The organism is Rossellomorea sp. NRS-1567 (assembly GCF_050467885.1).
In the GTDB taxonomy this organism is placed as follows: Bacteria; Bacillota; Bacilli; order Bacillales; family Bacillaceae_B; genus Rossellomorea; species Rossellomorea aquimaris_C.
Genome location: NZ_JBITPL010000015.1, coordinates 1 through 115343 on the forward strand (window position 1 = coordinate 1; position 115343 = coordinate 115343).

The following is a 115343-nucleotide window of genomic DNA, read 5'->3' on the forward strand; positions in this document are numbered from 1 at the left end:
GAAGCGAAGCTGAGGAGGCTCGGCCGATCGTCCGCGGAAAGCGGAGCAGTTCCCCTCACCATCTAGCACACGCTAATTGACAGAGCCTTGCAGTGAGAAAAGAGCGTTCTATTTTATATGATCACAGGCGGTTGGGACCATTCCTGATGAAGCAATTTTTTTCGGGCTGCGGCATTTTTTAATCCTAATGAAAATATTTCAGCTACTCTGACATCTAATTCTATCTCGCTTTGATTAGCACTTGAAAGTTTACTGATTAAAGGCAAGGGCATCTCTTTTTTCTTAGAATGGATAAATTCCCTTCCCGTTTTATTCATTCCAAGCAGGCGGATATAGCTGGGAGAGATATGTCTGGAACGCATTTCTTCCTTGCGGGTATTTGTTAGAATGTGAAGGAGCATTCGTTGAAGGCGTGTCCATGTATAGCGCTTTGTTTTAAGCTTCTTCATGAATTCCTCAAAGGAAGTCGAGGTTTTAACACACTCCTTCATCCGATTTTCTATCCCTTCTTCTACTTCATATATCTCCTTCAGTTCCTCTTTGGACGACGAAAGAAGCTTATACTGCAAAATCGTCCAATAATTTTCCCAGCGATGGAATCCTCCATACTCGAGTTGGTACTGAGTTAACTGATCAACGGATGTCGAAGGGAGATAAGAATCAATCTTATGATCACCCTCGCTGCTGAATATATTTTTCCTTATGCTTGTTGCACTTGCAATTGAAGGAGAAGAGAAGTGTTGGTCATGGTACCCGGCAGCTTCCCTTGTAATGGTGTACGCTTTAAGTGACGAGTGAATCTGGTTTCTAGCTTCCATATAATGAAATCCCAGTATATTATTCGGTTTACTTAAATCGATAACGGAGTCTCCGTTCCCTAATGTTTGAAAGGCTTTAGCAAGGGCGGAAGGATAGCTCATGCCTTCCCGGATAAACCCACTAATATATGTATTGTATCGCTCCCGATTTGCTTCAATGAATACGACCGTTTTCTCAAAAGTATCAATATCCCCATCCTCGCTGCCGAAACAAAAACTCTCACAGCCTATGGAATCAAGGAGTGAAATGGCTCCCCTCGAAAAAATTTCAGCATGCTGAGTGGCAAAACAATAGGGAAGTTCAATCACGACGTCAACCCCTGCTTCTAAAGCCATTCTGGTGCGGGACCATTTAGAGACCAGGGCAGGCTCACCACGCTGCAGGAAATGCCCACTCATAACCGCAACCACTATATCAGCGCCAGTTGCATTCCTCGTTTCCCTTAAATGATGTAAATGACCATTATGAAAGGGATTATACTCTACTACTACACCTGTTGCTTTCATGAAATTCTCCACATCCTTTCTAAGTCAAAACTATCTGCTATGTAGATCATTATATAAGGAAATGATATAGATTCTCTCCTTTTATGACATAATCATAACTAATATTATAAAATATTTGAAAGTCCTTATATTTAAACGTTATAATTACAACACTATGGTTGTAAAGAGTGTAAAGAAAAAATATTGACAAACGGTATTATGAAAGCTATAATTACCTTTGTTGCCTTGAGGTGATTACATTGAAATGGTCAATAATACAATTACAAAAATTTAGAGACAAGGGACTTTCCATTGACGAAACGACTAATTTGGATGAATTGAAAGAAATTGATCCCCAAATTATAGAAGTCTCACCTATTCGAGTGTCCGGAAAGGCAGATATCGGTTCAAACCGCGTCACTTTCCATCTCCATATAGAAGGAAAGTTAGTATTACCTTGCTCAAGAACCCTTGTGGATGTTGATTTACCAGTTGACATTAATACGATTGAAACGTATCTTCTAAATGAAGCTGATTATGATCAGTATGGGGAAGAGGAAGTACATCGTATTCAAGGTGATGTTATTGATTTAAAACCGGCTATTAGAGAATTACTATTACTTGAGATTCCGATGCAAGTAATCAGTGATGAAGCGAGAGAACAAGATGAGATGCCTTCTGGTAAGAACTGGGAAGTACTGACGGAAGAACAAGCTTATCAAGTCGAACAAGAGGAAGAGAAGAAAGTTGATCCTCGTCTCGCTGACTTAGCAAAACTTCTTGATCAAAACAAGAAATCTTAAAAGCGAAGTACCAGTTCGACTGGCTTCATAATGAGTATGAATCTCTTTTAAGGAGGTGGGAAGAATGGCAGTACCTTTTAGAAGAACATCTAAAACAGCAAAAAGACAACGTCGTACACACTTCAAACTACGTGTACCTGGTATGGTAGCATGCCCAAACTGTGGTGAAATGAAACTAGCACACCGTGTTTGTAAAGAGTGCGGAACGTATAAAGGTAAAGAAGTTGTAAACAAATAATATTGTTTACACCCGAAAAAAGCGTGAAAGAGGCCATGGCTCTTCACGCTTTTTTTATTGTCATTTTTAAGAAATACCTGTTCATCCCATACAGAAAACCATACACTATAAGTAAGACAGGAGGGGTCTTTAAAGTGGGAGAATATATCATACATATGAACAAAGATGGAATACTGCAGTTTATCATCAACCGACCCGAGAAACGGAATGCAGTCAGTTATGAAATTATGGAGGGACTCGAAAAAGCTTTAAATGAGTGTATGTATAATGATCACGTGAAAGCACTCCTAATAACGGGAAGTGGTGATCGGGCTTTTTGCTCCGGTGGGGACTTGACTCAATTTCATAACCTTAAGACAGAGAGTGAAAGTTATGAAATGCTCAGTAAAATGGGAGGACTCATTAAGAGGCTTGCCTTTCTGCCAAAGCCCACGATCGCCTTTATAAATGGAACGGCAATTGGCGGGGGATGTGAGATCGCAACCGCATGTGATTTTAGAATTGCTAAAAGAACTGCGAAAATGGGGTTCGTCCAAGGGAATCTAGCCATTACCACTGGCTGGGGAGGGGGCACCTTACTTCTTGAGAGGATTTCAGTGTCAAATGCGCTTTCACTCCTTATGACAGCCAGGGTAGAAGAAGCAGAATTCCTTCATGATATAGGGTTCGTAGATGAGTTAGTGGATGACATCATGCCAACCCATGAAATTCCCCTCATTAAAATGCTCTCATTGAAATCAGAGGGGGTATTGAAGGCATATAAGCAGCAACTCCTTGAGAGATGGGATAAAAAAAGAGTAGAAGAGAATATCGTGAAGGAAATAAGACAATGTGCTAAGCTCTGGGCAAGTGATGACCACCACGAAGCAGTGGACAAATTCTTTGGAAAATAAGTGAAACATAACAAAAAGGAACAGGTGAAGATTGACTCCCTGTTTCTTTTTGTATGCTTAAAAAAATAGTGGTGCAGATTCTATCTTCTCTAGTAAGAGCATATGTATGGATAAACTGGATCTTACAGGGGGGATGGAAATGTCTTCGAATCGACAGGATGCATGGAGTCAAGATGAAGATGTGTTGTTAGCGGAAGTGGTACTACGTCATATACGAGAGGGCGGTACCCAGCTTCAAGCGTTTGAAGAGGTAGGAAGAAAACTATCAAGAACATCAGCAGCTTGCGGCTTTCGCTGGAACTCATTTGTTCGTAAACAATATAAATCTGGAATCGAACTGGCTAAAAAACAGAGAAAGCAGTCTAAGAAATATTCCCCAATCGTTAAGGCAAACGAGGAAAAGCAGGAAGTGCCGAAACAACAAGTGGAGAGTTCCTCCGAGCTTGAAGTTCCGGAAGTGTTTTCAATGGGAAGCATGATAAATTATCTTCAAAAAGCAGAGGAAGCCGTTCGAAATGGGGAAAAAGTAAGGAATGAAAATACTCAGCTGCATGGACAAATCTCTTTATTGAAAGAGAAGCTTCAAGAGGTTGAAGAGGAGTTGAAAGAATACGAAGCAAAATTTAATCTCCTTGAAGAAGATCATAAGTCATTATTAGCTATTTTTGAAAAAGCAAGGAAAATGGCTCTATTGCAAGGAAATGAAGACAAGGTGAAATTTCAAATGGATAAAAACGGAAACCTTCAGCGGTTGAATAAATGAAGAGAAAAATAGGCTGGCTAAAGAATATCTTTAGCCAGCCTATTTTTGGGTTTGTATTAGCTGATTTTCTGTTCTGTGACACCTTCAGGGAACCATACGTATGGGTTTTCGCCTAAATCTCTTTCCACTTCGTATGTTACGGCTTCGAAGCCCATTTTCTCCCAGAACCCCTGGGATTTGATACGGGAATTTGTTTTAATGGGTAAACCTAAGCTTTTTGCGAATTCTACCAGCATTTTTCCATAGCTTTTGTTTTGATATTTTGGTAATACTTCAAGCTTCCAAAGTTCCAAGTAATTTTGGGGAGGATCGAAGTACTGATCAAATCGGGCATTGCGCTGGTACAAACTCATTCTGGCAACCAGCGTATCGCCAAAGTAAATTCCATAAAATGGTGATTCGCTATCATTTTCAATAATGTTTGCTTGTAAGTCTTCTAGCATGGATAATTCCTGTACACCATATTCTTTAAATTTCTTAAACTCTTCGAGAGTTTTATAGTTTACTTTTAATTTCTCCACTTTCACTGCCATCGTATGACCTCCTAAATTGCTGAAAAATAAATCTGGAAAACATGATGAATCATGTATCCGCTTGCAGCTGATCGTGTGATCAAGCAAGTATTTATTATTATTATATAACAAATAAACAAAAAATTCTGCACTTAATTAAGAAAACGTTTACAATAAAGAAGAAGGAATTCGACGATTTTTGTAGAATTCGTAATATGAACAGATGTGTTCTATAAAGAAAGGGGAGAGATTGTGCAGAAGATTCTAATTGCAAATAGGGGAGAAATTGCTTCAAGAATTATTAAAACCTGTAAACAATTAAACATTCAAACAGTCGCGGTTTATTCCGATGCAGATCAGGATATGCCCTTTGTTAAAGAAGCGGATATTGCTCACCGCATAGGTGAATCACAGGTGAACCGCTCATACTTGGTAGTGGACAATATACTCGATGTAGCGAAAAAGGAAAAAGTGGATGGGATCCATCCCGGATATGGTCTCCTATCAGAAAATGCGGACTTTGCCAGAAGAGTTGCAGAAGAAGGCATCTCCTTTATTGGACCCGCTCATGATATCATCGAAAAGATGGGCGACAAGGTAGAGGCTAGAAGAGTGATGCAAGATGCGTCCGTACCAGTCGTTCCTGGAAGTGATGGAGGAGTGGACACCCTTGATGCTGCCAAGAGTGTAGCAAATGAAATTGGTTATCCTGTTATGTTGAAGGCAAGTGGTGGAGGCGGGGGAATCGGTATGATTCGCTGTGAAAATGAGCAAGCGCTCGTTCAAAGCTTCGATTCTACTAAAAACCGGGCTAAAGCCTATTTCGGGAAAGAGGAAGTCTTTCTTGAGAAATGTATTGAAAATGCGAGACACGTTGAAGTACAAATCTTTGGAGATCATCATGGGAATTTGGTGCATCTTTTTGAGCGTAATTGCTCTGTGCAAAGAAGAAACCAAAAAGTGATAGAAGAATCACCTTCCCCAGGCCTTTCTCAAGAAACGAAGGAGAAAATGTTTGCATCTGCCATCCAAGCTGGTAAAGCAGTAGACTATACGAATGCTGGAACAGTGGAGTTCATCGTTGATGATGAGGAAAATTTTTATTTTTTGGAAATGAATACACGACTTCAAGTTGAACATCCGGTCACTGAATCCATCACGGGATTAGATTTAGTGAAGTGGCAGCTTTTGGTAGCTTCTGGAGAGCCTCTTCCTCTATGCAAACAGGAGGAAATCCATGTAAACGGTCATGCCATTGAGTTCAGGGTATATGCTGAGGATCCAAAGACTTTTTACCCGTCTCCAGGTCAGTTAACGACCTTACGATGGGGTAAAGGGGATGATGTTCGAATAGACAGCGGTTATGAAGAAGGGAATAAAGTCACTCCTTACTATGATCCGATGATCTCTAAATGCATCATCAAAGGAGATGACCGTGAGGACGCGTTACATAAAGCCAAGGTCTTCTTTGAAGGGGTAAACATTGAAGGGGTTAAAACAAATGTCACTCTCTTCAAGGATATCATTGAAGATAGAGGCTTTATTGAAGGAACTTATACAACGAAATGGCTACAGGACTTTTTAACGGCCAACCAAACGTAAGAACAATAAATGCAGGACATTAAGGTAGTGTCTGTAAAGAATTCAACTAAAAGAGAACAAACTGGAGGAATCAATCATGAAGGAAATTACATCATCAATGGCAGGAACGGTTTTAAATGTACTGGTAGAACAAGGTGGAGAAGTGTCTGTTGGAGATACTGTCTTAATGCTTGAATCAATGAAAATGGAAATCCCTGTTGAAGCTGAAACGGGAGGGAAGGTTTCTGAAATTAAAGTGAGTGTAGGGGATTTTGTCAATGAAGGGGATGTATTACTCGTTTTTGAAGGTTAACTCGAGTATGCAGACATTGAGTCAGAGATGGTGTTTTCATCTCTGACTTGTTTACGCATTTACATAAAACGACGGAGGGGATATTATGTCGACATCTAAAACGATCATCAACACTCTCGAACAAACGAGAGAAAGGATTACTTCGGGTGGTCAGCCGAAATATCATGAGAAATTGAAAGAACAGAAAAAGATGTTTGTTCGTGATCGACTTCAACAATTATTTGATAATGGGGATTATCAAGAAGATGGTATGTTTGCAAACAATAAGGCAGAAGATCTGCCGGCGGATGGAGTCGTAACGGCAATCGGAGAGGTTGGAGGCCAGACTGTTTGTGTAATGGCCAATGATTCCACAGTTAAAGCAGGATCATGGGGAGCGAGAACCGTTGAGAAAATCATTCGGATTCAAGAAACCGCGCTGAATTTAAAAGTGCCTATCTTTTATTTAGTAGATTCGGCCGGGGCTCGTATTACCGATCAGTTAGATATGTTCCCTAATCGACGAGGGGCAGGTAAGATCTTTCACAATCAAGTGAAAATGTCAGGAATGGTTCCGCAAATTTGCGTTCTTTTTGGTCCTTCAGCAGCTGGTGGAGCGTATATCCCTGCTTTTTGTGACATAGTGATCATGGTTGATGGGAATGCGTCTATGTACCTTGGTTCTCCTCGAATGGCAGAGAAAGTGATCGGTGAGAAAGTAACGCTTGAAGAAATGGGTGGTGCGAGAATGCACTGCACTGTCAGTGGATGTGGAGATCTTCTTGCAGCATCTGAAGAGGAAGCGATTGAAGAAGCGAAGAGATATTTAAGTTATTTCCCAGCGAATTATCAGCACAAGCCTTCCGTTAAGGAAGGTCTCGCTCCTAAGCATGAGAAGCTGTTAGAAGACATTATCCCGGAACATCAAAATGCACCTTTTAATATGTACGATTGCATCGATACATTAATTGATGAAGGAAGTTTCTTTGAAATGAAAAAACTTTTCGCTCCTGAATTAATCACGGGCTTCGGGCGCATGGATGGTAAAGTGGTCGGGATCATTGCCAATCAGCCGAAGGTAAAGGGAGGAGTCCTTTTCCATGATTCTGCGGACAAGGGGGCGAAATTCATCCAGTTATGTGATGCCTTCCATATTCCGTTATTATTCCTGGCCGATGTGCCTGGGTTTATGATAGGGACAAAAGTGGAGAGAGCCGGGATCATCCGCCATGGAGCAAAGTTGATAGCTGCCATGAGCTCTGCAACGGTTACGAAGATATCTGTCATTGTAAGAAAAGCATATGGCGCGGGTCTATATGCAATGGCAGGTCCAGCTTTTGATCCGGATGTTTGTATTGCCCTCCCTACAGCCCAAATTGCTGTAATGGGACCGGAAGCAGCCGTAAATGCGGTTTATTCAAATAAGATACAAGCTATCGAAGATCCAAAAGAGAGAATTCAATATGTTCAAGAAAAGCAGAAGGAATATAAAGAGCATATTGATATTTATAAATTGGCATCGGAATTAATCGTTGATGAAATTACAGCCCCGAATGAGTTGCGTTCTGTATTAATTCAACGTTATAAACTTTATGAAACGAAAGATGTTCAATTTAGTGAAAGAAAACATCCCGTATATCCTGTTTAAACAAGGTTATGTATGGCTCGTTCCTTTGGGACGGGTCTTTTCTTTCGAGTAAAGGATGATTCATTTAGCCTATGGTTTTCTAGTTGCCGAAAATTTGGTAAACTATTCTTAAAAACATGTACGAGTAAGGAGTCAATATGAAAATAGGAATCATTGGAGGAGGAGCGGTAGGGCTTTTGTTTGCAGGGTATTTGGGCCAAAAGTTTGATGTCACTCTTATTGTAAGGAGAGAGACACAGGTTCAGAGCCTGTTAATGAACGGTATAACTGTACATAATGGAGGCTCTTCATTCACAACGCGAGTCCACTCTGATCTTCTTACAGAAGTTCCCATGAAGTTTGACTTCGTCATTGTGGCAGTGAAGGAATATGATTTAAAACCTCTGGAAAAAGTGTTGGAGCTTATGGATAAGAATCAACCCCTATTATTTCTTCAGAATGGAATTGGACATTTGGAATGGGTGGGATCTTTGCCCCACCACAATTTACTAGCGGGTTCCGTAGAGCATGGCGCTCTGAAAGAAAACGACCACGTGCTCCATCATTTAGGAGTAGGGAAGACAAATCTTGCTTTAATTAAAGGAGAATGGGGAGCTGTAGAAGAATTAGTATCACAGAGTATTCCTTCTTTTCCATTTTTATTAAAACAAGACTTTGAGGAAATGCTCCTAACTAAGTTATTCGTCAATGTACTCATTAACCCTCTGACGGCTTTAACCCGGGTAAGGAACGGGAAGCTGGTTGAGAACCCACATCTTCATCAATTACAAAGGGACTTATTCCAAGAACTGCTTCTCCTATATCCTCATATGGAAAGAATTGTTTCCTTTGAAGGGGTGGTGGAAATTTGCAAAAATACATACGAAAACAGGTCTTCCATGCTAAAAGACATTGAATCTGAAAGGAAAACAGAAATAGAGTCTATCTTAGGCGTTCTTCTGGAAAAAGCACAAAAAGAACACCATTTTGTACCCATCATGAATGTAGTATACAGATTAGTTAAAGGAATTGAACGAGAAGGTCTGGGGGGATAAAATGGCTTCAATTTTTTCGACCATCATTGCCATATTTGTGTTAATCCCATTTTTGGGATATTTCATCAGTTTCATCCTAGCGAAAGAGATCATGAAGAACCATCGGAAAGCCGTTCATCTGGCCATAGATGTTACAACCTTTTTATTAATCGTCTCAGTTCACTTCATCGTCATTGCCATTTGGCAAACCTCATACCTATGGCTGATCTTCCTTATCATTTGCTCCATTGGAGTTCTATTTGCCATCATATACTGGAAAGCAAAGGGTGAGATTCACTACCCTAAGGTGCTGAGAGGTTTCTGGCGACTGAACTTTCTGTTATTCTTTACGGCTTATATAACACTGATGATCACAGGACTGATCCTCCGTATACTGGATTTATACTAGAAAAAACAACAGGCAAGTTTTTTCCTTTTCTTCATGTGGAATGATATACTCATCGTTAGGATATAAAGTGCTAGAAAAGGAGTCATTCAAATGGAAGTGGAAAGCTTAAACATTCCAGCAATAAATAAGTTCGCCTCTCAATACTTAAAACAAGAAGAGCCAGTCACTTCTTTTTTTCACTATAATGTAAACAGTTCTTCCGTCTATACTGACCGGATGAAAGATTTAGCTTCCCGTCAGTTTCAGAGAGAGGATCTTGCAGAATGTATATCTTCTTATATGAAGTCATTGCCGTCATCTGAAAAGGTAGAAGAATCGTTGGGGAAATTGAGAAACGATGCCGTAACCGTCATCGCTGGGCAACAGGCCGGTCTAATGACTGGTCCACTCTACACCATACATAAAATCATTTCGGTCATTCAACTAGCCAGGCAACAGGAAGCTGAGTTAAAGCATCCTGTTGTACCTGTTTTTTGGATTGCGGGTGAAGATCATGATTATCAAGAAGTGAATCATATTTACGTTGAAAAAGGATCCAAGCTTGAAAAGATCGGATATCCGGAGAGAATAACAGAAAAGAAAATGACCTCTCATATTACGTATAAAAAAACAGTCATGAAGAAATGGCTCCATGAAATATTAGTAATACTGGGAGAAACAGAGCATACAAAACAGCTGGCATCCGACCTGACTAAAATGATTGACGAAGAAGAGGATATTGTTCGATTCTTTGCCCATTTCGTGATGAGCTTATTCAAAGATTTCGGATTATTGGTCATCGATTCTGCTTATCCCCTATTAAGGAAGCTTGAATCAAGACATTTTCACCATTTGATTGAAAACAGTCAATCCATCACAGATAAGGTGCTTGAGCAACAAGAAGAAATCCGGAAAAATGGGTATGGAACTCAATTGGACATTTCCCCTTTAGCCGCTAATCTCTTTATCCAGCTTCAGGATGAACGTGCTTTGTTAGAAAGAGAAGGGAATAAGTTCTTTGAGAAAAATAGCGGTAAAGCCTATTCCAATCTTGAACTACTTTCCATTCTGGATGAAAGTCCGGAATCATTCAGCAATAACGTCGTCACTAGACCCATGATGCAAGAATGGTTATTTCCAACACTCGCATTTGTGGCAGGACCTGGCGAAATTGCCTATTGGGGTGAATTGAAAAAAGCCTTTGAATATGTGGACTTGAAAATGCCTCCAGTTGTCCCAAGGTTAAATATAACCATAGTGGAACGAGAAATAGATAAGAGAATCCAAGATCTTCAATTGACTCTGCATGGAGTGATTACAGAAGGAGTTTCTACGGCTCGTGATGCATTTTGGAAATCACTCGAGCGCCCTGATTTAGAGTTTGAAATGAAGGAAATACAGGAAGAACTGCAGCGTAAATATGAAAAGATTCGCGAACAGGCAGTTAGTATTGATCAGGGGTTACATCCGATCATTGATAAGAATCTTGAATTCCACTTGAGTCAATTCGATTATCTACGCAACAAAGTGGACAAAGCCTTGAAGGATAAGAATTCATTAACTTTTAATCAATTCATGAAGGTGGAAAACAGTATCAGGCCAAATGAAGGCCCACAGGAAAGAACGTGGAATGTCCTTTATTTCTTAAACAAATATGGACCTTATTTTGTGAAAGACCTGACACTTCTTGAATTCACATTTGATGGGACTCACAAAGTGGTCTATATCTAATTGAACACTCGTACGATATTATAGTCTCGACAAGCAAAAAAATAAAAGGACCTAATTCGTTTTATATTGCGAATTAGGTCCTTTTTACGTTGTATAAAGACAAATTTCACCTATGGAAAATTGTCTGGAAAAGAGAGAAAAACACTAATGAAAAATAGAGGAAATATTTTGCAAGTAAAGAATTTAGAAAAGAGTGGAGAAAAGTGGGGGGATGTGGTACATTTGTGTTAGAAAGTGGGGGCAGTGCATATGTTCATGGGCGAATATCAACATAACATTGATAATAAAGGCCGTTTAATCGTACCTGCCAAGTTCCGTGATCACCTCGGAGATTCATTTGTCATCACCCGAGGGTTGGATCAATGTTTATTTGGTTATCCCATGGATGAGTGGCGAGCTCTTGAAGACAAGCTCAAAGCCCTACCACTGACAAAAAAAGATGCCCGTGCCTTCACTCGATTCTTCTTCTCGGGAGCAACTGAGAGCGAATTAGATAAAACGGGTAGGGTGAATATTCCTGCTACACTTGTGAATTATGCACAATTAGATAAAGAATGCATTATTTTAGGAGTTTCCAATCGAATTGAGATTTGGAGTAAATCATTATGGGAAGACTATTTCACACAGTCTGAAGATTCATTTGCTGAGCTTGCAGAGAAGATGGTAGGGTTTGATATTTAACCCCCACAAAACGTTCGATTGGAAAGGTGAAGTCAACATGTTTAAACATACAACTGTATTATTAAAAGAAACGGTGGATGGTCTGGATATTAAAGAAGATGGAGTCTATGTAGATTGTACTCTGGGTGGAGCAGGGCATAGCGAGTACCTCGTGAGCCAGTTATCACCGGAGGGGCATCTGTATTGCTTCGATCAGGATGAAACAGCCATCAACCACGCAAAAGAAAAGCTTTCATCCTATCAGGATAGAGTTACATTCGTTCAATCAAATTTCCGGAATCTGAAGGAAGAACTTGAACAACTTGGAGTACATAGTGTGGACGGGATTTTATACGACCTGGGTGTGTCATCGCCTCAACTGGATACTCCGGAAAGAGGGTTCAGTTATCACCATGATGCTCCTCTCGATATGAGAATGGACTTGCAAGGTGACGTAACGGCTTACGATGTGGTTAATCATTGGTCGTTTGAAGATTTGGTTCGTATTTTTTACCGATATGGAGAAGAAAAGTTCTCTAAGCAAATTGCGAGAAAAATTGAAGCGGCACGTGATAAAAAGGCGATTGAAACAACGAGTGAACTAGTCGATCTCATTAAGGATGGCATTCCGGCCCCTGCAAGACGAAAAGGCGGTCATCCTGCTAAGAGAGTCTTTCAAGCCATACGAATTGCCGTCAATGATGAACTGGGAGCCTTTGAAGACTCACTTGAACAAGCGATAGAGCTTCTCCATAAGGGAGGAAGAGTGAGCGTGATTACATTCCATTCCCTCGAAGATCGCATTTGTAAGACGATGTTCAAGGAGAAGGCATCAGGACCTGACCTGCCTCCGGGATTACCGATTATTCCCGAGGGTTATGAAGCAGAACTGAAGCTTGTAACGAGAAAACCGATCCTGCCTAGTGATGACGAATTAGAAGAAAATAATCGCGCTAGGTCAGCTAAATTAAGAATCGCAGAAAAAAATATATAAATAGAAGGAAACAGGAGGGAGAATTTTGAGTAACTTAGCCAGAAAGTACGAGCAGCAAAAAGTTGAGAAAACCAATCAATCCGTTCAAGCCAATCCTAAGCGCCTTAGTGAAGAGAGAAGATCCGTCATCACACCGGGGGAAAAGATCCTTGTAGCCATTTTCGCAGCGGTATTTTGCTTCTTAGCCGTTCAGATTGTGACAACACAAGCTGCCATCTATGATGTGAATAAAGATGTTCAGCACGTTGAATCAACCATTGAAAAGCAGGAAAAGGCGAATAATGACCTTAAGCTTCAAGTAAGTGAGCTTAGTACGTATGAGCGTATTCTTGAAAAAGCGAAAGAGCTTGGACTTAATTTGAAAGAAAAGAACGTTAAGGTTGTTGAACAGTAATGAAAAAAAGACCAAGTATGAACATAGGGGCAGCCATCCTTTTCGGGATTTTCGGCTTGCTCTTTTTTGTATTAATGGTTCGCTTTGTCACGATTCAGGTCACAGGGGAAGCTGAAGGTAAAGTCCTGGCATCACAAGCGGCAAAAAAATATATAAAAAGTCATATTTTAGAAGCTCACAGGGGAACGATTTTTGACGGGAAAGGTGAAGTCATCGCCGAGGATACTTCTTCCTATACGCTCGTAGCCATTTTAGATCCCAGCATCACGAGTGATCCGAAAAAACCTAAGCATGTAACAGATCCCCGGAAGACAGCAAAAGAGCTGGCACCATACCTTGATATGGAGGAGAGCAAAATATATGACCGCCTTAATCAAGAAGGACCATATCAGGTGGAATTTGGTTCTGCAGGCAGAGATCTATCTCATCAAATGATGCTCGAGATTAAAGAAGAAAACATACCTGGGATCACATTCAGGAAAGAAGCAAAGCGTTTTTATCCTAATGGCTCATTCGCACCTCATCTTATAGGTTTTGCACAAAAATCCACTGCGGATAATGGTGATTCCAAAACAGAAGGGAAAATGGGTGTGGAAGCAAGTTTTGATGATGTGTTAAGTGGCAAGGACGGTTCGGTGGAATATAAGAGTGATGTTTGGGGATATTTATTGCCAAATGCAGATGAGCATGTAACATCACCACAAGATGGAAATGATATTTACCTTACAATCGACAAGAAAGTTCAAACATTCTTAGAAGAAGCCATGAATGAAGTGCAAAAGAAATATAAACCAAAGAAAATGTTTGCGATCGTATCAGATCCAAAAACAGGAAAGATATTAGCGATGTCACAAAGACCTACCTTCCACCCTGATACGAGAGAAGGTTTACTTGACAATTGGACAAACTTCATTGTGGAGGAAACGATTGAGCCTGGTTCGACCATGAAAGCTTTTTCATTGGCTGCGGCTGTAAATGAAGGGAAATTTAACCCGAATGAAGCCTATGAATCTGGTAAATATTATGTTGATAATGTTCCTAATCCTATCAGAGACCATAATGGTGGAGAAGGCTGGGGAACGATTTCTTATTTAGAAGGGGTTCAAAGATCTTCTAATGTGGCATTTGCGAATTTATTGGACAAAATAGGTTTTAAAAAGTTCGAAGGGTATTTAAATAGTTTTGGGTTTGGTGAACCAACAGGTGTGGGATTACCACATGAAGCTTCTGGATCAATCCTTTATCATTACCCAATTGAAAAATACACCACGATTTTTGGGCAAGGTACAACCGTCACCCCGCTTCAAATGATTCAAGCGGAGTCTGCAATTGCGAATGACGGAAAAATGATGCAGCCCTATGTTATCTCAAAGATTGTAGATCCAAATACTAAGAAAGTGGTTGAAGAAACAAAACCAAAAGTTGCTGGAAATCCAATTACGAAAGAGTCGGCTGAAAAAGTACGGGAATACCTAGAAACAACTGTAACTTCTGAGGAAGGCACAGGGACCCGTTTTGCTATCGAAGGCTATCGCGTTGCAGGTAAATCAGGCACAGCGCAAATCCCTGATCCTGAAACAGGAAGGTATATGTACGGGAAAGAAAAGTATCTATTTTCCTTCATGGGCATGGCACCGGCCGATGACCCTCAGTTAATCGTCTATGTGGGTATTCAACAACCCGAATTAGAACCGACTGAAATCGGTTCGGATCCTGTAGCAGCTGTTTTCAATCCTGTCATGCAGAATAGCTTGAAATACTTAAATATTAAACCTCAGGAAAAAGTGAGTTTGAAAAAACAGTCTCTTCCTGATACAAAAGAAATGAGTGTGGAAGAAGCTAAAAAAGAGCTGGAAAAAGCAGGGGCTTCACCAGTTGTTGTTGGAAATGGATCGAGTGTTATCAAGCAGCTACCCCAAGCTGGCAATACGATTCTGCAAGGGGAAAGAGTCGTAATCAAAACCGATGGAGACACCACGATTCCGGATATGAAGGGATGGTCTGTAAGGGATGTCTTTAAAGTGGCAAATCTTGCAGGTCTGAAAATCAATATGGTTGGAAACGGCTATGCTGTCAGTCAAAATATTCAACCGGGGGTTCCTGTGGAAAAAGAAGAGCCTCTAGTGGTTAATTTTAGTACTCCGGAAGAACAAGTACAGCAAGATGAAGATGAGAATACGGAAGAACCACCGCTGAACTAAATAAATAGGGCTGACTTTTGTATGTGACTCACTCGAGAGCACCTGGATCGATTTCTTTTGAACCGATTTAGGTATGAGTGCCATTCACATCGAAGTCGCCCTTTTCTTATGGGAACAATCGATAAAATAGATGTGAATGATTACACCTCCCTCATCCTTTCATGGATTTCAAACATACCCAAATAAGTCCAAGCATATAATGGAACGAGCCATAGAAGGGGAGGTTCCATTAGTGAAAAGAGTATCCAATGTAACTGTAAGGAAAAGGTTAGCGGTAGCGCTTGTAGTAGGAGTCCTGATTTTCTCCATTATTGATATAAGGCTGGGGTATGTTCAGTTTTTTAAAGGGGACTGGCTTACAAGTTTAGCAAAAGACTCATGGAGTCGAAATATCCCATTTCAACCGGAGAGAGGGAAAATAGTAGACCGTAATGGGGTAGAACTAGCTGGAAACCAAAGTGCCCCGACGATATTTGTCGTTCCGAGACAAATCACAGATCCTCAGGGAACAGCGGATAAACTGGCAGCTGTTCTTAATATTTCAGTAGAATCTGCATATAAATATGTTACACAGAGAGACAGTATGGTGTTGATTAAAGAAGCGAGAAAGATCTCATATGAAAAAGCAAAAGAGGTCAGGGACCTAAATTTAAAAGGGGTTTACTTAGGCGAAGACTCTAAACGCTATTATCCATACGGCAGTTATTTATCCCATGTGCTTGGCTTCGCGGGAATTGATAATCAAGGGCTGATGGGACTTGAATTGTCATATGATGAGGAGCTTAGTGGAGATAAAGGGTATGTTAAATTTTTCTCCGACGCAAAAGGAAAACGAATGCCTGATATGGCAGATGACTTTGAAAAACCGGAAAATGGCCTGGATTTAAAGCTTACGATTGATACGAAAGTCCAAACCATCGTGGAGCGTGAATTGGATATTGCTCAAGCGACTTACAACCCCGATGGAATTATCGCCATTGCTATGAACCCCAAAAATGGCGAGATATTGGCGATGTCAAGCAGGCCGACTTTTGACCCGGCGAATTTCCGGAATGTACCCCAGGAAATCTATAACCGGAATTTACCGATTTGGAGCACCTACGAACCTGGTTCAACGTTTAAGATCATTACTCTCGCTGCAGCGCTGGAGGAAAATAAGGTGGATCTTTATAAAGAAAAGTTCCATGATCCCGGTCATGTTGAAGTTTCGGGATCCACCCTTCATTGTTGGAAGCGCGGAGGACATGGAACCCAAACATTTTTGGAAGTGGTCCAAAATTCATGTAACCCGGGATTTGTCGAGTTAGGTGAGAGATTAGGGAAAGAAAAACTATTCAGCTATATTCATGATTTCGGTTTTGGACAAAAGACCGGCATTGACCTTCAAGGAGAGGGGAAGGGGATTCTCTTTAATCTTGATCGAGTCGGTCCTGTAGAACAGGCTACGACCGCCTTCGGTCAGGGGGTTGCCGTCACGCCGATTCAACAGGTAGCGGCTGTATCAGCAGCCGTCAATGGAGGAATCCTGTATCAACCGTATATCGCTAAGGAGTTGATTGACCCTTCAACTGGAGAAGTGGTGATGAGAAAGACCCCTCAAATGAAGAAGAGGGTCATCTCGGAAGAAACATCAAAACAGATTCGTGAAGCATTGGAAAGTGTTGTAGCGAAAGGGAGCGGTAAGAAAGCTTTTGTAGATGGTTATCGGGTAGGCGGGAAAACGGGAACCGCTCAAAAAGCAAAGGATGGTAAATACTTAGAAAACAATCACATCGTTTCCTTTATGGGAATAGCGCCTGCGGATGACCCTGAAATTGTCGTGTACGTGGCTGTCGATAACCCGAAAGGCACCATTCAATTCGGTGGAGTCGTAGCAGCACCTATTGGAGGCAGTATCATAGGCGATAGTTTAGAAGCAATGGGAGTACCAAAACGTAAAGGTCAAATTGAGAAAGAGATGACGTGGACCGATATTCCATTAATTGAAACCCCTGACTTAGTAGGATTAACGAAAAAAGAGTTACAGCAGCAGCTAGTGAATCTTAATCTGGATGTAAGTGGAAGTGGAGATAAAGTGGTCAGTCAATCTCCTGATCCGGGAGTGAAGATCAAGCAAGGCTCAAAAGTGAGGGTGTATCTTTCGGAATGATTTAAGGGAAGAAAGTCAACATGATGGTGTATTTGTGATATACTTTTTATTTATGCCGGGGGCTTTATATCCGTAAGGGGGAGCCCCGTTTTTCTTTAATTAGTGTGGCAGAGTGCCATTTTTTCATAATCATAACGAACTAAGTTAAAAGGTTTATAGCTTTCATACGCATTTTTTTGTAAAATATAAAAAGGTTGCTTTCTACCTGTGAGGAGTTGAAAAGATGAGATTGCACACTTTGCTGGAAGTACTGCCGTTTTTCTCAGTAGAGGGTGAAGGGAATCCAGCTATTTCAAACATCGCTAACCACCATAAGAAAGTGAAAAATGGCGATCTATTTATCTGTATTAACGGATTAGAGGTTGATAGCCATTCACTCGCCCCACTGGCAGAGAAGAACGGTGCAGCTGCGATTCTCGCTGAGAGGAGCATAGAAGCAAACGTGCCGGTTATTATCGTACCGGATACGAAGAAAGCAATGGCCATTCTAGCCGACTACTTTTATAAGCAGCCCTCCCACCAGCTTTTGTTGGTAGGGGTGACAGGCACAAATGGGAAAACCACGACCACCCATTTGATTGACCAGGTGCTTACACACTGTGGGATGAGGACCGGTTTAATCGGTACAATGCACATAAAAGTGGGGGATGAGTTACAAGTAAGTCATAATACGACTCCTGACAGCTTAACGCTCCAACAAACGTTTAAACAGTTTTGTGATAAAGGGGTACGAAGTGCTATCATGGAAGTCTCTTCACATGCGTTAGATCAGGGACGGGTTCACGGCTGTGACTATGATATTGCCGTGTTTACAAACCTGACTCAGGATCATCTGGATTATCACAAGTCCATGGACGATTACCGAAATGCAAAAGGCTTATTGTTTTCACAATTAGGGAATACTTATTTTAAGAAATCCCCCAAATACGCCATCATTAATAAAGACGATGAAGCAGCTGATTTTTTTATCAGAGCAACGGCCGCACATGTATTTACATATGGTCTGTCTCCTTCTGCTGACTTCTATGCCAGAGATATTGTCCTGAAAGCAACAAAGTCCGCTTTTACACTCGTTTCACCATTTGGAGAAAAAGAGATGGTATTAAATTTAGCGGGGCAATTTAATGTATATAACGCTTTGGCTGCGATTGCAACAGCCAGTGCAGCAGGTATACCCATCGAGGACAGCGTAAGAAGCCTGGAGAGAGCACATGGAATCAGGGGCCGGTTTGAAACGATCTCTGAAGGCCAGCCTTTCTCGGTTATCGTTGATTACGCACACACTCCTGATGGTTTGAAAAATGTATTAGAAACCATACAATCGATTACCAAGGGAAAGGTTATTGTGGTGGTCGGGTGTGGAGGAGACCGTGATAAGATTAAGCGGCCTATAATGGCAGAGATTGCCTGTGAATACGGGGACTTTGCTATCTTCACCTCTGATAACCCAAGAACGGAGGATCCTGAAAGTATACTCGGGGATATGGAATCTGGAGTGGTCGGCAAACAGTATCAATTAATAGTCGATCGGAAAGAAGCAATTAAAGAGGCTTTAAGTCTTGCAAAAGTTGACGATATTGTCCTGATCGCCGGGAAAGGTCATGAAACCTATCAAATTATAGGAAACAACGTATACGATTTCGATGACCGCGAAGTGGCCAGACAAATCATAAAGGGGATGTAAGCATGCTCTTTTATGATGATGTAAAGAAATTATTTCCTGAAACATCAGGAATACATCTACCAGGCTTTACGTTTCTAGTAGTTTCAAATTCAACTAGTATGGGAATGGAGAAGGGACTATATGTCCCTTTTGGTGATGAAATAAACCTTTTCGAAAGTATTGATTTAGGAGCGATTGCTTCACTTTGGCCGAAGAATAAAGAAGTACCTTCATTTGTTCCGAACCACTTTCCATTATTTATGGTTGAAGATGTTTATAAAGCTTACATTGACTTACTAGAGGATTACACACAAAATTACAATCAAGAAAAGTGGGAAATTATGACGAAGTTTATTTTTAACAGCGAACCTGAACGAAACCAAGTAACAGACGTATCATCGAGCGAATCCGGTAACGGAAAGGGAGGGGAATAATGATGATGGAACAAGTGATCTTTTTTACAATCATTATGGCATTTCTTGTAACAGTATTGCTTGCCCCCGTTTTCATCCCTTTCCTGAGAAGATTGAAGTTTGGGCAGAGTATCCGTGATGAAGGCCCTCAGTCTCACCAGAAAAAGACAGGCACACCTACAATGGGTGGAATTGTGTTCCTGGTCTCCATCGTGATTACTACATTTGTAATGACTGGTAAATATTCAGAGCCTGGTCCTGAAACCTATTTAATGATTCTTGTGACGGTCGGTTTTGGGCTATTAGGCTTCCTTGATGACTTTATTAAAGTGGTAATGAAGAGGAACTTAGGACTCACATCCAAGCAAAAGCTTTTAGGTCAGATTGTCATCTCTGTCATTTTTTATCTAATCTTTAAGCAAAATGACTTTCCGACTACAGTTTCGATTCCGTTAACGGATTTTTCATTTGAATTAGGTTGGTTTTATTGTTTATTCATTATCTTTTGGCTTGTAGGATTTTCAAATGCTGTCAATTTAACGGACGGTTTAGATGGATTAGTATCAGGAACGAGCGCCATTGCTTTTGGTGCACTAGCCGTATTAGCCTGGAATCAATCCCAGTATGATGTTGCAATTTTCGGAGTGGCAGTAGTCGGGGCGGTACTCGGATTCTTAGTATTCAATGCCCATCCTGCGAAAGTATTTATGGGAGATACAGGATCTTTAGCATTAGGTGGAGCGATCGCGACGATTGCCATTTTAACCAAATTGGAAATCATCTTAATTCTTATTGGTGGAGTATTTGTCATCGAGACACTATCCGTCATCTTACAGGTCGCATCATTTAAGACAACTGGAAAGCGAATATTCAAAATGAGCCCGTTGCACCACCATTATGAGTTAGTCGGTTGGTCTGAATGGCGGGTCGTTGTAACGTTTTGGACCGTCGGTTTGCTATTTGCCGTTTTAGGAATCTATATTGAGGTGTGGTTATAATTGAAGAAGATAACGAAGTTCAAACATAAAAAAGTTCTTGTATTAGGTTTAGCAAAAAGTGGGGTAAGTGCTGCCTCTCTTCTACATAAGTTAGAAGCATTTGTAACGGTGAACGATCAAAAGCCCTTAGCTGAAAACCCGGAAGCTCAAGGGCTTCTTCAGGAAGGTATTAAAGTGATTTGCGGAAGTCATCCCATCGAACTTCTTGATGAAGGTTTTCAGTATGTGATTAAGAATCCTGGAATACCTTATAACAACCCATTAATTAAGAAAGCAATCGAAAAGAACATACCCGTCCTGACAGAAGTTGAGCTTGCCTATTTAATTTCTGAGGCAGAATTGATCGGGATAACAGGAACAAATGGAAAAACCACGACGACGACACTTCTGTTTGAAATGCTTAAAGAGGCCGATCAAAAGCCTCTTATTGCAGGAAATATCGGAACGGTCGCTTCTGAAGTAGCCCAGGAAGCGAAAGAAAATGAAAAAATGGTAGTTGAGCTTTCATCTTTCCAACTGATGGGGATCGAAGAATTCGCTCCTCATATTGCCATTATAACGAATTTATATGATGCACATCTGGATTACCATGGAAACCTGAATGAATATTGGAAAGCGAAATCCAATATAACGAAAAATCAAACACAACATGATTATCTCATCTTTAACGCCGATCAAGAGCATGTGAAAGATTCAGTTGCCTTTACAAAGGCGCAATTGATTCCATTTTCTATGAAGAAAGAAGTAGCGGAAGGGGCCTATATTAAAAACGGGGCAGTCTATTTCAAAGGTGAGTTGGTTGTCGAAGTTGATTCAATTGTATTACCGGGTGCACATAACCTGGAGAATATCCTTTGTGCGGTTGCGGCGTGTAAAATCTATGGAGTGCCAAATGAAAGTATTAAGAAGGTCCTTGGCACCTTTACGGGGGTGAAGCATCGAACGCAATTTGTCCGGGAAGTGAAGGGTGTAAAGTTTTATAATGATTCCAAAGCAACGAATAGCCTGGCAACGAAAAGTGCTCTTCATGCGTTTGAGGGTCCTACGATCCTGCTTGCTGGAGGCTTGGACCGTGGAAATGATTTTGATGACCTGATTCCCTATTTGAAGAATGTAAAAACGTTGATCACCTTCGGGGAAACGTCTGAGAAGTTCGTGAAAACAGGAGAAAAGGCAGGGATACAATCTATTATTCCTGTCGATAATGTTGAAAAGGCAGTTCCTGTTGCTTTTGGACATGCCGAAGAGGGAGATGTTGTTTTACTATCCCCAGCATGTGCAAGTTGGGATCAATATCGAACTTTTGAAGAACGTGGTGACATTTTTATTGAAGCGGTGCATAAGCTTTAATAAGGGCTTGTCCATAAAGAGCATCCATACTTTAACAACCAGTATACCAATCCAAGATAAGTAGTTTTCCTTGCTCGAACGGCTCAAAATTTGTCTATTCGAGGTGTTTAAGATTGCCTTTAAAAAAATCGACTCCCGATTTTATCCTCATTATGGTTACACTCACTTTACTTGCGATTGGACTGATTATGGTATACAGCGCAAGCGCTATATGGGCTGACTACAAATTTGATGACTCCTTTTTCTTTGCCAAAAGGCAAGTGCTCTTTGCGGGCGTAGGGTTATTCGCTATGTTTTTCATCATGAATGTAGAGTATTGGACTTGGAAAAATTGGGCGAAAATCATCATCATCATTTGCTTTGTCCTTCTTGTACTGGTGTTAATCCCGGGTATCGGGGTTCTAAGGAATGGTTCCAGGAGCTGGATAGGAGTAGGGGCGTTTTCCATTCAGCCTTCAGAATTTATGAAACTTGCCATGATTGCGTTTCTCTCAAAGTATTTATCGGAAAACCAGAAGTATATTACTTCTTTTAGAAAAGGAGTCCTGCCTGCGCTTCTCTTGGTATTCGCAGCTTTTGGAATGATTATGCTGCAGCCGGATCTGGGTACGGGTACTGTCATGGTTGGTACTTCAGTAGTGATGATCTTTATTGCAGGAGCGAGGGTCATGCATTTTGTCGGTCTCGGGATGATTGGATTAGCAGGCTTTATTGGACTTGTTATATCTGCACCTTATCGCATTGCACGAATAACATCCTTTTTAGACCCATGGCAGGATCCATTGAATAGCGGCTTCCAGATCATTCAGTCACTATATGCAATCGGCCCGGGAGGTTTGTTCGGATTGGGACTGGGACAAAGCAGGCAGAAGTTCTTCTATTTGCCTGAACCTCAAAACGATTTTATTTTTGCCATTTTAGCAGAAGAGCTCGGTTTTATCGGGGGAACACTGGTCCTGCTTCTGTTTTCTTTGATTTTATGGAGAGGGATCAGAATTGCTTTAGGGGCTCCTGACTTATTCGGAAGCTTTCTGGCGTTAGGGATCGTTTCAATGATTGCGATCCAAGTGATGATCAATGTTGGGGTCGTAACCGGCCTCATGCCGGTCACGGGCATCACACTCCCCTTTCTCAGCTATGGGGGCTCCTCATTGACCCTCATGCTAATGGCTGTCGGAGTGCTCCTGAATATTAGCCGCTATACGAGACGGTAATGACTTAACAAAGAGATTGACTGTGAAAAACAGCTCGGAAGAAGTGAATGGCAAAATCCTGATAGTCAGGAACCCATCATTCACATCCTCCCCTGTTATTCATGGTCGGTCTCTTTTTTGAATGAAAGAAAAAAACGCTGAAATTCCTTGTTTTTATTGAAATAACGATAGGATATTCATTGGGGAGATGTTACAATTAATTACATATACGTAATGCATTATGATCAGACCTTTTCAAAATAAAGGAGAGTTTATTACTTTTGTTAGCCAAATCTTTTACAATTCAATGACATACCTTCTTTATGTAGAAAATGGTGTTTAAAATAGAGTACAAGAGTGTATTAAATAGGATGGCTTCTTTCTGAAAAGGAAGGGACGTACATATACGAAAAGGTGTATGGACAATGTAGCTTAGAAAATGCTGGATTACCTTGATCCGTGCCCTGAGAACAAACACCGGTATATCCATCCTTCAACTCTACCATAATGGTTTCTTGTTCAAACATTATGTCATATGGCAGAAAATAACGTTCTGTTCCTCTTTTAACATTTGCTGCCTTCATATAGAATGTAAGGTATCCCAATGTAAAGAGTACTTTCATTATAAGACGTGGTGAGAATTATCTTATTCATGACTTAATGAATACAAAGTGAAATTGAGGAGAACGAAATGAAAAAAGAAAATGTTGTTTCCCTTGAAGATCGTATTCCTAAATTAAAACAACACCGAAAAAAGAAAGCGAATCGCAGACTGCTGTTTTTACTTTCTTTGTTCTTGCTCATGATTCTATCGGTTGTTTACTTTCAATCACCTTTAAGTCATGTAAAAGAAGTGGTGGTGCACGGGAATGAACTTGTTTCAAATGAGGCGGTTCTTCAGAATAGTGGAATTGACAGCGGCATGAATTTATGGAGTGTAAACAAAGATAAAACCGTGAAAAAACTAAAGAAACTTCCTGAAGTGAAAAATGCGACGGTAAAAATGTCCTTTCCGAATTCCTATGAAATACACATCCAAGAATATGATAAAAAGGCATATCTATCGAAAGATAATAAATTCTTTGTCATATTAGAGAATGGGAACGTTCTGAATAAAGGTACTGAATCAATACCCGTTGATGCTCCTTTACTCAGAGGTTTCGAGGAAGATAAGGTTTTAGTGAAAATGGTAGAAGAATTAGGGGAGCTTCCGAAAGAAGTTCAGCACCTCATATCTGAGATTAACCTGGTTCCAAAGAAAACAGATCAATATCACTTGACCCTATTCATGAATGATGGATTTGAAGTCAGTGCTACCATCCGGACCTTTTCAGAGAAAATGGTGCATTATCCCTCTATTGTCAGTCAATTGGACCCTTCAGTGAAAGGTGTCATCGATTTAGAGGTAGGTTCTTATTTCAGGGCATATGAAACGGAAGGTGAACAAAGCGATGAAGAGGATGAGGGTGAGAGGTAAGCACGTAATCCTCTCTCTTGTTTGTCTAGTGTTAGGTTTCATCCTTGCTTTTTCATTTAGTCTGGCTAACACAGAGCAAGCGGAACTTGGGAATCGAACGAATGGTCAGTGGAAACAGGAAGAAGCATTGAGGGATCAAATCCTTGAGTATCAGCAGAAAAATAATAATCTGCAAGAAGAACTCTATGAAAAACAGGAAAAGGTCGTCAACATGGAGAAGGAATTCTCTAAAGAGAAACAAATATATTTTAACCTGGCAGAAGATGCGGAGAAATATCGTATGTACCTGGGCAAAACGAAAGTGAAAGGCCCTGGGATAAATGTGACGTTATCGGACGCTGACTACGATTCCAATGAAGAAAACGCCAATAATTATATTGTTCATGAACACCATGTCTTTAAGGTGATCAATGAATTATACATTGCGGGAGCTTCTGTCGTAGCGATAAATGGACAAAGGCTAAAGCATGATTCATACATACTGTGTAACGGTCCCGTTATTCAAATTGATGAAATCGAATATCCCGCTCCGTTTGAAATTACAGCTATTGGAGATCCCGAAGTACTATCATCAGCCATGAATATCACAGGCGGCGTTAAAGACCAGCTTGTAAATGATAATATCATTTTTAAACTGGAAAAAAAGAATGCGGTAATTTTAGAACCTAGCATTAGTGAATCATAAGCAGTGAATGGTCCCAAGGAATATTCGGACTGTTCCCAAGAAAGGGTTAGCTGTGAAAGTAAGGTGCAATGAATGGACAACAAATTAAAAATAAGTTTTACCATTATTACGATTATTATTGGGTTTATGATTGCTATACAGTTCCAAACAGTCAAAGAACCTGTTGTCCGGGATACACGAGATATATGGGAACTACGAAATGCATTATTAAAAGAAAAAGAAGTCAATTCCAATCTCTATGCAGAAATGCGTGCAGTTGAAGCAAAGTTGGAACAATATAAAACAGAGCAACAGTCGAGTCCAGAACGTGCGTTAAAACAAACGTTAGAGGAATTGAAAACAGAAGCAGGTTTGACTGAGAAAACAGGACCTGGTGTCATATTAACGATTGAACCTGCCATGGAAGAAATCCTTCTTGGCGAAAAAGTTCAGAATATATCGCCGGAACTGTTGGAAAGACTGGTAAATGAACTGAATCGATATGAAGCAATGGATATTTCCATTGATGGTCATCGATTAATCAATACCTCGGTCATTCGGGATATTAATGGAGAAACCAAGGTGGATGGATTTTCAATAAAGAAAATACCATTTGAAGTGAGAGTATTAACCAAAGACTTAGAGTCTGCTAAAGGGTTGTATAACCGAATGCAGGTATCCCAGTCTGTTGAGGACTTCTTTATCGATAATCTTCGAGTCTCAATTTCAAAACCTTTAGAAAAAGTGGTGGTTCCACCATATGAAGATACCATCCGGGTCCGCTTAATGGAACCGGTGAAGGAATAGGAGGGAACGGGTAATATGTGGCTTCCCCTTTTAGGGTTGCTGGTAGGGGTCGTATTGGGGCTTCTTACAGATATTAGAATTCCAGATGAGTACTCGAATTATTTATCGATCGCCGTCCTGGCAGCGTTGGATACATTATTTGGCGGCATACGTGCCCACCTCCAGAATATTTATGATGATAAGGTCTTTGTTTCTGGATTCTTTTTTAATATTTTACTAGCAGCAAGTTTAGCTTTTCTAGGCGTACATCTTGGTGTAGACTTATATCTGGCGGCTGTATTTGCTTTTGGGGTAAGATTATTCCAGAACATTGCAGTGATTAGACGAATACTTATTAGCAATTGGTCAAATAATCAAGAAAAAAGAGAAAAAAATTAGAATTTTAAAAGGGAATCGTTTTTGTTACGACGAATATCATAATAAGATATACTTAGAATAGTGTTTTTCTAGGGTTGTTGTTCCAAATAAACATTCTTTAAGGAGGTGCCATAGAGTGAACAGCAATGAAATTTACGTTAGCCTAGACATCGGTACATCCACAGTAAAAGTAATCATTGGTGAAATGACAAATGATTCCTTAAACATTATCGGTGTAGGAAATGTGAACTCAGAAGGAATCAGAAAAGGTTCCATCGTAGATATAGACGAAACTGTTCATACAATTAAGAAAGCAGTTGAACAAGCGGAAAGGATGGTTGGTTTATCTATAAGCCAGGTCATCGTAGGTATTACAGGGAACCATGTGTCGCTTCAATCGTGTCATGGTGTAGTGGCAGTATCAAGTGATAATCGGGAAATCGGTGATGAAGATGTTCTAAGAGTGATGGATGCAGCCCAGGTTGTTTCTATTCCTCCAGAAAGAGAAATCATCAATGTAATCCCAAGACAATTCATTGTTGATGGATTGGATGAGATTACAGATCCCCGGGGAATGATTGGTGTTCGATTGGAAATGGAAGGCACCATCATTACGGGATCTAAGACGATTTTACATAATACTCTCCGTTGTGTAGAAAAGGCCGGCCTTGAAATTGTCGATATCGTTCTTCAACCTCTTGCAGCTGGTTCAGTTGCTTTGTCAAAGGATGAGAAGAGCCTGGGTGCTGCGTTAATCGATATTGGCGGCGGCTCTACAACGATAGCGGTTTTTGAACATGGTCACCTTAAAGCCACAACTGTACTGCCTGTAGGGGGAGAACATATTACTAAAGATTTATCGATTGGATTAAGAACCTCAACAGACGATGCAGAGAAAATCAAAACAAAATATGGACATGCTTATTATGACCATGCATCAGAAGATGAAGTGTTTAGCGTGCCAATTATTGGTAGCGATCAACACCAGCAATTTAATCAATTAGAAATTTCTGATATCATAGAAGCAAGGCTGGAAGAGATCTTAGACCTCATTAGCCATGAGCTGAAACGTATGGCAATCAGAGACCTGCCAGGTGGATATGTGTTAACTGGTGGTGTAGCAAATCTTCCAGGTGTGTTAGAATTAGCACAAATCGTTTTCCAAAATCGTGTACGGGTGGCAATTCCTGATTATATTGGAGTTAGGGAACCTCAGTATACGACTGCAGTAGGTTTGATTAAATACGCTCAAAAGAATGCTAGATTACAAGGAAGATCTGTTAGTGCAGAACCAGTGCCTGTAGAGGCTGCTGAGAAGCGTCAATCCAAACCAGCTAATAAAAAGCCAAAACCTGCGAAGGTAAAAGAAGAAGAACATGAAGATGAAAAGGCCATGTCAAAAGTGAAAAAGTTCTTTGGATACTTCTTTGAATAAATAAAGGAATCCATAGATTCGACGAGTTAGGAGGATTTGTCATGTTGGAGTTTGATACAAATTTAGATTCTTTAGCGACAATAAAAGTTATCGGTGTCGGTGGTGGAGGTAACAACGCTGTAAACCGTATGATTGAGCATGGTGTACAGGGTGTTGAATTTATCGCTGTAAATACAGATGCACAAGCTTTGAATCTATCAAAAGCTGAAATAAAAATGCAAATCGGTGGTAAATTAACCAGAGGATTAGGAGCAGGTGCCAATCCGGAAGTGGGTAAAAAAGCTGCTGAAGAAAGTAAAGAACAGATCGAAGAGGCTCTGAGAGGAGCGGATATGGTCTTCGTTACGGCTGGAATGGGTGGGGGAACCGGAACTGGTGCAGCCCCGGTAATCGCTCAAATTGCCCGAGAAATCGGAGCATTAACGGTCGGTGTTGTGACGCGACCTTTCACCTTTGAAGGCAGAAAGCGTTCAAATCAAGCAAGCGGTGGTATCGCTGCAATGAAAGAAGGAGTAGATACCCTTATCGTTATTCCAAACGATCGTCTGCTTGAGATCGTAGATAAGAGCACGCCAATGCTTGAAGCATTCCGAGAAGCAGATAACGTATTAAGACAAGGTGTTCAAGGTATTTCAGATCTAATCGCAACTCCTGGTCTTATTAACCTTGACTTTGCCGACGTAAAGACGATCATGTCTAACAAAGGTTCAGCCCTCATGGGCATCGGTGCAGCATCTGGTGAGAATCGTGCTACGGAAGCTGCAAAAAAAGCCGTTTCAAGTCCATTACTTGAGACATCCATTGATGGAGCTCAAGGTGTACTGATGAACATTACAGGCGGCACATCTTTAAGTCTATATGAAGTTCAAGAAGCTGCGGACATTGTTGCATCTGCTTCAGATCAAGAAGTAAACATGATTTTCGGTTCCGTAATTAATGAAGAATTAAAAGATGATATCGTCGTAACCGTTATTGCAACCGGGTTTAATGAAGAGGTCATTCAACCTCCAAAGCAAACTCGACCAACATTTGGTGGAATGAAACCAAATCAAAGTCCAAACCCAAGCCAATCTATCAAGCGCGAACAACCTAAACGTGAAGAGCCTCAACACCAAGAGCCGGTGAGAACCTCTTCCAATCAAAATCAGGGAGCGGAAGAAACACTGGATATCCCAACCTTCCTTCGCAACCGTAACCGCCGTAGATAATTGCTTGACCATAAGAAAAGTTATACAGCCCCGAAGGCATCGATGCCTTCGGGGCTGTTTGCTTGCATATTTATTTCCTCATATCCATCTAATCAAAATCCACTCCCAAAAGCATTTTTTATACCTCGAATCAGGAATATATTTAGTGACATATTTCGTTCTTATCTCTGAAAAGTTTTCCTCTGAAGCATACAAAAAATGACAACCTTTTAAAGGGTATGTACGATATACTTCTGATAAGTCATTCCTATCTTGAAATTTAAATAACTGTTACTGGGTGAAGTTTCAAAAGGAGGGTAGAGATTGACCTTATATCTGGATGTCATCTGGTTGTTAAATCTGTTGGTAGACTTTTTCTTATTATGGTTAACTGGAATCATCTTAAAAAGACAATATGCCCTTTGGAGAATTGGACTTGGCAGTTTGATAGGATCGATCATTATTCTTCTGGCATTTTCACCATTTGCAACTCTTATAGGAAACCCTCTTATGAAATTATTATTTTCAATTATCATGGTGTACTCAGCTTTTGGGTATAGAAGATTGCGCTATTACTTAACAAATCTTCTTATGTTCTATTTTGTTACCTTTTTTACAGGTGGGATATTAATTGGGACTCATTATTTTATAAGTTTCGACCCTGGTACAGAATCCTCCATGTGGCTTGCAAGCATCCGTGGATTTGGAGATCCGATAAGCTGGGTATTTGTTATGCTGGCCCTGCCTCTTGCCTGGTATTTTTCTAAGGGCAGAGTGGATAGCATTGAGCAAGTGAAGATTCAGTATGATCAGCTTCTGAAAGTAAGCATAAAAATTGAAGATTTTCAATGTACCGTAAACGGTCTTGTTGACAGTGGTAACCAACTTCAAGACCCCATATCCAAAAGTCCGGTCATGATACTCTCCATCGCTGAGATAGAGGGGGGAATTCCAGAAGAAGTGAGGGCACTATGCCATGATGTTGATGAAATCTTCTCTGGAGAGAAAAATATCGACACACGCTGGTCTGACCGGATGAGAATTGTCCCCGCCCAATCGGTTGGAAGAAAAAGTCAACTTCTAGCTGCTATAAAGCCTGATTCTCTCATTCTAAAGGATCATGAATCAGAGTGGGCGATCCCGAATGGACTGATTGCCTTCAGAGAGGAACCGCTTTCAGCAGATGGGAATTTTCAAGCGATCGTTCATCCGAAAATGGCTTCGCGTAAGCCGGTACTTAACGTTTCTTAAATCAATTATTACTACTATACTCACAATTTAAAGAAATAGAAGGGGGAGCAACAATGAAAAAATTCAAATTTAAATTTTTATACTATTGGTACAAACTGTTAATCAAACTTGGACTGAAGACAGATGAAATTTACTACATAGGTGGTAGTGAAGCACTTCCCCCTCCATTGACGAAAGAGGAGGAAGAAGTATTACTCAATAAATTGCCTAAAGGTGATAAAGCTGCCCGCTCTCTGTTGATTGAACGAAACTTAAGGTTAGTCGTATATATCGCCAGGAAGTTTGAAAATACAGGAATTAATATTGAAGACCTTATCAGCATCGGTACGATTGGCCTGATTAAGGCAGTAAACACTTTCAATCCAGAGAAAAAAATCAAATTAGCTACGTATGCTTCCAGGTGTATAGAAAATGAAATTCTTATGTACTTAAGAAGAAATAATAAAATCCGTTCTGAAGTTTCGTTTGATGAGCCACTCAATATTGATTGGGACGGGAATGAATTACTATTATCGGACGTACTCGGAACAGATGAAGATATTATAACAAAAGATCTTGAGGCGACTGTAGACAAAAAACTGCTCTTTAACGCTCTTCACCAGCTTTCTGATCGTGAAAAACAAATCATGGAGCTCCGGTTTGGTCTAATGGGAGAAGAAGAAAAAACCCAAAAGGATGTAGCGGATATGCTTGGAATCTCCCAGTCCTATATCTCCCGTTTAGAAAAGAGGATTATTAAGCGTCTAAAGAAGGAATTTAATAAAATGGTATAACCTGTAAAAAACTGACCTTCTCAATAGAGGAGGTCAGTTTTTTTTGTTTAAAACCATTAAAAATTTTTTTATATGAATTTATCCAGATATCTTAAGGGATTTGGAGAGTATGAACCATTGCTTGCCAGAATGAAATGCATATTTTTCCTCTTCAAGGAAATACTGAATTTTGTACAGCAGCTCCTACAAGGAGGGGAAAGAATGACACGTAATAAAGTCGAGATTTGTGGTGTAGATACTTCCAAATTACCAGTTCTCAAAAATGATGAAATGAGAGTACTATTCAAGCAAATGCAAGCGGGCGACATTACCGCAAGAGAAAAACTTGTAAATGGGAATTTGCGCCTCGTCTTAAGTGTAATTCAACGCTTTAATAACCGTGGTGAGTATGTTGATGATTTATTTCAAGTAGGGTGTATCGGATTAATGAAATCCATCGATAATTTTGATTTAGGTCAAAACGTTCGATTCTCTACATACGCGGTTCCGATGATCATCGGGGAGATCCGTCGATATTTAAGAGACAATAATCCAATAAGAGTGTCCCGATCACTACGAGATATTGCGTACAAGGCTTTACAAGTTAGAGAGAAATTAATGGGGGAAACATCCAAGGAACCGACTGCAGAAGAAATTGCCAAAGTTCTTGATGTATCCCACGAGGAAATCGTATTTGCATTGGATGCCATACAAGATCCCGTCTCTTTGTTTGAACCCATTTATAATGATGGGGGAGACCCAATATTTGTGATGGATCAACTAAGCGACGAAAAGAATCGCGATTTCCACTGGATTGAAGAAATTGCTCTTCAAGAAGGAATGAGACGATTAAATGATCGTGAAAAATTGATTATCAGCAAACGCTTCTTTCAAGGGAAAACTCAAATGGAAGTGGCTGATGAGATCGGCATCTCACAAGCACAAGTATCAAGACTGGAAAAAGCAGCAATCAAACAAATGAACAAAAATATTCAATAAGAAAAGAAAAGCGGAGGCAGCTCTATTAGCCATCGCTACATGTAAGAAAAGAAAGGCGGATCTCCTTCGGGTAGGTCTGCCTTTTTTTTTGTTGCATACACTAGTAATAACTACTTGAATTGGGTAAATGAACAGTCTTTGAATAGATAGTACACAAGGAGAAACAACAAGAAGAGAGGGTGAAATCAGATGGTGCGTATATCTGAATTTCAGGTGAAAGATGTCGTGAGTATATCCGACGGACGGAAATTAGGGAATATAGGGGATATAGAAATTAACCTGGATACTGGAAGAATCGAGGCCATTGTCATCGGAGGTGGAGGGAAGATACTGGGTTTTTTCGGAAAAGATGAAGATATTGTGATTCCTTGGAGCAGTATTGTGAAAATAGGGGAAGATGTTATTCTGGTCAGATATAAAGAAAGTCATTATATTCAAGGTCAACTGCAGGAACCGAAACAAGCCCCCGATACATGACGAATCTTCGGAGACTATGGTACACTTAATAAAAACGAAGGAGATTCAACGTGTCTAAGGAGCCTTTTAATAGAGAAACAGAATCTTATTATTCAATAAATTCATGGACGAAAGATAATCCTGGGCTAGTTGCAGGGATCACGACCAGATGGGGTGGTATCAGTACAGGACCATTTCAATCTCTAAATATGGGATTGCACGTGGGAGACGATGAATCTTCAGTGGTTCGTAATCGTCAATTACTTGCTTCCAGTTTAATGATACCTGTTGAATCGTGGGCAGCTGCTGAACAAACTCATGGAAACAACATTCATAAAGTAGGAGAAGTAGACAAGGGAAAAGGTTCAGAGCACTATCACACCAGCATTAAGGATACCGATGGTTTTATTACAGGAGATGAAAATATTCTTTTAACGATGTGCTATGCGGATTGTGTTCCCCTCTATTTCCTGGACAAAGATTCGGGTACAATCGGATTGGCACATGCCGGATGGAAAGGTACTGTTTCACAAATAGGGCCCAAAATGGTCGATGCATATATGGAGAAAGGGGCCTCCATGTCTTCCCTGGAGGTTGTGATCGGGCCATCCATATGTAAGAATTGCTATGTAGTTGATGACTACGTGATCGATAAAGTGAAAAAAACACTAGAAGATGAAAACAACTTCCCCTATAATTTAAAGGAAGAGGGACAATATTACCTCGATTTAAAGAAGCTGAATGAACAGCTTTTAGTGCAAACTGGTTTAAATGCTGAACAAATCCACACTTCTAGTTATTGTTCATCCTGTCACAATGAGTTTTTCTCCTACAGAAGAGATGGTGGGAATACAGGAAGAATCATGAGCTTCATTGGCTGGAAGGAGAAAAAAGATGAAGGTATCTGAAAAATTTAAAATCATCAGGAAAAATATTGAAAATGCATGTGAAAGCAGTGGAAGAAACCCTGAAGACGTACATGTTGTAGCGGTCACTAAATACGTTTCAATTGAGAGAGCCGAAGAAGCGGTTGAAGCCGGTCTCATACACTTAGGTGAGAACCGTGACGAAGGACTGCTATCCAAGTGGGATGTTCTACAGGACGAACCCCAGTGGCATTTTATCGGATCTCTGCAAACTAGAAAAGTAAAAAACATCATTGATAAAGTATCATACATACATTCTCTGGATCGTCTGTCGTTAGCCAAAGAAATTCATAAAAGAGCGGACAAGCCTGTGTCTTGTTTTGTTCAAGTGAACGTTTCGGGAGAAGATTCTAAACATGGGTTATCTCCTCAAGAAGTTAAAGAATTTATCGGGAGTCTAAAAGGCTTCACAAATATTAAAGTCGTAGGATTAATGACGATGGCTCCACATACGGACGATGAACCATTCTTAAGGACTTGTTTTAGACAGTTGAAAACAATCCAGGAAGAAATCACCGCATTAAACCTTCCTTACGCCCCTTGTACAGAATTATCCATGGGGATGAGCAATGATTACATGATTGCAATCGAAGAGGGAGCTACGTTTATTCGTATTGGAACTGCATTAGTTGGAAATGACTGAGAGGGGATGAATACAAATGGGTATCAAGTCAAAGTTTAAAACGTTCTTTTTGCTGGATGAAGATGAATATGATTATGAAGAAGAAAAGTTTGAAGAAGAATACGAGGAGAAAAAGCCCATGAAGTCGCAGCTTTCAAATTCGAAACAAAATGTTGTAAGTCTTCAAAGTGTTCAAAAGTCTTCCAAGATGATTCTGGTTGAGCCGAGAGTATACGCAGAAGCTCAAGAGATTGCTGATCACTTAAAGAATAGACGCTCTGTCCTGGTAAACTTACAGCGGATTCAACATGATCAAGCGAAACGCATTGTCGACTTTTTAAGTGGAACTGTGTACGCAATTGGCGGCGACATTCAGCGTGTTGGAGATAATATTTTTCTTTGTACGCCTGATAATGTGGAAGTGAGCGGGAATATCTCTGAATTCTTAAAAGAAGAAGATCTATCAGATTCGAGGTGGTAATGTAAATTATGGTGTTGCTTTATGAGATTTTATCGAACCTTATTCAAATATACTCCTGGGCACTGATCATTTATATCCTGATGTCCTGGTTTCCAAATGCAAGGGAAACGGCGATTGGTCAGTTCCTATCAAGAATATGCGAACCGTATTTAGAGCCGTTCAGACGTTTTGTTCCTTCAATTGGGATGATTGATATTTCACCAATCGTGGCATTCATTGTTTTGAACCTGGCACAATCTGGTTTATACCAATTATTTAGATGGCTGATTTAATCGGCCAGTATGCGATCAAATATCCTTTAAAGAACTGAAACCGGATTGAACAGTTTCAGTTCTTTTATTTTGGGTAAATCACATAGGAGGTGAGCATGTGTCTTCAATTTATCAACATTTCAGGCCGGATGAGAAAGAGTTTGTGGATGCTGTACTGGAGTGGAAACTGGCAGTGGAAAACCAATATGCGGCGAAACGAACGGACTTTTTGGACCCAAGGCAGCAGCATATTGTCGAGTCCGTCATTGGGAATAACGATGAAATCATCCTTTCCTTTTTTCCGGAAAATACGGAACGTAAAAGAGCTTTATTGTATCCCTCTTATTATCAACCTGAGGAAGAAGATTTTGGTATTAAGTTATTTGAAATACAGTACCCGTCCAAGTTTGTTACAATAGAGCATAGACAGGTATTAGGGACTCTCATGTCATTAGGGTTGAAACGGGAAAAATTCGGGGATATTTTATCTGAGGACGATACCATTCAACTCATGCTCGCAGATGAGATTTCTGAATACGTCCGGATGGAACTCACACAAATAGGCAAAGCGAAGATTTCCATGAGGGATATTCCAATGAAGGATGGAATCGAGAGTAAGGAAGAATGGATGGAAAAAGTGACTACTGTAAGCTCCCTGCGGTTAGATGTCGTTCTCGCAGCAATCTATAATGATTCCCGCCAAAAAGCTCAAACATTGATCAAAAGCAATCATGTAAAAGTCAATTGGAAGACGGTAGAAAATGCCTCGTTTGAAGTAGAAGCCGGGGATGTAATTTCAGCAAGAGGGTATGGAAGAAGTAAGTTAATGTCCATTGAAGGAAGAACGAAACGGGATAAATGGCGAATTTCTGTTGGAATACTGAAATAATTTAAGAAAATTAAAGGAATTCTCCCACATACTGTCGAAATTTTAGTTATAATAAATATGTAATTCACCAAGTACTGGAGGTGGCTCCCATGCCTTTAACGCCATTAGACATACATAATAAAGAATTTAGTCGTGGCTTTCGTGGTTATGATGAGGACGAGGTTAATGAATTTTTAGATCAAATTATTAAGGATTATGAAATTCTTATCCGCGAGAAGAAGGAAACGGAAGAACGTTTAAACTCCTTGAATGAACGTTTAGGTCATTTTACAAACATCGAGGAAACGTTAAACAAGTCAATCGTCATTGCTCAAGAAGCAGGGGAAGAAGTTAAGCGTAATGCAATGAAAGAATCGAAGCTGATCATTAAGGAAGCCGAGAAGAATGCTGATCGCATCGTTAACGAATCATTATCTAAAGCCCGTAAGATTGCCATCGAGATTGAAGAGCTCAAGAAGCAATCAAAGGTGTTCCGAACACGTTTCAAAATGTTAATCGAAGCCCAGCTTGATTTACTGGATACAAATGACTGGGATCAATTAATGGAATTAGATCTGGACGCAACAGATTTAAAAACTTTAAAAGAAGAAGAGACATTGTCTTGACGAAAAGCGCAATACTTTCATATAATTGAACAACAATCTAAATTGCCATATTGAAGGCTAAGACAGGGACAGTACGTTTCTTATGATATTTCCTTTCTAGCGAGTCGGGGACGGTGTAAGCCCGACAAGGAACAAAGGTACGGAAGATCACCCTCGAGCTCTACTCATGAAATCCACTTTTGGAGAGTAATGAATAGCGTCTTGTTCACGTTACGAATCAATACGAGTGAAGATCGATTTAGATCTTTATGAGGGTGGTACCGCGGGAAAAGCTTTCTCGTCCCTTTCCAGGGATGAGGAAGCTTTTTTTTGTTTCCAAAAGGGATAGCCTGATTAAGAATTGCAGGTTTTAGAAAAGATGGCAATTAAGAGAAACGTTTAGGAGGAAGATTTCATGGAGTATAAAGATACATTATTAATGCCCAAGACGGAATTTCCAATGAGAGGAAATTTACCGAAACGCGAACCGGATACACAGAAGAAATGGGAAGACATGAATATTTACCAAAAAGTGCAAGAGAGAACGAGTGATCGTCCTTTATTTGTTCTTCACGATGGACCTCCATACGCCAATGGAAATATTCATATGGGTCATGCATTAAATAAAATTCTTAAAGACTTTATCGTCCGCTATAAATCCATGAGCGGATTTCATGCACCCTATGTTCCAGGCTGGGACACTCATGGTTTACCGATAGAGCAGGCGTTAACGAATAAAGGCGTGAAGCGTAAAGAAATGACTATCGCAGAGTTCCGTAAATTGTGTGAGGAATATGCTTATGAGCAAGTTGATAACCAACGCACTCAGTTCAAACAATTAGGGGTACGTGGTGATTGGGATAATCCATATATTACTTTAAAGCCTGAGTACGAAGCTCAACAGATTAAAGTATTCGGTGATATGGCGAAGAAAGGATATATCTATAAAGGTAAAAAGCCAGTGTACTGGTCCCCTTCAAGTGAATCAGCCTTAGCAGAAGCAGAGATCGAGTATCAGGATAAGCGCTCTCCTTCCATCTACGTTGGTTTCGCTGTTACAGAAGGTAAGGGTGTTCTTGAAGAAGGGACTCAATTAGTCATCTGGACGACAACTCCTTGGACGATTCCTGCCAACCTGGGAATTGCCGTGCATGAAGATCTAAGCTATGTCGTTGTCAATGTGAAAGAAAGCAGCTATGTAGTGGCAGAGGATTTATTGGAAGAAGTTGCGAAGAATCTGGAATGGGAAGATTACTCAGTATCCAAAAAGCTTAAAGGTGCGGAGCTTGAACATATGGTGGCAAAACATCCATTATATGATCGGGATTCCCTTGTTGTTCTTGGGGACCATGTTACGACTGATTCTGGTACTGGATGTGTTCATACCGCCCCAGGACACGGGGAAGATGACTTCCTGGTAGGAAAGAAATATGGTTTGGATGTGTTATGTCCCGTAGACGATAAAGGAGTCATGACCTCAGAAGCACCTGGATTTGAAGGCTTGTTCTATGATAAAGCCAATAAACCGATTACCGAAAAGTTACAGGAAACAGGAGCATTGTTAAAGCTTAACTTTATCACTCACTCCTATCCACATGATTGGCGTACGAAAAAGCCTGTTATCTTTAGAGCGACGGCACAATGGTTTGCATCAATCGATAAATTCCGTAAAGAACTGCTGGAAGCTGTTAATGAAACAAAATGGGTACCTGCTTGGGGGGAAACACGCCTGTACAATATGGTCAGAGACCGTGGAGACTGGTGTATTTCAAGACAGCGGGCATGGGGAGTTCCAATCCCGGTATTCTATGCGGAAAATGGCCAGGAGATCATTTCAGATGAAACCATTGAGCATGTATCTAAGCTTTTCCGTGAATACGGTTCAAACATCTGGTTTGAAAAAGAAGCGAAGGATCTTCTGCCTGAAGGATTCACCCATGAAGGAAGTCCTAATGGGAAGTTCACAAAAGAACAGGACATCATGGATGTCTGGTTTGACTCAGGTTCTTCACATCAAGCCGTACTTGAAGAAAGAGATGACCTTGAGCGTCCTGCAGACCTTTATTTAGAGGGCTCTGACCAATATCGCGGATGGTTTAACTCTTCCTTGACTACAAGTGTAGCTGTGACGGGGAAAGCTCCATATAAAGGCGTGTTAAGTCATGGATTTGCTCTTGATGGCGACGGAAGAAAAATGAGTAAATCATTAGGGAACGTAGTCGTTCCTGAAAAAGTGATGAAGCAGCTTGGAGCCGATATCCTTCGCCTTTGGGTTGCATCGGTTGATTATCAATCGGATGTTCGTGTATCAGATCCGATCTTGAAGCAAGTGGCTGAAGTGTATCGTAAAATCCGTAATACGTACCGTTTCTTATTAGGAAACCTTTCTGACTTTGATCCAAGTACCGATGCAGTATCCTTCGATCAATTAAGAGAAGTGGATCAATTCATGCTTGTGAAGCTGAATGATCTTGTGAAAAATGTGAGAAATTCATACGACAAATATGAGTTTGCAAGCATCTATCACGCGGTAAATAATTTCTGTACGTTGGATTTAAGTTCATTCTATCTAGACTTTGCGAAGGATGTTCTATATATCGAGTCAGAAAATCATTTCGAGCGTCGAGCCATTCAAACTGTGTTATATGAATCCCTGGTTGCTCTTACGAAACTGATGTCTCCAATCCTTTCTCATACAGCTGATGAAGTGTGGGCATATATCCCTGGAGTAGAGGGAGAAAGTGTTCAACTGACTGATATGCCTGAAGTGCAAGAGTTGAAAAATGCTGATGAGTTGAAGAAGAAATGGAATGCATTCCTGGAGCTAAGAGATGATGTGTTAAAGGGACTCGAAGAAGCTCGTAATCAGAAGATGATCGGGAAATCATTAACGGCTAAAGTGACCCTGTACGTGAATGATGAAACGAAAGCTTTACTCGGTTCCATTAAGGAAGACTTAAAACAATTGTTCATCGTGTCCGCCTTTGAAATCGGTGGAGCAGTGAACGCTGCACCAGAACATGCATTAAGTCTTGGTGAAAACAATATTGTCGTCGAAAAAGCCGAAGGTGAAACATGTGACCGCTGTTGGGTTGTCACAACCACAGTAGGCGAGGATAAGGATCATCCTACGCTTTGCACACGCTGTGCATCAGTAGTGAAAGAAAGCTATTCTCACCTGTCATAATACCAAAAGGCTGACCCGCATTTTATGTGAGTCAGCCTTTTTTATTTGTCTTTTTCTAATTCCAAAATTGCTATAACTTGCAACACAATTTTCAGGTGTGTTTCCCCCATACTATAAATGGAGGGATCAAAGATGACATATGACCGATACACATCCATTGTTCAAGAGCTGGCAACATCCTTGCAAGAGCTAGAGGCAAGTAGATCTCAACATCCTTTAATTCAGCAATATATTGATGATGAAATTACCGAAGTGAAACAAGCCTTAAATCGTGTTAGAGATAATCAATACGGCTATTGTGAAATGAGCGGAGAGGAAATCCCCTTTGATTTCATAAAGATGAACCCGACCTGCACAACGCTTCATGGTGCATTGGAATGGAGACGATTTGGAAAGATTTCATCTTATTCCTGAGAAATTAAGCGCGGGTTTCATCGTTCTCATTTAGTTTAAGTGTCTTTATTTCCCCTTTTATGCTAAAATGCAAAGGTAATCATTTTACGATGTTCGGAGGTTGCCTTTGTGTTTTATTATTTATTGGCTTTGGTTGTGATTGGACTCGATCAATTAACAAAATGGTTGGTTGTGAAACGAATGACAGAAGGAGAAAGTATAAAGATTATAGACAATTTTTTATATCTTACTTCTCATCGAAATCAAGGTGCAGCATGGGGAATACTTCAAGGGCAAATGTGGTTTTTTTACATTATTACAGTAGTAGTGATTGTAGGTATCGTGTATTATATGCAAGTCCATGCAAAAGGACATTCTTTATTCAGTCTAAGTTTAGCCTTTATGCTTGGTGGAGCTATTGGAAACTTTATTGACCGTGTCTTTCGAAAAGAAGTGGTTGATTTCTTAAATACATACATCTTTTCCTATGATTTTCCGATCTTTAATATTGCCGATGCAGCATTAACCATTGGAGTAGCATTGTTACTAATTTACATGTATTTAGACGAACGAAAAGCAAAGAAGGAGAACAAAAATGGAAGTAATTCAGCACAACATACAGCAGGAAGACCAGGGAGAACGAATTGATAAAGTCGTAAGTCAGTTGAACAAGGAATGGTCCCGTTCACAGGTTCAACAATGGATAAAAGAAGGTCATGTTAAAGTGAATGGTGAGGCAGTCAAACCTAATTTTAAATGTCCTGCCGAAGCAGTCATCGAGGTTTCGATCCCGGAACCCGAAGAGCTGGATGTAGAGCCCGAAGACCTTAATCTTGACATTGCCTATGAAGATGGGGATGTCATCGTTGTAAACAAGCCAAAGGGGATGGTCGTTCACCCTGCACCTGGGCATTATTCAGGGACGATGGTGAATGGATTGATGTATCATTGTAAGGATCTGTCAGGCATTAATGGAGTTCTAAGACCGGGGATAGTCCACCGTATAGATAAGGACACTTCCGGCTTACTGATGGTGGCGAAAAATGACATGGCTCACGAGCATTTGGTAAATCAGCTTGTTCAAAAGTCCGTTACAAGAAAATATACAGCCATCGTGCATGGCCTCATTCCCCACGAATATGGCACCATTGATGCTCCGATCGGAAGAGACCCTAAAGATCGTCAAAGTATGGCTGTAGTGGATAACGGCAAACAAGCGGTGACACATTTCAGAGTGCTGGATCGCTATAAAGATTTCACATTAGTCGAATGTGAATTGGAGACGGGTCGAACGCATCAAATCCGTGTGCACATGAAGTATATCGGCTTCCCGCTTGCCGGGGATCCAAAGTATGGACCACGTAAGACATTGAGCATAGAAGGTCAGGCCCTTCATGCTGGAGTATTAGGTTTTATCCATCCTAGAACAGAAGAATATATAGAATTCCACGCGGAGTTACCGCCAGAGTTCACTAAACTTGTGAAGCATCTTGAAAATAATCGTTGACATATTTCGACTGAACCTTTATGATTTAGTTAATTGAATAAGTACCTTTAATGCGGTCCCGTGAGGCTGAGAAGGAGCATGTACCACCAAATCATTTTGGTGTGCAATCAGTTTATAATGATAAGTGTGCCCTCTCATCCATACGGTGAGAGGGATTTTTTATTTTAAAGAAACGAGGTGGCGTAAATGACTAAAAAAGCTACGGTTCTGGATCAACCCGCCATTCGAAGGGCGCTGACAAGAATAGCCCATGAAATCATCGAGCGTAACAAAGGGATTGAAGATTGTATTCTGGTTGGAATCAAAACAAGAGGTATTTACATCGCTAACCGATTAGCGGAGCGAATTCATGATATAGAAGGTGAGCAAATTCCTGTAGGGGAAATAGACATCACCCTATACCGGGATGACTTATCAAAGAAAACAGAGGATCATGAACCAGAGGTCAAAGGTTCTGACCTGCCTGTGGATATTACGAACAAGAAAGTCATCCTGGTCGACGATGTATTATTTACAGGAAGAACGGTCCGGGCAGGTTTGGACGCCTTAATGGATCTTGGACGACCAAGTCAAATCCAACTTGCTGTCCTGGTTGACCGGGGACATAGAGAATTACCGATAAGGGCAGACTTTGTCGGAAAAAATATTCCTACATCAAGCTCCGAAAAAATCATGGTTGCCTTAACAGAGGTCGATCAGGAAGACATCGTTGCAATTCACGAAAAAGAATAACGTAAGTCCTTTTAAGAGTGGTCCCGTGAGGCTGACAAAGGATGGGAATGAAGGTAGTAATAGGCCTTCTTGTACCCTCTTTGTGCCCTCTTTAGGAAAAAGAGGGTTTTTTTATGGGGAAATTTGGGTATTAGAGGAGGAAACATAAATGAATCAAAATCATCAAGTTGTGTTAGATGTAGAAGAAGTACCGAAGTTAGGAAAATGGATCACATTGAGTATACAGCATCTATTCGCCATGTTTGGGGCTACGGTATTAGTTCCATTCCTGGTAGGGTTAAGCCCCGGGGTTGCCCTTGTCTCAAGTGGATTAGGAACACTTGCTTACCTATTGATCACAAGGGGAAGAATCCCTGCATATTTAGGATCATCCTTCGCATTCATCGCACCTATCTTAGCTGCAAAGAGCTTTGGAGGTCCTGAGGCGGCCATGATGGGAAGCTTCCTTGCCGGGATCGTTTACGGAATCGTAGCATTGCTCATTTCAAAGCTGGGGCTGAAATGGCTTGTGCGGATTCTTCCGCCGATCGTTGTAGGACCTGTGATTATGGTTATTGGATTAGGACTGGCAGGAACGGCTGTTAATATGGCCATGTATGAAAATCCCGGAGCAGAAGAATTGGTTTACAGCAACACACACTTCATGGTAGCTCTTGCCACTCTGGGCATTACCGTGATCTGCTCGATATACTTTAAAGGCTTTCTCGGAATGGTGCCGATTTTAGCCGGAATCGTTGGTGGGTATACCATAGCGGCTTTTGCGGGATTAGTGAACTTTCAACAAGTGTTGGATGCTCCGCTCCTTCAAATGCCGGACTTCTTTATCCCATTCGTTGACTACACGCCAAGCTTCTCTTGGGAAATCGTGTCCATCATGGTACCTGTTGCCCTCGTAACCTTGGCAGAGCATACAGGAGACCAGATGGTTCTAAGTAAAGTAGTAGGACGAAACTTCATTGAAAAACCAGGTCTTCACCGCTCGATTCTTGGGGATGGGGTAGCAACTGTGATTGCATCCTTCCTCGGTGGACCACCTAATACGACGTATGGTGAAAACATTGGAGTATTAGCCATAACACGAGTGTTCAGTGTTTTCGTCATCGGAGGAGCCGCGGTTCTTGCCATCATGTTCGGGTTTATCGGGAAGATAACAGCCTTGATCGGGTCGATTCCATCAGCCGTCATGGGTGGGGTGTCCATCCTTCTGTTCGGAATCATCGCCTCTAGCGGCCTGCGCATGCTGATTGATAACAAAGTAGACTTAGGAAACAAGCGGAACCTGGTGATTTCCTCAGTGATCCTGGTGATCGGGGTAGGAGGGGCATTCGTGAAGGTCAACGAGCAGGTATCCTTATCCGGAATGGCTCTTGCAGCGATTGTCGGAGTTCTCCTTAACCTTGTCTTACCAGGCAGAGAAGAAAGCGAAGGGGAAAACAACTTATTCGAAGAAGAAAATGCTAAGCATGATGTTGCATAGAAGCACCTTTTAACATGGTCCAGAGAGTCTAAGAAGGGTGAATTTGAACAAGACAGGCACGTGGGAATTTTCGCACTGTCCCTGTTGGTATGTTCAAAAACACCCTGTCAGAAAGTTGGCAGGGTGTTTTTTTGAAAGAAGAGAAGAAAGGGTTGTCCCATGATGAAGAACTTGTTGACAATGAATGATTTATCGAAAAAGGAAATCATTGAAATATTAGATGCAGCTGAACGCTTTAAAGGGGGAGAAACGTGGAAGGAAGGCTCCAATAAATATGTCGCCAATCTTTTCTTCGAGGCAAGTACACGTACGAAATGCAGTTTTGAAATGGCGGAAAGGAAACTTGGGATCGAGGTCATTCCATTTGAAGCCCAGACCTCAAGTGTTCAAAAGGGAGAAAGCTTGTACGACACGGTGAAAACATTAGAAAGCATCGGGGTCGAAACCGTAGTCATCCGGCACTCCCTTGAACGGTATTTCGATGAACTGGCACCACTTAACATAAGCGTCATCAACGGAGGCGATGGATGTGGTAATCATCCTACCCAATGCCTTTTGGACCTGCTGACCATTCGTCAGGAATTTGGAGGGTTTGAAGGATTGAAGGTATCGATCATTGGTGACATCGCCCATAGCCGGGTGGCAAGATCCAATGCAGAAGCGTTAACAAAGCTGGGAGCAGAAGTGATGTTCTCTGGACCAAAGGAATGGTTCCCATCAAAGGATCGACATCAATATAGGCCGATAGATGAATGTATATCAGATTCCGATGTGGTCATGTTACTGAGAATTCAACATGAACGACACGATAGTACATCAAGCTTAACGAAAGAGGAATATCATGAAAGCTTTGGCTTGACGGAAAATCGAAAAGCACGAATGAAACCAACCGGTATCATTCTTCATCCTGCACCGGTCAATCGTGGAGTTGAAATGGCAGATTCATTGGTGGAATGTGATCAATCAAGAATCTTTAAGCAGATGGAAAATGGAGTATTCATCAGAATGGCTGTTTTAAAGAGAGCACTTGAAATCAACTAACTAGGGGGAATTTGAAATGAATTGGTTAATCCGAAATGCACGTATTCTAGCAAAGAATGGTGATCTTGAGATAGTGGATGTGAAGGTGGAGAATCAGAAAATCATCGAGATGGGAACAGACCTCAAACGTACCGACCACCAGGAATTTCAAGCAGATGGATTATTGATTTCCCCAGGATTTGTTGATCTTCATGTCCATTTAAGGGAACCGGGGGGCGAACACAAAGAAACGATCGAAACGGGCACAAAAGCTGCTGCGAAGGGTGGTTTCACGACCATCGCTGCAATGCCTAATACAAGACCCGTACCTGACTCAGTAGAAAATCTGCAAGCCCTTAACCAGAAAATCTCTGAAACAGCCAGTGTCCGCGTTTTACCGTATGCCGCCATCACAGAGAGACAAATGGGGAAAACGCTTAATGACTTACCTGCCTTAAAGGGAAATGGGGCATTTGCATTCACAGATGACGGGGTAGGGGTGCAATCGGCAGGGATGATGTTTGAAGCCATGAAGAAGGCAGCCGGCATCAATGCATCCATAGTGGCCCACTGTGAAGAGAATACCTTGATTTATGGAGGAGCGGTCCATGATGGATCATTCTCCAAAGAGCATAACCTGAATGGAATACCTTCCATCTGTGAAGCCGTACATATATCCCGGGATGTGCTGCTGGCAGAAGCAGCAGGCGTACATTATCACGTATGTCATATATCAACGAAAGAGTCGGTAAGAGTGGTACGCGATGCTAAAAAGGCCGGGATCAATGTGACAGCTGAAGTAACACCACACCATCTTCTCTTATGCGAAGAAGATATTCCGGGACTTGATCCGAATTTCAAAATGAACCCGCCTCTTAGAAGCAAAGAAGATCAGCGAGCGTTAATAGAAGGGTTGCTAGATGGCACCATCGACTTTATCGCGACGGATCATGCACCTCATACAGAAGCAGAGAAATCAGAAGGGATGCAGCTTGCTCCTTTCGGAATTGTTGGATTGGAAACAGCCTTTCCGTTACTCTACACACACTTTGTAGAAAAGGGAATCTTCACATTAAAGCAGCTAGTTGATTGGATGACGATTAAACCAAGCACAGCCTTTAATCTTCCGTTTGGACTACTAGAAGTAGGAGGAGAAGCTGATTTTACGCTTATAGATTTAAATGAAAAAAAAGGGATTGACCCAGCTGAATTTTTATCAAAAGGAAAAAACACTCCATTTAAAGAATGGGAGTGCAGAGGCTTTCCGAAAGCTACTTTTTATCAGGGATCTCTTGTATGGAATGAAGGAGGAAACAAACAATGAAAAGACAACTCATTTTAGACGATGGAACGGTATTCGTAGGAGAAGGCTTTGGAGCGAACAAAGAAACGATTGGAGAAGTGGTTTTCAACACAAGTATGACAGGATATCAGGAAATTCTATCTGACCCATCTTACTGTGGACAGCTTGTCACTTTAACCTATCCTCTCGTAGGGAACTATGGAATCAATCGCGACGATTTTGAGTCCATCACTCCGGCAATCAAAGCGTTCATTGTGAGAGAAGTAGCAGATTTTCCTTCTAACTGGAGAAATGAATCAACATTGGATGAATTATTAAAAGTAAAAGAAATTCCAGGAATTTCAGATATCGATACAAGAAAATTAACAAGGATCATCAGACAGCATGGGGCAATGAAAGGCATCATTTGTTCAGCCGAGTTGGATCCAAAAGAAATGCTTGAAAAATTACATGATACTGCTCTAAGAACAGATCAAGTCATGCAGGTTTCGACGAAAACAGCATATGCCAGTCCGGGAAGAGGCTATCGTGTCGTGTTAATGGATTTTGGGATGAAGCACGGAATCCTGAGAGAATTAAACAAGCGTGATTGTGACGTGATTGTTGTTCCTTACCATACATCAGCGGAAGAGATTCGTCGCTTGCAGCCTGACGGGATCATGCTCTCAAATGGGCCGGGGGATCCGAAAGATGTACCGGAAGCGATAGAAACGATTAAAGAGCTCCTGGGAGAAATCCCACTCTTCGGAATTTGTTTAGGGCATCAATTATTTGCTCTCGCGTGTGGAGGGGACTCCTTCAAAATGAAATTTGGGCACAGAGGAGGCAACCATCCAGTAAAAGACTTGAAAACTGGAAAAGTGGCACTGACCTCCCAGAACCACGGCTATGCTGTAGATGAAAAGTCATTGTCAGGAACAAGACTTCAAGTTACTCACATGGCCATCAATGATGGAACAGTAGAAGGTCTAAAGCATTTAGACTTCCCTGCCTTCACGGTTCAGTATCACCCGGAAGCATCTCCTGGACCGGAGGATTCAAATTACTTATTCGATGATTTCTTACAACTAATGAAAGAAGAGAAAAGAAAGGAGCTTCAACATGCCTAAACGTACAGACATTAAAAGCATCTTAGTTATCGGGAGCGGACCCATCATCATAGGACAGGCGGCAGAATTCGATTACGCGGGGACTCAAGCGTGTATCGCCTTAAAAGAAGAAGGCTACCGTGTCATCCTCGTAAATTCAAACCCTGCTACGATTATGACCGACGCTGAAATGGCTGATAAAGTGTATATCGAACCACTGACACTGGAGTTTGTCAGTAGAATCATTCGTAAGGAACGTCCGGATGCGGTTCTTCCTACATTAGGTGGTCAAACGGGATTGAACCTGGCTGTTGAACTCGCTAAATCAGGAGTTTTAGAAGAGTGTGGAGTGGAAATTCTCGGAACGAAGCTTTCGGCAATCGAGAAGGCAGAAGATCGTGACTTATTTAGAAATTTGATGAATGAACTCGGAGAGCCTGTTCCAGAGAGCGATATCATCCGAACGGTGGATGAAGCGTTTCATTTCGTAGAAAGCGTCGGCTTTCCAGTAATCGTAAGACCTGCCTACACACTGGGCGGAACCGGCGGAGGGATCTGTCACAATGAAGAAGAATTAATCGAAATTGTAACCTCAGGCCTAAAGTACAGCCCGGTAACTCAATGTCTACTGGAAAAAAGTATCGCAGGTTTTAAAGAGATAGAATACGAGGTTATGAGAGATGCAGCCGATAACTCCATCGTAGTGTGTAATATGGAGAACATCGACCCCGTGGGAATCCATACGGGAGATTCAATCGTCGTAGCTCCAAGTCAAACCCTAAGTGACCGGGAGTATCAAATGCTCCGTAATACAAGCTTAAAGATCATCCGGGCATTAGGAATTGAAGGGGGCTGTAACGTCCAGCTCGCCCTTGATCCGGACAGCTTCCAGTATTACATCATCGAAGTGAATCCAAGGGTGAGCCGTTCCTCAGCACTTGCATCAAAAGCAACGGGATACCCAATTGCGAAGCTTGCAGCAAAAATTGCGGTAGGACTGACCCTGGATGAAATGATGAATCCTGTAACAGGTAAGACATATGCTGCATTCGAACCTGCACTGGACTATGTGGTAACGAAAATCCCAAGATGGCCGTTTGATAAATTTGAAGCTGCCAAGCGTAACCTCGGTACGCAAATGAAAGCAACCGGTGAAGTCATGGCGATTGGCCGAACGTTCGAAGAGTCACTTCTTAAAGCGATACGTTCCCTCGAAAGCAATACGTATCATATGGAGTTAAGTGATGCTGAACAATTTACAGACCAGTGGATCGAGAAGAGAATCCGCAAAGCAGGAGACGAACGACTCTTCTATATCGGGGAAGCACTTCGTAGAGGAGTGACGATTGAAACCATTCATGATTGGAGCAAAATCGATCTTTTCTTCCTGTATAAAATGAATAGAATCGTAAAATTCGAAAAGGAATTAACCTTACATCCCTTCAATCTTGAGCTGGGTCAAAAAGCAAAGCGAATGGGCTTTTCAGACATCACCCTTGCGAAGCTATGGAATAGTACGGAAGCAGAATTGTATAGCTGGAGAAAAGAAAATGAATTAACACCTGTCTATAAAATGGTAGATACATGTGCGGCTGAGTTTGAATCAGAAACTCCTTATTTCTATGGAACCTATGAGGATGAGAATGAATCCAAGGTCACATCAAGGGAGAGTGTCATCGTTCTTGGGTCAGGACCGATCAGGATCGGTCAGGGAGTAGAATTTGATTACGCGACCGTTCACTCTGTCTGGGCCATTAAAGAAGCAGGTTATGAAGCAATCATCGTGAATAACAATCCAGAAACGGTTTCGACTGACTTCAGTATCTCGGATAAGTTATACTTTGAACCTCTTACGGTAGAAGATGTCATGCACATCATCGATCTTGAAAAGCCTAAGGGAGTTGTCGTGCAGTTTGGTGGTCAAACCGCGATCAATCTGGCAGATGAGCTGGTGAGAAGAGGAGTCACGATTCTCGGTACATCCCTTGAAGATTTAGATCGTGCAGAAAACCGGGATAAATTCGAACACACTTTGAATGAACTAGGCATTCCTCAACCTGAAGGTAAGACAGCGGTATCTGTAGAAGGAGCCCTTTCCATTGCTGATAACATCGGATACCCTGTGCTGGTCAGACCGTCTTATGTCCTTGGTGGAAGAGCGATGGAAATTGTTTACCGTGAAGAAGAGCTTCTTCAATACATGAAGAACGCAGTAAAGATCAACCCGCAACATCCGGTTTTAATCGACCGCTACCTGATCGGGAAAGAAATTGAAGTGGATGCCATTTCAGACGGAGAAGATGTAGTCATACCTGGAATCATGGAGCATATCGAACGGGCTGGAGTTCACTCTGGAGATTCCATCGCGGTGTATCCTCCCCAACAATTGACACGGGAACAGAAACAAACCATTGTCGATTACACGACTCGACTCGCAAAAGGCCTAAACATTGTTGGGTTACTGAATATCCAGTATGTCATCTCGAAAGGCGAAGTATTTGTTCTGGAAGTGAATCCACGCTCCAGCCGTACAGTGCCATTCATCAGTAAAATCACGAATGTACCGATGGCGAATATTGCAACCAAGTCCATCCTTGGGATATCCCTGAAGGATCAAGGATATGAATCAGGATTAATACCTGAAAAACATGGTGTATATGTGAAGGTTCCTGTGTTCTCCTTTGCCAAGTTAAGACGGGTGGACATCACTTTAGGGCCTGAAATGAAATCAACAGGTGAAGTGATGGGGAAAGACCTTACACTTGAGAAAGCCCTCTACAAAGGAATGGTTGCAGCAGGAATGCAAATGAAAGAATATGGATCTGTACTCATGACCGTAGCAGATAAAGACAAAGACGAAGCGGTTCTCCTGGCGCAACGCTTTATCGATATCGGTTACCAAATCCTTGCAACAAAAGGTACGGCCGAGCATCTGTCAAAAGCCAATATTGCCGTACGCGAAGTGGATAAGATCGGATCCAGCGGACCAACCCTGTTGGATATCATCCAAAGTGGAGAAACACAGCTGGTCATCAATACCTTGACAAAAGGAAAACAACCTGCCCGGGACGGATTCAGAATTCGCAGGGAATCCGTAGAGAACGGTATCCCATGTCTTACCTCCCTGGACACAGCAGAAGCCATCCTGAGAGTGATTGAATCCATGACATTCTCAGCAGAGGCGCTTCCATCACAGCCGAAAACGAGAGAGGCGATTTTTCAATGATCGTAAATGAAAAGATGGTGGTGCTTTCTCATGAAAAAATCGCTGAAAACATCTTTGAATTAGTTCTACAAGGGGAATTGGTGAGGGAGATCAAGGCTCCTGGCCAATTTGTCCATATTAAAGTGGGAACAGGAATCGACCCTTTACTGAGGAGGCCGATTTCCATCGCCTCCCATAATCACGAAGAACTCACCATGACATTGATCTACCGAGCTGAAGGAAAAGGGACAACACTTCTTTCTCAAGCTAAAAATAGTGAAATAATAGATGTTTTAGGGCCTCTTGGAAATGGGTTCTCAGTGGAAAGTGACAGTAAGACCGCGTTGTTAGTAGGTGGAGGAATTGGAGTTCCTCCCCTTTACGGTCTTTCTAAAATGCTGGTGGAAAATGGCTGGACAGTGAAGCACATCCTCGGTTTTCAAACTGAATCCGTGAGTTTTTATGAAGACAGGTTCAGAGAATTGGGTGATACCTTTGTCGCCACAGTGGATGGAACCCTCGGAACTACGGGGTTTGTGACAGATGTTATTCGGGAAAAAGCACCGGCCTTTGACGTGTTTTATTCCTGTGGTCCTACACCGATGCTGAAAGCCCTTCAAACCCAATTGAGTGATAGACGCGGATTCATTTCTTTAGAAGAGCGCATGGGATGTGGAATTGGTGCTTGCTTCGCTTGTGTTTGCCACAAACAGGATGATCCACAAGGATCAAGCTACGTTAAGGTTTGCAGTGACGGACCTGTATTTCCAGTAGGGGTGGTGCTTTTATGAAATCATTACAAATCGAATTACCTGGATTATCATTGAGAAACCCGGTCATGCCGGCATCAGGCTGCTTTGGCTTCGGTCGCGAATACAGTCAGTTCTATGATTTAAGCGAGCTAGGGGCGATTATGATCAAAGCGACTACGGAAGAAGCGCGCTTTGGAAATCCGACTCCCCGGGTTGCAGAAACGAATGCAGGTATGCTGAACGCGATCGGGTTACAAAATCCCGGACTCACAGGTGTGATGGAAAACGAACTTCCTTGGCTTTCCCAGTACGATGTACCGATCATCGCTAATGTGGCGGGGTCTCAGATGGAGGATTATGTGGAGGTGGCAAGAGTCATCTCAACGGCAGAAAATGTTAAGGCCCTAGAATTGAATATCTCCTGTCCAAATGTAAAGACAGGGGGGATAGCCTTTGGTACCATTCCCGAAGTGGCAAAAGAATTGACCGAGAGAGTAAAAGAAGTCTCGCAGGTCCCACTTTATGTAAAGTTATCACCGAATGTCTCCAATATTGTCGAAATGGCTAAGGCTGTTGAAGCAGGGGGAGCAGACGGTCTTACGATGATCAATACACTCCTCGGGATGAGACTGGATAGGAAGACTGGAAAACCGATCCTGGCAAATAAAACCGGGGGACTATCCGGACCAGCCATTAAACCGGTCGCGATCCGCATGATTTATGAAGTAAGTCAACAGGTGGATCTTCCGATTATCGGAATGGGAGGCATACAAACTGCTGAAGATGTGATTGAATATTTTTACGCTGGGGCTAGTGCCATCGCCGTCGGGACAGCAAATTTCGTGGATCCATTCGTGTGTCAGCGTATTATAAATGATTTACCACCAATACTTGATGAACTGGGAGTGGACCATATATCCCAATTGACCGGAAGGAGCTGGGGGAAGCATGAATCAAAAGCCGTTTATAGCTCTTGATTTCCCAACGTGGGAGAAGACATCAATCTTCTTAGATCAATTTTCAGAGAGTTTAAATGTAAAAGTCGGTATGGAGCTATACCTTCAAAATGGACCGGTCATCATCGAAAAGATTTTAAATAAAAATCATCGTATTTTCCTGGACTTAAAGCTACATGACATTCCCAATACAGTTTACGGGGCTATGAAGGGACTTGCCGGGTTCGACCTGGACCTGATCAATGTGCATGCTGCAGGTGGCGGTATGATGATGGAAAAGGCGTTAGAAGGTTTACATGCCGGCACACCTGCTAATCATTCACGCACGACATTGATTGCCGTCACTCAGTTAACATCAACAACGGAAGAACAAATGCAGGAAGAGCAACTAATACCTAAAACGATCAATGAGTCTGTCTTAAATTATGCCAAACTGGCAAAAGTGGCGGGTCTTGATGGAGTGGTATGTTCTCCCCACGAATCCTCTCTGATAAAAGAACATTGTGGTGTAGATTTTATTCGTGTCACTCCGGGAATCAGGTTGGCAGATGATCAAAAAGGAGACCAAAAAAGAGTCACCACACCACGTATAGCAAAAGAAATGGGGTCTTCCTATATTGTCGTGGGAAGAAGTATTACTGGAGCAAGTAACCCGGTTGAAGCATATGAACGAATCGTACATGAATGGGAGGGACTCTGAATGAAACAGGAAATCGCCAAAAAACTATTAGACATCGAAGCCGTATTTTTAAACCCGTCGGAGCCATTTACATGGTCATCGGGAATAAAGTCCCCAATCTATTGTGATAATCGACTGACCTTATCTTACCCTGTAGTACGGGATGAAATCTCTACGGGTCTTGTTGAGATTATTAAAGAGCAGTTCCCGGATGTGGAAGTCATTGCAGGAACGGCAACAGCCGGAATTCCCCATGCTGCATGGGTAAGTGAAAAACTAAACCTGCCCATGTGTTATGTTCGCTCGAAAGCAAAAGCTCACGGAAAAGGAAAGCAGATTGAAGGGAAAGCTGCTCCTGGTCAAAAGGTGGTCGTGGTTGAAGACCTCATCTCGACAGGCGGCAGCTGTATCACGGCTGTAAAAGCCTTAAGAGAAGCGGGCTGTGACGTATTAGGGGTGGCTGCCATTTTCACCTACGAGTTAGAAAAAGGGAAAAGCATGCTGCAAGAACACGATATTATGGCGTATGCTCTATCCGATTACTCAAGCTTATTGGATGTAGCGCTTCAAAACTCGATCATTCGGGAAGAAGAACTGGAACAATTGAAGCTTTGGAGTGAAAATCCGGAGAAATGGGGCAGTTAAGGTCGAAAGCAACTCTTTAGTGAGTTGCTTTTCGTTTTTTATCGGGGTAAAACAAAAGCACTCCCACCCAAAGCCATTTCAGACTGAGTGAAAGTGCTTCATTATTAAATATCAATTCTTCAACGAACGGACCAAATCCAAATCAGGTGTCACATATACCGTTTGCTGTCCTTCATAAATGACAAAGCCCGGCTTGGCTCCTTTTGGTTTCTTTACCTGTTTGACTTCAGTGAAATCAACTGGCACGGAGCTTGATTCGCGTGCTTTACTAAAGTAAGCGGCAATTTTAGCTGCTTCCTTGATTGTTTGTTCAGAAGGATTCTGACTCTTGATTACAACGTGAGAGCCTGGAATATCTTTCGTATGAAGCCATATCTCTTCTTTCCCTGCAACTCTGTTGGTTAAATAATCATTTTGTTTGTTGTTTTTTCCGACCAATATTTGTGTGCCATCGCTGGAAGTGTAGGTTTCCAGAACTGGTTTTACATTGGCCTTTTTCTTTTTCATTTGCTTACGGACCCTCAGGTAGCCTTCTTCTTCCAGTTCTTCTCTGATTTCTTCAACGTCTTTTGTTGATGCCGATTCTAATTGTTGAAGTAATTGTTCTAAGTAGACAATCTCTTCGTCGGCTTTTTCAATTTGTTCATGAACGATTTTCACTGCATTCTTTGCTTTTTGATAGCGTGAAAAATAGTTTTGGGCATTTTTTGATGGGGATTTTTGCGGGTTGAGGGGGATCATAATACTTTCCCCGTTTTCATCATAATAATTTACCACGCTAACCTCAGTCATTCCTCGTTCTACCGCATATAAATTGGAAGTAAGGAGTTCACCAAGCAATTGATAACGATCCGCCTGCTGGGCATCCTCCAACGTTTTCTTTAATTTTTCAATTTTATTTACATTTTTATCCCGTTCGTTTCGGATGAATCGTTCCAAGTCGTTTCCTTGTTGCTTCACCCGGTCTCTTGCTGCCTTCTGATAGAAGAACCGGTCCAATAATTCACTTAACGAAGGAAACGTTTGTTTTTCCCCTTGCAAATGTTCCAGGTCCAGCCAGTAAAACGTTTCTTTCTCTCCGCTAATGAGGGTTGGTGTGGAGTCATTCGATTTTGCATGCTGAATCAATTTTATGAATGATTCAGCAATCGTAGACTGGTTACCGATTCCTGCACGGTGAACAACTTCTTTTGCATAAAGAGGTGAAATACCTGCAAAAGCTTGGACAATCTGCTTATCCAGTTTGCCGGAGTTAAAGTCCAGTGCTCTCAGAACGTCTTCACTGGTAGCAATAAGTGGATTTTTTTTATCTTGTTGTGGTGGTAAAACATACGTATGACCAGGCAAAACAGTACGGTGTGTATTCATACTTGGTGATATATGCTTGATGCTATCCAGAATCATATTTCGTTCTTTATCAACCAGAATGATGTTACTATGGCGGCCCATTACTTCGATGATCAATTGCTTGTATGATATATCGCCGATTTCATTTCTGCCTTTCACTTCAATTATTATCATCCGATCCAATTCAACCTGTTTGATCCCCTCTACAATATACCCTTCCAGATGCTTTCGCAGGAGCATACAGAACATGGGAGGGACAGAAGGATTTTCATAGTTTTCATTTGTGATTTGTACCCTTGAATAACTGGGGTGGGCGGATAATAGAACTTTGTGATTCTTTCCATTCGCCCGGATGATCATGATGATTTCATTTTTATAAGGTTGATGTATTTTGTTGATGCGTCCGTGCAATAAATTCTCGTTCAATTCTTTCGTCATGCTTCTAGTAAATAATCCATCAAATGACATATATAACATCCTTTGCTTTAAACGATTTCGGTGTATTTTAAATCTACCGGGCTTGATCTTGGTCTCTGTGTATCAAATGTAACCGATTTTACCCCTCTCACAGGTAAAATGCAAAACATACGTAAATCATATCATTTTTTAGGACGAGTCTGAATAAGAATGCTATGAGAAGGACAACTTTTCGTATCGTAGGAGGAGAGTGACATGGTTGCATGAAATTTCATGAGATGAGACAAGAGGACATAGAGCAGTCATTAAATACCAATTATCAAGAGGGTCTTTCAACAGATGACGTAGCAAACAGACGGAAGCAATTTGGGTACAATCAATTGGAGGAAGCTGAGAAGCAGTCAGCTTTGTTATTATTTTTCAGTCAATTTAAGGACTTTATGGTTCTTGTGTTATTGGCAGCCACACTCATTTCAGGATTACTGGGAGAATACATCGATGCGATTGCCATCATAGCCATTGTGTTAATAAACGGTTTTTTAGGTTTTTTTCAAGAGCGTAAAGCAGAGAGATCCCTGCATGCTTTAAAGGAACTTTCAGCACCTCAGGTTTCGGTGTTGAGAGATGGCAAGTGGATGAAAGTTGTTTCGAAAGAGGTCATTATCGGTGATATCATCCGCTTTGGAAGCGGGGATCGGATAGGGGCAGATGTGCGCCTCATTGAAACGAACAATCTGGAAATAGAGGAATCTGCTTTAACAGGGGAATCTGTACCTGTTACAAAATCGACGAACCCTGTCATTGGTGAAAACATGAGTCTTGGAGACTTAGAGAATATGGCTTTTATGGGGACGATGGTCACTAGGGGTAATGGTATTGGTGTGGTGACTTCGATCGGAATGAAGACAGCCATGGGACAAATCGCTGATATGATTCAAAAAGCTGAAACGATGATAACCCCACTTCAAAGAAAACTTGAAGAATTAGGAAAGATACTGATTTCCGTTGCCCTCGTGTTAACGGCATTGGTCGTAGGAATCGGTGTGATCCAAGGTCACGATATGTACACTATGTTCTTAGCTGGGGTTTCTTTGGCAGTTGCGGCCATTCCAGAAGGCTTACCTGCCATTGTAACCGTTGCCCTTTCCCTCGGCGTTCAGCGAATGATCAAGAAGAAAGCGATCGTCCGAAAGCTGCCCGCTGTTGAAACATTAGGCTGTGCATCGGTTATTTGCTCAGATAAAACAGGAACTTTGACTCAAAACAAAATGACGGTGACACATCTCTGGAGTGGGGGCAGAACGTGGACGGTAACGGGAACCGGGTATGAACCTGATGGGCAATTTTACAGCGGAGACCAGAGGGTCACTCCTCACAGTGAAAATGCTCTTCAACAATTATTAACCTTTGGTATGCTATGCAACCATGCGGAACTCGTAACACGTGAAGAAAACTTTGTAGTTGACGGGGATCCTACAGAAGGGGCTCTTCTAGTGGCGGGGTTGAAAGCTGGATTGAGCCGGGAATCTTTGCAGAAGAAATTTACGATAGTAAAAGAATTCCCCTTTGATTCTACTAGAAAGATGATGAGTATCATCGTTGTCGACCAAAACGGGAAACACTTCTCTGTAACGAAAGGTGCTCCCGACGTTTTAGTCGGAAAAAGCGAATCCATCTTGTGGGAAGGAAGGCTTCAATATAAATCAGCTGAAATAACCCAAAAAGTAGAAGAGGCAATCAGTGAAATGTCGTCCAATGCTCTTCGAAACATTGCGATTGCTTATAAACCCCTCAATGAAAGATCCATCGAAGGGATTGAAGAAAATGACATTGAAGAAGGGGTGACCTTCATTGGCTTACAAGGTATGATTGATCCTCCCAGACCTGAAGTGAAACAGGCAGTGAAAGAGTGTCGCGCAGCCGGTATTAAGACGGTGATGATTACTGGGGATCATATCTTAACGGCTAAAGCGATTGCCAAACAACTGGGAATCTTAAAAAACAAAGATCGCGTTCTGGATGGAAAAGCGTTGAATCAAATGGAAGTACATGAACTGGAAGAAATCGTGGAAGAGGTTTCGGTTTTTGCACGTGTTTCTCCTGAGCATAAATTAAAAATCGTCAAAGCCCTGCAAAACCGGGGACATGTGGTGGCGATGACCGGGGATGGAGTAAATGACGCTCCGGCCATAAAATCTTCGGATATTGGCGTAGCCATGGGAATTACCGGGACAGATGTAGCCAAGGAATCTTCCTCACTTGTCCTGTTGGATGATAACTTTGCAACGATTAAATCAGCAATCCAGGAAGGCAGAAACATCTATGAAAACATCAGAAAGTTTATTCGTTACCTGCTGGCATCGAATGTGGGGGAAATACTCGTCATGCTATTTGCCATGATCCTGGCCCTTCCACTTCCATTGGTGCCGATTCAGATTCTTTGGGTGAACCTTGTGACAGATGGACTTCCTGCCATGGCACTTGGTCTCGATAAGCCGGAAGATGATGTCATGAAGAGAAAACCAAGGCACCCAAAAGAAGGCGTGTTTGCCAGAGGATTAGGCTGGAAGGTAGTTTCAAGGGGCTTCTTAATCGGAGGTGTCACTCTACTTGCCTTCATGTTGTCGTATAAGACTCACCCCGATCACTTGGCGTATGCCCAAACCGTTGCCTTTGCTACATTGGTTATGGCGCAGCTCATTCATGTGTTTGACTGTCGAAGTGAAGTTTCTGTATTTTCAAGAAATCCCTTCGGAAACATGTATCTTGTGTGGTCCGTGCTATCTTCACTCGTATTGATGCTTCTCGTGATATACATCCCATCCTTGCAACCGATCTTCCATACAGTACCGATCGTGTTAAAGGACTGGTTCTTGATCATTGGTTTAAGCTCGGTTCCGACGTTTTTACTGGCAGGGTCATTTTTTGCAAGAAAAAAACAGTGAAATGTGGTATAATCCAAAAGGTAATAGAGAATAGCCTCTATTACCTTTTTTATATAGTGCTTAGTGCAAGCATGAAATCAGTTGATCTACATACGAATATCGTCAAAAGATTGGATGTGATCGTAATGGTTGTCAGTATGACAGGCTTTGGAAGAAGCAAAGTAGACTCTGAACAACATAATGTAACGGTTGAAATGAAATCCGTTAATCACAGGTTTAGTGAATGTTTCATAAGGATGCCCCGACAATTAATGAAACTTGAGGATAAAATTAAAAAACAAGTATCCCAGTCCGTTAAGAGAGGGAAAGTGGATATTTTCATCACCATTACCGGTGATGGCTTAGTACATAAAAATCTACATATTGACTGGAAGCTCATTCAAGATTATTATCAGTTAGTAAATAAAGTGAAAGAAACCTTCTCCCTAAAAGATGAATTGCAATTATCCCACCTCTTAAACCGGGAAGAATTTGTAATGATCGAAGAAATGGAAGAGGAAAACGAAGAGCTTGAGCAGTTGGTGTTAAAAGCTGTAGAACAAGCGGCGAATGACCTTAGACAAATGCGTGAAAAAGAAGGAGAACTCCTCAGGAAAGATTTTCTCACTCATCTCAATCATTTTGAGACCAAAATCGGTGAACTTACCGATCATGCCCCTGACGTTATCAATCAGTATAGAGAACGTTTAAGAAAAAGGATTCTTGAATACAATGAAACTTCCTTCGATGAAAGTCGTTTGCTTACTGAGGTTGCCATCTTTGCTGATAAATCGGATATTACCGAGGAACTGACGAGATTAGAAAGTCATATTCAGTACTTTCATTCCTCATTGACCGGTGAAGGACCTGTAGGCAGGAAGCTGGATTTCATGATCCAGGAAATGAACCGGGAAGTGAACACGATTGGTTCGAAAGCAAACGATTCCTTCATTGCCACGATTGTTGTGGAATTGAAATCAACACTGGAGAAGCTAAGGGAACAAGTGCAAAATGTAGAATAAGAAGTTTAGTTTCCTGTCATTCCGGCGAAACTAAACTATTGATTAGGAGGAGCGTTATGTCGATCAAGCTCATCAATATAGGATTTGGAAATATTGTTTCAGCTAACCGGATCATCTCAATTGTAAGTCCCGAATCAGCACCGATCAAACGCCTGATTCAAGATGCAAGAGACCGGGGAACGCTTGTTGATGCTACATACGGAAGAAGAACAAGGGCGGTTATTATTACGGATAGCGATCACGTTATTCTTTCAGCTGTTCAACCCGAAACCGTTGCTCATCGTTTAACTGATAAAGAGGATATAGTAGAAGAAGGGCAGGGTAAATAAATGAAAGAAAAAGGATTGCTGATCGTTCTTTCCGGACCTTCAGGTGTAGGAAAAGGAACCGTTCGTAAAGCGATTTTTTCCCAAGAAGATACAAAGTTTGAATATTCCATCTCCATGACCACTCGGAATCCCCGGGAAGGAGAAGTGGATGGTGTAGATTATTTCTTTAAATCAAGAGAAGAGTTTGAAGTGCTTATAGAGCAAGGAAAACTGCTGGAGTATGCAGAGTTCGTTGGAAACTATTATGGTACTCCTGTTGATTACGTTCGAGAAACACTTGATGCAGGAAGAGATGTTTTTCTTGAAATTGAAGTGCAAGGTGCACAGCAGGTCAGGGATAAATTCCCTGAAGGTTTATTTATTTTCCTGGCACCCCCTAGTCTTTCTGAACTTCAGAATCGCCTCGTAACAAGAGGAACCGAAACGGATGATTTGATCCAGGGTAGAATGAATACTGCAAGAAAAGAAATTGAAATGATGAATCTGTATGATTACATCGTTGAAAATGATCAAATTGAACATGCGGTTGGTAAGATTAAATCCATTGTTCAAGCAGAACACTGTAAACGGGAAAGAGTGCAACAACGATACTTAAATATGCTGGAGGTTGAATAAATGTTAAACCCATCCATTGATTCATTAATGAAGAAGATTGATTCTAAATATTCGTTAGTCAGTATTGCTGCTAAGAGAGCAAGAAACCTGCAAGATACCGGGGATTACCGCTTGAACCAATATGAGTCTCATAAGTTCGTAGGAAAAGCCCTTGAAGAAATTCAGGCGGGTCAATTATCTATGAAAGAAAGAGATGCCAAAGCGGTTTATGCTGATGAATAAGCATCATCATGCTTAATGAAAAACTCTAGGGGGGTTGACTCGAAAGATTTCATAATCTTTCGGGACAACCCTATTTTCTTTTTCTATCAATATCCTTCATAATAAAGGAAGGATAAAGTGTAATGGGGGAAAGCTGAATGATCAAGGGGAAAAAAATACTATTATGTGTATCTGGTGGAATTGCGGTATATAAAGCGGCTGCTTTAACGAGCAAGCTGGTCCAAAGCGGTGCCGATGTGAAGGTCATTATGACAGAATCAGCACGAAAATTTGTGGCTCCACTTACTTTTCAGGCATTATCCCGTCAAGATGTATACTGGGATACCTTTGATGAAAAGGATTCGTCAAAGATTGCTCATATCGACTTAGCTGACTGGGCAGATCTTGTACTGGTTGCACCAGCCACGGCCAATATCATTGGGAAGCTCGCGAACGGAATCGCAGATGACATGATTTCAACAACCATTCTGGCAACGACAGCGAAAGTATGGATTGCCCCAGCCATGAATGTACATATGTATGATCACCCGGCGGTAAAGCGGAATATTGATACCCTTTTTGAGTTTGGCTACCGATTTGTCGAACCAAGTGAAGGGTATTTAGCTTGTGGATACGTTGGAAAAGGAAGATTAGAAGAACCTGAGAAAGTAGTGGAACTGGTTGATCGGTATTTTTCTAATCGTGATAGCAATAGGAAGATATTACAGGGGAAAAGAGTCGTTATCACTGCCGGACCGACAAGAGAAATGGTCGATCCCGTTCGTTTCTTCTCCAATCGCTCAACAGGGAAGATGGGCTACGCCCTTGCAGAGGCGGCCGTGTCTCTTGGAGCAGAGGTCGTCTTAATTTCCGGACCATCTCATTTACCCATTCCAAGGGGAATTGAATTTGTCTCCGTCACAAGTGCTGAAGACATGTACAATGCTGTTCATGAGGCGTTTCCAACAGCGGATATCGTTGTGAAGAGCGCTGCAGTCGCTGATTATCGTCCGAAAGAAACCTTCCTTGATAAGCTGAAGAAAAAGGATGGGAATCTAGTGATTGAATTTGAACGTACCAAGGATATATTGATGAGTCTTGGTGAACGAAAGGAACATCAATATCTAATCGGATTTGCGGCCGAAACAACAAACGTTTACGAGTATGCGAAAGCAAAGCTTGAGAAAAAGCGGGCAAATATGATTGTTGCAAATAATGTGAAAGAAACAGGTTCAGGGTTTGGAACGGACACGAACAAAGTATCGATTGTAACAATGGATGGTACCATTCGAGAGCTGCCATTATTATCTAAGGCAGAGGTAGCGAAAGAAATCTATAAAGAAGCGATCCGGCAGATAAAGAAGGGTTCCTCCCATGAACGTAGCTAGTGTCATCGTAGATGTTCCTGCCATGCAGACGGATCGAACCTACGATTATAGTATTCCGGATGAATGGAAAGGCAGCATCGTTCCCGGCATGAGAGTCATTGTTCCTTTTGGACCAAGGAAAATCCAAGGCTTTGTCATTGAACTAAAGGAAAAAGGCGAAGTCTCGAAACTGAAATCGATTGTAGAGCCGATGGACCTTGTACCGGTCCTGAATAAAGAACTGCTAACATTGGGGAACTGGCTGACAGAGAAGACCCTTTGCTTTAAAATCTCAGCATTTCAAGCGATGCTTCCAGCAGCCATGAAAGCGAAATATGAAAAATTCTTTCAACTTGAGGAAAATATGAGTCCGGTTGAACTTAACCTTTCGCTCCAACGCTTCTTTCAGAATGGAAGAGAAGTGGCCTGGAAAGCGATCGAAGAAAACGGGATGCTCCCTCTTGTTCATAAAGAGGTAAAAAAAGGTACAGTTGAAGTGATTTACAGAGTGAAAGCGAAGGGGAATAAGAAAACGGTTCGAAAACTGTATCTTAATGTACCTGAAGGTGATTTAGAGGAAGTGAAGAACAGTCTGCCTCCTCAAGCAAGTAAGCAGAAACAAATCATAGAATACATGAGTCATTCTGCTCCTGGTGGGGACGGGATACTTGCCGCAACCCTCCTTGAAGAGATGGCGACTACTTCATCTACCGTGAAATCGTTGGTCAATAAAGGAGTTCTGATTGAGAAAAACGTTGAAATGTATCGTGATCCCTTTGAAAATAGGACGTTTGAGAAGACCTCGCCGCTTTCTTTAACGTCTCAACAGGACCATGCGATTCGTCCTATACTGACCACCATAGATGAAGACAAACACCACACATTCCTTCTTTACGGAGTAACAGGAAGTGGTAAAACGGAAATTTATCTTCAATCCATTCAACGGGTCTTACAAGAAGGGAAGGAAGCAATTGTATTAGTTCCTGAAATCTCGCTGACTCCCCAAATGGTTCACAGATTCAAGGGCAGGTTCGGAAATGATGTAGCTGTCCTGCACAGCGGTTTGTCAGTTGGTGAAAAGTATGATGAATGGAGAAAGATTCAGCGGAAGGAAGTAAAAGTGGTGGTCGGTGCCCGCTCAGCTGTTTTTGCTCCTTTTGAAAATATCGGGATCATCATTATTGATGAAGAGCATGAAACAAGTTACAAGCAAGAAGAAAATCCGCGTTATCATGCCAGGGACGTGGCCATTTATAGAGGGGAATATCATCAATGTCCTGTCATTTTGGGAAGCGCAACCCCTTCTTTGGAATCCTTTGCACGAGCATCAAAAGGTGTATATGGGCTCCTCACATTGGATAAACGGATGAATGATGGCCCCCTTCCTTCCGTTGATATTGTGGATATGAGAGAGGAACTGAGGAAGGGAAACCGTTCCATGTTCTCAACTGAACTATTCGAAAAGCTTCAGGACCGAATGGAAAAGGGAGAGCAAACCGTCCTATTCCTTAATAGGAGAGGGCATTCATCATTCATCATGTGCAGAGATTGCGGCTTTGTCCTTCAATGTCCCAACTGCGACATCTCCTTAACCTATCACCGCTTTTCAAACGGCATGAAATGTCATTACTGCGGCTATGAAGAGGGAGTTCCCACTACTTGTCCTGAGTGTACGAGTGAGCATATTCGTTATTTTGGAACAGGGACTCAAAAGGTAGAGGAAGAATTGACGAAGCTTATCCCCGATGCTCGAATCATTCGGATGGATGTGGACACGACCTCCCGAAAAGGGTCCCACGAAAAGCTATTAACAGCCTTTGGAGAGGGAAGAGCAGATATTCTTCTTGGTACGCAAATGATTGCCAAGGGTCTGGATTTTCCGAATATCACTCTCGTCGGGGTCCTCAGTGCGGATACGATGCTCCATCTGCCAGACTTCAGAGCAGCAGAGAAGACGTTTCAATTACTTACCCAAGTAAGCGGACGGGCAGGCAGACACACGTTGCCGGGAGAAGTAGTGATTCAAACGTATACGCCGGAGCACTATTCAATCGAGTTAGCGTCTCATCATGATTACAACCGTTTTTATCAACAGGAAATGATGATGAGGAAAATGGGCTCCTATCCTCCCTTTTACTACATCACGATGCTCACATTAAGTCATGAAGATTTAATGAAAGTTGTGGATATTGCAGAGAAGATGACGAATTATATCCGTTCAAAGCTATCCGAAACTACGACCATTCTTGGACCTGTGGCTTCACCGATCCCCAGGATAAAGAATAGATATCGGTATCAATGTTTGATAAAATACAAGCGGGAACCAAATCTTGGGACTACGTTAAAAACAGTATTAGATCAGTACCAGCAGCAATATGCGTCTCAAGGATTAACAATCTCCATAGATGTGAACCCTTATATGATGATGTAACTATATTTTTACGGAAAAATGGAGGAGACTTATGGCAATACTTCCAATTGTAATGCACCCTGATCCAATCTTAGAAAAAGAATGTGAGAAGGTAACGGCATTTGATAAAAAATTAAAAAAATTATTGGCAAATATGTATGACACAATGCTTGAAGCGGATGGTGTCGGCCTCGCAGCTCCTCAAGTAGGAATCGACCTTCAAGTAGCAGTGGTGGATATCGGGGATGATACTGGTACGATCGAGCTAATCAATCCGGAAATCGTCGAGGCAGACGGATCTCAAACCGATCTTGAAGGGTGCCTGAGCTTCCCGGGGTTATATGGGGAAGTGACCCGTCCCTATTCCATCAGGGTCAGAACGTTTGACCGAAAAGGAAGAATGATTGAATTTCAAGCCCAAGACTTTTTAGCCAGAGCGATTCAACACGAAATTGATCATCTTCACGGTGTTCTATTTACCTCAAAGGTAGAAAAATATGTGACAGAAGAAGAATTAGAAGGGTATGAAGCTTAATGACGAAAGTAATTTTTATGGGAACGCCTGACTTCTCCGTTCCTGTTCTTCAATCTCTATTAGACGAAAACTATGATGTGATTGCGGTCGTGACACAGCCCGATCGCCCAGTGGGGAGAAAAAGGATCCTCACGCCTCCACCTGTAAAAGTAGCAGCTGAAAAGAACGGGATACCAGTGTATCAACCAGAGAAAATAAAGGATGAAGATGAGTTAAACAAAGTGCTTGCATTAGAACCTGACCTTATCGTAACGGCCGCTTTCGGACAAATTCTTCCCAACGTATTACTGGAAGCCCCTCAGTATGGATGCATCAATGTTCACGCCTCTTTACTTCCTGAACTTAGAGGGGGAGCACCCATTCATTATTCCATTCTTCAAGGAAAAGAGAAAACGGGCATCACCATCATGTATATGGTCGAAAAGCTTGATGCTGGGGACATTATCAGTCAAGTGGAAGTGGATATTGAAGAGCGTGACCATGTCGGGACCCTTCACGATAAATTAAGCGTTGCAGGTGCAGCCTTACTCATTGAAACGGTGCCCAAATTATTGGCGGGGGACATCACCCCGGTCAAGCAGGATGATTCAAAAGCGACGTTTGCACGAAACATCAAACGCGAACAAGAAAAAATTGACTGGAAGAAAAGTGGAGAAGAAATCTACAATCATATTAGAGGACTTCACCCTTGGCCGGTTGCTTACACCACATTAGAAAATTCTGTGATCAAAGTTTGGTGGGGAGAAAAAGTCGGCGGAACTTCTGCTGCACCTGGCGAAATCGTGAAGATTGAAGAGGATGGATTCGTTGTTTCAACAGGGAATTCAGTGGGAATGAAAATAACCGATTTACAGCCTTCCGGGAAAAAGAGAATGAGTGCAAAGGATTATCTGCGTGGAGCAGGTTCTCACTTAAAAGCAGGAATGATGTTAGGAGAAAATAATGAGTAAACAAAATAAAACCGTCCGTGAAGCAGCACTTGATGTCATTGAAGCGGTGGAAAAAAATCAATCGTATAGTAATTTATTACTCAATTCTGTGATTGAAAAAAATCAGCTGCCAAGTAAGGATATTGGACTATTAACGGAGCTGACATATGGAACCATTCAACGAAAAATGACGTTGGATTTCTATTTAGCTCCATTTCTTAAGGGGAAGCTGGATGAGTGGGTTCGTCATCTATTGCGTTTATCCCTCTATCAGCTTGTGTACTTAGATCGAATTCCTGACCGTGCTGTTTTCTATGAAGCTGTAGAAATTGCTAAGAAAAGAGGACATAAAGGCATTTCAGGATTGGTCAATGGGGTCTTGCGTTCAGTCCAAAGGAAAGGGCTTCCTTCCCTTGACACCATTAAAGATCCAATCGAGCGGGTGGCAATCGAAACGAGTCATCCTTATTGGCTTGTGAAGAGATGGGAAGAGCAATTTGGCCTGGAGAAAACGAAAGAAATGTGTGAAACCAATTTAACCGCACCTAAACAAACGGCACGGGTGAATACAACCAAAATCACTCGAGAAGAGCTTATCCAACTCTTGACGAACAACGGAAATGAAGTGAAAGAAAGCCCGATTGTGCCGGAAGCGATCCAGTCACTTCGAGGGAATCTGGCAAAGACGGATGAATATCGTAACGGACAATTCACCATCCAGGATGAAAGTTCCATGCTTGTCTCCTATGCATTAAAGCTAGAAAACGGGATGAAAGTGTTGGATGCATGCGCAGCACCAGGGGGGAAAACGACTCACATAGCCGAAAAACTGTCAGGGACCGGAGAAGTCCATGCATTGGACCTACATAAGCATAAGGTCAAATTAATCGATGAAAATGCCACTCGTCTTGGATTGAACAACGTAAAGACGGCAACACTTGATAGTCGAAAAGCAGGAGAGAAGTTTGAAAAAGAAAGCTTCGATCGCATTCTGGTGGATGCCCCATGTTCTGGATTAGGTGTATTAAGAAGAAAACCGGATATAAAATATGCTAAAAAAGAATCGGATCTTCTGTCACTACAAAAGATTCAGCTGGACATCCTATCAGCCGTTGCACCATTGTTAAAAAAAGATGGACTATTAGTTTATAGCACATGTACTGTGGACCAAAATGAGAATGAAGGCACTGTGTCGGCTTTCTTAAGTGATCATCCAGAATTTGAGCCTCAACCATTAGTGGATCTTCCGGATTCCATCACACCGTTTATTAAAGAAAACCAACTACAAGTATTTCCGCAGGATTTTGGCGGGGATGGGTTCTTTATATCGTGCTTTAGAAAAAAATGAGTCGAAATTGATCAAAATGTCGAAGTAAAGCAGGAAAATTCACCATAAAAGTCGTAAAAGTACAACAGCCCTTAAAGAATCTTTGATTATCCATTACTTTGTAATCATATGTTTATTTCATCAAAAATGATAAAAGCTGTAATATATTCGCTCTTTTCATTATCAACCTATTCAGCCCCCCATTCAGAACGAAGGGCAAGCTGAACGTATTTAACAAAGATAATCGAAGTGAATTCATTTTTTTGAACTAAAGATGCACCCGACTATGAGTATAAGGAGCTACTTGAAACAGGTGCAGAAGAAGAGACGAGGTGACCTAAGTGAAAACTGTTTATTTTACGGACAAAGGGAAAGTGCGTCAACTAAATGAAGATTGTGCCGGCGTATTTGTGAATCATCATGGCGATCATTTAGCTGTTGTAGCAGATGGAATGGGTGGCCACAGAGCTGGAGACGTTGCCAGCGAGCTTACCATTTCCATCTTAAAGGATTTATGGGAGAAAACAGAGAAATTTCACACCGCTGATGAAGCCGAAAATTGGTTAAAATCAACTATTAACGAAGTAAACAAAGAAGTATATACTTATTCTCAATCCAATTCGGAGTGTGAAGGAATGGGGACGACTCTCGTTGGAGCCATTTGCACCTCCTTGTTTGCAACCATTGTCAATATTGGTGACAGCAGAGGTTATATTCTGAATGAAAATGGTTTTCATCAGTTAACAGAAGACCATACACTTGTAAATGAATTAGTCAGAAGCGGTGAAATTTCAAAAGAAGATGCAGAGCATCATCCAAGGAAAAATGTGATACTTAGAGCGATAGGCACAGAAGCTTCAATTACGATGGATATTAAAACGATAATGTTTGAAGAAGAAGACGTTATTTTATTGTGTTCAGACGGTCTTTCTAATAAAGTCTCCCAAAAAGAAATGAAAGAGATATTGGTTCAGGACCACTCCCTTGAGAATAAAGGAGAGTCGCTTGTTCATTTAGCTAATGAATATGGCGGTGAAGATAATATTACCGTAGTAATTGTAGAGTTTGCCGCTGAAACGGAAAGCGGGTGATAACATGATGGAAGGAAAGCGCATCAGTGGGCGTTACAGAATCATTAAACTAATCGGTGGCGGAGGAATGGCCAACGTTTATTTAGCTCACGATGTGATTTTGGATCGTGAAGTGGCTATAAAAATGCTCCGGATCGATTTTGCCAATGAAGAGGAATTCATTAAACGATTCCAACGGGAAGCTCAATCTGCTACCAGCTTGACTCATCCGAACATTGTGAGTATATACGATGTAGGAGAAGAAGATGATCTATACTATATTGTCATGGAATATGTCCATGGCATGACCTTAAAGCAATACATACAGCAACATTCACCTGTTCATGTAGACAAAGCGATCGATATTATGAAGCAGTTAACTTTAGCTATGTCTCATGCTCATCAGAATCATATTGTACACCGTGATATTAAACCCCATAACATCCTTCTGGATGAAGAAGGAAATGTGAAGTTAACGGATTTCGGGATCGCGATGGCTCTTAGTGCCACTTCAATCACCCAGACCAATTCAGTCCTAGGATCGGTCCACTACCTTTCTCCTGAACAGGCGAGGGGCGGCATGGCTACGAAAAAATCAGATATCTATTCACTGGGAATCGTCATGTTTGAATTGTTAACGGGGAGACTGCCTTTTTCTGGGGAATCTGCGGTTTCAATCGCATTAAAGCATTTGCAATCCGAAACTCCTTCTCTAAGAAGATGGAATCCTGATATTCCTCAAAGTGTTGAGAATATCGTATTAAAGGCAACGGCTAAAGATCCATTCAGACGATATGAAAGCCTCGAGGATATGGATGACGCCTTGATGTCAGCCCTGGACCCCGATCGGATGAATGAACCTAAATTTGCCGTTCCCCTGGATGATGAGGCTACAAAGGCCATCCCGGTCATTACGGATCAGAATGCGTATTCGAATCTTGATGATACGATTGTCCACCATCAAGCGGACACCGACAAACTGCAAACGAAGCCGACCGCTCCTGTTCAAGATGGTAAGAAGAAAGGCAAGAAGAAAAACAAGAAGGTGGATCCTAAGAAAAAAGGTAAAAAGAAGTGGCCGATATTCATTATCAGTTTGTTCTTTTTGCTGATTCTTTTAGGGGTTGCTGCTATTACTTTCGTTCCTGAATTACTTGGGCCAAAAGAAATTCAGGTGCCAGATGTGACGGGCATGAATACAACTGAAGCTGTTTCAACCATTGTATCGGAATCATTTGTAGTAGGTGAAACAAAGGAACAATCAAGTGACACTATTCCTGAAGGGGAAGTGATCAAGACAAGTCCTAAGGCCGGTCGAATGGCGAATGAGGGCTCTGCCATTGACATCTATGTCAGTACAGGTAAAGAGAAAATAGATATAGAGGATTTTGTGGGCAGGGAATTTGAGGATGTATCCTCTGAACTTGCAGAAAAAGGATTCACAGTAGAGAAAGAAGAAGAGTTCGATGAAGCCGAACCTGCAGGAATCATCCTAGACCAGGATCCGTCACCTGGAGTAGAGGTCGTGGCAGAAGAAACGACAATTACATTCACAGTGAGCAAGGGAACTGAGAAGTTTGATTTGGAAAGCTTGGAAGGATTTGATCAAACTGCACTTGATAAATATGAAGCTTCGAATGGGATAAATATCATTGTACAGAGTGAAGAATTTTCTGATGAGGTTGAAGAAGGTAGGGTGATTTCTCATAAGCCGGTTGCGAGTACTCCTATTAGTAAGGGTGAGGATGTTTACGTTATCATGTCTAAGGGTCCTGAGCCACCAAAGGAAGTACCGACCAAAGAGGTTACTCTGGAAGAGCTGATACCTTACACCAAGGACAATGGTGAGCCACAAGTCGTGGATATATTTATAGAGGACAAGAATAAGAAGATCGAAGAAAGTGACGAACTCATCACAATTTATGAAGATACGACCATTACGATGAAGTTCACATTAGAAGGAACCGATGGTAAGTATCGTATTCTTGTTGATGAAAAAGAGTATAAAACAGGTACTGTCGAGTATCCTAAAGAAGAATAAATGACAATTGCCAAAGGGCTGTACCCGGGTTTTTAATGAACCTGACGGGACAGTCCTCTTGTTTTCATTTATAATGATAAAGAACCATGATACATAATATAGATGACTCATTTATTTTTATAAACATTTTGAATAGGAGGTTTCGAATGCTTGAAGGAAAAATCGTTAAAGCATTGAGTGGATTTTACTATGTGCTTTCAGAAGGAAGCGTTACACAATGTCGGGGTAGAGGTAATTTCCGAATAAATAAAATAACACCCCTGGTGGGCGACTATGTTGAATTTCAAGCGGAGAACAAAACGGATGGATACATTCTGAAGGTCTATGACCGTAAGAATGAGTTAGTACGTCCCCCGATTGCCAATGTTGATCAAGCGATACTTGTCTTCTCTGCAAGCGAACCGGATTTCAGCCCGGCTTTACTTGACCGCTTTCTTGTGTTGGTAGAGAGTAAAGAAATAGAACCGCTTATTTGTGTAACCAAGATGGACTTACTTACATCTGATCAAACAAAAAAGATTGAACGATATGTGAAGGATTACCGCTCATTCGGTTATGAAGTCCTGATGACGTCTTCAAAAACCGAGCATGGTGTAGAGGAATTAACTCCGTATTTACGTGATAAAATCTCTGTCTTTGCCGGGCAGTCCGGAGTAGGGAAATCGTCTTTGCTGAATGCCTTGAAACCTGAACTTGAATTAAAGACGGCTATGATCTCATCCCACTTAGGTCGGGGGAAACATACGACTCGTCACGTGGAACTGATTGATATTGAAGATGGGTTAGTAGCGGATACCCCCGGGTTTAGTTCATTGGAGTTTTCAGAGCTTGAAATAGAAGAGCTGCCAAAATGCTTCCCTGAAATGGTTGAAGTTTCTGAGGACTGTAAATTTAGGGGCTGCCTCCATATCAATGAGCCGAAATGTGCCGTGAAAGCTGCCGTAGAAGCAGGCGAAATCCCCACTTACCGTTATGATCACTATTTAACGTTCCACAAAGAAATAAAAGATAGAAAGCCGAGGTACTAAACATGAAAATCGCACCTTCCATTCTGTCTGCAAATTTTGCAGAGTTAGGGAATGAAATTAAAGATGTTGAAAAAGGGGGAGCCGACTATATCCATGTGGATGTGATGGATGGTCACTTCGTTCCGAACATCACATTGGGCCCAATGATCGTGAAAGCGATTCGTCCGTTAACAACGTTACCACTGGATGTTCATCTTATGATTGAAAATCCAGGTCAATATATTGAAGCCTTTGCAGATTCGGGAGCTGACTATATTACTGTCCATGTAGAAGCAGATCCCCATTTGCACAGAACGATTCAGATGATCAAAAGCAAAGGTGTAAAAGCGGGAGTCGTCCTAAATCCTGGGACTTCGGCAGAAATGATCAAGCCGATTTTGCCGGATGTCGATATGGTTCTGTTAATGACAGTGAATCCTGGATTTGGTGGACAATCGTTTATTCCATCTGTCGTTCCGAAGATCAAACAAATTCGTGAATGGGCGAATGAAGTAAACCCTGAACTTGAAATAGAAGTTGATGGAGGCATTAACCCTGAAACAGCAGCCATTTGTGCTGAAGCAGGGGCTGATGTGTTTGTAGCGGGTTCTGCCATCTACAACCGCAGCGATCGAGGGGCGGCAATTGAAGAATTAAAGAGTTCTCTAGTATAAGAGACGACAGGGCTGATCCTTTGGGGTCAGTCCATTTTTGTAGAAAAGGAGTGGAGATAATGATCATCAATATAGTTGCAGCTGGTCCAGAAAGATACATCCCTGAATTGAAGGTATACGACGGGGAATTAGTGAAGTGGATAGGGGTGGACCGTGGAGTTTATACACTGTTGGAGCAATCCATAGAACCATGGGTAGCTTTTGGGGATTTTGATTCAGTTACCGATGAAGAATGGGATCTGATTCAAGAAAAAGTCCAGGAAGTCAATCGCTATAAGCCTGAAAAGGATGAAACGGATTTGGAGCTTGCCTTGAACTGGGCGATTAATCAGAATCCTGACAAAATCAACATTTTTGGTGCGACCGGTGGACGGCTTGATCATTTCATGGGTAACCTTCAATTATTAATGACTCCGAAGCTTTTAGATAAGGATATTGAAGTAGAAATCATAGACGTGCAAAATCGATTATACCTAGCCAAATCTGGAGAACATTCAGTTGGAAAAAGCCCGGAATTACAGTATATTTCCTTCGTTCCGGTAACTCAAAGTGTCGAAGGGATCACCCTCTCAGGCTTTAAATATCCATTAAAAAACCGGAATATTTCAAGAGGTTCCACACTATGTATTAGTAATGAACTTATACAATCATCTGGTACTTTTTCCTTTTCAAATGGCATATTAATGGTGATAAGAAGCAGTGATTAAAGCTTCTAAAAACCAGGTAGAAAAGAAGACGTACTTAACTGAGACTGCTTGAATAGACTAAACTGTTGTCAAGCGAAACATTATGTTCTTTAGATTGTGGGGAGGGACTAAAAATGCGCTTTTATACAATCAAATTACCAAAATTCTTGGGTGGACTTGTGAGGGCGATGTTAGGAACGTTTAAAAAAGAATAAATGGTTTGTTGGAGGTGGCTTGAATGCCATCTTCTTTTTTTTGTTAAATTTAGTTTCCGATTAGTTCGTCTTATTCTTGTCGCCTCTGACCAAGCCGCCTCCGCTTTTCTTGGTGTAAAGTATTTTTTCTTGAAAGGTTTTAATTGTAGTATTGCATTATAGAAAGTTGTGTGATAAATTATTAAAGTATCTTTATGATAATAAGCGAAATGTGGAACTGAAATTAACTTCAGCTTCTTGTTAGTGAGGAGGGAATATATTATGGCAAAACAATGCGTAGTAACAGGCCGTAAAGCTAGCTCAGGTAACGCTCGCTCTCACGCAATGAATGCGAACAAGCGTACTTGGGGTGCAAACCTGCAAAAAGTTCGAATTCTTGTAGACGGAAAGCCTAAGAAAGTATGGGTTTCTGCAAGAGCGTTGAAATCTGGTAAAGTAGAACGCGTATAATACTTAAAATGAGAAGGCGCCTAATTTAGGCGTCTTTTTTCATTCATGCACCAATAGATTCCTTTACTCTTAGAACGCAAATGATTAATCTTTGAATAATAAGGAAAAAATAGAGGGTATACCCAACAAATAACGCTTGAGATAATAGTTTAGCTTTCAAAAACAGCATACTTATAGTAAAATGTTTTTAGCCAAGCATGTAATTAAAGGGGGAAAACATTCCATGTCCATCGAATTGAAAACGCAGTACGGACAAATTGATATTACGAATGATGTCATTGCAATGATTGCTGGAGGTGCAGCGGTGGATTGCTACGGAATTGTTGGAATGGCTTCAAAGAACCAAATTAAAGACGGTTTCACAGATATCTTACGTAAGGAAAATTTCACTCGCGGAGTGATCGTTCGTCAAGATGAAGAGGAAGTACATATTGATATGTATATTATTGTGAGTTATGGTACAAAAATTTCTGAGATTGCTCATAATGTACAATCCAAGGTTAAATATACTCTTGATAAGACCGTCGGCTTGGCGGTAGATTCAGTAAATATTTTTGTGCAGGGGGTTCGTGTCACGAACCCGTAGTGAGGAGGAAGATTCGTGTCGATTACATCTTTGGAAGGAAAACGTTTTGCTGAAATGGTGATACAAGGTGCCACCCAATTATCTGCGCATGCTCAGCTGGTTGACGCGCTGAACGTTTTTCCTGTTCCTGATGGTGATACTGGAACAAATATGAATTTATCCATGACTTCTGGTGCGAAGGAAGTTCAAAACCATATTCAAGGCCATATTGGAAATGTGGCTGCTGCTCTTTCAAAAGGGTTATTGATGGGAGCAAGAGGTAACTCAGGTGTTATCTTATCCCAATTGTTCAGAGGCTTTGGTAAAGCGATTGAAGGGAAAGAATCCTTATCAAGTGCAGAATTTGCCAATGCACTTCAAACAGGTGTGGAAACGGCTTATAAAGCGGTTATGAAACCTGTTGAAGGAACGATTCTAACGGTTGCGAAAGATGCTGCCAGAAAAGGTGTTTCTGTAGCTGAAACAGAAAATGATTTCGTGAAGCTAATGCAGGCAATCGTCGATGAGGCTCAGGCTTCGTTAAATCGTACACCTGATTTACTTCCTGTTCTAAAGGAAGTGGGAGTGGTTGATAGTGGTGGTCAAGGACTACTATTCGTTTATGAAGGATTTTTAGCTGAGCTAAAGGGAGAAAAGGTTTCAAATCATGCTTCATTACCGTCCATGAATGATCTAGTGAGTGCTGAGCACCATAAAACAGCTCAAGATTTCATGAGTACGGAGGATATTGAATTTGGCTATTGCACTGAATTCATGGTCAGATTTGAACAAGACAAACAATCATTTGATGAAGAAGATTTCCGTCAGGATTTAAGTGGATTCGGTGATTCCCTGCTTGTCATAAGTGACGATGAATTAGCTAAGGTACATATCCATTCTGAACAACCGGGTGATGTATTGACGTATGGTCATAAATACGGAAGTCTCATCAATATCAAGATCGAGAACATGAGACAGCAGCACAGTAGCATCGTTGGTGAAACAAAGCCAGTGAAAGCGCAAGCTCCTGCTGCCCCAAAAGAAGTTGACTTTGCCATAGTAACGGTTGCGATGGGTGAAGGGATTTCCGAGCTGTTCAAAAGCATCGGCGCTACCGCTGTGATCGAAGGTGGTCAAACGATGAATCCAAGTACGGAGGATATCGTGAAAGCTGTTGAAGAAGTGAATGCGAAGAAAGTCATAATCATGCCAAATAATAAAAACATTATTATGGCAGCAGATCAAGCGGCAGAAGTTCTTGAAATGGAAGTAGCTGTTGTACCAACGAAGACAGTACCTCAAGGTATGGCTGCATTACTTGCCTTTAATCCATCAGCCTCTGTTGAAGACAATAAGCAGTTCATGACTGAAGCTTCAAAGCAGGTCAAAACGGGTCAAATCACGTTCGCTGTAAGAGATACGAATATTGATGGTGTTGCGATTGCGAAAGATGACTTCATGGGAATCGCAGAAGGTAAGATTGTTATTTCTGATCATGACCGTCAAAAGTCGGCGCAAAGCTTATTAGAGAAAATGCTGGATGAAGACTCCGAAATTTTAACCATACTATATGGTGAAGATGTAACAGATGAGGACGTACATTCATTAAAAGAGTATGTAGAAGAGCATTATGAAGATGTAGAAGTGGAAGTTCATAATGGTAAACAACCACTTTACTCCTATATATTCTCAGTTGAATAAGGAATAAAGGAAGGGGGCAGCTCTAAATTGAGTTTGTCCCCTTCAATTATGTTAGAATGGTTGTATAGTTTGGATGTTAAGTGAGGGGGAAAAGTCATGAAATACAAAAGTGTATTTGATATTATCGGCCCTGTTATGATTGGTCCATCAAGCTCCCATACGGCTGGTGCTGCCAGAATAGGAAGAATGGCAAGAAACCTGTTTCGCAGGGAACCGAAATGGGCGACGATATCCTTTTATGGATCATTTGCAAAAACGTATAAGGGTCATGGAACAGACGTAGCCATTGTAGGTGGAATCCTTGATTATGATACATATGATGAACGAATTATCGAATCAATCAATGTAGCAAAGCAAAAAGGAATAAAGGTTAAGTTTCAAGAGGAAGATGCCATCACGGATCATCCGAATACGGCTCGTATCCGGATGGGGGATGATCAAGGGGAAATCGAATTAGTGGGTATCTCCATCGGTGGAGGTAAAGTTGAAATTATCGAACTTAACGGATTCGAGCTCAAACTGTCAGGCCATCATCCTGCTATACTGGTCGTTCATGACGACCGATTTGGGGCGATTGCATCTGTATCCAATATCATTGCCAAACATCAATTGAATATCGGGCATATGGATGTTTCGCGTAAAGAAAAGGGTCAGATGGCATTGATGACAATTGAAGTTGATCAGCCGATTGATGAAGCTGTCATAAATGAACTGACGTCACTGCCCAATATTACTCAAGTTACCCGGATATCCGATTAGTCAATTACTATAATGATAGCGTTTACATTCAGGCGAGGAGGTCATTTAAATGTTTCGAAATGTAGCAGAGTTAGTTGAACTTGCTGAAAGTCAAAATAAGAAAATCTCAGATATTATGATCGAACAGGAAATAGAATTTACAGGCAAAACCTTTGAAGAAGTATACAGTCAAATGGAGAGAAACCTTGAAGTGATGGAACAGGCTGTAGCCAGAGGGCTGGAAGGTGTGAAATCACATTCAGGTTTAACAGGCGGGGATGCTGTACTTTTACAAAAATATATTGAGAAAGGCCGCTCACTTTGCGGGGACACCATCCTTGACGCAGTAAGTAAAGCGGTAGCGACCAATGAAGTGAATGCTGCAATGGGTACGATTTGTGCGACGCCAACTGCAGGGTCTGCTGGAGTTGTTCCGGGAACATTGTTCGCTGTTAAAAATAAGCTGAATCCTACAAAAGATGAAATGATCCGCTTCTTATTTGCATCTGGAGCGTTTGGGTTTGTTGTAGCGAATAACGCTTCCATCTCAGGTGCAGCGGGTGGATGTCAGGCTGAGGTTGGATCTGCCAGTGGAATGGCTGCAGCAGCGATCGTTGAAATGGCAGGAGGAACACCAAGTCAATCCGCTGAGGCCATGGCGATTACCTTAAAGAATATGTTAGGTCTTGTTTGTGACCCGGTTGCGGGACTCGTTGAGGTACCCTGTGTGAAGCGGAATGCCATGGGAGCGGCCAATGCCATGGTTGCAGCGGATATGGCCCTTGCAGGCATAACAAGTCGTATTCCATGTGATGAAGTGATTGACGCCATGTACAAAATCGGTCAAACAATGCCGGTGGCTCTCCGTGAAACGGCTCAAGGTGGATTGGCTGCCACCCCTACAGGCAGGGAGCTTGAAGCGAAAATCTTTGGGGTTTCCCTGAATAAACGTGAAGACTCATAATGAAGAACTAACGATCCAGGACATCAAGGGGATTGGTGAAGAAACAGCTGTACAGCTGAATGCAATGGGGATTTATTCTGTTCTGGATTTGTTAGAATACCTGCCTTACAGGTACGAGGATTACAGGCTTCGAGACTTGGAGGAAGTCGCCCATGATGAGCGTGTCACAGTGGAAGGGAAGGTCCATTCAGAGCCTGCATTAGTGTATTATGGGAGAAAAAAATCCCGTTTGACCCTACGAATATTGATCGGTAGAAATTTAGTGCAGGCCGTGTTTTTTAATCAGCCGTATTTAAAGAAGACGATAAACCTTCACGATACGGTGACGGTGACAGGGAAATGGGATAAGAACAGGCAAATCATAACGGTTCAGTATTTTCAGTCGGGACCCCATGGGAAACAGGGGGACTTTGAACCTGTTTATTCTTTAAAAGGGTCTATTAAAAACAACACACTTAGAAAATTCATTAAAAAGGCTTTTCAGGACTACAGTTATTTGCTGACGGAGAACCTGCCTCATCATCTATTGGAGAAATATAAGCTGGCAAGTCGAAATGATGCTCTTTATCATCTTCACTTTCCAGATTCCACTGAAGACATGAAGCAGGCAAGAAGACGATTTGTGTATGAAGAGTTCTTGTTGTTTCAACTGAAAATGCAGGCGCTTAGAAAATTTGAAAGAGAACATTCGTCTGGCATGCAGCAGCATTATGATCTAGATAAGGTCAAAGCGTTTATTGATTCTTTGCCGTTCCCTTTAACTGATGCACAAAAGCGCGTTGTGAACGAAATTTCAGCAGATATGAAGTCCCCTTATCGCATGAACCGCCTTTTACAGGGTGACGTTGGTTCCGGGAAGACGGTCGTATCGGCAATTGCCTTATACTCCAGTGTAACCGCAGGATATCAAGGGGCTTTAATGGTTCCTACAGAAATACTGGCAGAACAGCACGCAAACTCCCTGAGTGAATTGTTAGAACCTGTGGGCCTTTCTGTTGCCCTGTTAACAAGCTCGGTAAAAGGAAAAAGAAGACGGCTTTTATTAGAAAAACTAAAAGACGGAGAAATTGATATTCTTATTGGAACACATGCACTTATTCAGGAGGATGTTCAATTTAAGCATCTCGGACTCGTTGTAACCGATGAGCAGCATCGCTTTGGGGTGAATCAAAGACGTGTGCTCAGGGAAAAAGGGGAAAGTCCTGATGTATTATTTATGACAGCGACTCCGATTCCACGGACTCTGGCCATTACGGTGTTTGGTGAAATGGATGTAAGTATAATCGATCAAATGCCAGCAGGAAGAAAGGCGATTGAAACTTATTGGGCTAAGGCGGATATGCTATCAAGGGTGCTTTCGTTTATGGACAAGGAGTTAGATCAAGGCAGGCAGGCCTATGTGATATGTCCGCTGATTGAAGAGTCGGACAAACTGGATGTTCAAAATGCGATAGATGTATACAATCAACTGCTGCACTACTTTGAAGGACGTTACAACGTCGGATTGATGCATGGAAGGCTTCACCCCGATGAAAAGGATGAAGTGATGAGGGAATTTAGTGCAAATCGTCTTCAAGTACTTGTATCCACCACGGTTGTCGAAGTTGGTGTGAATGTTCCAAACGCTACTTTCATGATGATATATGATGCCGAGCGCTTTGGGTTGTCTCAGCTTCATCAATTAAGGGGAAGGGTTGGACGTGGCGAACATCAATCCTATTGCATTCTTCTTGCCGAACCGAAAACCGAGGTTGGAAAAGAACGAATGAAGATCATGACGGAAACCAATGATGGATTTGTTTTGAGTGAAAAAGACCTTGAGCTAAGGGGTCCAGGGGATTTCTTTGGAAGAAAGCAGAGTGGGCTTCCTGAGTTTAAAGTGGCAGATATGGTGCATGACTATCGTGCGTTGGAAGTTGCGAGAGATGATGCTGCAGGCTTGATTCAATCCGATCATTTTTGGAAGGATCCCGAATATGAACCGCTCAGGGAGTATTTATCCGGGTCGGGGATATTAGAGGGTGAAAAGCTAGACTAGACAGGCAGATTGTGAGATTATTTCTTGCAATCTGCTTTTTTTGATTATATACTACTATTAGTACCTAGTACTAATACTGGACGGTGTTGATATTGAGACTTTCAAAGAAAGAAAGACAGGGAAACCTTACAGACACGATAAAGGAAAATCCTTTCATAACAGATGAAGAATTAGCGGAGCGTTTTCGAGTAAGTGTGCAGACGATCAGGTTGGATCGTATGGAATTATCGATTCCTGAACTTCGTGAACGGATTAAATATGTCGCAGAGAAATCATTTGAAGATGAAGTGAAATCATTACCTATTGAAGAGATCATTGGAGAAATTATTGATATAGAGTTAGATCAGAGTGCGATTTCCATTTTTGATGTGAAACAAGAGCATGTTTTCGTTCGGAATGGGATAGCAAGGGGGCACCATTTATTTGCTCAAGCGAACTCTCTTGCTGTTGCCGTAATTAATGATGATTTAGCGTTAACAGCCAAGTCAACGATCCGATTTACCCGACCTGTAAGGGAAGGTGAGCGTGTTGTTGCGAAAGCGAAAGTGATACATATGAAAGATCAAAAGGATCGAACAACTGTAGAAGTTCAAAGTGTAGTCGGTGGCGAACTCGTTTTCACAGGTGAATTTGAGATGTATCGCTCTAAAAAATCTGCAAAGGATGAAGCGTAGATGAAGTTAGCCGTAGATGCAATGGGCGGAGATCATGCTCCTAAAGAAATAGTTCTGGGTGTAAAACGGGCATTAAGTGAATTTAATGATATAGAAGTGGTCTTATACGGAGATGAAAAGCAAATCAAACAGTACATCACACCAGGTGATCGATTGACAATCGTTCATACGGATGAAGTGATCGAGGCGACAGACGAACCTGTAAGAGCCGTCAAACGCAAAAAGAATGCATCGATGGTTCTGATGGCACAAGCGGTCAAAAATGGAGAAGCGGATGCGTGTATTTCAGCAGGCAATACAGGTGCCCTTATGACAGCTGGATTGTTCATTGTAGGCAGAATTGATGGAATTGAACGGCCTGCCTTGGCACCTACTCTTCCAACATTGGATGGTAAGGGGTTTCTTATGCTCGATTTAGGTGCAAATGTAGATGCCAAGCCTGAACATCTGTTTCAATATGCCATCATGGGGAGCATATATGCCGAGAAAGTAAGAGGTATCAAAAATCCTCGCATAGGCTTATTAAACATCGGGACCGAAGATAAAAAAGGGAATGAGTTAACCAAGAAGACGTTCCAATTATTGAAGGACGCTCCTATTCATTTTATTGGAAATGTAGAGTCCAGGGACTTACTTGAAGGTCCTGCGGATGTCGTCGTAACCGATGGGTTCACCGGCAACATGGTGTTGAAGACGATTGAGGGAACGGCTCTTTCTGTTTTCTCTATGCTTAAAAAGACGTTTACAGCGTCCACAAAAAATAAATTGGCTGCAGGATTAGTGAAAAATGATTTAAAGCAAATGAAAAATATGCTTGATTATACAGAGTATGGAGGCGCGGGCTTATTTGGTCTGAAGGCACCGGTGATTAAAGCCCATGGCTCCTCGAATGAAGTTGCCCTATATAATGCCATGAGACAAGCCAGGGAAATGGTGAAACACAATGTCTCCAATACCATTAAGGATGCTATCAAAGGGAGTGAAGAATAACATGAGTAAAATTGCGTTCATTTTTCCTGGACAAGGTTCTCAAACTGTCGGGATGGGAAAAGAATTAGCTGACAAATACCCTGAAGTACAAGCGTATTTCACTAAAGCGGATGAAAGATTGGAATCGGAATTAACAAGTGTTATATTTGATGGACCGCAAGAAGAGCTTACTCAAACAACAAATGCACAGCCAGCTTTATTAACAACGAGCATCGCGATTCTAGATCGTTTAAAATCAGAAGGTATTACAGCAGATTATACGGCCGGACATAGTTTAGGTGAATATTCCGCCCTGGTGGCTGCGGGTGCCCTCCGCTTTGAAGATGCGGTGTATGCTGTTCGTAAAAGAGGGGAATTCATGGAAGAAGCGGTTCCAAGTGGAGAAGGCACGATGGCTGCTGTTCTGGGCATGTCAAGAGAGCCACTAAAAGAGATTACCGATCTTGTAACGAAAGAGGGACATCCAGTAGGGCTGGCAAACTTAAATTGTCCTGGTCAAATTGTGATTTCAGGTACGGTGAAAGGGGTGGAACTTGCTTCAGAGAAAGCTAAAGATGCTGGAGCGAAGAGGGTCATTCCACTTCAAGTGAGTGGTCCATTCCATTCTCAATTAATGAAACCTGCTGCAGATCAGTTTGTTTCCATTTTGGATTCAATTACGATTGAAGATGCAGCTGTACCGGTCATTGCGAATGTGACGGCAGAACCTGTGACCAATCGTGAAGAAATCAAGCGTTTATTAATCGAACAATTATACTCACCTGTTCAATGGGAAGATTCTGTTGAGAAATTGCTTGAATTAGATGTGGATACGTTCATTGAAGTTGGACCTGGTAAAGTACTCTCAGGTTTAGTGAAGAAAGTGAATAGACGGGTGAAAACGTATGCTGTTCAAGATGAAGCATCCTTGGAACAAACCATCCAAGCCTTAAAGGAGGAAGCGAAATGAATTTAGAAGGAAAGGTTGCCCTTGTAACGGGAGCGTCCCGGGGTATCGGAAGGGAGATTGCCCTTGAGCTTGCCCGTGAAGGCTGTAATGTAGCCGTCAACTATTCTGGTAGTGAAGCGAAGGCTAATGAAGTCGTCGATGAGATTAAAGGTTTAGGCCGGGAAGCCATTGCCGTACAATGTAATGTATCAGATAGTGATGCTGTTCAAGCAATGGTGAAGGAAACGATTGGCCAATTCGGTTCAGTGGATATTCTTGTTAATAATGCTGGAATCACGAAGGATAATTTATTAATGAGAATGAAAGAAGCTGAATGGGATGATGTCATCAACATCAATCTTAAAGGTGTTTTCCTATGCACCAAGGCCGTTACACGCCAAATGATGAAGCAAAGAAGCGGTCGAATCATCAATATTTCTTCGATTGTCGGTGTGAGTGGAAACCCTGGACAGGCAAACTATGTGGCAGCTAAATCTGGTGTGATCGGATTAACGAAAACAACAGCCAAAGAATTGGCACCCCGAGGCATCACGGTGAATGCAATCGCTCCGGGTTTCATTTCCACGGATATGACGGCTCAGCTTCCGGAAGATGTAAGTAATGAAATGTTAAAGCAAATCCCTTTAAGCCGCTTTGGTGATCCTCGGGATATAGCGAAGGTGGTAACGTTCGTTGCATCTGAATCTGCTTCTTATATGACTGGGCAAACTCTCCATATCGATGGTGGAATGGTCATGTAACGGCAAAAAATAATAATTTATCAATTGTTTTCGTGGATACTCTTTTCATTAGAGGTCAAAATGCTCTATAATACTTGAGGGGAGGTGACAAATATGGCAGAAGTATTAGATCGTGTAACAAAAATTATCGTAGATCGTCTAGGTGTAGATGAATCTCAAGTAACTCTTGAAGCTTCTTTCAAAGAAGATCTAGGAGCTGACTCCCTTGATGTAGTTGAGCTGGTTATGGAACTTGAAGATGAATTTGACATGGAAATCTCTGACGATGATGCTGAAAAAATCGGCACAGTAGGTGATGCTGTGAACTACATAAAAGCAAAAGCTTAATCGTTAGATTGAATTAAAAGATAAGCACATGCTGATCTTTCATTCAAAACCATTTAAAACTTGGTAGAGGTCTCACTTCTACCAAGTTTATTTGTGTTCTGACATGCGCAAGAAACTTTTGCGTAATTGCTTTTTTTAGCATAAACTTGATAAGTAGAAAAAAGAGAACATTTAGAGCAAGGTGGAGTGCCTTATGCGGAAGCAAAGTAGAAACAAAGGAATATCCAGACATAAAAATGATAGTAAGTTTAAAACGTTTCAGGATGAAATCGGAATTCAATTTAATGATGAAAAACTACTTAAACAAGCTTTTACTCATTCATCCTATGTGAATGAGCATCGTCGTAAGCCTTATGAAGACAACGAACGCTTAGAATTTCTTGGGGATGCCGTTTTGGAATTAACGGTTTCTCAATTTCTTTTCAAGAAGTATCCAATGATGAGTGAGGGTGAACTTACGAAATTAAGGGCAGCCATAGTATGTGAGCCTTCCCTGGTTAAGTTCTCGATTGAAATGAATTTCGGTGAACTCATCTTACTTGGTAAAGGTGAAGAAATGACGGGCGGTCGGGAAAGACCAGCATTACTCGCAGATGTCTTCGAGGCGTTTATCGGAGCGGTATATTTGGATCAAGGGTTAGAAACAGTGATTTCAATCCTTGAAAAAGTTGTCTATCCAAAAATTAACGTCGGTGCTTTTTCTCATGTGATGGATTATAAGAGTCAGTTACAAGAGCTGGTCCAACGGGGCAGTGCAGGGATGATTGAATACAGCATCCTTGAAGAAAGCGGGCCTGCCCATAACCGGCAGTTTATTTCCCGAGTGAGTTTAAATGACGATGAATTAGGCATTGGAAAAGGCCGATCTAAGAAGGAAGCTGAACAACAAGCCGCACAGAAGGCTCTTGAGAAGCTAAAACAAAAGCTAGACGCTAAATAGGGGGAAAGAAGATGTTCCTCAAACAACTAGAAGTAATGGGGTTTAAATCTTTTGCAGAAAGAATATCCGTGGAGTTTGTCCCGGGTGTTACAGCCGTTGTCGGACCAAACGGCAGTGGGAAGAGCAATATTATAGACGCGATTCGCTGGGTACTGGGTGAGCAATCAGCGAAAAGTCTGCGCGGATCGAAAATGGAAGATGTTATATTTGCCGGGAGTGATTCAAGAAAAGCCCTTAACATAGCAGAGGTAACCCTTGTCCTGGATAATGAAGACGGTACCCTTCCGATTGATTACAGTGAAATCAGTGTTACAAGAAGAGTGTACCGCTCTGGAGATAGTGAGTATTTACTGAATAAGCAACCTTGTCGATTGAAAGACATCATTGAATTATTCATGGATTCAGGTTTAGGGAAAGAAGCGTTCTCCATTATCAGTCAGGGGAAAGTGGAGGAAATCCTGAATAGTAAGCCTGAAGAACGTAGAACCATTTTTGAAGAGGCAGCCGGGGTATTGAAGTATAAAACACGGAAGAAAAAGGCGGAGAATAAGTTATTCGAAACACAGGAAAATCTTAATCGTGTGAATGATATTCTTCATGAGTTGGAAGGGCAGGTAGAACCCCTTAAAATTCAAGCTTCGATGGCACGTGATTATTTGGAGAAAAAAGAAGAGCTGGAGAAGTTCGAGGTCGCATTGACGGTCTATGATATTGAGGATTTACATAAGCAGTGGGAAAGGCTTAGTGAAGAATTTGAACATCATGGAAAAGAAGAACTGGCACTTTCCACCCGTATACAAAAGAAAGAAGCCGTTCTGACCCAAACCCGTGATAAAATTGCGGCTCTTGATGAGTCGATTTCAAATCTTCAGGAAGTGCTCCTCGCTACAAGTGAAGAATTGGAGAAACTTGAGGGTAGGAAGCAAGTATTAGTGGAACGGAAGAAAAATTCCTCTTCCAACGAAACTCAATTGATACAATCGATAGAAGAAGCAGGGGAACAAATTAGACAACTGACTTCTGAAAAAGAAAAAGTAGAAATGGAATTCAAGTCTATCGATTCAGTCGTGAAGGAACTGAAAGAGCTGCTCATAACGAAACAGAATCAATTTAAGCATTACAATGAAAATATTGAAGATGTAATAGAATCCTTCAAAAGTGATTACATTGAAAAGCTGAATCAGCAGGCGTCAGCCAAAAATGAAATTCAGTACCTTGAACAGCAGCTGGAGCAGCAATCCAATCGAAGCGGCCGATTAGAAGCAGAAAATGAAAAGTATGTGATTCAGCGTGATGAATTGCATCTGAGTCACAAAGAACTTTCGAAAGAGCTGCAGGAGCAAAAAGAGGTAATAGATGAGCACATATTCTTCTATCGTGAGGAACAGCAAAAGCTTGAGTCGGTGAAGGCCAAATATGAAAAGCAAGAAAAAACCCTATATCAAGCTTTTCAATTTCTGCAACAGGCGAAATCCCGGAAAGAAATGCTTGAGGAAATGGAAGACGACTATACAGGTTTCTTCCAAGGTGTAAAAGAAGTCCTAAAGGAACGTGACGGTCAGTTAACCGGGGTTCAAGGAGCGGTGGCGGAACTGATAACCGTACCTAAATCATATGAAACGGCAATAGAGACAGCTCTGGCAGCCTCCATGCAGCATATCGTGGTTGATACTGAAGAAGATGGCCGAAAAGCCATTGCTTTCTTAAAGAAGAACCAATACGGCCGTGCTACTTTCTTACCGATGAATGTCATCAAAGGGAAATCGATACCCGATAGTCAAAAAAATATGCTGAAGGGTTATCCTTCCTTTATAGGAGTTGGAACCGACTTGCTGAATTATGATCAGCGTTTCCAGATGGTGATTTCGAACCTGGTTGGAAATGTGATCATCGCGAAGGATTTAAAGGGAGCAAATGAAATCGCTAAGCTTATACAATATCGATACCGTCTAGTGACCCTGGACGGAGATGTGGTGAATCCCGGCGGGTCCATGTCCGGTGGTACCGTGAAGCAGAAGAAAAACTCGCTTCTCTCCAGAAAAGGTGAGCTTGAAGAAATGAAAGAAAAGCTTGCAACGATGGAAGACCAGACTGAACATCTTCAATCTCAAGTGAAATCACTGAAAGAAGAAAGCAGCTTCAGAGAGAAGAAGCTGGAAGAAATGAGGGTGAAAGGAGAGCGTTTGCGACTCAAGGAGCAAGAGCTTCTTTCAAAGCTTCGTGAAAATGAATTATCCCAGCAGAATCTGGATGAAAGGCTTTCACTATATGATTTGGAGAAAAAAGACTTTACGTCGGTTAAAGAAAAGCATGATTCCAGAACGAAAGAATTAAGAGCGTCTCTGGAAGGAATAGGAGAAGATATTACAAGGCTCGATCAAAAGATTAGCGAGCTTACTCTCCAAAAGAATAGTGAACGAACGTCCAAGGATGCTTTATTGAATGAAATCAGTGATATAAAAGCAAACCTGGCCGCACGAAACGAGCAATTGGTGAACAGTCGTAATCAATTAATTCGTGTGCAGGAAACAATCGTCGATACAAACAAGCGAAAGTCGACTTTACAAGATGATTTGGAGTGGCTGCAGACTGAAATGAAGGATAATTTTTCAGGAGAAGAGCAGCTTGGGAAGAAGGCTGAAGAGTGTTCGGTTCAAAAATCAGAAACTTCAAATTTGATTTCTTTACGACGGGAAGAGCGCTTGAATCTTCAACATACGGTCGAAGACGAGGAGCTCGAGTTGAAAGAATTAAAGCGTCAGCATAAAGGGTTGGTAGGAGCTTTAAGGGACGAGGAAGTGAAAATCAATCGTCTGGATGTTGAACTGGAAAATAGACTTGATCATTTACGTGATGAGTATATGCTTTCGTTTGAAGCGGCTAAGTCAGATTATCCCTTAATGATTGGGGTCGAAGAAGCGAGAAAGAAAGTGAAACTTGTGAAATTGGCCTTGGAAGAACTGGGAACCGTTAATCTCGGTGCCATTGATGAATATGAACGAGTGAAGGAAAGATACGAATTTTTAGTAGAGCAGAGGAATGATCTGACGGAAGCGGTGGACACTCTTTTTCTGGTCATTAATGAGATGGACACAGAAATGATCAAACGCTTTGATCAAACCTTCACGGCGATTCAAGTGGAATTTGAAGGGGTATTTAGAGCATTGTTTGGAGGGGGAAGAGCGCAGTTGAAGCTGACTGACCCATCTGATCTCCTTCATACGGGGGTTGATATAGTAGCCCAGCCTCCAGGGAAGAAGCTGCAGAACCTTGGGCTGATGTCCGGGGGAGAACGAGCCTTAACGGCCATTGCCCTGCTGTTTTCAATCCTCAAGATCAGACCCGTGCCATTCTGTATACTGGATGAGGTAGAGGCAGCTCTTGATGAAGCAAATGTACAGAGGTTCAGCCAATATTTAAAGAAATTCAGTGACGAAACACAATTCATCGTCATTACCCATCGTAAAGGAACAATGGAAGAAGCCCACGTGCTGTACGGTGTAACGATGCAGGAATCCGGTGTGTCCAAATTAGTATCAGTCAGACTGCAAGAAACAAAGGAATTGTTAGAAACTTAATGAGTGGGGTGTGAAAGGTTGAGTTTTTTTAAGAAGCTTAAAGATAAATTTACACAATCGAGTGACAACGTATCAGATAAATTCAAAGATGGACTAAGTAAAACGAGAAATAACTTTACAACAAAGGTCAATGACCTGGTTGCGAGATACCGCAAAGTGGATGAAGAATTCTTTGAAGAGCTGGAAGAAATCCTGATCGGAGCGGATGTTGGGTTTGATACGGTCATGGAACTGATAGACGAACTAAAGCTTGAAGTGAAGCGAAAGAATATTCAAGACACTCAAGATGTTCAATCAGTCATTTCAGAGAAGCTTGTTGAAATCTACCAAGGAGATCGTGATGAGGACAGCAGCCTGAACATTCAAGATGATCAGCTGACGGTTTTGCTGTTTGTCGGAGTGAATGGTGTAGGAAAGACGACGACCATAGGGAAGATGGCTCATATGTTCAAGGAACAAGGTAAGAATGTGGTACTTGCAGCAGGTGATACATTCCGTGCAGGAGCGATCGAACAGCTTGAAGTATGGGGTGAGCGTGTAGGAGTTCCAGTCATTAAGCAAGCTGCAGGAAGCGATCCGGCAGCGGTCATGTTTGATGCAGTTCAATCAGCTAAAGCAAAAAAAGCGGATATTCTTATTTGTGATACAGCAGGAAGATTACAAAATAAAGTGAATCTGATGAAAGAACTTGAAAAAGTGAAGCGGGTGATTGAAAGAGAAGTTCCAGGAGCCCCCCACGAAGTATTACTCGTTCTTGACGCGACCACAGGTCAAAATGCCATGGTGCAAGCGAAAACCTTTAAAGAAGCAACAAATGTCTCAGGAATCGTCCTGACAAAGCTCGATGGTACAGCAAAAGGTGGTATTGTCCTTGCGATCAGAAACGAGCTTGAAATCCCTGTGAAATTTGTAGGTCTGGGAGAAAAAATGGACGACCTCCAGCCTTTCGATGCTGAAAAGTATGTATACGGCTTATTCTCAAACCTGGTTGATAAAGAAGAAGAATAGATTCAAGAATCGATAGGGTAGCCTGTTTGGAAGACTTTAAGAAGTCGTCTTGCAGGTTACTCTACTTTTGTGTAGGGAGTTTGGGATATTCTCTATGAAAAATCCATAAGTATTCTTGACAAACACCCGTAAACACTGTATTCTTCATATGTAAAGGTTTTTCACTTAACAAGGAGGGATATCCGTGCTGGAGAAAACGACCAGAATGAATTATCTCTACGATTTTTATCAATCTTTGTTAACTCCTAAGCAGAGAAGCTATATGTCCCTCTATTATTTGGATGATTTCTCTTTAGGGGAAATCGCTGAAGAGTATAATGTTAGTCGACAAGCAGTGTATGATAACATTAAACGAACAGAGGCCATGATCGAGGAGTACGAAGAAAAGCTTTTATTATTTAATAAATTTCAAGAACGCAACGAGATTCTTGATCAACTCAGACAAAAAATAGGGGAATCATCAATCGATTCTTCTCATTGTTTAAAACTCATTGATGATCTTGAAATATTGGATTAGGAGGCGGCATGAATGGCATTTGAAGGATTAGCCGACCGACTGCAAGGTACAATACAAAAAATCCGTGGAAAAGGAAAGATTTCAGAAGCGGATGTTAAAGAGATGATGCGTGAAGTTCGTCTTGCTCTTTTGGAAGCAGACGTTAATTTTAAAGTGGTGAAGCAATTCGTCAAGAAAGTAAGTGAACGGGCTGTCGGACAAGAAGTCATGAAGAGTCTTACACCAGGACAACAGGTCATTAAAGTTGTTCAGGAAGAGCTTACAAACTTGATGGGTGGCGAACAAAGTCAGATTGCCGTCGCAAAACGTCCTCCGACTGTCATTATGATGGTTGGTTTGCAAGGTGCAGGTAAAACGACGACCACTGGAAAGCTTGCGAACCTGCTTCGAAAGAAACATAACCGCAAACCACTATTGGTGGCTGCAGATATTTACCGTCCCGCTGCCATTAAGCAGTTAGAAACCATCGGGAAGCAACTAAGCCTACCTGTGTTTTCACTGGGAGATCAGGTGAGTCCGGTTGAAATTGCGAAAAGAGCCATCGAAAAGGCAAAAGAAGAACATCACGATTATGTTCTGATTGATACAGCAGGTCGACTTCACATTGATGAAAACCTAATGGGAGAGTTGAAAGAAATTAAAGAACTCTCAAATCCAGATGAGATATTCCTCGTAGTGGATGCCATGACAGGTCAAGATGCGGTTAATGTTGCCCAAAGCTTTAATGAGGATCTTGGCATATCGGGTGTTGTCCTGACAAAACTTGATGGTGATACTCGAGGCGGGGCCGCTTTATCCATCCGTTCAGTCACTGAAAAACCAATTAAATTTGTTGGGATGGGTGAGAAGATGGATGCGTTAGAAGCATTCCATCCTGAGCGCATGGCATCACGGATCCTTGGTATGGGAGATGTTCTTTCCCTTATTGAGAAAGCTCAGGCCAATGTTGATGAAGAGAAAGCCAAAGAACTTGAACAAAAAATGCGTACCATGTCTTTCACTTTTGATGATTTCCTGGAGCAATTAGGTCAAGTGAAGCAAATGGGCCCACTTGATGAGTTACTGAAAATGATGCCTGGAGCAAACAAAATGAAGGGCTTGGATAAGATTCAAGTCGATGACAAGCAGATCAGTCATGTTGAGGCAATCATCCAATCGATGACGAAGGATGAGAAAATTCATCCGGAAACCATCAATGCTTCGCGTCGTAAAAGAATTGCGAAAGGGAGCGGAACGTCCATTCAAGAAGTAAACCGACTTCTCAAACAATTCGAGGACATGAAGAAAATGATGAAACAAATGAGTGGGATGCAAGGAAAAGGTAAGAAAAAAGGGATGAAATTCCCATTTATGTAAGCAATTCGTTCGGTTTTTCAAAAGAAAAATTGAACTGTTAAGAAAAAACACTTTACAAACAAAATACACATTTGATATTATACTAACTTGTGTGAAACTATTCGGAGGTGCTTTAATAATGGCAGTAAAAATCAGATTAAAACGTATGGGATCAAAAAGATCTCCTTTCTATCGTATCGTAGTTGCAGATTCTCGTTCACCACGTGATGGACGTCAAATCGAAACAGTTGGAACTTACAACCCGGTTGCTAAACCAGCTGAAGTGAAAATTGATGAAGAGTTGGCTCTTAAATGGTTATCCAATGGTGCTAAACCATCTGACACAGTTCGTAACCTATTCTCAAAACAAGGCATTATGGAAAAATTCCACAATGCTAAAAACAGCAAGTAATCGATTAGATCGATGAAGGATCTTATTCTAACGATTGTGAAACCCTTAGTTGACCATCCAGACTCAGTCCACATCGAAACTGATGAAGGAACGAACGGCATAACCTATAAGTTATCTGTTCATCCTGAAGACATGGGGAAGGTCATTGGGAAACAAGGGAGAGTAGCTAAATCGATTCGAACTGTAGTATACGCTGCAGCAGGATCTTCACAACAGAAGAAAATCTTCTTAGAGATAGTGGAGTAAGGAAGCCGACATTTGGCTCTTTACACGAAAGGGTCCTAAGACCTTGAACACCGACTCTATAGAATCAGGGGACTGACCCACAAAGGTTACTATATAGCCTTAAGACGTCAGTCCCCTTTTTCATAGGCTTATGCTGCATGATCTAAAGAAAGACCTGCACAATCCAACACTCCCCCAAGAGAACACCCTAAGGATATAGTACGACAGCGTGGGGTGAATAGAAGGAGGAGGAAGAACTGTTGAATGTGATACATACGATTACGATTAAACAGGTGTTAACAGAAAAGAGTAAGGATCTGTTAATGAAACGATATGAAAATCAAAAATTTCATTTAGCCAAGGAAAGCGATCAGTTACAGTTCGAAATGAAAAAGATTGAACGTGGTAAGAAATACCCTTCTCATAAATTAAACCAGCACTTCGAAAGAGAATTGAATGAGCGGGCTGAAAAGATCAAGCTCTTGGATTTCCAAATCGAGCAGTTAAATATCCTTCCTATTGGAAGCGAGCTAAAGGAAAAGGAAGTCCAAGGTATGGTTGACATTCAAGTTGGTGACAATTGGGAAGAAGAAGCACTTTCTAAGACAATTATTATTGAAGATGGTATTGTGAAAGAAATTCGTTGAGGCAAGAGGTGAAATTGATGGAAAAGTGGTTTAATGTAGCTAAGATTGTCAATACCCATGGAGTTAAAGGAGAATTAAAGATCGTTTCTACGACAGATTTTCCTGAGGAGCGATATCAAAAAGGGAACACACTTTATTTGTTTCAAGGTCAAAACCAAGAACCGATCAGTCTCGTAATCAAATCTCATCGAAATCATAAGAGCTTTGATTTATTGACCTTCGAAGGGTATGAAAATATCAATGAGGTTGAGAAGTTTAAAGAGGGTATCCTGAAGGTACAGGAAGACCAATTACAGGAACTTGAAGAAGGAGAATACTATTTCCACGAAATCGTTGGCTGTAAGGTCTTAACAACTGCCGGGGAAGAGCTTGGGACCATAAAAGAGATTCTAAGCCCGGGAGCGAACGACGTATGGGTTGTGAAGGGTCAAAGAGGGAAAGAATACCTTATCCCTTACATAGAGGATATCGTGAAGACGATCGACATAGAGAAACAGCTCGTTACGATTGAACCGATGGAAGGCTTGTTGTCATGATGAGGATTGATGTCCTGTCTCTATTCCCAGCTATGTTCGAGGGGATCTTTGGTGAATCGATTCTTAAGAAGGCTTACGAAAAAGAAGCCGTAAGCTACAATGTAATTAACTTCAGAGAATACGCTGATAATAAACATAATCAAGTTGATGATTATCCTTATGGTGGAGGAGCCGGGATGGTATTGAAGCCACAGCCTATCTTTGATGCGGTCGATGCCTTAAGGAATGAGAAACAATCAAAGCCAAGGGTCGTCCTGATGTGCCCGCAGGGTGAACGCTATACACAGCAAAAGGCAGAGAAACTTGCTAAGGAAGAACATCTCGTATTTATATGCGGTCATTATGAAGGCTACGATGAGCGTATCAGGGAGCATGTTGTAACGGACGAAATATCGATTGGAGACTATGTATTAACTGGTGGTGAACTTGGCGCCATGGTTGTCATCGATAGTGTAGTTCGCCTGCTTCCTGGGGTGCTTGGGAATGAGGATTCACCCATTCAGGATTCGTTCTCATCAGGACTCCTTGAGCATCCCCATTATACCCGGCCGTCGGACTTTAGGGGGATGAAGGTACCAGATGAGCTGATCTCAGGGAATCATCGTCTGATAGATGAATGGAGAGAGAAGGAGAGTCTGAGAAGAACCTTTGAAAGAAGACCGGATCTATTAGAAAGCTATACACTCACAGATCGACAAAAAGCCTGGATAGAGGATTGGAGAAAGTCTAAATAGGCTATTGCATCCTGGTTGTCTGTGTGATATTATATTCTTTGTGGCTTGAGGGGTTATCCCCTGTTGCCATTGATCCCGATGTTCCGCTGCAATCTATCGCTTTTGTAAGAGCATCTGTTGGAAGGAGTTGAAAAAGATGCACAAATTAATCGAAGATATTACGAAAGAACAACTTCGCTCTGATCTACCATCTTTCCGTCCTGGTGATACAGTACGTGTACACGTTAACATCGTTGAGGGTACTCGTGAACGTATTCAGGTATACGAAGGAGTAGTAATCAAACGCCGCGGTGGCGGTATCAGCGAAACATTTACTGTTCGTAAAATTTCTTACGGTGTAGGTGTTGAACGTACTTTCCCAGTACACACACCAAAAATCGCTAAATTAGAAGTTATTCGTCGCGGTAAAGTCCGTCGTGCGAAACTTTATTACCTGCGTAACCTGCGTGGTAAAGCGGCACGTATTAAAGAAATTCGATAAGAACGTAAGAAAAGGAGCTTGGAGACAAGCTCCTTTTCCTTATTCTAGAAGACCTTTTCTTGTTGTGTAATAAATGAAACGTCCCACAGACGGACTGCCTATTTTAATGAAGCCACCTTTTTTTAAATGAGAAATACAAGAATTTCTAGTAGAATAGAAAAAGATAGAAAAATACATTGGGTGGTGGAGATGTGGTTAAAGAGAAAAATGAGTGGTGGGAGTGGATGAAGGCACTGTTGATCGCAGTAGGTTTAGCTGCAATTATCAGATTCTTTTTATTTGCACCCATTGTTGTCGATGGATTATCAATGATGCCTACTTTACATAATGGAGATCGAATGATTGTGAGTAAATTAGGGGAGCCGGAGCGATTTGATATCGTCGTTTTCCATGCACCTGAACAAAAGGATTATATCAAACGTGTCATCGGGCTCCCGGGGGATGAAGTAGAGTACAAAAATGATACATTATATATTAATGGAAAAGCGTATACTGAGCCATATTTACAAGAGTATAAAGATCAATTAAATGATGGTGTATTAACAGAAGATTTCACTTTGAATGATATCATTGAAAAAGGCACTGTTCCAGAAGGGGAAATTTTTGTGATGGGTGACAATCGCCGTTTCAGTAAAGATAGTCGTCACATCGGTACAGTTCCAATGGAAGAAGTGATTGGTGATACAAAAGTGATCTATTGGCCTGTTAAAGATATAGGTTTCGTGAAATAATAGAAAAAAGTTGTTTGGAGGTGGTCATATGACAATACAATGGTTCCCAGGGCATATGGCTAAAGCTCGTAGACAAGTTACTGAGAAGTTAAAACTTGTAGACATTGTGATTGAATTAGTAGATGCGAGAATACCGTTATCGTCAAGAAATCCAATGATAGAAGAAATTATTGGACAAAAGCCGCGACTTGTTTTGTTAAATAAAGCAGACATGGCAGATAAAAATAGAACGAATCAGTGGATTTCTTATTTTAGAGAGCAAGGAATAACAGCTCTTGCTGTAAATGCACAGGCTGGCAAAGGACTTCAAGTCATAGTTCAAGCCGCTAAAGAAATATTAAAAGAAAAGTTCGACCGCATGAAATCGAGAGGAATGAGACCTCGTGCCATAAGAGCCATGATTGTCGGTATTCCTAACGTAGGGAAATCCACATTAATCAATCGCCTGGCTAAGAAAAATATAGCGAAAACAGGAAATACTCCTGGAGTGACAAAAGCCCAGCAATGGATCAAAGTGGGGAAAGAGCTTGAACTACTCGACACGCCGGGTATTTTATGGCCTAAGTTTGAAGATCCGCAAGTTGGATATAAACTGGCATTGACCGGTGCCATTAAAGATACCATCCTGAATTTACAGGATATCGCCGTTTATGGTTTGCGATTTCTTGAAGAGCACTATCCAGACCGATTAGAAGAGCGCTACGGCCTTGAAGAAATACCTGAAGAAGTAGTGGATAGCTTTAATGAAATTGGAACTAAAAGAGGCTGTCTGATGGCTGGTGGAGAAGTGAATTATGACAAGACATCTGAACTTATCGTCCGTGACATTCGAAATGTACAATTAGGACCCATGACGTTTGATATCATTGGTGAGACTGAGAGAGAGAGCGAATAAAAAAGAGGCTGTAAAAAGGGGGAATCTCTTTTGCGCAGCCTCTTTATTTATGTGAAGTACATCCGATATAAATAGGAGGAGCAATGTGAATACAGTACATATGACCATTAAAGAAATAAGGGAAATCATCAAGTCTGCTTCTGCTCATGATCCGATTCTTGATGAGTTGAAGAAGGACGAAAGAATTGGTGTCCAAAAACTTTTAAAACAGATTGAACGCGAGCAGATGAAACGAGAGAAGGAAAGAGAAGAATTTACCGTCCTAACTCAATATGAACGTGAACTTCATCAACAGGGATTCACCCTCATTGCAGGAATCGATGAAGTAGGTAGAGGTCCTCTTGCAGGTCCTGTGGTGGCGGCTGCCGTCATACTGCCCGATGACTTCTATTTGGCGGGATTAAATGATAGCAAGAAGATAACAGAAGCAAGAAGAGAGGATTTCTATGAATACATCAGGGAACATGCAATATCTGTTGGAGTAGGAATGGTACATGCGGATGAAATTGATTCCATAAATATTTATGAGGCTACAAAAAAGGCTATGAGTGAAGCAATCGTCAGCCTGCTGGTTCAGCCTGAGTATTTACTGATCGATGCGATGAAAATTCAATCGCCCTTTCCGAGTCAGTCGATCATTAAAGGCGACTCGAAAAGTATATCCATTGCCGCAGCTTCCATCATTGCCAAGGTAACACGTGACCGACTGATGAAGGAGTATTCCAGCACCTATCCTGGATATGCGTTTGAGAGGAATGCAGGATATGGCACAAAGGATCACTTAGGCGGGCTGGAGAAATTAGGAGTGACCCCCATTCATCGAAAGAGCTTTGCACCTGTGAAGGAGCTGCTATAGAATAGCAGCCGGATGGACTGTATAAACACTGAAACGATTATGATTCACAATGAACGGGAGACAGGGATATGACCCATATTCATGGTATTTACAGTAAACAGCCCCTTGAACAAAGGCCCTTTTCCATTCAAAGTGGAAAAGTTCTATTTATCAGCGTCCATAAGCTGTTAGGAGAGGGCAATGCAGTGGTGTCAGCCAATGGACAACGGTTTATTGCGAAAATTGAAGCACCAATGGAAGCTGGAGAACGTTATTGGGTAGAAGTGAAACAATCTGAAAGTAATGTAAGTCTACATCTAATCCCAAACCGTGGGCAAACTGGAGTGGAAAATGGAAAGCAAGCAGCAGCGAATCTATTACAGCATTTTTCCATATCAACAAATGGCAAAGAAATGAACGAATTTGTTATGGAGCTAATGAAAAAAAACATTCCCATTCATAAAGAACTGCTAGTATTCGGAGAGAAACATTTGAAAGGGAAAGATTCATCAGAAAGTGTGAAAACCCTGGTTGAAATGGCTAAGAGGAATATGCCGCTTTCTGACAGGGTCTTTCTCTCCATGAAATCGGGAACTTCAACAGGCGGCATTTTATCCAAGTTAAATGAGCTGGCTTCAAAGTTAAGCGGGACTGGAATGGACATGGCCACACTCAATTTACTTACAGGGATCCAGAAACCGTTGAATAGGCTGGCGTCAGAAAGACTTGTGATAACTGCATTATCCCGTTTAGTTGATACTTCCCAAACCTTCTCTAATCGATTAGGCCATTTCGATCTATTGAAATCACTAGGAGTCTTTCCGAAAGAAATCCCCATGAATCAATGGAGGAAAGGGTTAAAGACAACGGTTGTAGAAGAACTGACACAGTCTTCACAGGGGCAGTGGGAAAGAAAGATAGATCTTCTAAGAACCCAATTGGCCAATCATCCAGGTCCAGCTCCCGTAAAGCTTCGGAATGACCTGAATCAGCTACTATCTACGACTACCGGCATGGGTCCGGAAATTCATAGACTCTCTGGTACTCATATCGGTAAATGGATGGATATTATATTGAGTTCGGAAACTGTACTAAATGGAGAAAGGGACGAACCTTCCTTTGTGGCAGCTAAAGAGCTGATGGGAGTAGTTGGAGAGGGAAAGTGGCGGTCCATTGAGATGAACTATATGAGGCTCTTGCAATCCTATGGAAGAAGCGCACCTGCATCGAACATGGAACAGCTGTTTCAAAAACTTCACCTACAGATAGAGCAAGAACTCACTCAGACGATTCGGGGAGAAGAACTGGCAAGGGTGTTGAAAAAAGTTATTGGAACGTTTGGGATTAACTTGGAAGCTCAGTTACAAAAAAATGGGCAAGAGCTTCAAAATCATCCAACAATTAAGCAGCATCTCATCGGGTTAAGTCAAAATCACCCACTCTCCGATATTCGAATGCTAGCCGATGATCTTGTTCTCAAGATGAACCACCAGGTGCTTCAATCACAGGAGAGTTCTCCTTTTCTGACAATCGTACAACAATTCCCATTTTCTTTATTTGGACAGAGCACCGATATCACCCTTCAATGGACAGGTAAAGAGAAAGAAAAAGGTGTGATTGATGGAGACTACTGCCGGGTTTTATTTTATTTAGAGCTGGATATCATGAAAGAGACATTAATCGATATGCAGGTTCAAAACCGAGTGGTCTCCTTGACCGTTTGGAATGACCACCCAAACGTAGAGAGAATGTCCAGATCATTTATTCCTGGATTAAAAGAAGGTCTGGAGAAGCTGGACTATCAACTATCTATGGTAAAGGTGAAAGCTCCGGATAAGCAGGTTGAGCTTTCTGATAAAATCATGGCAGAACGCTTTAAAACGTTTTCGGGAATTGATTTAAAGATATGAAAAACCCTCATGAAAGAAAAGAAGCGATTGCTTTAGGCTATAATCAAAGTAGTGAATCAGCTCCAAAGGTCCTTGCTAAAGGGAAGGGAATCATTGCTGAAAACATTTTGGCTCAAGCAAAAGACCATCAAATACCTGTACAAGAAGACAAGAGCTTACTCTCACTTCTTGGGAACCTGGATATAGGGGAATCAATACCTGAAGAATTATATGGCGCTGTAGCGGAGGTTTTTGCTTTCATCTATCGCTTAGATCGGGATATAGCGGGGAAGGGATAATTTCTTTGCCAATCTAATATACTTCATGTCACTAAACGGTATGAGCACGAAATAGAATAGCGAATTATATTTTTTAAGAATAATAATTTCAAGGATAAACCCTTCAAAAACAATGGAACATATGGAGTAATTCTACTATCTTAAGTTCAGAATTTTAAAATTAATATAATATTTTTAGCATAATGGTAGACAGATATACTGTCATTTTATACAATGAAAGCGCAGTCTATTTTTTGAAGAGTTTGATAGGAGGATGGAAAATGAATATCCATGAATATCAAGGTAAAGAAATCCTCAGAAATTACGGGGTATCCGTACCAAATGGTAAAGTGGCTTTTACAGCTGAAGAAGCAGTAGAAGCGGCGAAGACATTAGATTCCAGCGTGTATGTAGTGAAAGCCCAAATCCATGCAGGTGGTCGAGGTAAAGCTGGCGGAGTGAAAATCGCTAAAAGCCTGGACGAAGTGCGTACATATGCAGATGAGTTAATCGGTAAAACTTTAGTAACTCACCAAACAGGTCCTGAAGGTAAGGAAGTAAAGCGCTTACTTATTGAAGAAGGCTGTGATATTAAGAAAGAATATTACGTAGGTCTGGTACTCGACCGCGCGACTTCCCAAGTTGTCCTGATGGCATCTGAAGAAGGCGGAACGGAAATCGAAGAAGTAGCAGAAAAAACACCGGAAAAAATCTTTAAAGAGTACATTGATCCAGTTGTTGGATTAACAGGTTTCCAAGCGAGACGTATTGCATTCAATATCAATATCCCTCAAAAACTAGTTGGAAAAGCAGCTAAGTTCATGATGGGTCTTTACAACGTGTACGTCCAAAAGGATGCTTCTATTGTCGAAATCAATCCTTTGGTTGTAACAGGTGATGGAGACGTAATGGCATTGGATGCGAAGTTCAACTTCGATTCAAATGCATTATACCGTCAAAAAAATGTGATTGAATTACGCGATCTTGAAGAAGAAGATGCAAAAGAAATTGAAGCTTCTAAATATGACCTAAGCTATATTTCCCTGGACGGAAATATCGGTTGCATGGTTAACGGAGCCGGTCTTGCCATGGCAACGATGGACATCGTGAAGCATTACGGCGGAGATCCCGCTAACTTCCTTGATGTTGGGGGCGGTGCTACAGCGGAAAAGGTAACAGAAGCATTTAAAATCATTCTTTCTGATGAAAACGTTAAAGGTATTTTCGTCAATATCTTCGGTGGAATCATGAAATGTGATGTTATTGCAACAGGTGTTGTAGAAGCAGCTAAGCAAATCGGTCTTCAAGTTCCACTTGTGGTTCGTCTTGAAGGTACAAATGTTGACTTAGGGAAAGAAATCCTTAATAAATCAGGATTGAATATCATTGCAGCTGAATCTATGGCGGACGGCGCACAAAAAATCGTTGAGCAAGTAGGCTGAGAAAGGCGGGGGACTAATGAGCGTATTTATTAATAAAAATACCAAGGTTGTTGTACAAGGGATTACAGGATCAACAGCTCTTTTCCATACGAAGCAAATGCTTGAATACGGTACACAAATCGTGGCAGGTGTAACACCTGGAAAAGGCGGAACTGAGGTTGAAGGCGTACCTGTTTTCAATACAGTTGAAGAAGCAAAGAAAGCAACTGGCGTAAATGCATCCGTCATCTATGTTCCTGCTCCGTTTGCAGCAGATGCAATCATGGAAGCGGTAGATGCCGAGCTTGATTTGGCAATCTGTATTACAGAACATATCCCTGTACTGGATATGGTGAAGGTTAAGCGTTATATGGAAGGCAAGAAAACACGCCTTGTAGGACCGAACTGTCCAGGAGTCATCACTCCTGAAGAGTGTAAAATCGGGATCATGCCCGGTTACATCCATACGAAAGGTCATGTAGGGGTTGTTTCACGCTCTGGTACACTTACGTATGAAGCAGTTCACCAACTTTCCCAAGCGGGAATCGGTCAGTCAACGGCAGTGGGGATCGGTGGAGATCCTGTAAACGGAACAGACTTTATCGATGTATTGAAAGCATTCAATGAAGATGAAGATACGTATGCTGTCATCATGATTGGTGAAATCGGCGGTACTGCTGAAGAAGAAGCTGCTGAATGGGTTAAAGCCAACATGACTAAGCCTGTAGTAGGATTCATTGGAGGACGTACAGCACCTCCAGGAAAACGTATGGGCCATGCAGGTGCGATCATTTCAGGCGGTAAAGGAACAGCTGATGAGAAGATTCGCGTTATGAATGAATGCGGAATTCAAGTTGCTCCTACACCTTCAGATATGGGCGAAACATTAATAAAGGTTCTTAAAGAAGAAGGAATCTTAGATAAATGTAAAACTCATTAATCATGTATTGAGACTGATGGCATTCATGCTATCAGTCTCAGTTTTATATTCTCTATTAAAGAAAATTCAGGAGGTTATAAATGAAAGACCGTCGTCATATTCTATTTCATATTCATCATTGTCGGGGGATTGGATTGAAAGGAACAAAAAGAATACTAGAATCTCTCCAGGAATTACACTCTATCTTTGATTTATCCCCTTCCACGCTCCAACAAATAACCCATTCTACCACAGTCAATTCAGAACTCTTCTATAGAGACCTTCATTCATTTAATTCAGACCGATACAAAAAGCTTTATTCAGAAAATGATATAGACTGGATCACGATTATGGACGAAGATTACCCTGCTCTACTGAGAAACGTATATGATCCCCCCTTTCTTCTCTTTTTAAAAGGAAACAGGAATCTCCTTCATGGACGAAAGAAATTGGCCATTATTGGTTCGAGAAATGCCACCTCTTATACGGAAAAAATTCTTCGCGATATGATTCCACAGCTGGTGAAGAAAGAGGTAGTCATTGTAAGTGGACTAGCGCAAGGTGCAGATACGGTGGCTCATAACGAAACGATTCAATCAGGTGGCCAAACGATAGGTGTCCTTGGTGGAGGTTTCAATCACATTTATCCGAAGCAAAATGAAGGATTAGCCCATCATATGATGAAGCATCAGCTTCTCCTCTCTGAATATCCCCCTTATATTAAACCTGAAAAATGGCAATTTCCTTTTAGAAATAGGATTATCAGCGGTCTTACCGATGCAGTGCTTGTTACGGAGGCAAGAAAAAAGAGCGGGACATTCATCACGGCTGATTATGCATTAAATGAAGGAAGAGAAGTATTATGTATACCAGGATCCATACATGAGCCGTTAGCAGAAGGAACCAACAGTCTAATCCAGGAAGGTGCAAGAATGGTCCTATCAATAGAAGATATTATTTCAGAACTGGGAGTATAAATTAAGATAATATGATATAGAATCTTTTAATAAAGTAGGGTTTTTCCGATGAATGATTGAATAATAACAAGTTATTTATACAAAATGGTTGCAATTATTGTGAAACTGTTATACATTTTGCAACAGGTATCTAAAACTATATATAAGAGAAATAAATCGTTAAAAGTAGTGATTATCTAAACTGATATCAATTCTATACCTATGTGAATGAAAGTGTAAACGTTTCCGTTTCACTTGGGTCATAAACATTCCAAGGTGCTATAAACAGTGATTATTTCCCTCTTTAAGGAGGCTAATTGGATGGCAGATTATTTAGTAATAGTAGAGTCGCCGGCAAAGGCGAAAACAATTGAGCGTTATTTAGGAAAAAAATATAAGGTCAGGGCTTCAATGGGCCACGTCAGAGACTTACCGAAAAGTCAAATGGGCGTTGATGTAGAAAACGAATTTGAGCCTAAGTATATAACGATACGCGGTAAAGGCCCTGTATTAAAAGAATTGAAAACAGCAGCAAAAAAAGTCAAAAAAATCTTCCTCGCGGCTGACCCCGACAGGGAAGGAGAAGCAATTGCCTGGCATTTGGCTCACAGCCTTGCCATGGACACCACTTCCGAATGTCGTGTGGTATTTAATGAGATTACGAAGGATGCGATTAAAGAGTCCTTTAAGCATCCACGCGCGATCAATATGGATTTAGTCGATGCTCAACAGGCACGCAGGATTTTAGATCGATTAGTGGGTTACAACATCAGCCCGCTCCTTTGGAAGAAAGTTAAAAAGGGTCTAAGTGCAGGGAGAGTGCAATCTGTCGCACTAAGATTAATTATTGACCGGGAAAATGAAATCAAAAGTTTTACTCCAGAAGAGTACTGGTCAATAGAAGCTGAATTCACAAAAGGGAACGATACATTCCAGGCATCGTTTTACGGAATGGACGGTAAGAAGGTTGAATTGAAGACCGAAGAAGATGTGAAAGAAGTGCTTGGTAAAGTAAAAGGGAAGTCCTTTGAAATTAACAAAGTAACAAAAAAGGAAAGAAAACGAAATCCTGCTCCGCCATTTACAACTTCTTCACTACAGCAGGAAGCAGCAAGAAAATTAAACTTCCGTGCAAAGAAAACGATGATGCTTGCCCAACAATTATATGAAGGAATAGAGATGGGGAAAGAAGGCACGGTTGGTTTTATTACTTATATGAGAACTGACTCGACTCGTATTTCTGAAGTGGCTCAAAAAGAAGCGAACGAATACATCGTTAATAAATATGGTAATGATTTCGTTAAGCAGGCTGAGCGTAAAGAGAAAAAACAACAAAAATCTCAAGATGCCCACGAAGCCGTCCGTCCAACCAGTACATTAAGGGATCCCGCTTCAGTGAAAGAATATCTTTCAAGAGATCAATACAGACTTTATAAATTGATTTGGGAACGATTTGTTGCAAGTGAAATGTCACCGGCAATTATGGATACGATGAGTGTGGATATTGTAAATGGTTCCGTCATGTTTAGAGCAACCGGCTCTAAAGTGAAGTTTCCAGGCTTTATGAAAGTATATGTTGAAGGATCGGATGATCAGAAAGAGGAAAAAGACAATCTTCTACCAGCCTTGGAAGAAAACGATAAAGTGAAAAGTGAAAGCATTGATCCAAATCAGCATTTCACTCAACCCCCACCAAGGTATACAGAAGCAAGGCTCGTCAAGACGCTGGAAGAACTGGGTATTGGCCGTCCTTCCACATATGCTCCGACTCTTGATACGATTCAACGAAGAGGCTATGTAACATTGGATAATAAGCGTTTCATTCCGACTGAACTGGGCGAAATCGTTTTAGAACTGGTGAGAGAGTTCTTCCCGGATATCATTGACGTCGAGTTTACGGCAAACATGGAGCGCAGCTTGGATGATATTGAAGATGGCAATGTGAAGTGGGAAAGAATCATCGATCGCTTTTATCAGGATTTTGAAAAACATTTGGAAAAAGCGGAAAATGAAATGGAAAAAATTGAAATCCGCGATGAACCTGCCGGTGAAGATTGTGAAGAATGCGGACATCCAATGGTATTCAAAATGGGTCGATATGGAAAGTTCATGGCTTGCAGTAATTTTCCTGACTGCAGAAATACTAAGCCAATCGTCAAGGAAATCGGTGTGAAATGTCCAAAATGTGAAAAGGGCAATATCATCGAACGAAAAAGCAAGAAAAAGCGTATTTTCTACGGTTGTGATCAATATCCTGAATGTGACTTCTTATCATGGGATAAGCCGATCGAACGGAAATGTCCGAAGTGTTCAGAATTGCTCGTTGAGAAAAAGCTTAAAAAAGGTAATCAAATTCAATGTACTAGTTGTGATTATAAAGAAGAAACTCAGAAGTAGTGTGAGTTTCCTGTTCGTCTGAACAATAAAAAAGATTGATTGTTGAACAATGAACTTATACAATGTAACAAGGGACTGTCCCAACAGGTGATTTCTCTATTACCTGATGGGTCAGCCCTTTTCTGTTTGCATTTAGTTAAAAAGACAAATTCATAATATGCTTTTGTCTTTTTTATCATTGTGCATTGGTGTACAATACAATGTGGTTAAGATGAAGGATCGATTTACAGGAGGTTTATATAGATGCCAGTAAATGTTATTGGAGCAGGGTTAGCGGGAAGTGAAGCCGCTTGGCAGATTGCTAAGAGGGGAATAAAGGTTAACCTTTTTGAAATGAGACCGGTACGTCAGACACCTGCCCATCATACAGATAAATTTGCAGAGCTTGTGTGCAGCAACTCGCTTAGAGCGAATACATTAACCAATGCTGTTGGTGTATTAAAAGAGGAAATGCGGCATTTAGATTCCGTCATCATGTCAGCAGCCGATGCCTGTTCTGTTCCTGCAGGAGGAGCATTGGCCGTGGATCGTCACGAATTTGCAGCCCATGTCACTGATAAAGTGAAGAATCACCCGAATGTCATGGTATATAATGAAGAGGTCACGGATTTACCTGAAGGAATCACCATTATAGCAACAGGACCACTTACAAGTGAGAATCTTTCAGAGAAAATCAGAAAAGTAACGGGAGAAGAACATTTATATTTCTACGACGCAGCTGCACCAATCATTGAGAAAGATTCAATTGATATGGACAAAGTGTATTTGAAATCTCGGTATGACAAAGGGGAAGCGGCATACTTAAATTGTCCGATGACAGAAAATGAGTTCAATCGTTTCTACGAAGCCCTTATTTCAGCTGAAACGGTGCCTTTAAAAGAGTTTGAAAAAGAGATTTTCTTTGAAGGGTGCATGCCGATAGAAGTGATGGCATCCAGGGGAAGGAAAACCATGTTATTTGGTCCTTTAAAACCGGTGGGATTAGAAGACCCTAAAACAGGTAAACAACCATATGCTGTTGTACAATTAAGACAAGATGATGCAGCAGGAACACTTTACAATATTGTAGGCTTTCAAACACATTTAAAGTGGGGCCCGCAAAAAGAAGTGCTTCAATTGATTCCTGGACTTGAGAATGCGGAAATTGTCCGCTATGGGGTGATGCACAGAAATACCTTCATCAACTCTCCCAATGTTCTAAAGGATACCTATCAACTAAAAGACCATGAGAACCTGTTTTTTGCCGGTCAAATGACTGGAGTGGAAGGTTATGTGGAATCTGCTGCCAGCGGGCTGATCGCGGGAATCAATGCAGCGAAATTGGCTATAGGTGAATCACCCGTGGTATTCCCTCATGAAACAGCGATTGGAAGTATGGCAAGATATATTACGACGGCCAACAAGAACAACTTCCAACCGATGAATGCTAATTTCGGTCTACTCCCTGATTTGCCAAAAAAGGTAAAAGGCAAAAAAGATCGTAATGAGCAACATGCCAACCGGGCATTAAAAACAATTCAGAACTTTGTGAAAAAAGTGTAAAATTCATTGCAAGGGCAGCTGGGTTGTGTTACTATTTAGTAGCCCTTGTGAGGTGTTAAAAATGAGAAATCAATTATATGAACAATTACAATCCTTTACTGAATATATACAAATAGAAAAGCATTATTCTGCTCATACTTTTGAACAATATCGTCATGATATTGAGGAGTTCTACGTATTTATGAAAGAACAAGGTTTAAGTTCATTAAAAGATGTCGAGTATTCTGATGCGAGACTTTTTTTAACTAAGCTGCATGATCATGGTTTAATGAGATCTTCCATTTCTAGGAAGGTATCCAGTTTAAGGAGCTTTTACCGCTATTTAAATCGGGAAAAGCAGCTAACCGATAATCCATTTTCCTTTGTGAATCTTCCCAAAAAAGAACAGCGATTGCCTAAATTTTTTTATGAGGAAGAAATACAAGCATTGTTAGAAGCGTGCGGAGGAGACAAGCCTTTAGACATTCGCAACCGGGCCATCTTTGAACTTCTTTATGCTACGGGTATCCGCGTAAGTGAATGCACAAGCATACAGATGAAGGACGTCGATTTAGGGCTTTCTACAATCCTTGTTAAAGGTAAGGGTAACAAAGAGAGATATGTGCCATTTGGAAGCTTTGCTCACGATGCTATAGAACAATACATAACAGAGTCCCGCCCTAAGTTAATGAAGAATCAAACCCATACCCAATTGTTGGTCAATCATCGTGGCGGAGCATTAACCCAAAGAGGGATACGTCTTATCTTAAATAAGATTATCGAGAAGGCTTCCCTGACCGGAAAAATCCACCCCCATATGTTAAGACATACGTTCGCCACGCATTTACTTAATAATGGTGCCGATTTAAGAACGGTTCAGGAACTTCTTGGACACTCACAGTTATCATCAACTCAAGTATATACTCATGTATCGAAGGATCAATTGAGAAAAACATATTTAGCACATCATCCACGTGCTTAAGAAGAGTTGGAGGTCAGGATATGGAACAATTCCACGCAACCACTATTTTTGCCGTTCAGCATAAAGGCAAATGTGCGATGTCCGGGGACGGACAGGTGACATTTGGCAATTCAGTTGTGATGAAGCATACAGCAAAAAAAGTACGGAAGCTATTTAATGGCAAAGTATTAGCAGGTTTTGCCGGTTCAGTTGCCGATGCATTCACACTATCAGAAAAGTTCGAAGGGAAACTTCAGGAATTTAATGGAAATCTCCCGAGGGCTGCTGTTGAGTTAGCTAAAGAGTGGAGGAGCGACAAAGTGTTAAGAAAGCTTGAAGCGATGTTGATTGTGATGGATGAAAATCACTTGCTGCTAATTTCCGGGACTGGTGAAGTCATTGAACCGGACGATGGAATTTTAGCCATTGGATCAGGTGGTAATTATGCACTATCTGCTGGAAGAGCTTTAAAACAATACGCAGGTGACCATTTATCTGCCAGGGAAATCGCCCAGTCTTCCTTACAAATCGCTGCTGATATATGTGTATATACGAATAACCAAATTATTGTTGAAGAGCTATAAACATTAATCATCAGGTTGAAATTTTTATATACTTTTACACTATATGGAAAGTAAGGAGTGTGCCATTTGATGAAGAGTACTGATCACTTAACTCCAAGACAAATTGTTGAACGTCTCGATCAATATATTGTAGGACAAAAAGATGCAAAGAGAGCGGTCGCTGTCGCATTGCGAAATCGATATCGCCGTAGCCTTCTTTCTGATGTATTAAAGGATGAAGTGATTCCAAAGAACATATTAATGATGGGACCAACCGGGGTCGGGAAAACAGAGATTGCCAGAAGAATTGCGAAGCTTGTCAGGGCTCCTTTTGTAAAAGTAGAGGCTACTAAGTTTACTGAAGTCGGCTATGTTGGACGTGATGTGGAATCTATGGTCAGAGATTTAGTCGAAACGTCTGTCCGCCTGGTGAAAGAGGAGAAAATGGTAGGGGTTCGTGAAAGAGCAGCTGAAAATGCTAACCGCCGTTTAGTGGAACTCGTTGTACCATCTAAGAAAAAGTCCACCTCTTATAAAAACCCATTTGAAATGATCTTTGGTGGTAATCAGTCTCAGGGCACTTCGAACGAAGAGGAAGAAAAGCAGGAAGAGATTTCCCTTCAAGAGCAAAGGCGCATTGTGGAAACAAGACTTCAAAATGGTGAACTTGAAGAGGAGTTCATCACGATTGAAGTAGAAGAGCAGCAGCCCTCCATGTTCGATATGCTTCAAGGGTCCGGTATGGAACAAATGGGCATGAATATGCAGGATGCTATGAGCAACTTTATGCCAAAGAAAAAGAAAAAACGTAAATTAAAGGTGAAAGAAGCAAGAGTCGTTCTTACAAATGAGGAAGCTCAAAAGCTTATTGATATGGATGAAGTAACCCAGGAGGCAATTGTGCGTGCAGAACAATCAGGGATCATCTTTATCGATGAGATTGATAAAATAGCAAGCAAAAGCTCTGGCCAATCTTCAGCCGATGTTTCGAGAGAAGGGGTTCAGCGTGACATCCTTCCTATTGTAGAGGGATCTACGATTGTCACAAAGCATGGTTCGGTGAAAACAGATCACGTGCTTTTCATTGCCGCAGGTGCCTTTCACATGAGTAAACCATCTGATCTGATTCCGGAATTACAAGGGCGTTTTCCAATCAGAGTGGAACTACAGAAGCTATCTACAGAAGACTTTGTGCGTATACTCATTGAACCTGATAACGCAATCATTAAACAATATATCGCTTTAATGGAAACAGAAGGTATACAAATTGAATTTTCTGACGATGCTATTCGTAGACTTGCTGAAATTGCCTATGATGTAAACCAGAACACGGATAATATAGGAGCGAGAAGACTTCATACCATTATGGAAAAACTTCTCGAGGATCTTTCCTTTGAAGCTCCTGATATTACATTGGAAACGATTAATATCACACCTAAGTACGTGGATGATAAGTTAGGCGCCATAGCTAAGAATAAGGATCTGAGTCAGTTTATTCTATAAGTTTTCACCTTCATTCTATTGGGTAAAGATAGATGAATCAATCAGAATACAAAATTAAATAATAGATACACTTAAGTTGTAGTAGGAGGAAATGTAATGAATTTATTAGGTAAAACAAGAACCATTAACGCTATGCTGCAAAAAGCAGCGGGTAAACCAGTTAACTTTAAAGAAATGTCAGAAACACTTAGCAAGGTCATTGAAACAAATGTATTCGTTGTAAGTCGCCGAGGGAAATTGCTTGGCTACGCCATTAATCAGCAAATTGAAAATGAGCGAATGAAACAAATGCTTGCTGATCGCCAATTCCCTGAGGAGTATACTCAAAACCTCTTTAATGTTCAAGAGACTTCTCCAAACCTGGATGTTAACAGTGAATATACTGCTTTCCCTGTTGAAAATAGAGAATTCTTCAAAAATGGGTTAACGACAATCGTTCCTATTATTGGTGGAGGAGAAAGACTGGGTACATTGATTCTTGCCCGTCTTGAAGCTAGCTTTGAAGATGATGATCTGATCATGGGTGAATATGGTGCAACAGTAGTAGGAATGGAAATTCTTCGTGAAAAAGCGGAAGAAATCGAAGTGGAAGCTAGAAGCAAGGCTGTCGTGCAGATGGCGATCAGTTCTTTATCATACAGTGAACTAGAAGCGATTGAGCATATCTTTGAAGAGTTAGATGGTAATGAAGGCCTTCTGGTTGCATCTAAAATTGCCGATAGAGTGGGTATTACCCGTTCAGTAATCGTCAATGCCCTTCGTAAATTAGAAAGTGCGGGAGTAATTGAGTCTCGTTCCCTGGGAATGAAAGGTACTTACATTAAAGTATTAAACAATAAATTCTTAGTTGAGTTAGATAAGCTTCGTACAAATTAATCCAATGAAAAGCTGTTCCCTGTTAAATGGGGAACAGCTTTTTTTTTTGGTTACCTTAACGCTCGCTTCTGAAGGCATGCTCCGCTTTGTATCATCCTAGAGGCTCGAGGTCATAAGCCAAGCACACCAAAAAGGCAAAGAGCGCCTTTCCGGTGTGCTTGACTTATGCTTGTCGCCTCTGGGCAAAGCCCCTCCGCTTTTGCAGACGGAAATGTCTGATTGTTTAGGGAAAATAAGCCGAATGGACTATTGGTAATCTTTCATAAGGTATTGTCATATATGGCACGAATAGTACAATAAAGTTACAACAATGTTACGACTATTTTCGACAGTTTGATTAATAAAGATGGCAGAGTGAGTAATATGATGAAATTCACCTCTTGGAAGGTGTTATTTTCGTGTGTAAAAGAATGATATTTGGTAAAAAACCCATCTTGAACGCACATAAAGTCGGATTTCATTCTTATGATAGCGAATCGGAAGATACATGTATATGTAACATACATGTAATAAAATTAGAAAAATTCACATTAAATTGGTAAAATATCCTTGGTAATTTAAGGGTTAAATGTAGATTAAAAGTCACGAATTCTTTGAATATCGCCCTCATTCTAGAAAATTTAAAGAATATTCATAGACACTAATCTTGCTAAACATTACAATAAATACTGTTGCATGCTAAATTTGTAAAAAATAGTAGTATCTTGTCAAAAAAACGGATAGAGGTGCCTTTAGTGAAATTATTTTCCAACACTTTCACAACTCTGGAAAGAGGACTGAATTACGCCTCGTTAAATCAAAAAGTGATTTCTCAAAATATCGCAAATGTCGATACTCCAAATTATAAAGCAAAAGAAGTGGAATTTAAGACAATGCTGGACCAGTCAGTTCAACAATTGGATGCCAAAAAAACGGATCAACGACATTTCACCTTTCAGTCAAGTAGTCAACATCCAGCGGTTAAAACAAAAACAGCTTATCAATATAATCACAATGGAAATGGTGTCGATTTAGATCAGGAAATGTCAGAAATGGCTTCGAATCAAATCTATTTTAATGCCTTAGCCGATCGAATAAATGGTAAGTTTAACAGTCTTCAAACGGTTGTAAGGGGAGGTAAATAATCATGGCGATATTTACAGGTATGAATACAACAGCATCTGCCCTTACTGCCCAACGCTTAAGAATGGATGTTATTTCATCAAACATGGCGAATGCAGACACAACAAGAGGAGAAATGGTGGGGGGAGAATGGCAGCCATATAAGAGGAAATCTGTTGTGATGGCACCAAAGGAAAATCATTTTTCTTCATTTTTAAATAAAGCCATGCATACAAGGGACGATCAAACTGTTGGAAACGGCGTAAAGGTTTCCAGAATCGAAGAAGATGACGAAACACCATTTAAAATGGTGTACGATCCAGAACATCCTGATGCGAATGGCGAGGGATATGTGCAGCTGCCCAACGTAGATCCATTACGAGAAATGGTTGACCTCATATCGGCGACTCGTTCATATGAAGCAAACGTTACTGTGTTTAATGCGAATAAAGCGATGTTAATGAAATCATTGGAAATCGGTAAATAGAAAGAGGTTATAGATCTATGGCAATACATAATATAGGTTCGATTAATCCTGGAATTATTAGTCCGTCAATTGCAAAAAAAAATATCTCTCCTTCAGAAGCTACGGAGAATTTCAGTCAATTACTTAAACAGTCCATTGACGAAGTGAATTCCATGCAAGTTCATTCAGATCAAATGACTGAGAAGCTTGTACGGGGAGAAAAGGTTGATCTTCATCAAGTGATGATCGCTTCACAAAAGGCAAGCATCACATTACAAACGACCATGGAAGTTCGTAACAAAGTAGTAGAAGCCTACCAAGAAATAATGAGAATGCCAATGTAGTAGACTCATTCAGTCATGTACCGGAGGATTGTAATGAATGATTCGTTTAAGAAATATACAGAACAGATAAAGTCTTATTGGGCAAGCAGAACAAAAAAACAAAAAATAAGTATGGGAGCAACCTTTCTGATAACAGTCATTCTGATTAGTGTTGTGAGCTTTTTTGCAACAAGAACGACTCTTGTTCCCCTATACAGTAATTTATCACCTTCAGAAACCGGCACGATAAAAGAAAATCTTGATGGTAGAGGAATCCCATCGGAGATTTCCGATGGTGGAGCAACCATTATGGTTCCTAAAGAACAAGTAGATACATTGAAGGTTGAATTGGCTGCAGAAGGTATTCCTAACTCGGGCAGTATTGATTACTCCTTTTTTAGTCAAAATGCCGGGTTTGGTATGACTGATAATGAATTTAATGTGTTGAAGCTCGATGCGATGCAAACAGAACTTGCTCAACTCATGAAAGGAATCGAAGGAGTACAGGATGCTAAAGTCATGATCAATCTTCCAGAAAAGCAGGTGTTCTTAAATGATGACATACAACAAGCATCAGCTTCGATTGTATTAAATACAAATCCTGGTTTCACATTTGATCAAAAGCAGATTAAATCACTTTACCACCTGGTTTCCAAAAGTGTTCCTGATCTCCCTACAGAGAATATCGTCATCATGAATCAATTTTTTGAGTATTTTGACTTGGAATCCCAAAATAATTCAATGGGTGGAGGCAACTTTGCTCAACAAATGGATGTCAAGAAAGAAATTGAACGTGATATACAACGTCAAGTTCAGAATATGTTAGGCACATTGATTGGATTTAACAAAGTGGTTGTATCGGTTACAACTGATATAGACTTTACCCAGGAAAACCGTGAAGAAAACCTTGTTACACCAGTGGATGAAGAAAACATGGAAGGAATAGCCGTAAGTGCACAACGAATTACAGAAACCTTCTCGGGAGAAGGAGCAAACCCGGGTGGGACACCTGGAGCCGGTGATGCTAATGAGCCAACAAATACTGGGGATACTTATGGTTCCGGATCAGAATCAAACGGTGATTATGAACGAATGGAGGAAACGATTAACAATGAAGTCAATCGTATCCGTAAAGAAGTAGTTGAGAGCCCATATAAAATAAGGGACCTTGGGATTCAGGTTATGGTGGAACCGCCAAATCCTGAAGAGATAAATTCCCTTCCACAAGACAGGGTGGATGATATCCGCCAAGTATTATCAACCATTGTACGAACTTCCATTGATAAGGAAGCCAATCCTGAATTGACAGACGAAGCAATAGAAGACAAAGTGATTGTCTCGGTTCAACCATTTAAAGGTAAAGTCGATATGGCATCTGAAGAAAAATCTGTTCTTCCCTGGTGGACCTATGTGGTTGGAGGAATACTTCTTATTGTCATTCTACTTTTAGTATTTTTCCTGATTCGCTCCAGAAAGAAAGAAATAACAGAAGAAATGGCGTATGAAGAAACAAGGGAGCCTGTCCATATACCGGAAATTGAGCCTAAAGAAGAAACAGAAGGAACGATTCGCCGGAAACAACTTGAAAAAATGGCCAAAGAAAAGCCTGAAGAATTTGCAAAATTATTACGGACCTGGTTATCAGAGGATTAGGAGGGATGAATGTGGTTAGAAGAGAGAAAGACTTAACGGGGAAACAGAAAGCAGCCATCCTCCTGATCTCTCTTGGTCCTGATGTATCCGCATCAGTATACAAGCATTTGTCAGAAGAAGAAATCGAGAAGTTAACGCTAGAGATTTCCGGAGTCAAAACGGTGGAGACTGAAGCGAAAGAGGATATCTTAGAAGAATTTCACCATATCGCCATCGCTCAAGATTATATCTCCCAAGGCGGAATTGGCTATGCCAAAACAGTATTAGAAAAAGCACTCGGATCAGAACAAGCATTGGCGATCATTAACCGATTAACTTCATCTTTACAAGTAAAGCCTTTTGACTTTGCACGAAGAGCCGATGCTGCTCAAATTCTCAACTTTATACAAAACGAGCATCCTCAAACCATTGCATTAATTCTATCTTATCTTGAACCACAGCAAGCAGGCCAAATTCTTTCTGAACTTCCTCAAGAGGTTCAAGCAGATATTGCCAGGAGAATCGCGATCATGGATGGAACTTCTCCGGAAGTGATAAGTGAAGTGGAAGCAATCCTTGAAAGAAAGCTTTCGGCTACTGTGACCCAGGATTATACGCAGACGGGTGGAGTCGAGGCAGTAGTGGAAGTGCTGAATGGGGTAGATCGTTCTACGGAGAAGACCATTCTGGATGCATTGGAAATACAAGATCCTGAATTAGCTGAAGAAATCAAGAAGAGAATGTTTGTGTTTGAAGACATTGTCACCCTTGATGGACGTTCCATTCAACGTGTCATTCGCGATTGTGATAACGAAGATCTGCTCCTGTCCCTCAAAGTATCAAGTGATGAGGTGAAAGAAGTGGTATTTAGAAACATGTCTAATCGTATGGTGGAAACCCTAAAAGAGGAAATGGAATTCATGGGGCCGGTTCGATTACGGGATGTAGAAGAAGCTCAGTCACGGATTGTAGCAGTGATAAGAAGGTTAGAGGATTCCGGTGAAATCATCATAGCCCGTGGTGGAGGAGACGATATTATTGTCTAGAATCATTAAATCCTCCATTGCTCGAACCATTGATGAAAACAAAAAACTGATATCCCTTAAAAGGGTTAAAACACTGGAAGACTTCAATCAACAAGAAGACAACGACTTTGAAATGAACAGAGCGGCCGAGGGAAATCACATTATCAATGAAGCGAATGAGAAAGCAACTCGAATAATCGAAGAAGCGAAAGAGATGACTCTCCATGCTCAAAGTCAAATTGAACGCGAGAAAGAAAAATGGCTGGTTGAGCGCGAGCAACTCATGCAGGAGGCCTATAATGCCGGATTTCTTCAAGGTGAAGAAGAGGGTAGAAACAAAGGTTATCAAGAATATCAACAGCGATTAATGGAAGCCAATCAAATGACCGAAAGAAATAAACAGCAGTATCAAGACTATATTCAAAATGCTGAGAAGGTCATTGTCAGCTTAGGGATTACATGTGCTGAGAAAATCATGAATCGGAAACTTCAGGAAGAACCCGATCATTTCTTTTCGATCGTGGAACGGGGATTAAAGGAGGTAAGGGATCTGCCTCATATTCAAATTCATGTTCATCCGTCCAGGCATAAACTTTTAGTTGAAAACAAAAATGAGCTTGAAGTCATGTTCCCAACGGATGTTCAATGCTTTATTTATGCAAATGATGATCTTCAACCCGAGGAATGTTATATAGAAACCAATCAGGGACGTGTCATTGTGAGTGTGGACTCCCAATTAAGAGAGTTAAAACATAAGCTTCTTCATTTTCTGGAAGGTGATGTTGAATGAAAGCAGCAGATCTCATTCACCATATCCCCCAGATTCCAACTTTCAAAAAGTTTGGAAAGGTAAAACGGGTAGTAGGGTTAATGATCGAATCTCAAGGGCCCGAAAGTTCTGTAGGTGAAGTCTGTCACATTCATATTTTCTCCCGTGGCAAACAAAAAGTGATTCTGGCAGAAGTGGTAGGGTTTAATGATGATTTAGTGATCCTCATGCCTTATACCAATATGCAGGATATTTCTCCCGGCAGTTTAGTAGAAGGCACGTCAAAGTCATTAGAAATCAAAATTGGACCATCTTTAATAGGGAAGGTGATTGATTCCCTGGGACATCCACTTGATGGAAGTCACTTACCGAATAGCTTAAGTACGACATATACAGAGCAAGATCCTCCCAATCCTTTATCCAGACCGCCCATTAACGAAAAAATGGAGGTTGGTGTAAAAGCCATCGACAGCATGCTGACTGTAGGTAAAGGCCAAAGGGTCGGTATATTCGCTGGAAGTGGGGTAGGAAAAAGCACACTGCTTGGAATGATTGCCCGAAACACGAAAGCGGATTTAAATGTAATTGCGTTAATCGGTGAGCGGGGAAGGGAAGTAAGGGAATTTATTGAAAGAGATTTAGGTGAAGAAGGATTAAAGCGAACGATTGTAGTGGCAGCCACGTCAGATCAACCTGCACTAATGAGGATTAAAGGAGCATTTACGGCTACTGCCATTGCGGAATATTTCCGGGATAAAGGAATGAACGTCATGCTCATGATGGATTCCGCGACACGTGTAGCGATGGCTCAGAGGGAAATCGGATTGGCGGTCGGTGAACCACCGACCACTAAAGGGTACACGCCATCTGTATTTGCTATTTTACCGAAACTATTAGAAAGAACAGGAACTAATGTACTCGGGAGCATTACAGCATTTTACACCGTGTTGGTAGATGGTGATGATTTAAACGAGCCTATTTCTGACACGGTCAGGGGGATATTGGATGGTCATATTGTGCTTGACCGTCAAATCGCAAATAGAGGTCAATATCCGGCTATCAATATTTTGAAAAGTGTGAGCAGGTTAATGAATCATCTGGCATCTAAGGAACATTTACATGCCGCTACGAGAATAAGAGAGTTATTAAGTACTTATATGAACTCTGAGGATCTTATCCAAATTGGTGCTTATAAAAAGGGTACTTCCCGTGAGGTTGATGAAGCCATCCAATACTATCCAGGTATCATCTCCTTCTTGAAACAGGGAGTATACGAACAGGTTTCTCTCCCTGCAAGTGTGGATGAACTTATAAAGCTATCGGAAAAAGGTGGATGAATCGAGTGAGTTATCAA

General features: G+C 41.3%; 113 protein-coding genes and 1 other annotated feature (1 of these 114 running past the window's edge). Of the genes, 110 read left to right on the forward strand and 3 right to left on the reverse strand.

Annotation, left to right across the window (positions count from 1 at the left end):
- Positions 1-113: 113 nt before the first annotated feature.
- Positions 114-1325 (reverse strand): nucleotidyltransferase, encoded by a 1212-nt coding sequence (locus ACIFOD_RS09450; protein ID WP_430314416.1) that lies wholly within the window; start codon positions 1323-1325, stop codon positions 114-116.
- 239 nt (positions 1326-1564) lie between these two features.
- Between ACIFOD_RS09450 and ACIFOD_RS09455 the strand changes: the two genes are divergently transcribed.
- The 4 genes from ACIFOD_RS09455 to ACIFOD_RS09470 all read left to right on the forward strand — a co-directional run bounded on the left by ACIFOD_RS09455 (position 1565) and on the right by ACIFOD_RS09470 (position 4001).
- Complete coding sequence (locus tag ACIFOD_RS09455) at positions 1565-2107, forward strand: YceD family protein (protein WP_430314417.1); 543 nt, start codon at positions 1565-1567, stop codon at positions 2105-2107.
- Between the two features lie 64 nt (positions 2108-2171).
- On the forward strand, positions 2172-2345 hold the full coding sequence (gene rpmF / locus ACIFOD_RS09460; protein WP_044337494.1) for a 50S ribosomal protein L32: 174 nt from the start codon (positions 2172-2174) through the stop codon (positions 2343-2345).
- A 134-nt stretch (positions 2346-2479) separates the two neighbouring features.
- Positions 2480-3238 (forward strand): enoyl-CoA hydratase/isomerase family protein, encoded by a 759-nt coding sequence (locus tag ACIFOD_RS09465; RefSeq protein WP_430314418.1) that lies wholly within the window; start codon positions 2480-2482, stop codon positions 3236-3238.
- A 139-nt stretch (positions 3239-3377) separates the two neighbouring features.
- Positions 3378-4001 carry an RsfA family transcriptional regulator gene (locus tag ACIFOD_RS09470; RefSeq protein WP_430314419.1) on the forward strand — a complete coding sequence of 208 codons (624 nt, stop codon included), beginning with the start codon at positions 3378-3380 and terminating at the stop codon, positions 3999-4001.
- A 56-nt stretch (positions 4002-4057) separates the two neighbouring features.
- Here the strand turns inward: ACIFOD_RS09470 and ACIFOD_RS09475 are convergent, their stop codons facing one another.
- A complete protein-coding gene (locus tag ACIFOD_RS09475; protein WP_113968317.1) occupies positions 4058-4534 on the reverse strand; it encodes an N-acetyltransferase in 477 nt (158 codons plus the stop codon).
- A 231-nt stretch (positions 4535-4765) separates the two neighbouring features.
- Here ACIFOD_RS09475 and ACIFOD_RS09480 point away from each other — a divergent pair, with 231 nt between their 5' ends.
- From ACIFOD_RS09480 to pyrE, 46 genes are all read left to right on the forward strand, one after another.
- Positions 4766-6115 (forward strand): acetyl-CoA carboxylase biotin carboxylase subunit, encoded by a 1350-nt coding sequence (locus ACIFOD_RS09480; protein WP_430314420.1) that lies wholly within the window; start codon positions 4766-4768, stop codon positions 6113-6115.
- Between the two features lie 76 nt (positions 6116-6191).
- The gene (locus tag ACIFOD_RS09485) at positions 6192-6407 is read left to right on the forward strand and encodes a biotin/lipoyl-binding carrier protein (RefSeq protein WP_430314421.1); all 216 of its coding nucleotides are present in this window, start codon (positions 6192-6194) and stop codon (positions 6405-6407) included.
- 85 nt (positions 6408-6492) lie between these two features.
- Complete coding sequence (locus ACIFOD_RS09490; RefSeq protein WP_430314422.1) at positions 6493-8034, forward strand: acyl-CoA carboxylase subunit beta; 1542 nt, start codon at positions 6493-6495, stop codon at positions 8032-8034.
- 137 nt (positions 8035-8171) lie between these two features.
- Positions 8172-9068, forward strand: coding sequence for a 2-dehydropantoate 2-reductase (locus tag ACIFOD_RS09495; protein ID WP_430314423.1), 897 nt, complete (start codon positions 8172-8174; stop codon positions 9066-9068).
- A gap of 1 nt (position 9069) precedes the next feature.
- On the forward strand, positions 9070-9456 hold the full coding sequence (locus tag ACIFOD_RS09500; RefSeq protein ID WP_430314424.1) for a DUF3397 domain-containing protein: 387 nt from the start codon (positions 9070-9072) through the stop codon (positions 9454-9456).
- Between the two features lie 90 nt (positions 9457-9546).
- Positions 9547-11166: a bacillithiol biosynthesis cysteine-adding enzyme BshC gene (bshC, locus tag ACIFOD_RS09505; protein WP_430314425.1), complete on the forward strand. Its 1620-nt coding sequence runs from the start codon at positions 9547-9549 to the stop codon at positions 11164-11166.
- Between the two features lie 249 nt (positions 11167-11415).
- Positions 11416-11847, forward strand: coding sequence for a division/cell wall cluster transcriptional repressor MraZ (gene mraZ / locus ACIFOD_RS09510; protein ID WP_113968310.1), 432 nt, complete (start codon positions 11416-11418; stop codon positions 11845-11847).
- Between the two features lie 37 nt (positions 11848-11884).
- Complete coding sequence (gene rsmH / locus ACIFOD_RS09515; RefSeq protein WP_113968309.1) at positions 11885-12820, forward strand: 16S rRNA (cytosine(1402)-N(4))-methyltransferase RsmH; 936 nt, start codon at positions 11885-11887, stop codon at positions 12818-12820.
- Between the two features lie 25 nt (positions 12821-12845).
- Entirely contained in the window at positions 12846-13214 is a 369-nt protein-coding gene (gene ftsL, locus ACIFOD_RS09520) for a cell division protein FtsL (protein ID WP_397551765.1), read from the forward strand.
- Entirely contained in the window at positions 13214-15415 is a 2202-nt protein-coding gene (locus ACIFOD_RS09525) for a penicillin-binding protein (protein WP_430314426.1), read from the forward strand. Before ftsL ends, ACIFOD_RS09525 begins: the two co-directional genes overlap by 1 nt.
- 232 nt (positions 15416-15647) lie before the next feature.
- Positions 15648-17564 (forward strand): stage V sporulation protein D, encoded by a 1917-nt coding sequence (locus ACIFOD_RS09530; RefSeq protein WP_397551763.1) that lies wholly within the window; start codon positions 15648-15650, stop codon positions 17562-17564.
- 223 nt (positions 17565-17787) lie between these two features.
- On the forward strand, positions 17788-19248 hold the full coding sequence (locus ACIFOD_RS09535) for a UDP-N-acetylmuramoyl-L-alanyl-D-glutamate--2,6-diaminopimelate ligase (RefSeq protein WP_430314427.1): 1461 nt from the start codon (positions 17788-17790) through the stop codon (positions 19246-19248).
- 2 nt (positions 19249-19250) lie between these two features.
- Positions 19251-19661 (forward strand): hypothetical protein, encoded by a 411-nt coding sequence (locus ACIFOD_RS09540; RefSeq protein ID WP_430314428.1) that lies wholly within the window; start codon positions 19251-19253, stop codon positions 19659-19661.
- 2 nt (positions 19662-19663) lie between these two features.
- A complete protein-coding gene (gene mraY / locus ACIFOD_RS09545) occupies positions 19664-20638 on the forward strand; it encodes a phospho-N-acetylmuramoyl-pentapeptide-transferase (RefSeq protein WP_113968468.1) in 975 nt (324 codons plus the stop codon).
- The gene (murD, locus tag ACIFOD_RS09550; RefSeq protein ID WP_430314429.1) at positions 20639-21988 is read left to right on the forward strand and encodes a UDP-N-acetylmuramoyl-L-alanine--D-glutamate ligase; all 1350 of its coding nucleotides are present in this window, start codon (positions 20639-20641) and stop codon (positions 21986-21988) included. It begins immediately after the preceding gene.
- A gap of 113 nt (positions 21989-22101) precedes the next feature.
- Complete coding sequence (gene spoVE, locus ACIFOD_RS09555) at positions 22102-23202, forward strand: stage V sporulation protein E (RefSeq protein WP_430314430.1); 1101 nt, start codon at positions 22102-22104, stop codon at positions 23200-23202.
- Positions 23203-23872: 670 nt separating this feature from the next.
- Positions 23873-24658: a cell division protein FtsQ/DivIB gene (locus ACIFOD_RS09560; RefSeq protein WP_430314431.1), complete on the forward strand. Its 786-nt coding sequence runs from the start codon at positions 23873-23875 to the stop codon at positions 24656-24658.
- Positions 24633-25343 carry a DUF881 domain-containing protein gene (locus ACIFOD_RS09565; RefSeq protein WP_430314432.1) on the forward strand — a complete coding sequence of 237 codons (711 nt, stop codon included), beginning with the start codon at positions 24633-24635 and terminating at the stop codon, positions 25341-25343. The genes ACIFOD_RS09560 and ACIFOD_RS09565 overlap by 26 nt, the downstream gene beginning before the upstream one ends.
- 72 nt (positions 25344-25415) lie before the next feature.
- Positions 25416-26129 (forward strand): DUF881 domain-containing protein, encoded by a 714-nt coding sequence (locus ACIFOD_RS09570; protein WP_430314433.1) that lies wholly within the window; start codon positions 25416-25418, stop codon positions 26127-26129.
- Positions 26130-26144: 15 nt separating this feature from the next.
- Positions 26145-26507 (forward strand): small basic family protein, encoded by a 363-nt coding sequence (locus ACIFOD_RS09575; RefSeq protein ID WP_113968298.1) that lies wholly within the window; start codon positions 26145-26147, stop codon positions 26505-26507.
- Positions 26508-26622: 115 nt separating this feature from the next.
- Positions 26623-27921: a cell division protein FtsA gene (ftsA, locus tag ACIFOD_RS09580; protein WP_430314434.1), complete on the forward strand. Its 1299-nt coding sequence runs from the start codon at positions 26623-26625 to the stop codon at positions 27919-27921.
- A 41-nt stretch (positions 27922-27962) separates the two neighbouring features.
- A complete protein-coding gene (ftsZ, locus tag ACIFOD_RS09585) occupies positions 27963-29129 on the forward strand; it encodes a cell division protein FtsZ (RefSeq protein ID WP_113968296.1) in 1167 nt (388 codons plus the stop codon).
- Between the two features lie 303 nt (positions 29130-29432).
- Complete coding sequence (gene spoIIGA, locus ACIFOD_RS09590; RefSeq protein WP_430314435.1) at positions 29433-30359, forward strand: sigma-E processing peptidase SpoIIGA; 927 nt, start codon at positions 29433-29435, stop codon at positions 30357-30359.
- A 53-nt stretch (positions 30360-30412) separates the two neighbouring features.
- The gene (sigE, locus tag ACIFOD_RS09595; protein WP_113968294.1) at positions 30413-31132 is read left to right on the forward strand and encodes an RNA polymerase sporulation sigma factor SigE; all 720 of its coding nucleotides are present in this window, start codon (positions 30413-30415) and stop codon (positions 31130-31132) included.
- Between the two features lie 201 nt (positions 31133-31333).
- On the forward strand, positions 31334-32110 hold the full coding sequence (gene sigG / locus ACIFOD_RS09600; protein ID WP_113968293.1) for an RNA polymerase sporulation sigma factor SigG: 777 nt from the start codon (positions 31334-31336) through the stop codon (positions 32108-32110).
- A gap of 189 nt (positions 32111-32299) precedes the next feature.
- On the forward strand, positions 32300-32587 hold the full coding sequence (locus ACIFOD_RS09605; protein ID WP_148968672.1) for a YlmC/YmxH family sporulation protein: 288 nt from the start codon (positions 32300-32302) through the stop codon (positions 32585-32587).
- A gap of 50 nt (positions 32588-32637) precedes the next feature.
- Positions 32638-33474: a peptidoglycan editing factor PgeF gene (gene pgeF, locus ACIFOD_RS09610; protein WP_430314436.1), complete on the forward strand. Its 837-nt coding sequence runs from the start codon at positions 32638-32640 to the stop codon at positions 33472-33474.
- Positions 33461-34135 (forward strand): YggS family pyridoxal phosphate-dependent enzyme, encoded by a 675-nt coding sequence (locus ACIFOD_RS09615; protein ID WP_430314437.1) that lies wholly within the window; start codon positions 33461-33463, stop codon positions 34133-34135. The genes pgeF and ACIFOD_RS09615 overlap by 14 nt, the downstream gene beginning before the upstream one ends.
- Before the next feature lie 16 nt (positions 34136-34151).
- On the forward strand, positions 34152-34595 hold the full coding sequence (locus tag ACIFOD_RS09620; protein WP_113968289.1) for a cell division protein SepF: 444 nt from the start codon (positions 34152-34154) through the stop codon (positions 34593-34595).
- 8 nt (positions 34596-34603) lie between these two features.
- A complete protein-coding gene (locus ACIFOD_RS09625) occupies positions 34604-34867 on the forward strand; it encodes a YggT family protein (protein WP_324748034.1) in 264 nt (87 codons plus the stop codon).
- A 97-nt stretch (positions 34868-34964) separates the two neighbouring features.
- Positions 34965-35735 (forward strand): RNA-binding protein, encoded by a 771-nt coding sequence (locus ACIFOD_RS09630; RefSeq protein WP_430314438.1) that lies wholly within the window; start codon positions 34965-34967, stop codon positions 35733-35735.
- A gap of 89 nt (positions 35736-35824) precedes the next feature.
- Positions 35825-36340, forward strand: a complete 516-nt coding sequence (locus ACIFOD_RS09635; RefSeq protein ID WP_113968286.1) for a DivIVA domain-containing protein — start codon at positions 35825-35827, stop codon at positions 36338-36340.
- Between the two features lie 50 nt (positions 36341-36390).
- Positions 36391-36628, forward strand: a binding site (T-box leader).
- Between the two features lie 106 nt (positions 36629-36734).
- Positions 36735-39506 carry an isoleucine--tRNA ligase gene (gene ileS / locus ACIFOD_RS09640; protein ID WP_430314439.1) on the forward strand — a complete coding sequence of 924 codons (2772 nt, stop codon included), beginning with the start codon at positions 36735-36737 and terminating at the stop codon, positions 39504-39506.
- A 132-nt stretch (positions 39507-39638) separates the two neighbouring features.
- Positions 39639-39920 (forward strand): hypothetical protein, encoded by a 282-nt coding sequence (locus ACIFOD_RS09645; protein WP_397551752.1) that lies wholly within the window; start codon positions 39639-39641, stop codon positions 39918-39920.
- Positions 39921-40028: 108 nt separating this feature from the next.
- Positions 40029-40547, forward strand: coding sequence for a signal peptidase II (gene lspA / locus ACIFOD_RS09650; RefSeq protein WP_148968679.1), 519 nt, complete (start codon positions 40029-40031; stop codon positions 40545-40547).
- Positions 40495-41406: an RluA family pseudouridine synthase gene (locus tag ACIFOD_RS09655; RefSeq protein ID WP_397551751.1), complete on the forward strand. Its 912-nt coding sequence runs from the start codon at positions 40495-40497 to the stop codon at positions 41404-41406. Before lspA ends, ACIFOD_RS09655 begins: the two co-directional genes overlap by 53 nt.
- Positions 41407-41592: 186 nt before the next feature.
- Complete coding sequence (gene pyrR / locus ACIFOD_RS09660; RefSeq protein ID WP_113968281.1) at positions 41593-42138, forward strand: bifunctional pyr operon transcriptional regulator/uracil phosphoribosyltransferase PyrR; 546 nt, start codon at positions 41593-41595, stop codon at positions 42136-42138.
- 148 nt (positions 42139-42286) lie between these two features.
- A complete protein-coding gene (locus ACIFOD_RS09665; RefSeq protein ID WP_428973834.1) occupies positions 42287-43615 on the forward strand; it encodes a uracil-xanthine permease family protein in 1329 nt (442 codons plus the stop codon).
- Positions 43616-43777: 162 nt separating this feature from the next.
- On the forward strand, positions 43778-44656 hold the full coding sequence (locus ACIFOD_RS09670; protein WP_430314440.1) for an aspartate carbamoyltransferase catalytic subunit: 879 nt from the start codon (positions 43778-43780) through the stop codon (positions 44654-44656).
- Positions 44657-44672: 16 nt separating this feature from the next.
- Positions 44673-45959 carry a dihydroorotase gene (locus ACIFOD_RS09675; RefSeq protein ID WP_430314441.1) on the forward strand — a complete coding sequence of 429 codons (1287 nt, stop codon included), beginning with the start codon at positions 44673-44675 and terminating at the stop codon, positions 45957-45959.
- On the forward strand, positions 45956-47047 hold the full coding sequence (locus tag ACIFOD_RS09680; RefSeq protein WP_430314442.1) for a carbamoyl phosphate synthase small subunit: 1092 nt from the start codon (positions 45956-45958) through the stop codon (positions 47045-47047). The genes ACIFOD_RS09675 and ACIFOD_RS09680 overlap by 4 nt, the downstream gene beginning before the upstream one ends.
- Entirely contained in the window at positions 47040-50252 is a 3213-nt protein-coding gene (carB, locus tag ACIFOD_RS09685; RefSeq protein ID WP_430314443.1) for a carbamoyl-phosphate synthase large subunit, read from the forward strand. The genes ACIFOD_RS09680 and carB overlap by 8 nt, the downstream gene beginning before the upstream one ends.
- Positions 50249-51022: a dihydroorotate dehydrogenase electron transfer subunit gene (locus ACIFOD_RS09690; RefSeq protein ID WP_430314444.1), complete on the forward strand. Its 774-nt coding sequence runs from the start codon at positions 50249-50251 to the stop codon at positions 51020-51022. The genes carB and ACIFOD_RS09690 overlap by 4 nt, the downstream gene beginning before the upstream one ends.
- Positions 51019-51960 carry a dihydroorotate dehydrogenase gene (locus tag ACIFOD_RS09695; RefSeq protein WP_430314445.1) on the forward strand — a complete coding sequence of 314 codons (942 nt, stop codon included), beginning with the start codon at positions 51019-51021 and terminating at the stop codon, positions 51958-51960. Before ACIFOD_RS09690 ends, ACIFOD_RS09695 begins: the two co-directional genes overlap by 4 nt.
- Positions 51932-52639, forward strand: a complete 708-nt coding sequence (gene pyrF, locus ACIFOD_RS09700) for an orotidine-5'-phosphate decarboxylase (protein ID WP_430314446.1) — start codon at positions 51932-51934, stop codon at positions 52637-52639. Before ACIFOD_RS09695 ends, pyrF begins: the two co-directional genes overlap by 29 nt.
- Positions 52640-53263 (forward strand): orotate phosphoribosyltransferase, encoded by a 624-nt coding sequence (pyrE, locus tag ACIFOD_RS09705; RefSeq protein ID WP_430314447.1) that lies wholly within the window; start codon positions 52640-52642, stop codon positions 53261-53263. It abuts the gene before it with no gap.
- A 111-nt stretch (positions 53264-53374) separates the two neighbouring features.
- On the opposite strand, the gene ACIFOD_RS09710 is transcribed toward pyrE, so the two are convergent.
- The gene (locus tag ACIFOD_RS09710; RefSeq protein ID WP_430314448.1) at positions 53375-55078 is read right to left on the reverse strand and encodes an Rqc2 family fibronectin-binding protein; all 1704 of its coding nucleotides are present in this window, start codon (positions 55076-55078) and stop codon (positions 53375-53377) included.
- A gap of 212 nt (positions 55079-55290) precedes the next feature.
- Between ACIFOD_RS09710 and ACIFOD_RS09715 the strand changes: the two genes are divergently transcribed.
- The 60 genes from ACIFOD_RS09715 to fliJ all read left to right on the forward strand — a co-directional run.
- The gene (locus ACIFOD_RS09715) at positions 55291-57972 is read left to right on the forward strand and encodes a cation-translocating P-type ATPase (RefSeq protein WP_430314449.1); all 2682 of its coding nucleotides are present in this window, start codon (positions 55291-55293) and stop codon (positions 57970-57972) included.
- A gap of 125 nt (positions 57973-58097) precedes the next feature.
- The gene (locus ACIFOD_RS09720; RefSeq protein ID WP_430314692.1) at positions 58098-58973 is read left to right on the forward strand and encodes a YicC/YloC family endoribonuclease; all 876 of its coding nucleotides are present in this window, start codon (positions 58098-58100) and stop codon (positions 58971-58973) included.
- 56 nt (positions 58974-59029) lie between these two features.
- Positions 59030-59302: an extracellular matrix/biofilm regulator RemA gene (remA, locus tag ACIFOD_RS09725; protein WP_044337446.1), complete on the forward strand. Its 273-nt coding sequence runs from the start codon at positions 59030-59032 to the stop codon at positions 59300-59302.
- Positions 59303-59917 (forward strand): guanylate kinase, encoded by a 615-nt coding sequence (gene gmk, locus ACIFOD_RS09730; protein WP_148968692.1) that lies wholly within the window; start codon positions 59303-59305, stop codon positions 59915-59917. It abuts the gene before it with no gap.
- Entirely contained in the window at positions 59918-60139 is a 222-nt protein-coding gene (rpoZ, locus tag ACIFOD_RS09735; protein WP_113968268.1) for a DNA-directed RNA polymerase subunit omega, read from the forward strand. It begins immediately after the preceding gene.
- A 137-nt stretch (positions 60140-60276) separates the two neighbouring features.
- Positions 60277-61506: a bifunctional phosphopantothenoylcysteine decarboxylase/phosphopantothenate--cysteine ligase CoaBC gene (gene coaBC / locus ACIFOD_RS09740; RefSeq protein ID WP_430314450.1), complete on the forward strand. Its 1230-nt coding sequence runs from the start codon at positions 60277-60279 to the stop codon at positions 61504-61506.
- Positions 61493-63916 carry a primosomal protein N' gene (gene priA / locus ACIFOD_RS09745; RefSeq protein ID WP_430314451.1) on the forward strand — a complete coding sequence of 808 codons (2424 nt, stop codon included), beginning with the start codon at positions 61493-61495 and terminating at the stop codon, positions 63914-63916. The genes coaBC and priA overlap by 14 nt, the downstream gene beginning before the upstream one ends.
- A 31-nt stretch (positions 63917-63947) precedes the next feature.
- Complete coding sequence (gene def / locus ACIFOD_RS09750; protein WP_428973846.1) at positions 63948-64430, forward strand: peptide deformylase; 483 nt, start codon at positions 63948-63950, stop codon at positions 64428-64430.
- Complete coding sequence (fmt, locus tag ACIFOD_RS09755; protein ID WP_430314452.1) at positions 64430-65380, forward strand: methionyl-tRNA formyltransferase; 951 nt, start codon at positions 64430-64432, stop codon at positions 65378-65380. Before def ends, fmt begins: the two co-directional genes overlap by 1 nt.
- Positions 65373-66707 (forward strand): 16S rRNA (cytosine(967)-C(5))-methyltransferase RsmB, encoded by a 1335-nt coding sequence (gene rsmB, locus ACIFOD_RS09760; protein WP_430314453.1) that lies wholly within the window; start codon positions 65373-65375, stop codon positions 66705-66707. The genes fmt and rsmB overlap by 8 nt, the downstream gene beginning before the upstream one ends.
- A 320-nt stretch (positions 66708-67027) precedes the next feature.
- Positions 67028-67777: a Stp1/IreP family PP2C-type Ser/Thr phosphatase gene (locus ACIFOD_RS09765; RefSeq protein WP_113968263.1), complete on the forward strand. Its 750-nt coding sequence runs from the start codon at positions 67028-67030 to the stop codon at positions 67775-67777.
- Between the two features lie 4 nt (positions 67778-67781).
- Positions 67782-69797: a Stk1 family PASTA domain-containing Ser/Thr kinase gene (pknB, locus tag ACIFOD_RS09770; RefSeq protein WP_430314454.1), complete on the forward strand. Its 2016-nt coding sequence runs from the start codon at positions 67782-67784 to the stop codon at positions 69795-69797.
- A 146-nt stretch (positions 69798-69943) separates the two neighbouring features.
- The gene (gene rsgA, locus ACIFOD_RS09775; protein WP_430314455.1) at positions 69944-70825 is read left to right on the forward strand and encodes a ribosome small subunit-dependent GTPase A; all 882 of its coding nucleotides are present in this window, start codon (positions 69944-69946) and stop codon (positions 70823-70825) included.
- 2 nt (positions 70826-70827) lie between these two features.
- Complete coding sequence (gene rpe / locus ACIFOD_RS09780) at positions 70828-71478, forward strand: ribulose-phosphate 3-epimerase (protein ID WP_428973851.1); 651 nt, start codon at positions 70828-70830, stop codon at positions 71476-71478.
- 59 nt (positions 71479-71537) lie between these two features.
- On the forward strand, positions 71538-72185 hold the full coding sequence (locus tag ACIFOD_RS09785; protein WP_430314456.1) for a thiamine diphosphokinase: 648 nt from the start codon (positions 71538-71540) through the stop codon (positions 72183-72185).
- Positions 72186-72298: 113 nt separating this feature from the next.
- Complete coding sequence (gene spoVM / locus ACIFOD_RS09790; protein ID WP_032088878.1) at positions 72299-72379, forward strand: stage V sporulation protein SpoVM; 81 nt, start codon at positions 72299-72301, stop codon at positions 72377-72379.
- A 261-nt stretch (positions 72380-72640) separates the two neighbouring features.
- Entirely contained in the window at positions 72641-72829 is a 189-nt protein-coding gene (gene rpmB, locus ACIFOD_RS09795; protein WP_034755741.1) for a 50S ribosomal protein L28, read from the forward strand.
- A gap of 223 nt (positions 72830-73052) precedes the next feature.
- Complete coding sequence (locus ACIFOD_RS09800; RefSeq protein WP_034755738.1) at positions 73053-73415, forward strand: Asp23/Gls24 family envelope stress response protein; 363 nt, start codon at positions 73053-73055, stop codon at positions 73413-73415.
- Positions 73416-73430: 15 nt separating this feature from the next.
- The gene (locus ACIFOD_RS09805; RefSeq protein ID WP_430314457.1) at positions 73431-75095 is read left to right on the forward strand and encodes a DAK2 domain-containing protein; all 1665 of its coding nucleotides are present in this window, start codon (positions 73431-73433) and stop codon (positions 75093-75095) included.
- Positions 75096-75191: 96 nt separating this feature from the next.
- Positions 75192-75854 carry an L-serine ammonia-lyase, iron-sulfur-dependent subunit beta gene (gene sdaAB / locus ACIFOD_RS09810; protein WP_113968257.1) on the forward strand — a complete coding sequence of 221 codons (663 nt, stop codon included), beginning with the start codon at positions 75192-75194 and terminating at the stop codon, positions 75852-75854.
- Between the two features lie 49 nt (positions 75855-75903).
- Positions 75904-76797 carry an L-serine ammonia-lyase, iron-sulfur-dependent, subunit alpha gene (sdaAA, locus tag ACIFOD_RS09815; RefSeq protein ID WP_113968256.1) on the forward strand — a complete coding sequence of 298 codons (894 nt, stop codon included), beginning with the start codon at positions 75904-75906 and terminating at the stop codon, positions 76795-76797.
- On the forward strand, positions 76784-78835 hold the full coding sequence (gene recG / locus ACIFOD_RS09820) for an ATP-dependent DNA helicase RecG (RefSeq protein WP_430314458.1): 2052 nt from the start codon (positions 76784-76786) through the stop codon (positions 78833-78835). The genes sdaAA and recG overlap by 14 nt, the downstream gene beginning before the upstream one ends.
- 92 nt (positions 78836-78927) lie before the next feature.
- A complete protein-coding gene (gene fapR / locus ACIFOD_RS09825; protein WP_113968254.1) occupies positions 78928-79509 on the forward strand; it encodes a transcription factor FapR in 582 nt (193 codons plus the stop codon).
- Entirely contained in the window at positions 79510-80499 is a 990-nt protein-coding gene (plsX, locus tag ACIFOD_RS09830) for a phosphate acyltransferase PlsX (RefSeq protein ID WP_430314459.1), read from the forward strand.
- A gap of 1 nt (position 80500) precedes the next feature.
- The gene (gene fabD, locus ACIFOD_RS09835; protein WP_430314460.1) at positions 80501-81448 is read left to right on the forward strand and encodes an ACP S-malonyltransferase; all 948 of its coding nucleotides are present in this window, start codon (positions 80501-80503) and stop codon (positions 81446-81448) included.
- Positions 81445-82188, forward strand: coding sequence for a 3-oxoacyl-[acyl-carrier-protein] reductase (gene fabG / locus ACIFOD_RS09840; RefSeq protein WP_430314461.1), 744 nt, complete (start codon positions 81445-81447; stop codon positions 82186-82188). The genes fabD and fabG overlap by 4 nt, the downstream gene beginning before the upstream one ends.
- 93 nt (positions 82189-82281) lie before the next feature.
- A complete protein-coding gene (acpP, locus tag ACIFOD_RS09845) occupies positions 82282-82515 on the forward strand; it encodes an acyl carrier protein (protein WP_113968250.1) in 234 nt (77 codons plus the stop codon).
- 193 nt (positions 82516-82708) lie between these two features.
- Positions 82709-83455, forward strand: a complete 747-nt coding sequence (gene rnc, locus ACIFOD_RS09850; protein ID WP_113968249.1) for a ribonuclease III — start codon at positions 82709-82711, stop codon at positions 83453-83455.
- An 11-nt stretch (positions 83456-83466) separates the two neighbouring features.
- Complete coding sequence (gene smc / locus ACIFOD_RS09855) at positions 83467-87033, forward strand: chromosome segregation protein SMC (RefSeq protein ID WP_430314462.1); 3567 nt, start codon at positions 83467-83469, stop codon at positions 87031-87033.
- Positions 87034-87051: 18 nt separating this feature from the next.
- Positions 87052-88041, forward strand: a complete 990-nt coding sequence (gene ftsY, locus ACIFOD_RS09860; protein WP_430314463.1) for a signal recognition particle-docking protein FtsY — start codon at positions 87052-87054, stop codon at positions 88039-88041.
- A 184-nt stretch (positions 88042-88225) separates the two neighbouring features.
- Positions 88226-88558 carry a putative DNA-binding protein gene (locus tag ACIFOD_RS09865; RefSeq protein WP_113968246.1) on the forward strand — a complete coding sequence of 111 codons (333 nt, stop codon included), beginning with the start codon at positions 88226-88228 and terminating at the stop codon, positions 88556-88558.
- Positions 88559-88570: 12 nt separating this feature from the next.
- Complete coding sequence (ffh, locus tag ACIFOD_RS09870; RefSeq protein ID WP_397551722.1) at positions 88571-89914, forward strand: signal recognition particle protein; 1344 nt, start codon at positions 88571-88573, stop codon at positions 89912-89914.
- Between the two features lie 118 nt (positions 89915-90032).
- On the forward strand, positions 90033-90305 hold the full coding sequence (gene rpsP / locus ACIFOD_RS09875; protein WP_113968244.1) for a 30S ribosomal protein S16: 273 nt from the start codon (positions 90033-90035) through the stop codon (positions 90303-90305).
- Between the two features lie 12 nt (positions 90306-90317).
- On the forward strand, positions 90318-90551 hold the full coding sequence (locus tag ACIFOD_RS09880) for a KH domain-containing protein (protein ID WP_113968243.1): 234 nt from the start codon (positions 90318-90320) through the stop codon (positions 90549-90551).
- Positions 90552-90790: 239 nt separating this feature from the next.
- Positions 90791-91177, forward strand: coding sequence for a YlqD family protein (locus ACIFOD_RS09885; protein WP_324748073.1), 387 nt, complete (start codon positions 90791-90793; stop codon positions 91175-91177).
- Positions 91178-91194: 17 nt separating this feature from the next.
- Positions 91195-91713, forward strand: a complete 519-nt coding sequence (gene rimM, locus ACIFOD_RS09890) for a ribosome maturation factor RimM (protein WP_430314464.1) — start codon at positions 91195-91197, stop codon at positions 91711-91713.
- Positions 91713-92447 carry a tRNA (guanosine(37)-N1)-methyltransferase TrmD gene (gene trmD, locus ACIFOD_RS09895; protein ID WP_430314694.1) on the forward strand — a complete coding sequence of 245 codons (735 nt, stop codon included), beginning with the start codon at positions 91713-91715 and terminating at the stop codon, positions 92445-92447. The genes rimM and trmD overlap by 1 nt, the downstream gene beginning before the upstream one ends.
- Before the next feature lie 136 nt (positions 92448-92583).
- On the forward strand, positions 92584-92928 hold the full coding sequence (gene rplS, locus ACIFOD_RS09900; RefSeq protein WP_032088854.1) for a 50S ribosomal protein L19: 345 nt from the start codon (positions 92584-92586) through the stop codon (positions 92926-92928).
- 191 nt (positions 92929-93119) lie between these two features.
- Positions 93120-93659: a signal peptidase I gene (gene lepB, locus ACIFOD_RS09905; protein ID WP_113968239.1), complete on the forward strand. Its 540-nt coding sequence runs from the start codon at positions 93120-93122 to the stop codon at positions 93657-93659.
- A 28-nt stretch (positions 93660-93687) separates the two neighbouring features.
- Entirely contained in the window at positions 93688-94554 is an 867-nt protein-coding gene (gene ylqF, locus ACIFOD_RS09910) for a ribosome biogenesis GTPase YlqF (RefSeq protein WP_430314465.1), read from the forward strand.
- 100 nt (positions 94555-94654) lie between these two features.
- A complete protein-coding gene (locus ACIFOD_RS09915; protein WP_430314696.1) occupies positions 94655-95410 on the forward strand; it encodes a ribonuclease HII in 756 nt (251 codons plus the stop codon).
- Between the two features lie 68 nt (positions 95411-95478).
- Positions 95479-97299 (forward strand): hypothetical protein, encoded by a 1821-nt coding sequence (locus ACIFOD_RS09920; protein ID WP_430314466.1) that lies wholly within the window; start codon positions 95479-95481, stop codon positions 97297-97299.
- A complete protein-coding gene (locus ACIFOD_RS09925; protein WP_113968236.1) occupies positions 97296-97577 on the forward strand; it encodes an EscU/YscU/HrcU family type III secretion system export apparatus switch protein in 282 nt (93 codons plus the stop codon). The genes ACIFOD_RS09920 and ACIFOD_RS09925 overlap by 4 nt, the downstream gene beginning before the upstream one ends.
- Before the next feature lie 260 nt (positions 97578-97837).
- Complete coding sequence (gene sucC, locus ACIFOD_RS09930) at positions 97838-98998, forward strand: ADP-forming succinate--CoA ligase subunit beta (protein ID WP_113968235.1); 1161 nt, start codon at positions 97838-97840, stop codon at positions 98996-98998.
- 16 nt (positions 98999-99014) lie between these two features.
- Positions 99015-99917, forward strand: a complete 903-nt coding sequence (gene sucD / locus ACIFOD_RS09935) for a succinate--CoA ligase subunit alpha (RefSeq protein ID WP_430314467.1) — start codon at positions 99015-99017, stop codon at positions 99915-99917.
- 80 nt (positions 99918-99997) lie between these two features.
- On the forward strand, positions 99998-100873 hold the full coding sequence (gene dprA / locus ACIFOD_RS09940; protein WP_430314468.1) for a DNA-processing protein DprA: 876 nt from the start codon (positions 99998-100000) through the stop codon (positions 100871-100873).
- A gap of 300 nt (positions 100874-101173) precedes the next feature.
- Positions 101174-103249: a type I DNA topoisomerase gene (gene topA, locus ACIFOD_RS09945; protein WP_430314469.1), complete on the forward strand. Its 2076-nt coding sequence runs from the start codon at positions 101174-101176 to the stop codon at positions 103247-103249.
- 243 nt (positions 103250-103492) lie between these two features.
- A complete protein-coding gene (trmFO, locus tag ACIFOD_RS09950; protein ID WP_430314470.1) occupies positions 103493-104791 on the forward strand; it encodes an FADH(2)-oxidizing methylenetetrahydrofolate--tRNA-(uracil(54)-C(5))-methyltransferase TrmFO in 1299 nt (432 codons plus the stop codon).
- A gap of 61 nt (positions 104792-104852) precedes the next feature.
- A complete protein-coding gene (gene xerC / locus ACIFOD_RS09955) occupies positions 104853-105752 on the forward strand; it encodes a tyrosine recombinase XerC (RefSeq protein ID WP_430314471.1) in 900 nt (299 codons plus the stop codon).
- Positions 105753-105772: 20 nt separating this feature from the next.
- Complete coding sequence (gene hslV / locus ACIFOD_RS09960) at positions 105773-106315, forward strand: ATP-dependent protease subunit HslV (RefSeq protein ID WP_430314472.1); 543 nt, start codon at positions 105773-105775, stop codon at positions 106313-106315.
- Positions 106316-106384: 69 nt separating this feature from the next.
- Positions 106385-107797, forward strand: a complete 1413-nt coding sequence (hslU, locus tag ACIFOD_RS09965; protein ID WP_430314473.1) for an HslU--HslV peptidase ATPase subunit — start codon at positions 106385-106387, stop codon at positions 107795-107797.
- A gap of 96 nt (positions 107798-107893) precedes the next feature.
- On the forward strand, positions 107894-108673 hold the full coding sequence (gene codY / locus ACIFOD_RS09970; protein ID WP_113968229.1) for a GTP-sensing pleiotropic transcriptional regulator CodY: 780 nt from the start codon (positions 107894-107896) through the stop codon (positions 108671-108673).
- Between the two features lie 734 nt (positions 108674-109407).
- Positions 109408-109797, forward strand: a complete 390-nt coding sequence (gene flgB, locus ACIFOD_RS09975) for a flagellar basal body rod protein FlgB (RefSeq protein WP_430314474.1) — start codon at positions 109408-109410, stop codon at positions 109795-109797.
- A gap of 2 nt (positions 109798-109799) precedes the next feature.
- Complete coding sequence (gene flgC, locus ACIFOD_RS09980) at positions 109800-110261, forward strand: flagellar basal body rod protein FlgC (protein ID WP_430314475.1); 462 nt, start codon at positions 109800-109802, stop codon at positions 110259-110261.
- A gap of 17 nt (positions 110262-110278) precedes the next feature.
- Entirely contained in the window at positions 110279-110584 is a 306-nt protein-coding gene (gene fliE, locus ACIFOD_RS09985; RefSeq protein ID WP_430314476.1) for a flagellar hook-basal body complex protein FliE, read from the forward strand.
- Between the two features lie 33 nt (positions 110585-110617).
- Positions 110618-112216 carry a flagellar basal-body MS-ring/collar protein FliF gene (fliF, locus tag ACIFOD_RS09990; RefSeq protein WP_430314477.1) on the forward strand — a complete coding sequence of 533 codons (1599 nt, stop codon included), beginning with the start codon at positions 110618-110620 and terminating at the stop codon, positions 112214-112216.
- Between the two features lie 5 nt (positions 112217-112221).
- Positions 112222-113241 (forward strand): flagellar motor switch protein FliG, encoded by a 1020-nt coding sequence (fliG, locus tag ACIFOD_RS09995; protein ID WP_430314478.1) that lies wholly within the window; start codon positions 112222-112224, stop codon positions 113239-113241.
- Positions 113234-114010: a flagellar assembly protein FliH gene (gene fliH / locus ACIFOD_RS10000; RefSeq protein WP_430314479.1), complete on the forward strand. Its 777-nt coding sequence runs from the start codon at positions 113234-113236 to the stop codon at positions 114008-114010. Before fliG ends, fliH begins: the two co-directional genes overlap by 8 nt.
- On the forward strand, positions 114007-115326 hold the full coding sequence (fliI, locus tag ACIFOD_RS10005; RefSeq protein WP_430314480.1) for a flagellar protein export ATPase FliI: 1320 nt from the start codon (positions 114007-114009) through the stop codon (positions 115324-115326). The genes fliH and fliI overlap by 4 nt, the downstream gene beginning before the upstream one ends.
- 5 nt (positions 115327-115331) lie before the next feature.
- On the forward strand, positions 115332-115343 hold the 5' end (the start) of the coding sequence (gene fliJ / locus ACIFOD_RS10010; RefSeq protein ID WP_397551706.1) for a flagellar export protein FliJ. Its footprint extends 435 nt past the window's final position; only the first 12 of its 447 coding nucleotides appear in the window; it begins with the start codon at positions 115332-115334; its stop codon lies off the right edge, out of view.

Bases quoted from the DNA above. Each gene is read 5' to 3' on its own strand.
- sucD (WP_430314467.1), top strand. From the start codon at position 99,015: ATGAGCGTATTTATTAATAAAAATACCAAGGTTGTTGTACAAGGGATT.
- fliE (WP_430314476.1), top strand. From the start codon at position 110,279: ATGGCAATACATAATATAGGTTCGATTAATCCTGGAATTATTAGTCCG.
- dprA (WP_430314468.1), top strand. From the start codon at position 99,998: ATGAAAGACCGTCGTCATATTCTATTTCATATTCATCATTGTCGGGGG.
- mraY (WP_113968468.1), top strand. From the start codon at position 19,664: ATGATGGAACAAGTGATCTTTTTTACAATCATTATGGCATTTCTTGTA.
- bshC (WP_430314425.1), top strand. From the start codon at position 9,547: ATGGAAGTGGAAAGCTTAAACATTCCAGCAATAAATAAGTTCGCCTCT.
- spoVM (WP_032088878.1), top strand. From the start codon at position 72,299: ATGCGCTTTTATACAATCAAATTACCAAAATTCTTGGGTGGACTTGTG.
- ACIFOD_RS09575 (WP_113968298.1), top strand. From the start codon at position 26,145: ATGTGGCTTCCCCTTTTAGGGTTGCTGGTAGGGGTCGTATTGGGGCTT.
- pyrE (WP_430314447.1), top strand. From the start codon at position 52,640: ATGAAACAGGAAATCGCCAAAAAACTATTAGACATCGAAGCCGTATTT.
- rpsP (WP_113968244.1), top strand. From the start codon at position 90,033: ATGGCAGTAAAAATCAGATTAAAACGTATGGGATCAAAAAGATCTCCT.
- rsgA (WP_430314455.1), top strand. From the start codon at position 69,944: ATGCTTGAAGGAAAAATCGTTAAAGCATTGAGTGGATTTTACTATGTG.
- ACIFOD_RS09605 (WP_148968672.1), top strand. From the start codon at position 32,300: ATGGTGCGTATATCTGAATTTCAGGTGAAAGATGTCGTGAGTATATCC.
- ACIFOD_RS09710 (WP_430314448.1), bottom strand. From the start codon at position 55,078: ATGTCATTTGATGGATTATTTACTAGAAGCATGACGAAAGAATTGAAC.
- rnc (WP_113968249.1), top strand. From the start codon at position 82,709: ATGCGGAAGCAAAGTAGAAACAAAGGAATATCCAGACATAAAAATGAT.
- rpe (WP_428973851.1), top strand. From the start codon at position 70,828: ATGAAAATCGCACCTTCCATTCTGTCTGCAAATTTTGCAGAGTTAGGG.
- ACIFOD_RS09715 (WP_430314449.1), top strand. From the start codon at position 55,291: ATGAAATTTCATGAGATGAGACAAGAGGACATAGAGCAGTCATTAAAT.
- ACIFOD_RS09470 (WP_430314419.1), top strand. From the start codon at position 3,378: ATGTCTTCGAATCGACAGGATGCATGGAGTCAAGATGAAGATGTGTTG.
- ACIFOD_RS09690 (WP_430314444.1), top strand. From the start codon at position 50,249: ATGATCGTAAATGAAAAGATGGTGGTGCTTTCTCATGAAAAAATCGCT.
- rimM (WP_430314464.1), top strand. From the start codon at position 91,195: ATGGAAAAGTGGTTTAATGTAGCTAAGATTGTCAATACCCATGGAGTT.
- ACIFOD_RS09680 (WP_430314442.1), top strand. From the start codon at position 45,956: ATGAAAAGACAACTCATTTTAGACGATGGAACGGTATTCGTAGGAGAA.
- fliG (WP_430314478.1), top strand. From the start codon at position 112,222: ATGAATGTGGTTAGAAGAGAGAAAGACTTAACGGGGAAACAGAAAGCA.
- ACIFOD_RS09540 (WP_430314428.1), top strand. From the start codon at position 19,251: ATGCTCTTTTATGATGATGTAAAGAAATTATTTCCTGAAACATCAGGA.
- ACIFOD_RS09495 (WP_430314423.1), top strand. From the start codon at position 8,172: ATGAAAATAGGAATCATTGGAGGAGGAGCGGTAGGGCTTTTGTTTGCA.
- flgC (WP_430314475.1), top strand. From the start codon at position 109,800: ATGGCGATATTTACAGGTATGAATACAACAGCATCTGCCCTTACTGCC.
- priA (WP_430314451.1), top strand. From the start codon at position 61,493: ATGAACGTAGCTAGTGTCATCGTAGATGTTCCTGCCATGCAGACGGAT.
- smc (WP_430314462.1), top strand. From the start codon at position 83,467: ATGTTCCTCAAACAACTAGAAGTAATGGGGTTTAAATCTTTTGCAGAA.
- sigE (WP_113968294.1), top strand. From the start codon at position 30,413: ATGAAAAAATTCAAATTTAAATTTTTATACTATTGGTACAAACTGTTA.
- fabD (WP_430314460.1), top strand. From the start codon at position 80,501: ATGAGTAAAATTGCGTTCATTTTTCCTGGACAAGGTTCTCAAACTGTC.
- ACIFOD_RS09675 (WP_430314441.1), top strand. From the start codon at position 44,673: ATGAATTGGTTAATCCGAAATGCACGTATTCTAGCAAAGAATGGTGAT.
- ACIFOD_RS09450 (WP_430314416.1), bottom strand. From the start codon at position 1,325: ATGAAAGCAACAGGTGTAGTAGTAGAGTATAATCCCTTTCATAATGGT.
- rplS (WP_032088854.1), top strand. From the start codon at position 92,584: ATGCACAAATTAATCGAAGATATTACGAAAGAACAACTTCGCTCTGAT.
- fliF (WP_430314477.1), top strand. From the start codon at position 110,618: ATGAATGATTCGTTTAAGAAATATACAGAACAGATAAAGTCTTATTGG.
- ACIFOD_RS09695 (WP_430314445.1), top strand. From the start codon at position 51,019: ATGAAATCATTACAAATCGAATTACCTGGATTATCATTGAGAAACCCG.
- ACIFOD_RS09800 (WP_034755738.1), top strand. From the start codon at position 73,053: ATGTCCATCGAATTGAAAACGCAGTACGGACAAATTGATATTACGAAT.
- coaBC (WP_430314450.1), top strand. From the start codon at position 60,277: ATGATCAAGGGGAAAAAAATACTATTATGTGTATCTGGTGGAATTGCG.
- ACIFOD_RS09665 (WP_428973834.1), top strand. From the start codon at position 42,287: ATGAATCAAAATCATCAAGTTGTGTTAGATGTAGAAGAAGTACCGAAG.
- ACIFOD_RS09525 (WP_430314426.1), top strand. From the start codon at position 13,214: ATGAAAAAAAGACCAAGTATGAACATAGGGGCAGCCATCCTTTTCGGG.
- ftsZ (WP_113968296.1), top strand. From the start codon at position 27,963: ATGTTGGAGTTTGATACAAATTTAGATTCTTTAGCGACAATAAAAGTT.
- ACIFOD_RS09785 (WP_430314456.1), top strand. From the start codon at position 71,538: ATGATCATCAATATAGTTGCAGCTGGTCCAGAAAGATACATCCCTGAA.
- ACIFOD_RS09720 (WP_430314692.1), top strand. From the start codon at position 58,098: ATGGTTGTCAGTATGACAGGCTTTGGAAGAAGCAAAGTAGACTCTGAA.
- ACIFOD_RS09485 (WP_430314421.1), top strand. From the start codon at position 6,192: ATGAAGGAAATTACATCATCAATGGCAGGAACGGTTTTAAATGTACTG.
- rsmH (WP_113968309.1), top strand. From the start codon at position 11,885: ATGTTTAAACATACAACTGTATTATTAAAAGAAACGGTGGATGGTCTG.
- sucC (WP_113968235.1), top strand. From the start codon at position 97,838: ATGAATATCCATGAATATCAAGGTAAAGAAATCCTCAGAAATTACGGG.
- ileS (WP_430314439.1), top strand. From the start codon at position 36,735: ATGGAGTATAAAGATACATTATTAATGCCCAAGACGGAATTTCCAATG.
- ACIFOD_RS09560 (WP_430314431.1), top strand. From the start codon at position 23,873: ATGAAAAAAGAAAATGTTGTTTCCCTTGAAGATCGTATTCCTAAATTA.
- gmk (WP_148968692.1), top strand. From the start codon at position 59,303: ATGAAAGAAAAAGGATTGCTGATCGTTCTTTCCGGACCTTCAGGTGTA.
- ACIFOD_RS09500 (WP_430314424.1), top strand. From the start codon at position 9,070: ATGGCTTCAATTTTTTCGACCATCATTGCCATATTTGTGTTAATCCCA.
- ACIFOD_RS09635 (WP_113968286.1), top strand. From the start codon at position 35,825: ATGCCTTTAACGCCATTAGACATACATAATAAAGAATTTAGTCGTGGC.
- ACIFOD_RS09570 (WP_430314433.1), top strand. From the start codon at position 25,416: ATGGACAACAAATTAAAAATAAGTTTTACCATTATTACGATTATTATT.
- ylqF (WP_430314465.1), top strand. From the start codon at position 93,688: ATGACAATACAATGGTTCCCAGGGCATATGGCTAAAGCTCGTAGACAA.
- ACIFOD_RS09565 (WP_430314432.1), top strand. From the start codon at position 24,633: ATGAAGAGGATGAGGGTGAGAGGTAAGCACGTAATCCTCTCTCTTGTT.
- rpoZ (WP_113968268.1), top strand. From the start codon at position 59,918: ATGTTAAACCCATCCATTGATTCATTAATGAAGAAGATTGATTCTAAA.
- pknB (WP_430314454.1), top strand. From the start codon at position 67,782: ATGATGGAAGGAAAGCGCATCAGTGGGCGTTACAGAATCATTAAACTA.
- rpmB (WP_034755741.1), top strand. From the start codon at position 72,641: ATGGCAAAACAATGCGTAGTAACAGGCCGTAAAGCTAGCTCAGGTAAC.
- ACIFOD_RS09620 (WP_113968289.1), top strand. From the start codon at position 34,152: ATGGGTATCAAGTCAAAGTTTAAAACGTTCTTTTTGCTGGATGAAGAT.
- ACIFOD_RS09535 (WP_430314427.1), top strand. From the start codon at position 17,788: ATGAGATTGCACACTTTGCTGGAAGTACTGCCGTTTTTCTCAGTAGAG.
- sdaAB (WP_113968257.1), top strand. From the start codon at position 75,192: ATGAAATACAAAAGTGTATTTGATATTATCGGCCCTGTTATGATTGGT.
- fliI (WP_430314480.1), top strand. From the start codon at position 114,007: ATGAAAGCAGCAGATCTCATTCACCATATCCCCCAGATTCCAACTTTC.
- rpmF (WP_044337494.1), top strand. From the start codon at position 2,172: ATGGCAGTACCTTTTAGAAGAACATCTAAAACAGCAAAAAGACAACGT.
- hslV (WP_430314472.1), top strand. From the start codon at position 105,773: ATGGAACAATTCCACGCAACCACTATTTTTGCCGTTCAGCATAAAGGC.
- codY (WP_113968229.1), top strand. From the start codon at position 107,894: ATGAATTTATTAGGTAAAACAAGAACCATTAACGCTATGCTGCAAAAA.
- trmFO (WP_430314470.1), top strand. From the start codon at position 103,493: ATGCCAGTAAATGTTATTGGAGCAGGGTTAGCGGGAAGTGAAGCCGCT.
- ACIFOD_RS09625 (WP_324748034.1), top strand. From the start codon at position 34,604: ATGGTGTTGCTTTATGAGATTTTATCGAACCTTATTCAAATATACTCC.
- sigG (WP_113968293.1), top strand. From the start codon at position 31,334: ATGACACGTAATAAAGTCGAGATTTGTGGTGTAGATACTTCCAAATTA.
- ACIFOD_RS09920 (WP_430314466.1), top strand. From the start codon at position 95,479: ATGACCCATATTCATGGTATTTACAGTAAACAGCCCCTTGAACAAAGG.
- mraZ (WP_113968310.1), top strand. From the start codon at position 11,416: ATGTTCATGGGCGAATATCAACATAACATTGATAATAAAGGCCGTTTA.
- plsX (WP_430314459.1), top strand. From the start codon at position 79,510: ATGAAGTTAGCCGTAGATGCAATGGGCGGAGATCATGCTCCTAAAGAA.
- remA (WP_044337446.1), top strand. From the start codon at position 59,030: ATGTCGATCAAGCTCATCAATATAGGATTTGGAAATATTGTTTCAGCT.
- fmt (WP_430314452.1), top strand. From the start codon at position 64,430: ATGACGAAAGTAATTTTTATGGGAACGCCTGACTTCTCCGTTCCTGTT.
- xerC (WP_430314471.1), top strand. From the start codon at position 104,853: ATGAGAAATCAATTATATGAACAATTACAATCCTTTACTGAATATATA.
- ACIFOD_RS09475 (WP_113968317.1), bottom strand. From the start codon at position 4,534: ATGGCAGTGAAAGTGGAGAAATTAAAAGTAAACTATAAAACTCTCGAA.
- ffh (WP_397551722.1), top strand. From the start codon at position 88,571: ATGGCATTTGAAGGATTAGCCGACCGACTGCAAGGTACAATACAAAAA.
- rsmB (WP_430314453.1), top strand. From the start codon at position 65,373: ATGAGTAAACAAAATAAAACCGTCCGTGAAGCAGCACTTGATGTCATT.
- topA (WP_430314469.1), top strand. From the start codon at position 101,174: ATGGCAGATTATTTAGTAATAGTAGAGTCGCCGGCAAAGGCGAAAACA.
- hslU (WP_430314473.1), top strand. From the start codon at position 106,385: ATGAAGAGTACTGATCACTTAACTCCAAGACAAATTGTTGAACGTCTC.
- carB (WP_430314443.1), top strand. From the start codon at position 47,040: ATGCCTAAACGTACAGACATTAAAAGCATCTTAGTTATCGGGAGCGGA.
- trmD (WP_430314694.1), top strand. From the start codon at position 91,713: ATGAGGATTGATGTCCTGTCTCTATTCCCAGCTATGTTCGAGGGGATC.
- ACIFOD_RS09655 (WP_397551751.1), top strand. From the start codon at position 40,495: ATGGAAGTAATTCAGCACAACATACAGCAGGAAGACCAGGGAGAACGA.
- ACIFOD_RS09645 (WP_397551752.1), top strand. From the start codon at position 39,639: ATGACATATGACCGATACACATCCATTGTTCAAGAGCTGGCAACATCC.
- pyrR (WP_113968281.1), top strand. From the start codon at position 41,593: ATGACTAAAAAAGCTACGGTTCTGGATCAACCCGCCATTCGAAGGGCG.
- ACIFOD_RS09925 (WP_113968236.1), top strand. From the start codon at position 97,296: ATGAAAAACCCTCATGAAAGAAAAGAAGCGATTGCTTTAGGCTATAAT.
- sdaAA (WP_113968256.1), top strand. From the start codon at position 75,904: ATGTTTCGAAATGTAGCAGAGTTAGTTGAACTTGCTGAAAGTCAAAAT.
- fabG (WP_430314461.1), top strand. From the start codon at position 81,445: ATGAATTTAGAAGGAAAGGTTGCCCTTGTAACGGGAGCGTCCCGGGGT.
- acpP (WP_113968250.1), top strand. From the start codon at position 82,282: ATGGCAGAAGTATTAGATCGTGTAACAAAAATTATCGTAGATCGTCTA.
- ACIFOD_RS09880 (WP_113968243.1), top strand. From the start codon at position 90,318: ATGAAGGATCTTATTCTAACGATTGTGAAACCCTTAGTTGACCATCCA.
- ACIFOD_RS09615 (WP_430314437.1), top strand. From the start codon at position 33,461: ATGAAGGTATCTGAAAAATTTAAAATCATCAGGAAAAATATTGAAAAT.
- ACIFOD_RS09490 (WP_430314422.1), top strand. From the start codon at position 6,493: ATGTCGACATCTAAAACGATCATCAACACTCTCGAACAAACGAGAGAA.
- ACIFOD_RS09670 (WP_430314440.1), top strand. From the start codon at position 43,778: ATGAAGAACTTGTTGACAATGAATGATTTATCGAAAAAGGAAATCATT.
- pyrF (WP_430314446.1), top strand. From the start codon at position 51,932: ATGAATCAAAAGCCGTTTATAGCTCTTGATTTCCCAACGTGGGAGAAG.
- def (WP_428973846.1), top strand. From the start codon at position 63,948: ATGGCAATACTTCCAATTGTAATGCACCCTGATCCAATCTTAGAAAAA.
- ACIFOD_RS09915 (WP_430314696.1), top strand. From the start codon at position 94,655: ATGACCATTAAAGAAATAAGGGAAATCATCAAGTCTGCTTCTGCTCAT.